Raw genomic sequence first — 112,936 nt, 5'->3', positions numbered from 1 at the left:
TGCCGTTGCTTTTTTACATGAAATGTCTCGTGCTGAATGTTGCTTGCAAAATGTTAATTTGTTCTATAAATGGTCGGGGATTGCGGTCTTGGCTTTTGTGTTCGGGCTCTGGGCGCGTTCCCTTGCCGCTTATGATTCCTTTGTCGCCTACCAGCGGGTCCCTGTCGATGCGGCGAAATGGATGTCGGCTCATCCGCATGCTGGCAGGCTTTTCAATGACGATCGCGCTGGCGGCTACCTCGCTTTCGTGAACCCGTCCGATTCCGTCTATGTCGATGGACGCTTTATTCTCAAGACGGCAGATTTTTTTGAACGCTATCTGCGCTTTGCCGAAGATCCGGGACTGTTTTTCTCCGAGGCGGATTCCTGGGGGGTCGACCGCGCTGTTTTTCCGCTCCGCTACTATGCCCGTTGGGGAAGGGTTCTCGACGCTCTCGATAGTGCCCCGGAATGGCAAGTGGGGCATGTGGATGAATACTATATCGTATTCTGCAAAAAATGATACATAAAACTCACATAACGGCAACAATATCAACAACTTACGAATTCCGGGCCTTCCTAAAGTGCCGAAATTTGACAAAAAAACGCATTTTGTCAGGGTTGTGGTGAACAAATGGTCATTATTTTCGCTGTCAAGGGATGATTGAAAATTTTTCTGTTGATATGTTGTGCAGTCGGTAGTGATGATACCTTGATTGCTGCGTGATTAAACTCCCGAGATTTGGGGATAGAAGCGGGAATAAAAAGTTTTTTGTGAGAAATTGCCTTTTTTGGCCCTTTTTGGGGGGCTTTTAAAAAAAAAGAGAAAGCCCCGGTTTCGCTGTTGGCCCTTTATCTAATTTTTAAACCCGAAAGTTTTTTTGGTTTATTTGGTTTATTGTGGAAAATACGGTTACCTTATTGAGTTTATCTGCGTCGCCCTGGCCGATGGTCATGGAGTACATGCGTTCGCAGTGCAATGATTTTGGAATGGCTATTCTTGATGCGGTCGGATTCGAGGGAATCGACGATGGCATTGCTTATTTGACAGTCCCGGACCAGTTCCGTGAAACTTGGCTGAACAGCCACTATGGCGAACTTTTGCGCAAGGCGTTTGCCTCGGTTGTCGGGTCTTCCTTTGTCGATTACCGCGTGCGTCAAATTGCGCAGTCCGCGGCGGTTCCCGAAATGAAGCTTTCGGCTCCGGCGGTGGCCCCTGCGGTTGTCAAGCAGGCGGAAGCGACTGCTCGCACCCGCAAGAAGTCGTGTCGCATCCCGAAACTCTATGCAAACTATACCTTCGAGAACTTTGTCGAGGGTGATTGCAACAACACGGCGCTGAAGGCGTGCCTTTCGGTCGTGGAACATCCGGGCGACATGGCCATGAACCCGCTCCTGGTTTACGGGGCGACTGGCCTTGGCAAGACGCACTTGCTCCATGCCGTTGCGGCGAGACTTTGCGCGCGGAACTCCTCGCTCAAGGTCGTTTATCGCCAGGCATATGACTTCTTGCGCGATACCATGGATATCGTGAGGGCGTCTTCCAAGAAAAACTGGACTCTCGCGAACGAGCTGAAGGAACGCTTCCAGGGAATGTATATCGATTGCGATGTGCTGCTTTTGGACGATATCCAGTTGCTCAAGAGCAGCGTCTATTGCCAAGATCATCTTGCAAAACTCATCAACACGCTCCGTCACGAGGGAAAGCAGATTATCTTGAGTTGCGACCGCCATCCGGGTTCGTTCCGCAAGCTCATGCCGGGCGAGAAGCCGACGGACGATCAGACGCCGCAGTTTACGTCGATTCTTTTGAACCATCTCGAAAGTTGTGTCGCCGTCGGGATCGAGGAACCCGATCTGAAGACTCGCATGGACGTTATCCGCAAGAAGTCGGAGAATCTCCCGTTCGTGGCTGAAGACCGCGAGGAAATCTGCAGGTTCCTTTCCATTCCGCCGCGTGCGAACGTGCGCCTCATCGAAAGCGTGCTTCACTGGCTTGATGCCATGCACAAACTGAACGGCGTGGAACTGAGCCTCCGCTGCATCAAGCAGTTGCTTGTATCCCCGCAAAACGATGGCGCTACGCTTACGCTAAAGAATATCAGCGAAACCGTGGCCGCCTCCTTCCGTGTCGACACGATTGTGCTTTCTTCCAGGCGCCAGGACAAGGGCGCCTCCTTGCCGCGCAAGGTGGCGATGTTCCTTTGCCGCGAGCTCACCTCCGAAACGGTCGAGGATGTGGGCAAGGTCTTTAAGCGCGATTATACCTCGGTGATTGCCGCCATACAGTCCCTCAAAAAGATGATGGAAGATGACGAGGCCCTTGCGGGGCGCGTCAGGGACTTGCGTTACATGTTGGAGTCCTGATGCGGGCTCTGGTAACGGGCGGGGCTGGCGTCGTAGGGAGGGCGCTATGCCGGGAGCTACAGGAACGCGGTGTGTGTGTGCGTGTCCTGACGCTCCCCGGTGATCCCCTGGTGCAGTCGTTTCCTCGAAATATTGATGTTGTTTATGGCGATGTTGCCGACTACGCCTCCATTCGGCCCGCGTTCGATGGCGTGGACTGCGTTTTCCACCTGGCGGCAATTCTCCTTTCGAGGGATGCTTCCGCGTTCGAGCGCATCAACGCGGGCGGAACGCGCAACGTGGTCTCTGCCTGCCAAGATTCGGGCGTGCGTCGCCTGCTTTATGTTTCGAGCATTTCTGTCACCTATCCGGTGCTCACTCCCTACGGGGCAAGCAAGCTTGCGGGGGAGACTGCGGTAAAGGAATCCGGGCTTGACTGGACTATCGTGCGGCCGACCCTCGTGATTGGTGACGGCGGGGGTGTTGAATTCAGGATGTATGCGGACTTTGTCTGCAGGTTCCCGGTCTACCCGCTCCCGGGGGGCGGTACCGCGCGCAAGAAGCCCGTCCGGAGTGTTGACCTCGTGAAGGGAATCGCCGCTGCGGGTCTTGCTCCCGAGGCTATCGGGAATACGTATGCGCTTGCGGGCCCCGAGGTGATGACGATGGCCGAAATGGCGGCGCGCATCTTGCGTACCGCGGGGAAACGCCACCAGATGTTCCCGCTGCCTTGGTGGATTGCGAAAAGGCTTGCGGTACTCCGGAACTGGATTGGCGGACGGCGCGTTTCTGCCGAGCAGGCGCTCGCCGGATTCCTCTATGATGCCGTACCCGGCATCGAAAATGCGGAAAAAGACCTCGAATATCACCCGAAAAACGCTTTGTAGGATGTTTTTTGCGTTTTTCCGTGTCGTTTCCCGTATAAAAGAGTATATTCAAGGGAAAGAGGTTCTTATGAAAAAATATTTGCTTTGTGCGGGCATTTTGGCCGCTTCGATTTCGCTTGTCGCCTGTGGCGGCAGCTCTCCGTCCGATACCGATGATGATATCTTGTCTTCTGCCGATGATTCCGGGAAGTCTTCTTCTTCGCAGGAGGAAGAATCGTCTTCGTCTGTCTCGAAGGATATTCCCAAGGGGGCACGCGCGGCCACCCTCGACGACCTCGAGAAGAACATGACCCTCAAGGGCCTGTTCGGACGCGACATCTACCTTGCGACGGGCGAGAAACACGGCCTGTTCTCTCTCTGGATTCCCGATACGGCATGGCTTGCCGCCCCATCCGATTTCGATGATGGCGTGCTCAATTTTAGCCAGGGTGCCATTACTTCTATCAAGATAGATTACGATGCGATTAAGTCCATGGAAAAGCTGGTGGAGAAGGATTCCGACCACTCCATGAGATTTATCGTGAACGAGGATGACCAGCTGCAGTATTCCCTGGATGGCGGGGAATACAAGGATGTAGGCGAGACTTCCGTCAAGAAGAATTCCTCGGTAGTCTGGAACGGCGACAGCCTTGCATCGAAGGAACTCTTTTGCAAGACCGGCGAGAATACCTTTACGGGTTATAGCTTCTATAAGGGCCGCTATGTGGCGACCGATGTTGTCCGAAATGCCAAACAAACGAACGATTCTCTTGTATCCTGGTCTGCCGGCTATTACGACATCCACCGCGGCAAGCTCCTGATGCGCCCGCTGTTCTACAGTGCTCCTGTGTATGCGCTGGTGTCGGCTTCCGTGAGCTCCGATTACGAGACGATGACCATCTCGTCGAATGAGTATTCGTGCACGTTGGAGGTGTTAAAATATAATGAAGTTCCTGCGGCCGATCTCGAGGGCGAATGGGAGTCCGATGAAGGCGGCCTCGCCTGGTCTCTTGACATGCGCGCCGACCGTACCTTCGAGGTGAAGGCCTTCAAGGGCAACGAGAACAAGGCTCTCAAGCAGGGGACCTGGGATGTCTACGGCAACAAGCTGCTGATGAAGGTGACCGGCTGCCTGGGCGGCAAGTGCACTCCGGCCGTGATAGGCTCCGTCTCGAAATGGAAGGCCGGCTCGTTCTTCAACTACGGCAATTCGGATCCCGACGATCCCTCGATTCCCGAGGACTGGACTGCTCCGGAGTACGAATAGTGGCGAGGCTGAACGCCATTGAGTGATTTTGACGTTGCCGGTCTTGTGCTGGCAGCGTTTTTTATATTTGGATTGAATATACAAGAGGCTAGCCATGAAGGTTTATATAGCGCAGATGAACGTGGTTCCGGGAAAGCCGGAAGAGAATATCAAGAAGATGAAGGCCGCTGTCGCGCGCGCCAAGAAGGCGGGTGCGGAGGTGGTGCTGTTCCCGGAATTTTCGGTATCTGGCGATTTCAGCAGGCTCGGCTCCAGACAAGACGAAATCGGCTTCCAGATAAGGTGCCGTGATGCGGAAGTGGAACTTGAAAAGGTTTCGAAGGGTGTCGAGATTCTCGCAGGTACGAGTGCGATGCTCGAAGAATTCATGTACAACCATTATGTGAATGGCTGTGTCGAAGACTGGAAGAACGACTTCGAGGTCGTCTCTGATTATCAGGAATTCTCGATTGTCAAGGAAGAATACGTCGACGAGTTCTGCACGGATTTCGTGAAGGAAAACAAGAAGGCGATTGTCTACATGGGCGCTGTCGGGACGGAGAATTCCGGCAAGAACATCTATGCGCTCGATGGCGGTTGCCGCGTGTACGACAGGACGGGCAAAATTGCCTACCGCATGCCGCAGTTCCGCGAATGCGAGGCCCTGCTGGATATTACGAAGGGCCGCGTGAAGTTTATTTCGGGTCAAAAGTCCGTGAAGCCCGCGGAGCCGATTGCACAGCTCCATGATGCGCTCGTGTACATGATCCGCGAGAACCTGAAGAAGTTCCATATCGAACGCATGGTCATCGGTGCGAGCGGCGGTATCGACAGTGCCGTTTCTGCGGCCTTGTACGTGGAGGCGATTGGCGCGAAGAATGTTTACCTTGTGAATATGCCGACGCGCTTCAATTCCGATACCACGAAGAATGCGGCTCGCGATCTCGCGAAGAACCTGAAGACGCCTTACATGGTCGCCCCGATTTCTGACATGCTCGAAGCCGTGCGCGGGAGCCTCTCCAAGTGCAAGTTCGAACGTAGCGACAGGAAAATCAATATCGAAGGGCTTGCTTACGAGAACTTGCAGGCGCGCACCCGTTCTTCTTCCGTGCTGCTTTCGATTGCATCCGTGCTCGGTGCGGGTATCACCTGCAACGGCAACAAGAGCGAGGCCACTGCCGGTTACTGCACGCTCTACGGCGATACCTGCGGCGTGATGAGCGCGCTCGGCGACCTCTGGAAGACCCAGGTGTACGAACTGGCCCGCTATATCAACCGCAAGAAGGAAATCATCCCGAAGGCTTCCATCGACGTACCCGCGAGTGCGGAACTCAGCGAGGCGATGAACGTGGACGAGGGCAAGGGCGATCCGATCAAGTACCCGTACCACGACAGGCTATTCGCCTACTGGGTAGACCAGAACCATGGTCTCGAGGATACGGAGAAACTGCTCGAGAAGGGAACTCTCTGCAGGGAAATCGGGGCGGACCCGAAGTACTTCAAGAAGCTTTTCAAGACGAAGGCCGATGCGCTCGAGGACATGCGCGCATGGCACAGGCGCTTCCGCGGGCTTGCGCTTGCGAAACGTATCCAGTTCCCGCCGATCCTCTCGGTGAGCGGGATGGCGTTCGGCGGCGAATATACCGAAAGCCAGGGCTAGTTTTTACTTGTCGATGACGGCGGAGGCGACAACACCGTCTCCGTCGTAGAGAACCAGGATTTGCCCCGGTGTCGATGCGAACTGGGGCTCTTCGAATTCTACGGAGATACTGTCGTTTTTGAGCTGAGTGATGTGCGCGGGTGCGCCCTTGTGCCCGAGCCTGATCTGCGCGGACAGCTTGCCTGTAAGCAGGGAAGAGTCGCGGTCGACCATTAGGTTCAGGTTTACGGCGTGGACCTGGTGGCACTGCAGGGTGCTGCGTGGTCCGAGGACGACGCGGTTGTTCTTGGCGTCGATGCTCACGACGAACAGGGGCTCCGGCTGGCCGCCGATGTTTAGCCCCTTGCGTTGCCCGATGGTGTAGTGGACGATTCCCTTGTGCTTGCCGAGGACCTTGCCGTTGATGTCCACGAAGTCGCCGGGGACGTTGTCGCTCTCGTCGAAGAGTACGGAGTAGTCTCCGCATTCGAGGAAGTCCTGGCTTTCCTTCTTGTCGGCGTAGTCGTTCCAGCCGAGGTCGCGGGCCAGGTTCTTCACGTCTTCCTTGTGCATGCCGCCGAGCGGGAAGATGACGGTGGAAAGCTGGTCCATGCTCAGTCTCGAAAGGAAGTACGACTGGTCCTTAGAATTGTCGGCGGCACGGTAGAGGAACGGCCTGTCGGGGGTGGTAAATTCGAGGCGCGCGTAGTGGCCGGTGGCGAATCGGTCGAAGGCGATTCCCATCTTGCGTGCGGTATGCAGGAGGGCGCCGAACTTGATGGTCTGATTGCAGCGGACGCAGGGGTTGGGGGTGCGGCCCGCGCGGTATTCGCTGCGGAAATAGTCGAGCACCTGGCGCTTGTATTCGTCGGAGACGGGGACGGTGTAGTGCGGGATTCCCATGCGTTTCGCGATTTCCTGCGCCTCGGCGATGCTTTCGTCCTCGTTGGGGCCGAAGCATCCGGAACGGCCCTCGATCTTGGGCATGCCGGGGATGGAGTTGTCCCATGTGGACATGGTGATGCCCACGACGTTGTAGCCCTGCTGCTTGAGGGTCCAGGCGGCGAGCGAGGAGTCGACTCCTCCGGAAAGCCCTACGGCGACGGTTTGCTTCTCTATTTCCATACCAAAAATATAGAAAAGAAGAAAGGCGGGCATTTTTGCGAAAATTTCTGAACCGCGCGGGCGGATAGAAATGTATTTTACGGATATGGTGAAAAAACTTGTTGACGCTCTTGATTCCGTGCTGCTTGGAAAGCACGATTCCGTTGAACTGCTTGTGATGGCGCTCCTTGCCGATGGCCACGTGCTGATCGAGGATGTGCCCGGCACGGGCAAGACGACGCTCGCGAAGGCGCTGGCGGCGGCTGTCGGTGCCGACTTCGCGCGTATCCAGTTCACGCCCGACCTTTTGCCCGCCGACGTGACGGGAGGTGCGGTGTTCAAGGCGAATACGGGCGAGTTCGAAATTCGCAAGGGACCCGTGTTTACCCAGGTGCTCCTGGCCGATGAAATCAACCGAGCCTCGCCGCGCACGCAGAGCGCCCTCCTGGAAGCGATGGAAGAGCGGCAGGTGAGCCTCGAGGGCGAACGCCACGCGCTGCCCGAACTCTTCATGGTGCTCGCGACCGAGAACCCGGTGGAATTCCACGGGGTTTTCCCGCTTCCCGAGGCGCAGATGGACCGCTTCATGATACGGCTTTCGCTCGGCTACCCCACGGCGGAGACAGAACTCGACATCGTGAGGAGCCACCGCGCGGGGCGGCCTTTGGCAAAGCTCGGCGCGGTGACGTCGCCGGAAGGCGTCCTGGAGGCGCGCACGTGCGTACGTGAGATCCATGTCGATGAATCGCTGGAACGCTATGCTGTTTCGCTGGTGCAGGCGACGCGCGGCGATGCGGGGGTGCGGCTTGCCGCAAGCCCGCGTGCGGGTATCAACCTGCTGGCGATGGCGCGAGCCTGCGCCTATGTCGCGGGGCGCGATTTCGTGAACCCCGATGATATCCAGAGGGTGTTCTACCCCGTGATGGAACACCGCGTGTTCGCGAAGGAGAGCGCGCCCGGCGCTTCGCATGCCATTCTCTCGGGAATCCTCTCGCAAACGTCTATCCCCAGGTAAGCTTGAGGCAGTCGTTTTTCAAGTGGTTTCTGGATTCTATCCCCAGGACTCCGCGCCGTGCCGGAATCCTGATGCGGCTCTATTACCTGTGGCGCGAACGCTTCACCTATGCGGGCCGCGCCTGTGCGAGCCTGTTCCTGTTTTCGCTGGTGGTGGGCTTTGTCGCGAATTTCTGGCTGCCGTGGGTTTTCTCGGGAGTCTGCTTCCTCTTCATGCTGACGCTTGTCCCGTCGCTTTTCATGACGGCGCGCAAGACCCGTATCGAAGGCCGCGGTATCCGCGTCGTGAATGCGGTGGAAGGGAATGTCGCGCATGTCGAGCTCCAGTTCCGCGCCCTGAGTCCTCTTGACTACGCGACGCTTTCTTGCGAACGGATAGATACTTCGCTTGTCTGCAAGGAATCCGGGCCCGCGACGCTATGCGCGCCCGGGAGCGACCACACGCTGCGTTGCGATATAGCTACGTCGCGCCGCGGGGCCTTCGTGATTCCGCGCGTGTCGCTTGTCGTTCCCGAGATCAGGGGAATGCTCTGCTGGCCCTTTGTCTGCGGGGAAGCCGAACTTCTCGTGTACCCGCGCGAGATTGCGTTGCGTTCGTTTGCCTATCTCACGATGGGGAAGAACGGCCAGGCGTTCGCCCCGCTCCTCATGCCGGATTTCGGACGCGGACTCGACTTTGTGGGCGTGCGCGAATACCGCGAAGGCGATTCCCTGCGCGATTTGCACCACAAGGCGTTCGCACGCTACGGTCGCCCTTTCACCAAGGAATTCGAGGTGGAACGCGGTGCGGGTGTCGTGCTTGTCGTTGATGTCGCCGCGCGCTCGATACAGGAAAAGTACCGCGTGGAACCCTTGATCCGGCTAGCGGCCGGCGTTTGCCATTGGCTGTGCGAGCGTGGAATCCTCGGTAGGCTCTTCATTTGCGACAGCGAGATTGCGCTGAATGCGGACAGCCGCTTCGACGCTTGCCTGGAGGCCTTGGCGCGCATCCCGCGTGCGGAAGTATTCGAAAGGTGGGTTCGCGGCTCGTCTGCAAGATCGCCTGCAGGTAAAGTCTGGTCGCCCGCGGCCCGCCCGATGGGACCAGTGCTTCGGCTGGGGCTTGAGGTGGAATCAAACCCGCTTGTCCATAAGCAGGTTGTTGTAGCCTCGTCGGCTGCGAAGGAATGTGCGGAAGACGCGCTGTTTGTCGACTTGGATAGGCTTGATGCGGAGGGGGTGGCGCTATGAAAAAATTCACCCTGCGCGAATGGGCGAAGTTGCTTCTCCTTGGCATGACTAGCATCAACCTGGGATTCTCTTCGGGGTTGGTTTGGCTGGGCTTTATTTTCTTTGCGGCTTTCATGGTGGTGTTTTTCCGCAACGATGCCTCGCGCAATCCTGTGTACCGCAAGTCGATAGCCTACGGGCTGATTGTTCCCTTTGCCATCTGGTGGGTGCTTAGCCCGCAGGCGGAATATGGAATTTCTCCATGGCTGGTGTATATTCCCGCATATTATCTCTTGTCGCTTGCTTTGTTGCAGATGCGAAGTCTAGGCAATGGCGGACACGATGTCTTTATCCTCTTCAATGGCGTGGCGGCGATGCTGTTGAGCTGCTATCAGGGGTATGGAAACGGAGCTGCGGCGGTCCTTGTGGCGCTCCTGATCCTTGTCCATGCCTACGCCAGGCCCCGAGTCAAGTGGTGGAAACATGCGCTGTTTCTGCTCCTTTTGGCGGGCTTCTCCGCCATCTCGTATGCGGGATTCCAGTACTGGCGTCATCACCGCAGCTACAGCGCCGAGCGCATGGCGAACTACTATGAGAAACGCAACCTGATGGGCTTTGACCCTGTGGTAAAGCTCGGGTCGTTCGAATCCAACTTTGCAGGCAAGTACAACCGCGAGGTCGTATTGCGCGTGTGGGATACTCTCGCTCCGAAGTATATGCGCGCAGCCGTGTACGAAAAATACGTGGGTGGCATCTGGAAACTTCCGGCACACCACGACCGCATGCTCTACGCTTCGCGCTACAAGGTGGATTACGCCGTGTTCGAGACCCGCGATTCCGTGTCGTCTGCCGATAGTACGCGCCCGGTGTGGGTGCAGTCTACACTCGACAATTTCGGATTTATTTTCGCCCCTTACGATGCCGTTGCGGTTGCTATGAAGAATGCGGATTCCGTGGAATATTTCAGGTCGAATATATTCAAGCAGGGTGAAACTCGCCGTGGTGACTGGTTCTACTATATGCCGTTGCCGAGCGGCTCCACGGGGCCGTTTGTTGCGGGTACATATGGTAACGATACGCCGGACAGTTCCTACCTGCAGGTCTTTGCGCCCCTCGTTGGCTTCCTTGATACAGTCGCGATGGAAATGGGACTCGATACGATACCCGAGAAACCGGCTATAATGAAACCTTCTAGATATTCCGACGCTATCCGTTCTTATTTCTTGAATCATTTTGCGTATTCCTTGAAGGTCGACGATTCCAAGGAGGCTGCCGCCAAGCTGGGCGCGAAGGCAGACCCGCTTCGGGTCTTCTGGGCGACCCGCTCCGGCTATTGCGAGTATTATGCAACGTTGTCTGTACTCTTGTTGCGCCGTGCTGGAATCAAGGCTCGTTATGTGACGGGTTTTGCCCGCCCGGAAGTCGAACCGGGACGCCCGTACGCCATATTCCGCCGCAACTCGTCGCATGCATGGGTAGAAATGCGTAACATGGGAACCTGGGCAACGTTTGACCCGACGCCTCCGCTGTTCGTGATGAAGGTGGAACGCCCCTCCTGGTTTGACATGAAGTTTGAATGGGTGCGTGCGCGTGCGGCCCGCGTTTTCCACGTGTTGCGCGATGGGGAATGGAGGCTTGCCTTGAATTCCTGGCAGGATGCCGTGCAGAATATCCTTTCGGGGGCCGCTCTCTATGTGGTTCTCGGGTGCATCGCGCTTGCGGTTATTGCTTTCAGGTTCGTGCGGGTGCTTCGCCGCCGCAGGTCGAATGCGGGTTATGCGCAGTCCGTGCAGCACTGGGTCAAGGGGCTCGATTCCGCCGAAAAATCGCTCGCGAGAATCGGGCTTGTGCGCCATCCCGGCGAGACTGTCGGGGCGTTCTTGCGTAGGCTTGAATGCGATGCGTCGGTATCACAAAAAGAGCGCGCCCTCTTCGAGCGTGCCCTGGATGTAATTCGCGACTACGAGAAGAACCGCTGGCGCCGTTAGTTTGCCGCGCGGATGTAGTATTCCGTCGCGTTCTTGTTGGTGAGCGGGTCCGTCATGTCGTTCACATGGAACAGGAGTCCGTGAAAGTCCATGTAGGTGTCGTTGATGGTCGGCGTGACCGTGTAGCTTCCTTCGACGGGTTCGCCGCAACGGGAAATGTCGATTTTGATGTTAAGGTTCGCGCCTGCGATTTCCCATGTTCCGAACGAACTCTGCCCGGCGCATCCGCGGCCTGCCATTTCGGATTCGGTCGTGTTGGAGGTGCAGGTGAAGGTGAACTTGCCGTCCTTGGTAAACTCGATTGTGCTTGGTGTTGTACCGAAGTCGATGTGGACGCTGCTCAGGTCGAGTGTCTTGATGGCCTGGAGGTTCCAGGTGCCGACGAGGCAGTCCTTGCTCAGACCGTTGGCGCACTTTTCGACCATGGTTGGTTCGGGGTCGTCTCCACAGGCAGAAAGGAGCGAGAGGCTTGCTGCGGCAAGGGCGGTCAGGAAAATTTTTTTCATAGAACTTCTCCGGATAGTGTTTTTAGAGAATATATATAAAACTTTTGCAACTAGCTAGTTGACATATCTTTTTTTGATGTTATTGAGCCTTAAAAAGGGGCTGGTGTTGCTTTTTTATACAACGGAATTTGGATTCTAGGCTCGATTATCCAGCGTTTATGATTTATTTTACATGGTGACGGGCTGGTTACCTGTCTATGTTATGGAGTATAAAATGAATCTAAAGAAAATTGCACTCGCAGCGTGCGTTGCTTCGGCTGTATACGCAGCGCCGGACCCGAATTTCCATATCTATCTCGCGTTTGGCCAGTCCAACATGGAAGGTCAGGGCGATATCGGGAATCAGGACACGACGGTTGACAAACGTTTCCAGGTTCTCTGGGCGGCCGATAACGGCTCCTGTTCTGGGAAGACCAAGGGCAAATGGTCTACTGCCGTTCCGCCGCTGGCCCATTGCCAGGGCGCGAAGCTCGGCCCCACGGACTACTTCGGCCGTACCATGGTCGAAAAGACGGATCCCCAGATCAAGGTGGGTGTCATCGTGGTGGCTGTCGCGGGGTGCAGTATTGACCTGTTTGACAAGGACAACTACGCAAATTATGCGAGGACGCAGCAGAGCTGGATGACCCAGCGAATCAACACCTATGGCGGCAATCCCTACGGTCGCATGATCGAGATGGCCAAGAAGGCCCAGGAAGAAGGCGTCATCAAGGGCATTATCTTCCACCAGGGCGAAACGGATGCCGGTAACGGCCAGTGGCCCTCCAAGGTCAAGAAGGTCTACGACAACATTATCAAGGATCTGGGCCTCGGTAGCGACATTCCGTTCCTCGCTGGCGAAGTTCTGCGCAGCGGCGTAAGCAGCGGTGCCAACAACAACATCGCGAAACTCCCGCAGCAGTCCAAGAACTTCTATGTGGTTTCTTCCGAGGGCTTCAACCAGGCATTGGGCGATGGCCAGAACGTGCACTTTACCTCGCAGGAATACCGCGACTTCGGCAAGCGCTATGCCGAAAAGATGATCGAGGTGCTGGGCGACAAGATCAAGCCTGCGACCGCGGCCGCGTCAAGCAGTTCCGAGGCGAAGTCAAGCAGCAGCCATCAGGCAGAAAGTTCGTCGAGCGCGGCGTCCAGTTCCAGCCATCACAATTGGTCCTGGCCGAAATCTTCTGCGACGGATGCCATTGGTTTGCAACAGGCTCAGTCCGGAATCATCGGAAAGGTAGTCGTGAAGGATAACCGCGTGTCCGTCCCGGTCATGGCGTCCGCGAACCGCATTGTCGCGAAGGTCTACAGTTTGCTTGGAAACGAGGTCCTTGACTTTGGCAGCAGCTATGCCGGTGGCATGCTCGGGTTCGATTCCGCGATGCTTCCGTCTGGAAACTACATTGTTTCTGTCGAGGTGGGCGCTGTTCGCTCGGTGCAGAAGTTGAAGATTAAGTAAAAATCACCTCTTTGGGGTTCGGTTGGAGAAGCAACCAGGGGTGGTGATGAGGCCTAGGCGATGGAAACTACGCTTAGGCCTTTTTCGTTGACCTTGAACTTGATTTCCTTGCCTGCGAAAGGAAACCCGTAAATGCGTTCGGGGTCGTCTTGGTAATGCGGGCGCGGGTCTTGCGCGAGGACTTCCCTGAGTGCGTCCATTTTTCCTGCAGGAAGAGCGTCTGCGAGTTCCGCGGGAACGACCACGGGGAGCTTGTCTTCGGCGACTGCCGTGGCGAAACCTCCCTTCGCATCGGAGATGGCGTCCGCGTACGGCAGGTAGGGCTTGATATCCACGATGGGGGTGCCGTCCATGAGGTCTGCGCCGCTCACGACAATTTCGGGCCCGTCGCAACCTTCTAGCCGGATTTCCTCGATTTTCACGCAACTCATTGCGATGGGGTTGGGGCGGAAACTGCTGCGGGTCGCGAATACCCCGAGCCGAGTGTTGCCTCCGAGTCTGGGCGGCCGCACGGTCGGTTTCCAGGTGTCGCGCACGTTCTCCGAGAAAATCCAGAGGAGCCACAGGTGGCTGAATCCGTCAAGTCCACGCAGGGCATCGGCGTTGCGGAATTCGGGTTCGAAACGGATCGTGGAACGCAGCGCGGGAACTATCCCGCTCTGCCTCGGGATCCCGAATTTTTCGGGAAAGTCGCTTTCGATTCGCGCGATGACCTTTAGTTCCAGACTATCCATGACGGAAAATATCTAATAATTTTTTTGCCGCCATGCTTTTTTACGGATCTTTCGGGGCCGGATTGTTGTAGTTAACGGCATTCCTGCGCTTGAGTTCCTTGTTCAGCGGCCAGTAGATGAAGGCGAACAGGATGTAGCCGCACAGGAGCACAATCCAGTGGTTCAGGTGGAGGTAAATCTCGAGGTAGCGCATCTCGATGAACATGAAGGGGCCCGCGATGAGGAATAGCGGGAGCTGCCTGCACTGGTCACCCAGCGAAAAGCGGCTCTCGTAGCTCACGATGGAGTTCATCATCGGAAAACTTGTGCAGAACCCGCCCATGAGCCTCTTGATGACCATGAGCCCGGCGACTACGCCCGCGATGGCCGGGGCCTTGATGTAGACGGGGAGGGGCGTCTTGTAACGCACACCGGACTTGTATTTCTGTTTTTGGAAGAGGATTACGCCTACGGTGAAATCAAATGCGCACGCCCCGAGGAACATGGCTTCGGTATCGGGGACTATGGGCATGAGGAAGGTCCCGAGGGCGACAAAGCAGGCAAGACCGATCACGATGGAGGGAATAATCGGGATTTTGACCTTGTAGTGCATGATCCGCACGATATGTACGTACAGGAGGCACATGAACCCCGAAATGGCGTTAGCTGCCCCCATCGGGAGACCGACGGCGATGTAGGCGAAACCGCAGGGGATGGGGATGGTGGCGGCGACGGCCTTGAGTTGGGGATCCTTGGTGTAGGCGCTGAAAACGCCTAAAGCGGTCACCATGAACACGAGCAGCCAGTCGTAAAACGCGAAATGGAAATTGAGGTTTTCCAACATGGAGGGAAAATTTAAAAATTTTACTCCTTTTTCGGCTTTTTCGGTATAGATTTCTTTATAAGGTCGTCGGATGCCGGCCAGGTCTAGTAAAAAAAGAGGTCTCTATGCTTACTATTCCATGCTATTGGTATTTGGTTCCGGTCGCAGCGCTGGTGGCGCTCGCCATGGCGTTCTTCTTCTACCGCTTCATGAAACGGCAACCCGACGGCAATAAGAAAATGAAGGCGATTGCGCATTTTGTGCGCGTGGGCGCGTTTGCCTACCTCCGGCGGCAGTACAAGACGGTCTCTATCGTGTTTGCCGTGCTTTTCGTGGTGTTCGTGGTGCTAGCCGTTATGGGCATCCAGAACCCGTTCGTGCCGGTGGCATTCCTGACGGGCGGCTTCTTCAGCGGGCTTTGTGGCTTTTTGGGCATGAAAACTGCGACCTACGCGAGTTCCAGGACGGCGAACTGTGCCATCAGCAGCCTGAACCGCGGGCTTGTCATCGCGTTCCGGAGCGGTGCGGTGATGGGGCTCGTGGTGGTGGGTTTCGGCCTGCTCGATATTTCGGCCTGGTTCTTTGCGCTCAACTACATTTACGACCACAACGTGTGGAACTTCGGTGCCGATGTGGCCGCAAAGCTCTCGCTCGGGGCCTGGAGCACCGATATGGTGAATAACGCCGAATGGGCGCACGCGAAGATGGTGGAAATCACCACGACCATGCTTACCTTCGGGATGGGTGCTTCCCTGCAGGCGCTGTTCGCCCGCGTGGGTGGAGGCATTTACACGAAGGCGGCCGATGTCGGCGCCGACCTTGTGGGCAAGGTCGAGGCGGGCATCCCCGAGGATGATCCGCGCAACCCGGCGACCATTGCGGATAACGTCGGTGACAACGTGGGGGATGTCGCCGGGATGGGCGCCGACCTCTACGAATCTTACTGCGGGTCCATACTCTCGACGGCTGCCCTCGGGGCGGCCCTCCCGATGGGCGGTATAAAGCTCGTAATCGCCCCGATGGTGGTGGCGGCAATCGGGATTGTCCTTTCCCTCGTGGGCATATTTGCTGTACGCACGAAGGAAAATGCCACGACCAAGTCCCTGTTGCGTTCGCTCCTTACGGGGACGCTTGGCTCGTCGGTGCTTATTCTCGTGGCGCTCCTCGTGCTCGTGAAGTTCGACTTCATCTCGATGGGCATATTCGGCTCCGTGCTCTCGGGCCTTGCCGCGGGTATCCTTATCGGGCAGTTTACCGAGTACTACACTTCCGATGCGTACAAGCCCACGCGTGGCATTGCGGGCCAGGCAAAACTCGGGGCCGCGACCACGATTATCGACGGCATATCTGTGGGCATGTTCTCCACGGGGCTTCCGGTGGTGACGATTGTGGTGGGTATCATCTTCTCGTTTGGCTGCTCCGGCGGATTTGACAACATGGCGATGGGCCTCTATGGCGTGGGCTTTGCCGCGGTGGGTATGCTCAGCACGCTCGGCATTACGCTTGCGACCGATGCCTTCGGGCCGATTGCCGACAACGCGGGCGGCAACGCCGAGATGGCGGGCCTCGACCCCGAAGTGCGCGCCCGTACCGACGAACTCGATATGCTCGGGAACACTACCGCCGCGACGGGCAAGGGATTCGCGATTGGTTCTGCCGCCCTTACCGCGATGGCTTTGCTCGCCTCGTATGTGGAAGAAGTGAAGATTTGGCTCGGGCACCTCGCGACCTCTGCGGAGGGCGTGTGGAAGGTGGGCTCCGTCGCGTTTGCGAACGGCGCGAACGACCTTGCGAATGCGCTTTCGGGTGTCGCTGGTGTCAAGTTCCTGGATGGAGGCACGCGTGCGATTGCTGAGAACGGCGACCTGCTCGGTATGGTCGCGAGCAAGGTAAATTACGCGGACTTCATGCAGATATACAACCTGAACCTGATGAACCCCATGCTGCTTGGCGGCCTGTTCATCGGCGCGATGATGACGTTCGTGTTCTGCGCGCTCACCATCAAGGCGGTGGGGCGTGCGGCCAGCGCGATGGTGGAGGAGGTACGTCGCCAGTTCCGCGAGATTCCGGGAATCATGGAAGGGACAGGCGAACCCGATTATGCTCGCTGTGTGGAAATTTCAACGACGGGTGCCCAGCACGAGATGATTGTGCCGTCTATCCTTGCGGTGGTTGTGCCCGTACTGGTGGGCCTCTTCATGGGTGTGGCTGGCGTGTTCGGGCTGTTGGCCGGCGGGCTTGCGAGCGGGTTTGCGCTTGCCACCATGCTTAACAACTCGGGTGGCGCCTGGGACAATGCGAAGAAGTTTGTCGAGAAGGGCAACTATGGTGGCAAGGGCTCCGATACGCACAAGGCTGCCGTAGTGGGCGATACCGTGGGCGACCCGTTCAAGGATACCGCGGGCCCCTCGCTCAACATCCTCATCAAGCTCATGACCATGGTGAGCGTCGTTTTCGCCGGTGTCATCGTCCGCTTCGGCAATATGTTCTTCTAGTGGACTCTCCGTCCGTTACGTCCAGGACAAATTCTATATTTGTCCTCGATGAAAATCCTGTTCACAGACCTTGACGGCACGCTCCTGACCGACGACAAGCGCATTTCGGAAACCGACATGCGCTCTATCCGCGCGATGATCGATGCGGGCCACAAGTTCGTGATGACTACGGGCCGGCCGCTCACGAGCGTCAAGCAGTTGGCAGAACAGTACGGGTTCCTGGAACCAGGATTTTTCCTCGTGAGTTTCAACGGCGGGCTCATTTACGATTGCGGCGAAAAGAAGCCGATTCTCACGCGGTACATTCCCGTCGACGAGGTCAAGGCCATCATGGATGCCGCTCACGCCCGCGGGATGCACGCGCACACCTACTCGGGCGACCTGGTTGTTTCGGAATACGAGACGGAACAGCTCAAGACGTATTGCCGCCTGATGAAGATGGATTACGTTGTTGTAAATGACATTCGCGAGTATTACGGCAAGTTTGTGAATGTCGTCGTAAAGCCCCCCATCAAGGTGAACATCATTACGCCCTTCGAACATTCTGGCCTCGTGGATTTCCGCACCGAGATGCGCAAGACTACCGAGGGCAAGCTCTTTGACGTGTTCAGCAAGCCCGAGATGCTCGAGTTTTCGCACATGCAGAGCAACAAGGGAGCTGCGGTACGCTTTATGGCCGACTTTTACAAGGTGCCGGTTGCCGATACGATTGCGGTGGGCGACGAAGAGAATGATTGCCCGATGATAGAGGCGGCAGGTACCGGTGTCGCGATGGCAAACGCCTCGCAGGTGGCTAAAGACATTGCCGACTACGTGACCGTAAACGACAACAACCATTCGGGAATCACCGAGGTTATCGAGAAGTTCGTGCTGGCCCGTTAATAGCCCCGTTTGCCGCTTGTTTTTGATTCTTTGGGTTGCCTAAGGCAAAAAATTTTTCTCTATTTGGTGCGTCTTGACGTTCGTGGACCCGTTTTCGGCTTAAATGAGCAGATTTCGGGGCCGTATACGAACGCCGTTTATTATACGAGGTCTATTTGGTTAACCAGAAACTGGATACGCTTATCGCCGAGGCTTGCGAGGCTGCTGGCGTGACACTAGTGGAACAGGACATGTTCCGTGCCGGGAAGCGCAAGACGCTGCGCCTTTACATAGACAAACCCGAAGGGGTCTCGATTGACGACTGCTCGAACGTGAGCCGTCACCTTTCTGACGCCCTGGACCTTGACCCTGAGATTATTGAGGGGGCCTACACGCTCGAAGTGTCGTCTCCCGGGTTGGACCGCCCCCTCAAGTCGGTCGCTGATTTTACACGCAACATTGGTCGTTTTTTGCGGGTGACCCGCAGCACCGGAAAGCCCGTGACAGGCAAGCTCAAGGCTTGCGATGAAGAAAGTTTGACGCTCACCCTCAAGGGAAATGCCGGCGATATCGTCGTGCCGCGCTCCGAGGTGCTTGTGGCGAAAGTGGATGTACAAATATAATAGGAAGGTCTAGAATGGCTAAAATTAAAGAACCCAAGGTCAATTTGGTTGAAGTGCTCAAGGAAGTGATGGATGCCAAGAACATGGACGACTCCGTCATCGAGGGAGCCCTCAAGCAGGCGTTGATTTCTGCTGCGCGTAAGTACCTGCACATCGACAAGAAGATTGAAGTCGACATCGACAAGGAAACGAACGAAATTCACGTGTTTCTCCGCGTTGAAGTTGTGGACGACTATCCGGACTACGACCCGAACATGACCGCCGAGGAAGTCGAGGAGATGGACGAAGGCTACATGCTTGTTGCCGAGGCCCAGGAATATAACGAAGATGCCCAGCCGGGTGACTTCCTCGAAATGGAAGTTCCGACCACCTCCTTCGGTCGCCAGGCCATCCAGACCGCCAAGCAGCTCCTGACCCAGCAAATCCGCGATGCCGAACGCCAGAAGATTACGGACACCTACCGCGGCCGCATCGGCACGATGATCAGCGGCGAAGTGCTCCGCCTCGAAGGCCGCAACGTGATTGTTTCCTTGGGCAAGCAGACCGAGGCCATGATTCCTCCCCGCGAACAGATTGGTCACGAACGCCTCGTGCAGGGCCAGTCCGTGAAGGCTGTCATCGCCCGCGTTGAAGATTCCGCGAAGAACGGCGCACAGGTCGTTCTTTCCCGCGCAAGTGGCGACTTCCTCAAGGAACTCTTCCGCCAGGAGGTCCCGGAAATTTACGATGGCTCCGTCGAAATCAAGGGTGTCGCCCGCGAACCGGGGTACCGTGCAAAGATTGCCGTATACTCCCGCGACGAGAAGATCGACCCGGTCGGCGCATGCGTCGGCATGAAGGGTGCTCGCGTGCAGACGATTGTCCGCGAACTCGGTAACGAACGCATCGACATCGTGCACTGGAATCCGAACATGGACGTGTTCATTACCCGTGCCCTCGCTCCGGCGAATGTAGTGAAGCTTTCCGAAGTCCCGGGCACGCGCCGTGTGGTGGTGGTCATCAATGACGACAATCTCGCGCAGGCTATCGGCAAGAACGGCCAGAACGTGAAGCTCGCTTCCCAGCTTGTGGAACGTGACCTCGACGTGTTCGGCGAGAAGGAATGGTCCGAGAAGGATGACGAGGCTAAGGCTCTCGTGCTCGCTCCGCGCCCGCAGGAACTGCGCCGTGCCGCCGCCCGCAAGGCCGATGCTCTCTTTGGCGATGCCGCCAAGCAGGAGAACGCTGCTGCCGAACCTCAGGAAGAGGCTGTGGCGGAAGCTCAGACCGAAGCTCAGGAGAACGAGTAGTCGCATCTCAGGAAAAGGGTTTTATAAACAGGCTAATTGATGAGTATTGAAGAACAAATTAAACCGATCGATTGGGCGAACAAGCACGGACTCAAGGTAGACGTGGTCATGAAGCTCCTGCGTGATGCGGGAGTCACCGTTCGTACCCATGTGTCCAAGGTGGATGCCGCCGATTTCGAGAAGATTGAAGAGGCCGCCGCTGCCGAAAAGCAGAAGCAGGACTCCCGTGCGAAGAACTTGAAGAAGGCGTCTTCTTCGGAGTCTGACGCAGCCCCTGCCGAGAAGAAGCCGACGACGACATCGACGACGAAAAACGGCGTGAAGGTAAGCCTCAAGAAGGCTGCAGTCAAGAAGGATTCGGCTGCGAAGGTTGCGAAACCCGCTGTGCCGAAGCCTTCGAAACCCGCTGCAGAAAAGCCTGCGGTCGAAAAGCCCGCGGCTCCCGCTCCGAAGCCGGATGCGGCTCCTGCTGCAGCAGAACCCGTCGTCGCAAAGCCCGTAGAGAAGGCTCCCGAAAAGCCGGCTCCGGTGGCTCCCGCACCCGCTGCTCCCGAAAAGCCTGTTGCAGCGCCTGTCGCCGAGGCCGAGCCGAAGCCAGAGGCGCCCAAGACGGATCCCAAGCCTGTTGCGGCTCCCGCCCCGAAGCCTGCCACTCCGGCACCGGCCGCGCCTACGATGATGACGGCCAATACCGAACTCAAGCAGCCGCCGATGAAGGCCCAGGTCTTCAAGCCCGATGCTGCAATCCTCGCGCGTATCGCGAAGAGCCAGCAGCAACAGCAGGGTGGCCGCGGCCCGGGTGGCAACCGCCGTCCTGGCGGACGCCCGCAGGGCAATGCCCAGGGGTACACCGGTTCGTTCGGCCCACGCGGCAACAACGACAACCGTGGTCGCCAAGGCGGCCAGAATGCAAGTTCCTCCCGCGGCGGCTACACCGGCCGTAACGGCGGGTTTTCCAGCGGCTCCATGCAGGAGGCGTTCAACGCGAGCGCATCCGGGATGGGCGCGCAGAATGCCGGCAAGGGCGGCAATGCTCAGGGCAAGGGCCAGAATGGCCGTCACGGCAACGACAAGAACCGCCGTGGCAACAGCCGTGACCGCCAGGAACAGCAGAAAGAACAGCAGCAGGAAATGGTACGCCAGAACGTCTCGCGCGTGATGGCCGACCTTTCCAAGAAGCCTGTCAAGAAAGTTTATCGCAAGGAACACAACGACAACGGTTCCGGCGAAGAGAAGAAGATTCTCAAGACCTCCGACTTCATTACCGTGGGCGAACTCGCCGGCCTTATGGACCAGATGCCTGCCCGCGTGATTGCGAAGTGCATGGAAATGGGTATGATGGTGACCATCAACGCCCGCCTCGATTTCGAGACCATCCAGATTCTTGCCGACGAGTTTGGCTACGAGGCCCAGCTCATGGAAGAATACGAAGAGGAAGCTCTCGGCGTGGAAGAGGAATCTCAGGAAAACCTGAAGCCGCGCCATCCGGTGGTGACCGTGATGGGCCACGTGGACCATGGTAAGACTTCTCTCCTCGACTGGATCCGCAAGACTCACGTGGTTTCTGGCGAATCGGGTGGCATTACCCAGCACATCGGTGCATACGAAGTAACGACGGCACAGGGCAAGGTGACCTTCCTCGATACTCCGGGTCACGAGGCGTTCAGCGCCATGCGTGCCCGTGGTTCTCAGGTGACCGACGTGATCGTGCTCGTCGTGGCTGCCGACTCCATGGTGATGCCCCAGACGGTTGAATGTATTGAACTTGCAAAGCGCGAGAAGGTTCCGATGGTTGTCGCCATCACGAAGATTGACCTTCCGACGGCGAACCCCGACAAGATCCGCGCCCAGCTCGCCGAACGCGGCGTGGAAGTGGAACAGTGGGGCGGTACCACGAGCTGTGTGGAAGTCTCTGCCCGTACGGGCCAGGGCATGGACCAGCTCCTGGAAACGCTCGCGCTCGAAGCCGAAGTTCAGGAACTTAAGGCGAACCCGGACGCTCACGCCCGTGGCGCCGTCGTGGAATCCAAGCTCGACGTGGGCAAGGGCTCCATGGCTACTATCCTCGTGCAGAACGGTACGCTCCATGTGGGTGACCCGTTCGTGTGTGGTATCTACGCCGGTCGCGTGCGCGCCATGTTCAACGAACGTGGCGAGCAGCTCAAGGCCGTGCCGCCTTCCAGCCCGTGCCAGGTGCTCGGCTTCGACGGTACTCCGCAGGCCGGTGACGACCTCATCGTGGTCGACGACGAAAAGACGGCACGTGAGATCGCGAGCAAGCGCCGCATGGCCGCTCGCGAACGCGACCTGCGCGCCCGCAAGACTGTTTCTCTCGAGAACTCCTTCAACGACAAGAAGGAAGGCAAGCTCTCCGAACTCAACCTCATCGTCAAGGCCGACGTGGGTGGTTCTGCCGAAGCTCTTGCCGCATCCCTCGAAAAGCTTACCAACAGGGAAGTGCGCGTCAACATCATCCGCAAGGGTGTGGGTACCATTACGGAATCCGATATCCTGCTTGCAACGACCGCGTCTGCCATTATCGTCTCGTTCCACCTGATGCCCTCGCTCTCTATCCGCGAGATGGCGCAGAAGGAAGGCATCGAAATCCGCAACTACCGCGTGATTTACGACTGCATCGAGGATATCAAGAACGCCGTGGAAGGCCTCCTCAAGCCGATTATGCGCGAGGAACTTTCGGGCGAAGCCGAAATCCGCCAGGTGTTCAAGATTCCGAAGATCGGCCTTATCGCCGGCTGTATGGTTACCGACGGCGAAGTGGACCGCACCTCTCACGTTCGCGTGTACCGCAACGGCGTGGAACTCGGTACGACCGTGGTCCAGTCGCTCAAGCGCATGAAGGACGACGTCAAGTCTGTCGCTCGTGGCTTCGAGTGCGGTATCGGCCTCAAGGGCTACGACGATATCAAGGAAGGCGACAGCCTCATCTTCTTCAAGGAAGTCAAGGTTGCACGTACGCTTGAAGACGTCGCCCGCGAAGAAGCCGAAGAGAAGGCCAAGAAGGCTGCTGAGGAAAAGGACGCCTAATGAGCCGCAGAACAGACAGACTGGGCGAACAGTTCCGCGAGGAAATCGGAAAGCTTTTGCAGAAAGGCTTGAAGGATCCTCGCGTGAGCAGCCTTGCGAGCATTACCCGCGTGACGATTACCGAGGACCTGAGCTATGCGAAGATTCTCGTGTCCGTCATGGGTACCGACAAGGAAAAGACCGATTCCCTGATAGGCCTCAACAATTCCGCGGGCTTTATCCGCGGCGTGCTGGGCAAGTCGCTCAAGATACGCAAGATTCCCGAACTGAAGTTCGTGCTGGACGAGAACCTGGAACATGCGATGCACATCGAGGAAATCCTCGCCGAGCTGAAGCAGAAAGGGGAACTCTAGTTGGCTCCTTCGGGATTCATCCTGCTGGACAAAGCTGCCGGCGAAACATCGTTCAAGGCCCTTTTCCCGTTGAAAAGGGTCTTTTGTACTAAGCGCGTGGGGCATGCCGGGACGCTCGACTTGCGGGCGTCGGGCCTGATTATCGCTGCCACCGGGCGTGCAACGCGCCTGTTGCCTTACGTGGAGGCGAAGGACAAGTGCTACACGTTCCGCCTGCATCTGGGCTACGAGACCGACACCCTCGAATGGGATGGGGACGTCGCCGAGCAGGGTGCCGCGTTGACGGTGAGCCGTGCTGCCATCGATGCGGTTCTCCCGCAGTTCACGGGCGACATAGACCAGGTTCCGCCCCGCTATTGCGCGGTGAAAATTGATGGCCGCCGCGCGAGCGACTGGGCCGAACGCGGGAAGGATTTCGAGATGAAGCCGCGCCGCATCCACATTGAATCACTCAAGGTTGTGGGCGAGGGCGGCATAACCGAAGGCTGCTCCGGCAAGGAATTTGCGACGTTCGATATCGAGTGCGTGTGCAGCAAGGGTACCTACGTGCGTGCGCTTGGGCGTGACATTGCCCGCGCTCTCGGGACCTGCGGGTGCGTCTCGCAGATTCGTCGCCACCGCATTGGGAAGGTTTCCGTGGAATCCGCCGTGCGCGGGGAAGACCTGACGCGCGAACACCTCAAGTCCGTGGAGCAGGTGCTCGACTTCCCGGTCGTGAAGCTCGATGCAGACCAGATGGCGGTTATTCGCAAGGGCAACTGGATTCCGTGGCGCGAGCCCGTGGAAGGTGCCGAAAGGCAGCAGGGACGTGGCGACGACTGCGAAAGGCTCGTGTTCGCCGCCGATGCAAGCGGCAACGTGCTGAGCGTGTGCCGCTACGAACCGGGCCGAATCTGTCCGAAGATATATCTAGGGGAAGATGAGTAAGGAAGATCCCCGCCTTCGCGGGGATGACAAGGTAGGGAACGAATGTTGGTGAACGAGAAACAGAAAAGAGCCGTGACGATGGGAAATTTTGACGGGTGCCACCTGGGGCACCAGGCGCTTTTCCGTACCCTGAAGGCCGTCGCCGAAGTGAACGGCTGGATTCCGACCGTCATCACCTTCGAACCCCATTCCAACTACGTGCTGCGTGGCCCCGGCGACCCGCTGCTCCTTACCACCACCGAAGAAAAGCGCGAGTTCATCGAGAGTCTCGGGCTCGACTTCCTGGTTTTGCCGTTTACGCCCGAAGTCGCTAGACTCCCGTTCGATGAATTTGTCCGTAAGGAACTCATCGAGAAGCGCGGCGTGTGCTCCATGTTCTTCGGGCACGACCACTGCTTTGGCGCGGGCGGCAAGGGCAACTACGAGACGATTACCGCCGCGTTCCCGGAACTCAGCACGCAGATGCTTTCCATAGTGCTGCACAAGGGCGAGCGCGTGAGTTCTTCCGCCGTGCGCAACGCGCTTTTGAACGGCGACGTTTCCCGCGCGCAGACATATCTCGGGCGCCCCTACCGCCTCTCCGGAACCGTAGTCGTGGGCAAGCGCCTCGGGCATACCATCGGGTTCCCGACCGCGAACCTGCAGGTGGAACAGTACAAGTTCCTGCCGAAATCCGGCGTGTACGTGGCGTCCGCGAGGCTTGCGGATGGCCGCATTTGCCGCGCCGTGGTGAATATCGGCGTGCAGCCCTCTGCGCCCGGGCCCCACCAGATGGCTATCGAGGCCTACCTTCTCGACTTTAGCGAGGATATCTACGGGCAGCACCTGGTGCTCGACCTGATGGCCTACCTGCGCCCTGAACAGAAATTTGCCAGCATGGAAGACCTCGTGCGCCAAATCGGCATGGACGCCGACACCGCCAAGAACTACAACGGAAACCACTGGGCCGAATAGAAAGCAAGCCCACGCCGCCGAAAATTTCCTATGATTGGAGAGGTGTGGTTCTGTATGAAAATAAAATGCAGGGAATGGATCAGCCGTAAATGAAGAATATGTGTATGAATAAGGGTGCTTTTAGATTCATTACAATTTTTTTTGTTCAAATGATTTTGAGCATTACAGCCTGTGGAGAAAAACATGAAGAAAGAGGAAATGTTGATGCCGCGGGTTCATATTGCCGAATAGAAAATATCCAATCTTATTATAATGGTTTATCTTTTTCTCTGAAAATGTCTTTAGATCACGATTGCTATGATATGGATGAGAATGCGTCGAGCCAAAGATTGTTCCGTCCTTATTGGATAGAAATTGCTGGGGATACTTTGATTATGAAAAAGGATCCATTGCGCGGCCCCATATTATCAGATTCTTGCAAGCGTATTGGAAATTGCCCGAAACAAACGATAATGAGCTTGGCGAGGGCAAAACAATCTAATTTAAGAACAAGTAATTACAATTGGTTTATAGAATGGCAGACAAAGGATAATCTATTAGATTCAACTGTCTTCCCGTCCTGGTCTCCCAAAACACCTTTTACAAATTTTTCTTCAAAATGTTTGAAATTAGAAATTCCCTGCTTTAAACAAAATGCGCTACTTAAAAATCTGTATGATGATTCGTCACCGGATCTGCCGAGAGCAATATGTACATTTTGTAGGTGATTTGTTGTAATTCTGAGAATGCCGGCATAAAATGAAAAAAATTATATATGCGTTGATACTATTTATAATTCTTTTTATTGGAGGTGTCGTACTTCTTTCATTTGAGTATATGATGTCAAATTTCAAAATTTTCATTTTCTTTTGGCTTATAATATCCTTTGCATGTTTGTGGCCTGATTATGGAGATTTATTAGTAAAGCCTAAATCGAAGGACGACGAGATTACAAATGAGTTTGATGAAATCCTGCATAATCAATCAGAAAGTACTGAAACAATTTGTAAGAAGATAAGTGATAGCGAACATGACACGATGGATGCTTTAACAGATGAATTTGACTTAATGCTAAAAAAAGCAAAGGAAAATAAAGAAAAGAACAAACTCATTCCAAAAAAACGCTATATCAAAAAGTCATAACATCTTCCAAAAAAGGTCGCCCCGGCGGCCTTTTGCGTTATTTGCCTGTGCTGAAATCTTGCTATACGAGGGTGTTGTCGAGCCCGAAGACTTCGCCGAGCTGCTTGTCGTCCATGTCGGCGAGCCAGGTTTCGCCCGCGCTCACGGTCATGTTCGCGATGGATTTCTTTGTCTCGAGAAGCGCGTTGATTTTTTCTTCGAACGTTCCCTTGGTGATAAACCTGTGGACCTGCACATTGCGCGTCTGCCCGATACGGAAGGCGCGGTCGGTGGCCTGCGCTTCGATGGCGGGGTTCCACCACAAGTCGTAATGGATGACCTGCGATGCGGCGGTGAGGTTGAGGCCCGTTCCGCCTGCCTTGAGCGAGAGGATGAGCACCTTGCATTCGGGGTTCTTCTGGAAGTCCTCGATCATGGAGGTGCGCTGCGTCTGCGTGCATCCGCCGTGGTAGAAGTGCGTGCGGAGCCCGAGTTCCTCCGTGATGGTCTTTTCGAGCAGGAATCCCATTTCGGCGAACTGCGTGAAGATGAGCGTCTTTTCGCCCTGTTCCTGGATGGAGGTGAGCAGGTCGAGGAGCATCTGCATTTTGCCGGAGGAAAGGGCTGGTGTCGCTTCGGCAGGCTCAGCGACCTTCTCTTGCGATGCGGCTGCGGCTCCCTTCAGGAATGTCGCGGGGTGGTTGCAAATCTGCTTCAAGGCGAGAATCATTTGCAATATGATTCCCTTGCGCTTGAATAGCGCGTGCGCGTCGTTCGCCTTCTCGCTCAGTGCCTGCTCCATCTCGAGTTCCTGCATAAAGTGCTCGAGCGTCTTTTGGTACAGTGCCGCCTGCGGTTTGGTGAGTTCGGCGTATTCGTCCTGGATAATCTTGTCGGGCAAGTCGCTGATGATGCTCTTGTCGGTCTTGAGGCGGCGCAGCATGAAGGGCGCGGTAATCTTCCGGAACGTTTCCGCCACCTTCTCGTTGCCCATTTTCTGGATGGGCGTTTCGAACTTTTCGCGGAATTCGGCGGCGCTTGGGAAGAACCCGCGGTTCGCGAAGTCCATGATGGTCCAGAATTCCATGAGGCGGTTCTCGACGGGGGTGCCGCTCATCGCGATTTTCATGGGGGCGCGCATCCGGCGCAGCAGCCTACTCTGCTCGCTGTCCGCATTCTTGATGTTCTGCGCCTCGTCGATGACGATGGCCTGCCACGGGCGCTCGTTCAGTTCGTCAAAGTCCTTGCGGAACGTGGCGTAGGTGGTGAGCAATACGTCGGCGTGGAATTTCTCGAGGTCGCGGCTCCCGCCGTGGTAGGCGAAGAACGTGAGGTCGGGCGCGAATTTCTTGATTTCGACCTGCCAGTTGCACAGTAGGCCCGCGGGCAATACCACGAGCGCCTTCTTTTCGGCGAGCTTGCCTTCTTCGTGCATCTTAAGGAGGAACGCGATGACCTGGAGGGTCTTTCCGAGGCCCATGTCATCGGCGAGTATGCAGCCGAAACCGATTTCGAGGTTCTTGTACATCCACGAGTAGCCGCGCACCTGGTAGGGGCGCATGGTCGCGTTCAGGTGCTCGGGGAGGGCGACTTCGGTTTCGCTGCGCCAGGAATCGAACTGCTGCTTGAATTCTCCCGCCATGTCGACCGGGATGCCGTCGCATTCGCCGGTGAAGCACGCCTGCACGAGTTTCGCCTGCGTGATGACCGGCTCGTCGTCTGTGCCTTCGCTGTCCGCATTTTCATCACCTGCGGCGGAACCCGCGCTGTCCTTACCCGCAGAGCCTTCCGCACCCGCATCGGGGTCTTTCGCGCCTTTATCGCCTTTCGCACGGCCTTCTATCTGTTCGCGGATGCGTTGCAGGTCTTCGGCGCTCACCTCCACATACTGCGACTTGTATTTCAGCAGGCCGTCCGCATTCTCGGCAAGTTCCAGGAATTCTTCTGCCGATACGTTCTCGTCGCCAATCGCCACTTCCCAGTCAAAATCGAGCAGGTCGTTCGCGGTAAACGCGCCAAAACTCATGCTGCCCTGCAGGCGAATCTTGGGCTTGGGCTTGCCCACGTTCATCAGGTTCTTCGGGATTTCGGTCTTGATGCCGAAAATTTCGAGTTTCTTGAGGCAATCCTGTAAAAACTGGAGCAGTACGGCACCCTGCATCATGATGGGGGAGGCCGCACGGTTCTCGATGTAGGTGCCCATCGGCTTGAATGAATCCGCGATGCCGTTCAGGATGTTCAAAATCGAGAGCAGGCGCGCGTCGTTCTCTTCGAATAAAGTAGAAAGGGGTGTGAGTTTGTCCGTATCGATGACGAAAACTTCGAGTGCAACCTGCTCGCCACTCTCGTAGCACTTGAATAGCAGTTGCGTGCGGAAGTCTAGGCTCGAATAGACGGAAAACCACTTCTGGATGCCCGCCGGTACGGAGAGCATGTTGCCTGCGAGCCTGCCCGAGACGCACGTGAAGAAGAACGATAGCAGGTTCCCGTGGTTTGTCTTGAGCGCGGGCTTGTACGTGTGCGCGAACCGCAGCAGCTGCGAAATAAACAGCGAGAGCACCTGTTCCGCGGGTTCCGCCATTTCCACGAATTCCTCTTCGCGGGCGGTAAACGCGAACTTTTGCGGGGCGGCCGCCTCGAGGTCCGCGACAATCCCGAGAATATCGGGCAGCATTTCGGCGGGGAGCCAGCGTACCTGCGCGACATCCTTGTGCGTCCAGAAAACCTGCGGGTAGATGGCGCCCGTGCGTACCAGGTGGAACGCCACCTTCAGTAGCAGGAACAGGTAGCATGCCGTGTAGTGGTGCCAGGAGAGGTTGCGGCCCCCGAGCCAGCTCACGGCTCCCATCACCTGGGGCACGCTGAGGCCTGTCTCGATGACGTTCCCGCCTTCGTTCAGGTGGTCGAAATGCCAGCGCCAGCCGTTCTTGTGGTAGATGCGCAGGGCCTCGTTCTCGGCGATAAACGTCTTGGAGTTGTTTACGCGGTAGTGCTCCAGGAACTGGTCGAAGTTCTCGTAGTTCGCGAAGAATTTGCGGCAGCCTTCCAGCTCGTCGGTAAAGCTCTTGCGGAAGTTCCCGGCGGGGCAGAACTTGGGGTAGTTGGGCAGCATCGCGGGCAGTATGCGCGAGTAGTCCTTCCAGGAATCGAAATCGAATTGCGGCAGTATCTGCCGGGGAGTGCGGGTTACGGAAGCCTGCGAGTTTGCAAACAGGCTGTCGCTGGAATCCTCGGCGAAGTCGAGCCGGTTGTCTACCGCCTGTTCGAAAATCTTGCTCTTGCCGCCCAGGGCGCGCACGATTTTCTGTTCCTGCGGGGCCTCGAGGTTCGCTTCCAGCGTGTGGTGCTCGCGGTAGGCTTCCAGGTCGAGCCCATGCAGCTTGAACAGCAGGTTGGGGCTCGAATCGGCCTGCTCGGCAATCTTCACGAAGGTCGCCACGATGTACTTGCAGGGCACGGGGTCGCGGCAGTCGCAACCCATCTTCACGTCGGCGATGCTGTCGAAAAGCGTGAGCCCGCTCTTGGCGAGCAGAAGTTCGAGCGGCGGGTTCATTGCCCCGTTCTTGAGCGCGAGCATCTCGGCGGGCTGCTGCATCAGCAGGTTCATGAACACGTCGGCCTTCTCGTCCTTGAACTTGGGGAACACGATGTAGTTGTTGTGGATGCCGCCGTTCGGGCCCTTCACTACGGAAATCACGCGGTTGTCGATGATGTCGATGCTCGTTACCTGCCCGCGTTCCACGAACTTTAGCCCCTGCTTCACGGCCTGCTCGTCGGCCGATTCCAGGAGCGTGTCGAGCCACTTGCGGCTCCACCAGGTATTTACGCGTGTTCCAAAATCCATCGCACCAAATATAGCAAAAAATTGCTCATTTGTGCATAGATTTTACGCTGTTTTGCAAGCGGGCGTGGAGCGTCTGTTGATGAGGGCAAGGCCGAAGCATGCCAGCACATAGATGGCGAAGAACCACAGGAGGGCGGTCTCTACGCTGTCGCCGTAGTGCTGGTAGGGCGTGTCGTGGGTTTTGAGCTGCATCTTGCGCGAGACTACGCGGTCGGTAAAGATTTCGGTGTTCTTGTCGAAATGCCCGTACTGGTCGATGAATGCCGTGACGCCGCTGTTCGCAAGCCTTGCGGTGGGCATGCCGTTCTCGATGGCGCGGTAACGCACGAGGTTCAGGTGCTGGTAGGGAGCGGTGCTCCTGCCGAACCAGCCGTCATTCGTAATGTTCACCATCAGGCGTGAACCCGCGTTGATTGCCTCGCGCACGAGGTCGCCGAAGATGGCGTCGTAGCAGATGAAGGGCGTCCACTTGTATGGTTCGTATACGGGAGTCTCTTTGCCGGGAACGAAATCGCCTTCGCCCAGGTCCACGTAGTTGAGGATGGGGAAGATGTCGTCGAAGGGAATGCGTTCGCTGAATGGCACCAGGTGCTTCTTGATGTAGCGTTGGTACGAATGGAAATTGTCGGGAGTGAACAGGAATGACGCGTTGTAGATGTCGTATTTGCGCGGATTGTCCGGCTCGTTACGGTGGAAGTCGAGCGCCCCTGTGAGGATGCTCGCCTTGTGGCGTTCCGCGAGCTTGTGGAGTTCCCTGATGGTCGTAGGCTGCCTGCGGATATGGTCGGGGACGGCGGTCTCGGCGAGGATGATGAGGTTTGTTCCCTTCTGCACGCTGTCGTTCACCATGCCAAATGTCTTTGCGGTAATGGAATCGAACCGAGCCTTGCTCCATTTTTCTCCCTGCTCGATGCTCGGCTGGATCATCGCCATCAGGGGCGTTTCGGGGGCTTCTGCGCCGTAGAAGGGCTGAGCCTCGGGCTTGCTGAGCACCATGTTCCCGTGAACTAGGAGGGCGGCAAGTATCACTGCGGGTGCAGCCAGCGGGAGTTTCGCGAGAACGAATTTTATGCGGTTGTCGCCTGCGGGAATTTTCCACGGGCTTTCGATGGCCTTCGCGACCATCATGTTCGACGCGATGATGAGGGCCGTGTACCCGAAGATGCCGATGACGGAGAGCGCCTGCAGTGCTTCGAGCGTGTTCCCGAAGACGTACCCGAGGTGGCTCCACGGGAAGGCGAAATCCCCGCGTGTGCGCGTCATCTCGAGACCCGCGTAGAATATGGGGTATAGTGCGAGCAGCCAGGCGCGGCCGCCGAACTTGATATTTTTCGCGAGTGTGTAGATGAACGCGGCGAACACGCTGTACGCGCTGAAGAATGCGATGAGCAGGAACACGCCGAGGCAGATTAGGCCGGAGGGCGCGGAATCCACGTTCATCACGTTGTAAATCCAGTAGTAGTTCACCGTGTTGTAAATCATTCCCGACCAGAACGTCGCGAATATTGCGGTGTTCCTGTTGTAGCGGTCAAGCACGATGAACCAGGGCACGAGAAGCAGGAGGGCGGCGGGCCCGAGCGGGAGAGGCGGGAAGGCGAATGCGAAAAGCCCCCAGGCGATGCCGCTTAGGAGGAGCGCCCTGCGGGAATCGAACTCGTGGATGCGGGCCACGTTCCAGCGGGCGAAAAGCACGAGCCAGAAGATAAACAGCGGGAGGGCGAGGGTCGCTATCTGGTACAGGCCCGCATGTCCTGTGCCGGCATTGTCCCCGAGGGTGTAATCGAGGGCGAGGAATGCAAACTGCAATATGCCGTAGGTGTATATGTGGCGGCGGAAGTTCTTGCGGGCCTCGCGCGTGAACAGGAACCCGAGCGCGATGGCGAGAGGCGCGAAGTGCACGGGGTTTGAGTAAAGCCCCGGTTCGTTGGGCCGGAGCGCGAACGCGACAAGTTCCGCTACAAAAAGAGCTGCAAAATAAATCCAGTAAATTTTCGGGAGCGAGCTAACCCGCAATTTCAATTGGTTCAAAAAATCTGCCATCTATCGTCTAACCTACAGTCCGCTCTTGTCCTTCGGGTTGAATATCAGCACGAATTCGCCCTTGGGCGGGTGCGCCTTGAAGTGCGCCGTAATCTCGGCCGGCGTGCCGATGAGGTGCTCTTCGAACTTCTTGGTGAGCTCGCGCATCAACGCAATCTTGATTTCGCCGAAAACCTGGCCGATTTCCTCGACGAACTTGTCGATATTGTGCGGGCTCGCGTAAAAAATCTGCGTCGCCTCTTCGTCCTTCAGCTTTTCGAGCAGGTGGATGCGCTGGGCGCTCTTCTTGGGCGAAAAGTACTGGAACGTGAAGTGGTCTGTGGGCATGCCGCTCGAAACAAGCGCGGTAATCATCGCGCAGGGCCCTGGAACCGCACGCACGTCGATGCCTTCACGTACGCACTGCCGCACCAGATTGAATGCGGGGTCGGCGACGCCCGGCGTTCCCGCGTCGCTCACGAGCGCGATATCGCCCTCGTTTTTCAGAAATTCCACGTACTTCGGGGTCACCTTCTCCTTGTTGAAGTCGTGGTAGGCTTCCATCGGGGTGCTTATCCCGTAGTTGTCGAACAGGATGCGCGTGTGTCGCGTGTCCTCGGCGAGCACGAGCGGGACTTCCTTGAGGATCCGCACGGCGCGGTAGGTGATGTCTTCCATGTTCCCGATGGGGGTCGCGACAATATAGAGAGTGTGCATGCTAAAAGTCCTGCGCGGAATTGAGGTCGGTGTTCCTTCCGAGTTGCGTTTCGTACCGGATGCGCTCCAGCAGCTTGCGGTGCATCTCCTGCGAGGCATCGTTCACGAGGTCGGCCCGGAACTTGCCGTACCAGAAGGCGTCCACGTGTTCGCTTTCTTCGAGTTCCGCCTTGAAGGTGAGGGAGCCGTTGCAAAAAATGCGCACGTCCATCCTGTAGGTCCACGTTTCTTTCACGGGGGCAATCGGCCAGAACGGCACGAATGCGAGACCCACGTTCCAGGCGCTTGGCTGTTCGTCCTGCGAGACGCTTGCATTGATGTGGGCTACCCCGCGGCAGCTTTCCATCGGGTAGCTAAGCGTGTCTATTACCCGCGTGTAGGCGCGCTGCAGGTTCGTATCGAGGTAGAGCGTGTCCCCGCCGTATGCAATCGTGATGGGCTCGAAGAACGGGATAGTCTTCGGGTATTCCTGCAGGTCGTATTTCGTGAGGCTCATCGAGCACCCCGCAAGGAGGGCGCAACCTGCAAAGACCAGCGATTTTGCTACGGAAAAATTCATTACCCTAAATATAATTCTTTTGTTCACCTACTGCCAACTAAGTTCAGCGCTCTGCCAACTAAGTTCTGCGCTCTGCCAACTAATTACTATATTCTTCTACAATGGAATCCTGTGCCTACTTCATATCCGATGCCCACCTGGGGGTAATCCCTCCTGGAGCGTTGCCCGACCGCGAGAAGATGCTCGTGGACTTCCTCGCCTCCATCAAGGGCAAGGCATCGCACCTGGTTGTCGTGGGCGACCTGTTCGAATTCTGGTACGAGTACAGCGACTACGTGAACAAGAACCACATGGAACTCTTCTTCACGCTCCGTGAACTTGTCCAGGCGGGCTGCGAGGTGCATATCTTGCGCGGGAACCACGACTTTGCCTACGGGGATTTCTTCCCGAAGGCGCTGGGTGTTCAGGTCCACAGGAGCCTTGTCCTTGAAATCCAGGGCAAGCGCGTTTATTTCCATCACGGCGACGGCGTTCCCAAATCCGATTTCGGTTACCGCATCATGCGGCGCGTGCTCGACTTCCCGCTGAACCGCTGGCTTTTCAAACAAATTCACCCGGACTGGGGAATGGCGCTCGCGCGTTTTGTGGGCCGCAACAGTCGGAAAATCGGCGAGTCCCGTAAAATCAACCTCCAGGAATACCTGGGTTGGGGCAAGTCCATCCTCAAGCGCAATAATTGCGACTTCTGCGTCCACGGCCACCACCATATCGCGGGCGTTTGGGATGTCGAGGGCGGCGTGGTCGCCTCTCCCGGGGAGTGGATATGGAAACCCGCCTTCCTCCGTATGGAAAAAGGCGGGCTAATTCTTGAGAATCTCTAGAGCGAGCTTTTATTCGCCGACGCCTTCGCCGTGCGATTCAGACGCCTTGATCATCTTCTTGCTCTTGTTTTCGCCCCACAGTGCTCCGATGACATCGGTCTCCGAGAAATTTTCCCAGATCTGGTCGACCCAGCACCAGTGGTGGATGGTGTCGCCACGATCCACAATGACACCTTCTTCGTTGACCCAGTTCTTTTTGACATCGAACGTCATGGGAGAACCCTTGGTCTCGCCGAACTCGGTCTTGACGACTGCAGGTTCGATGGTCCAGGATTTCCCATCGGTCATCTTGTAGAAGGCAACGTTCATGATGAGCACGATAACTACCGTAATCGCAAGGAAGATCCACATTTTCTTCGTCGCGAAGAGGATGCCGATCAACAGGATGATTATGGCGAGGATGCCGAAATTGTAGTGAACGCTGTAAAATGCCTTGAGAACGTCAATCATGGCTACCGCCTAGTTGTTTACTTTTTTGCCTTTGCCGCTTTTTCAAGGGCCTTCTGTTCGGCGACGAGAGCCGCAACGCTGAAGGTGACGACCTTGCCGTCGATTTTGCATTCGGTGCGGAAGCTCTTCTTCGGAAGCGCAATCCCGTGAGAGGAGAGCGTGCCCATGAAGGAGGCATTCGCATGGCTTGCAATAGTGCGGACATTGATGAAGCCCTTCTTGCTGAAGGTGAGCTTGAAGGTCTTCTTCGCCATGTCGTATTCGGCGATCATGGTGTCGTTCTTGGCCGTTTCGACGGCAGTGCTCGTGCGCTTGTCAAAAATGATGGTGCCGCGGGAGTCGATGGAGAGCATCGGGATGCCGACGGAATTGCGGCAGGCGATGATTTCCCATGCGCCCTTCTTCTTGGCGGGGGCCTTGCCCGTGAATACAAACTTGTTGCCTTCTCTGACCATGGTGTAGCTTCCGGTGACAATCTGGAAGCCGGTGGCGTTCATGGCACCCTTGAAGTAGAGAAGGTAGCCGGCACCGTTCGGCATGAAGCGGAAGGATGTGGGCTTGAGAGTCTTGCTCGGGGTCACGGCGATGCGCTTGCCGACGACATCGATTTCAAGATCCGCATACGGATTCTTGTCGAGCTTGAGTTCCTTGACAGCTTCGTTGGAGAAGCGGATGAATCCGCGGATGTCCATTTTGACGTTGATAGAGTCCATTATACACCTCTTATTTTATTTGATTATTTCTTCACCCCATATAAAAGATAAACAAAATAAGGGGCTTTTGTCAAGCGGTTGTTCAAAAAAGCGGAATGTGAGGTATTTCACTTTCTTGTATTTTTGCATGAAAACTATTTTGCACATTACGTTGTTTCATTAAATAACGTTTCCTATAAAAACCCTTATAAAATAAGGGACTGGAGGCGTTTTAATACGATTGAGTAATCCAGTAGAGGAGGATTTCTGCGAAGCTTTTTTCGCCTCTTTCCAAGGAGTTTAGACCGCCGAAACGGCTTTTGAACGTGTGATTTGCATCACGGCTAAAACTGCGGTCCAGAAGGATTGTGGTGCGCTTCCCGAACTTTTCTAGCTTCTCTGTCGGCATTTTTACATTGGCACGCACCAAAAACTTCGGATAGAGAAAGCGGTATTTTGCCCCGATAGCGTCGGCAATGCTCATGGCGGGGTCGATAAGGAGCAGGTTCCCGTTCCCGTTGAACTGTTCGGCGGCTAGAATGGCTCCGGTTCCACGTCCTGCAAGGAATTCTGGAGATTTACCGCCGATTTGTGCTGCGCATTCGGCGATGTCCTTCGCGTCGGCCTCGAATGCCTCCTGCGAGGGCGTTCCTTTGTTCGAACCGCTGCCCCTGTAGTTGAATGCGGCGAGCGAGAACCCTTTTTGACCTTGGGCCTCGGCGAGGAACTGCGCTGCATCCTCGTTTGCGTCGGGGTAATAGAGCAGTAAGGGTGCGACCGAATTGCCGATGGTCCAGCCTTCGAGCGCAATTCCGTCCTTGGTGGTGCAGGTGATGGATTTAGCGCTGTTTGCGATGGCCTCTCGCGCTTCCTTGTGCGTGATGGCTCTCGGGAAGGCGTTCCGGCGTTCGGTAAGCGCGAGGTAGAAAACCATGCTCACGTAGATGACGGCGAGGATTCCCACAAGACGTAAAATGCGGAATGCGATTCCGGTAGCGCTCTTCTTGATGTCCATGCGCGCAAATATAGAAATAAGGGGGCGAAAAAAAGGACCTTCGCTAGGAGTATCAGCGAAGGTCCGAGGGATGGGATTGGGTGTTCCCCAAATATATCCAAATTTTTTGGCAAAGGGTATAGGTGGAATACGAAAAGTGTTCTCGAAGTGTTCTTTTTTACCCAAAATTTGACAAATATCGCAAATTTTATCAAAAATCGTAAAAAGGGGGTGTTCCCGAGAAAATAAAAAATTATTTTTGTAAGCAATGAACGTCTACGCCTACTACAATTACAGGAAGTACCTGCAGGACTATTACGAGTACCGTAAGTCCGTCCAGCGCTACTTCTCGTACCGGTCCTTCGCGAAGAAGGCGGGCTACTCGTCGTCCGGACTCTATCTCGACCTCATCCGTGGCCGCAAGTCGCTCACCCCGCAGATGTTGCCCAAGTTTATCAAGGCGCTCGGCCTGAACGAACGCGAAAGCCGCTATTTTACCCTGATGGTGGATTTTACGCACGCGACGACTCCGGCGTCCAAGCAGCAGATCTTCGACCAGATGTCGGCACTTTTGCCCCGCACTGTCAAGACGCTCACCCGGAACCAGCAGGAATACTATAGCAAGTGGTACTACGTGGCTGTCCGCGAGGCGCTTTCGGTATTGAACATCAACGAGAAGAACATTCAGGAGGTGGCGCTCTTCCTGAATCCTAAAATTTCGCTCCCGCAGGCGAAGCAGGCCGTACAGCTCCTGCTCGACCTCGGGCTTATCGAGATTGCCGAGGACGGTTTCTACCGTTCCGTGAACAAGACCATATCGAGCGGCCGCGAAATCGCCCCGCTTTTCGGTCACCAGTTCCAGAAACAGATGATTGACCTTGCGAAAAACGCTCTTGACCATTATAGCACCGAACGCAGAAATGTATCTTGTACTACGATGAGTGTCTCGGCCGAGGGCCTGGAGCGCATCATCAACAAGATAGACGTGTTCCGCAAGGAAATCTTGGATATTGTACGGTCGGATAGTGGTGAATCCATGGTGTGTGAGTTGAATGTTCAGTTTTTCCCCCTCAGCAAGGAGAGGGAACCTTCGAAGTCCGTGGAGGACGTGGAGGACGCAACATGAAGAACTTTTTGAAGATTGCCGTCGCTTCGGCGGTTGCTCTTTGCGCCTGCTCCGATGGGGATAAGGTTGCCGGCACGGCGACCGATACCGAGAACATGATAACGGCGGAAGTTTCGGGCTCTGTTGTCCGGACGGACGGCTCGTATGCGAAGAATGCCGTGGTCCGCATGGCGCGTATCTACGATGAATCTGAAAATCTTTCCGTTCCCGAATTTGTCGAAGTCCGGACGGATACGGCGGGCGTGTTCGCGTTCGATTCCGCTATCGCCGACACGTTCCAGCTTGCTGTCGTGGACGAGGATGCAGAAGAAATCTCCTACATGCCGCGCGTAACGGCGGCGTCCAAGGAAGATTTCGAAAAGATCAAGCTCGAAAAGGCGGCCGTGTTCGGCGGAGTGCTTTTCTACGAGGAAGTGACCGAGCCTGCGGTGCCGGTCGGGTCGCACTTTATGGTGTACATGCCCGGCATGCCGTTCACGCAGAGCGTGTTCGCGGGAGATTCCTTCTCCATGATGATCCCTGCCGGCACGTGGTGGTTCGGGTTCTGCCCGGGCGACCCGCAGATCGTGGCTAAGCTCAAGGATTCGGGCGTTGCCGACAGCCTCATCTACCGCGTGTGGAACATGGATTCTGTCGAGGTCGAACCTGGCGATACGCTCCTTACGGGGCCGTTCCTCTGGAGCACCGAGTCCGAAGTGGATTCCCTGATGAACCAGCCGGAAGAACAAACGCCCGTTTCGCGCATTTCCGGCCGTGTAGCCTGCAAGAACGCTAAGGAGTGTGCCGGAGTGGAGGTCATGGCGATTACGGATCTCTTCGGCTTTGGCTTTGCAGGGGATGTCTCCGAATTTGTCGCCGAGACCACGACCGACAGTCTGGGACGCTGGTGGCTGCCGGTCCCGTCCGAAATTCCCGCCGACAGCTTCCGCGTGGAGTTCCGCGCGGTGGGCAAGGTGCCGGGGATGGGGCTCAGCCGCTACGTGATGAAGTCGGAAGTCGAGGCCCTGGAAGACACCTTGGACCTTGGTACGGTCGAACTTTCCAAGCCGTCGGGACTCAACAGCCGGATAGCCCTGGTTATCGACAAGCAGGATTCCAGCCAGTCGGACAACTGCATGATGAATAGCGTCGTTATCGGAGCGAAGGGAACCGCCCATTTTGTCCGCGCGGTGACGTGCAAGCCTTTGTCCATTGCCGAAATCCCGTCCGGGGAACAGGAACTGGTGCTTTATTCCGGCGATGCGAAGGTCATTTCGACGCTCCAGGATGCCGAAATGGCTTTCGACGAGTATGTGGTGAGCGTTTTTGTGAACCTCCCCGAAGGGGACGTGCTGGAATGGCAGGGAATGACCTATACCCCGCCCGCTTTGCCGAAATCTGTAAAATAATTGAATTTACCCCTTGCACGACAGAAGAAATTTTTCTAAAGTTGTGCCCACACTGAGCTATGGTGTAATGGTAGCACAACAGATTCTGACTCTGTTTGTCTAGGTTCGAATCCTGGTAGCTCAATAACCTCTCGCCCGAGAGGTTTTTTATTTTTGGTAAAAATGGAGTTCTTCGACTACTTTTCCAATCTTTTCGGCGACCGCTGGCCCGCACTGCTCGAATCCCTGAAGGGGGAGGGAAAGGCCACGGAGCTCCGCTTTGGCGAGAGCCTCGAACCCTACTATCTCGACGAGGCGTCCGTATTCGCGGCCTGCGCCCTGGGGGTATGTCCCGGAGACAGCGTGCTCGACATGTGCGCCGCTCCCGGCGGAAAGACGCTTGTGCTTGCCTCCATGCTCAAGGGCGAAGGCTTTTTGCAGAGCAATGATCGTTCTCCCGACAGGCGCCTACGGCTTTCGCATGTCATCGAGAATTCGCTCCCCGAGGAGTGGCGCAAGATAGTCTCGGTCTCGGGCTACGATGGCGTGAAGTTCGGGCTCCACCGCAAGGAATCCTACAGCAAGATTTTGCTCGACGCCCCTTGTTCTTCGGACCGCCATGTGCTGAATTCGCCGGAACATCTCAAGGTGTGGTCGGTAAAGCGCGTAAAGCGCCTTGCGGTGGAACAGGGCGGGCTCCTGGCTTCGGCAATCGATGCCCTGAAACCCGGCGGAACGCTCGTGTACGGGACCTGCGCACTTTCGCCCATGGAAAACGACGACGTGGTGAAGCGAATTCTCAAAAAGCGGCCCTCGATGCGCAGCGTGCAGATAGCGGAACTGCCCTCCGGCGCCGACCGTACTGAATTCGGCGTCCACATTTTGCCCGACCGTTGCGAAGGACGCGGCCCTATTTATTGTGCAAAACTCGAAAAGGCTCCCTAGTTTGGCTTTTTTTATATATCTTTAGACTATGCTGAAACGATTTGCTCCTTTCGTGTTTTTTGTTGTGTCCTTAGCTGCTGCCCTGGCGTTTGCTGCCGAGAGCCCTGCCGCTCCTGTATCTTCTGTGCCGGCCAAGGCCGATACGGCTACGACCCGCGAGGTTCCCGTCCGCTACTGGATTATTGGCGATTCCGTGGAGCAGGAGGCCATCTTTGTAAAGATTGAGAAGGATACTGTCTATCTGAGGGCCCTGGACGAATCTACGAAGAAAATCTTCGAGGAAATCAACGAGCAGGAGGCTGTCGCGCTCCAGGAAAGCAACGGCCAGAAGGTCGAGGAAGAAGACGAGTTCGAGGATGACGACAAGGCCGAACCCGCGAAGCCAGCCGAAATCATTATGACCGACGCCGTGAAGGATTCTTTGGCCGCGAAGTCCGATTCTGCCGCCGCTGCCGATTCCATTGCCGCCGCCGAGGCCGCGAAGGCTGCCGAGATTGCCGCCGATGCCGAGGACGACCTGGAAGCGGCCCTCGAAAAGGAAGAAAAGCGCCTCAAGATGGAAGAAGTCGCGAAGGTCGAGGCCGAAATCCGCGAACGTGAAATCCAGGACAGCCTTGCGAACGTTGTCGAAAACCCCTACATCAAGATTTTCAGGCTTGACCTCAAGCGCCTGTACAACCTCGAAGACAAGGTGATGATTGACCTTTCGCTTTCGAATTACGTGGTCCCGGTTGTCAAGGAAGAAGAGGAGACCATCGAACTTTATCCTGCAGGAAACGCGAACCTGTTCGTGACGTCGAATCCGGAAGCGTGCTCGCTCTTCGTGAACGGCATCCCGCTCCATCAGGTGGCGCCCGATACCATCAAGAATATCAAGCCGGGCAAGTACACTATCTCCGTGATGAGGGTGCTGCGCGACGTGGAATGGTGGGGTACGCAGACGGTAAAGATCAACGCGGACAGCCTGAACAAGGTGGATATCGCCGTGGAGCGCCCGTCGACGAGGCTTACGCTCAATACGAACCCCGAAGCGGTCGAGGTCTATATCGGCGAGGAACCTTCGGTGAACCACATGCCCGACTACGTGACCGACGTGGTGGTGGACGAAATCAAGCCGCAGCCGCAGCTGCAACTGTTTTTCCGCAAGGTGGGTTACCGCGATACGACCATCACGACAGAAGTCAAGGCGTTCATGCCGAACTTCATCAATGTCGAACTCCAGTCTATCGACGATGTCGAGTACATCCAGGGACAGAGGGAATTCAACCAGAAGCGCAGCGACCGCCGCATAGGTAAGGTGTTCCTGCTCAGTTCCATCGCGCCGATTGTCGCGGGTGGCATCCTCTGGTACTTGGCTGAACGCAACTGGGGCGATGCGGCCGACAAGAAGCACGAGTATGATCGTTCCGTGTTCGATAGCGAGAAGGCGCAGCGTCTCATCAAGGACAATCACGACTTGAACAAGCAGGGCGATGTCAAGGGCGGTGTCGCCATAGGGCTTGGGGCGCTCGGAATCGGCCTTCTGGTGGCGGGAGTTGTCTTTGTCTTCTAGTCTTTTTCGCACGGGGCGCCTGTCGGCGCTCCTTCTTTTTTTGGCATTTGCGGTGCTGGCCCATGCGCATCCGCATGTGTTTGCCGATATTACGGTAAAGGCGCTTTTTGATGCGTCCGGTTTTACGGGAGTCGAGAACCGCTGGGTCTACGACGAGATGTATAGCGCCGGGATGATGGCTTCCGCCGACCAGGATAAAGACGGGAAAATTTCGAAAAGCGAAGCGAAGATACTCGAATCCGCAATCCTTGACCCCATCAAGCAGCAAAACTATTTCAACTACGTGCAGGCGGGGACGGACTTCTTGAAGGTTTCCCGCATCAAGAATTTCAAGGCGGAACTGTCGAAAGGAAAACTGGTAATCGATTTTGTCGCGGAGCTTACGAAACCTGTTGCCGCCGACTGGACGATGCTCGTCGTTGTCGTTGCCGATCCGTCGAATTACATCCAGATGACGACGGATATGGAAAATGCGGATGTGCAGTCCCCGGAATCGCTTGAAGTGGAATATTTTGCTGACGGACTTGACGGTTTGTCTCTTTTCAAGGCCTTTCGTTCCGAAATAGAGGGCCTTTATCTGAGATACAAGAAAAAGTAGACCTTTGTCCTTGCCTATTATATATATTTGAATTGTTTGATAGGAGGACTTTATGCGTAATGAACTCGGCAAGTTGCTTTTCCCGGCGCTAATCGGGGGTGCGTTCCTGCTTCTGGCCTGTGATGGAGGTGACGGCCCGTCGAATCCCCGTGAAGGTGGCAATAATGATGAATACAATGCCTTTACGGACAAGCGCGATGGCAACGTCTACCGCGTTGTCGAGGTGGATGGCCGGATGTGGATGGCCGAAAATCTCAGGTACCGGGATGTCAAGGCCGACCCGATTCTCGAGGATAATTCCTGGTGCGCATCCGGTGACAAAAAGAAATGCGAAAAGGAAGGCTTTCTTTATAGCTGGGCGGCCGTGATGCTCGATTCGTCGTGTGCGGAATCGAAATGCGATGTTGTTTACCCGCACCGTGGAATCTGCCCCGAGGGCTGGCATGTCGCCGAGAATTACGAATGGCAGGAACTGTTCGATTTTGCCGCTGGGCAGGATTCGTTACTTGTGAAGTATCCCGGATTCGACTGGTCGCCTACGGGCATGTACTATGCGGACGAGGACTTGTTGATAGATGATATCGACTCTTACTACTGGACGTCGTCGGCCAGGGCAAGCAACGAGGCTTTCGTGTGGTTGCTCGAGGATGGCCTTGCGGATTTCTTTCATATTGAAAGCACGAAGGACAATGGCTTTGCGGTCCGCTGTGTTGCCGATTCGGGCGAAGTCAAACTCGACAAGTATGTCGAATTTGAAATACCGGAACGGCCTAGCTCGCATGAGGGGTCGTCTTCTTCAAGAAGGGTATATTCGAGTTCAAGTTCTTTCATGGAACGGTCATCGTCTTCGTACACAATAGATGTATCGTATGTGGCTGAGGGAGGGTTGAACGCATTCACGGACAAGCGCGATGGCAACGTCTACCGCGTCCTTACGGTAGGGCCGCAGATTTGGATGGTGGACAACCTGCGGTACAACGATACGGCGGCGTCCCCGGCTCTCAAGTCTTATAGCTGGTGCATCGGTTCTGGGGTTGATTGCGGAAAAGACGGTTATCTGTACGACTTCGCCGCTGTGATGGATGTTCCGGAATGTGCCTATTCTCTCTGCGAAGTTTCCTACCCGCACAGGGGTATCTGCCCGGAAGGCTGGCATGTTCCTTCCAATGATGAATGGGATTTCCTTTTGAAGGAAGCTGTCGCGTTGGGCGTGCCTCTCGATAGCTATCTCGGATTCCCCTCTGCCCCGACCGGTGAACATGGAAGCAAAACCACGATGGACAACTGTGCCCGCTACTGGACGGCGTCACAGGCGAATGCCGAAGCTTCGTACGAATATTACCGCTGCGGCAGAGATTCCAATTTCTATAGCCAAAGCTACAGAAAGTCGTATGGGTATGCGCTCCGTTGCGTTGCCGATTCGGGCGAGGTTAAACTCGACAAGTATATCATACCTGAGGAATCTTCGAGCAGTTCGGAAAAGTCGTCTTCTTCTTCGCGTCCTCAGTATTCGTGTGACTACTCGTGCTTTTCATCGTCGTCGAACGAAACGCTTGCGGAATCTTCGAGTAGCGAGGGCTATGTGTTCCGCGATGACCTGGAAACCTTCACGGACGAGCGTGATGGTGAAGTTTATCGTGTGGTGGAAATTGGCACGCAGGTCTGGATGGCGGAAAACCTGAGGTACGTCGACAGCACGGAAACGCCCGTCCTCAAGGGTTCCACATTCTGCTGGCAGGATGACCCCGAAAATTGCAAAGTGCGTGGGGCGCTTTACCTGTGGCATGCAGCAATGGGGAAGACAGAAGAAGAATGCGGGTATGAAAAGGATTGCTCGCTCGATAGCCCTGTTCGCGGAATTTGCCCTGCGGGATTCCACGTGCCGACGGATGATGAGTGGCTGCTGCTGCAGTCCGTTGTTGGAATTTATCCCGGGTCAAGAATGTGGGCGGTACCTCGCGGGACGGACGCCTACGGTTTTGGAGCGGTTCCGTCGGGGGAGATGGATGGTCGTGAAGGAAGGGCTTATTCCAGCGGAGAAAACGCCCACTACTGGAGCGCGACATCTTCGAATTCAAGGTCGGCCGTTGACTGGTACCTTCATGTCAATGAATTCAAGGGGCAATCCTTCGATAGACGCATGGGTTATGCAGTCCGTTGCGTCAGGGATGCCGAAAATACACCAGATTAGTTGAAATTTCTCACAGATAATTTTGAGGCTCTTTCTCATTGCCTTGTAAAAAGGTAAATTTAGGGGTATGAGAAAAGCCGCCTTTGTCGTATTTCTTTTGGCCTTTTTCCCCGTGTTTGCCCAGGAAAAGGTTTCGGATTCTGCCCAGGCCGTAGTTCCCGTGCAGACCGAGGAACTAAAGCCTGCAAAGAAATCGGGCCTTCTGGGTGCCCTTTTCCCGGTTGAACCGGACGAGTCGATTGCAAAAGGGAATTTTTATGCGGGCGCAACACTTTCGCTGATTCAGGCGAATACGGAAGACGATGCCTTGAACATTCTTATCGGCGATGTGTATGACGCTTACGGATACACGTTCACGGTAGAGGGATTCGGGGGCTATTTTATCCGCGATGCGATGGCGCTTGGCTTGCGAGCGGGCTATTCTCGCACTTGGTTCGATGTCGATTTCTCGCTTCTGGAAGACCTGATGGACGTGAAGGAGCGCCGCAAGTACGTGAGCAACGGCTTCTTTGTGCAGCCGCTTTTGAAAAATTACCTGAAGGTGCTGGATTCGCGCATTTTCTACCTCTTCAACGAGACTTCCGTTTTGGTGGAGTATTCCTACGGAATCTCGCAGACGGATGACGGCGAAGACCTGAAGAAAACCCGCAATACGGGCTGGTCCATCGAAGCGGGTATAAATCCGGGCATCTGCATCATGGTGTTGAACCGCATTGCTTTTGAAACATCGGTGGGACTTCTGGGGCTTAGCTCAAGCATCATCGATGTGGAAGAAAATGACGAAACAAAGAGCCGTGTCGTATATAATGTCGTCAATTTTACAATCAACCTCCTGGCGCTCAAGTTCTCGCTGGTGACGTTCTTCTAGGAGGTTCCAATGCGGTTTGCTTTTCAATGGAAGAAATTGCTGGGTGCGGGCTTTTTGTGCTCTTTTGCCTTTTTGCTGCACGCTTGCGCGGAGGAACCGGAAGTTCCTGTTGCAGCGCCTGAGATGTCCGAACTCTTTGAAGATGTAGACGATGCCAAAATCGACATCGAGTCGCACTTGATTGTGCTTCCCGATGGGCTAAATTCGTTTACGGTCGATAATATTGCGGCCCTTGGCGGCAGCAAGTGCTATCTCGCGCTCGACGACGATCCGGTAGATCCCGAAATTGACTGGGACAATCCCGTAAATACTGGTACGGAAATCGAACTTGGAGATGAAGATCTCCGGTTGGTCGTCCTTGACGACGAGAGTCGTGTCGTTGCTGTCTGGACTATAAGGTTGCCTGAAAAGAAATCCTCGAGTAGTGTAAAGGCGAAGTCGAGTTCTTCTAGTGAAAAATCTTCGTCGTCGGCAAAAAGTTCTTCTTCGGAAAAATCGAGCTCGTCGGAGGATGAGTCGTCGTCCAGTGTGACTCCCGAATCCAGTTCTAGCGAGGAATCGTCGAGTAGTGAAATGCCAGAGTCTAGCTCCAGCGAGGCGGTGAAACTTTCTGAACTTTCTGTCGCTAAGGGAACTGTGACGGTGAAAGATTCGCTTGTGTATGTGGAAGTGCCCTACGGAACGGACATCTCGAAGGTGAATCTTTTGCCGCTCGATACGGTGAACGACTTGCGGCACAGGGTAACGATGGAATTTGCGGATGATTCTGGGAAAGTTGCAACCTACAGCGTGGTTGCCGGAGTGCAGCTGCCCGGTTCCGACTTTAGCGCCCGCAACGACTTCTGGGCTACAACGAGCGATGCAATGGCGACGAAGACAACGTCTGCCGCCATAAAGGTCTCTTCGAAGGCGAATCTTGAATTCGATGGCGGTATGGCGACTGTTACGACCCGCGAAGTGGAAGGCTCATTCTTGTTTATTGATGGAAGCTGGAAGATGGCGGGCGGTTTCTACTTTAGCGGGGAATACGCAGGCGAGACGGCGCTGGATATTTATGAGCAGGGCTCTGACGGAGGTACACCTTCGACAGGCGATTCTTACATTGCAAATGACATGAGTTTCGGTAAGCCCTTTACTGCGCGTCCGGTTGCCTTCGAATTGAGGTATTCTTACCATCATGAGACTGGAAAATCTTCGGATTACCCTCAAAAGAGCCTCGTTTACGTGATGCTCGTGGGGAAGAACGGCAAGGTCGTGGCTACGGGGGCGTTCTCGGACGATGCGAGCGTGGATATGAAAAACCGTACGGTGAATCTTTCTTACGGCAGGGATCCGTTCGGGCTGCTTTCGGGAGAATACCCCGTCGCGGAAGGCCTTTCGCTTGGCAAGGGTGACGAGGATGTGGTCGCGATTCATGTGATGTTCGCTTCTTCCGCATACGCTCATGTCGTGAGTGGCGGGACGCTGGGCAATGATGACAAGTATCGTGGTGGCGAAAATTCGGCGCTTGTGCTGGATGACTTTAAACTGATTTATGAGGAGGAATAGATGAAGAAGTTTGCGATTTGCCCTCTTGAGTTCCTGCTCGTCGTTGTGGCGTCATTCCTTTTGCTTGTTGGCTGTACTGCGGACTACGATACGTTCGGCACGTCCGATTACCGGAAGATGAACGAGATTGCCTTTGAGGAACAGGATGGCAATGCGGCGGTCTATCCCGATGAACACAAGATTATGGTGACTCTCGCCGAGATTCCCGACAGTCTCGATACCTGGGATTCTGTGGCTATTGGCAATCTCGATATAAGCTCCATGGCGACGCTCCATCTCGTCACCAGCAAGTTCAAGGAGTTCCCGCAGGATTCCGCTGCATTGGATTCGCTTTCACAGGAGGTTTCGTATGCGAAGGAACGCTTGCGCGAAGGCGATAAGATTCGCATTCCTTCGAGCGGGATTGTCTATGTGGTGGTTGTTTCCGAAAGCGGTATTCCCGACTTGTGGCAGATCGCGTTTGAAATTCCCGAAAAGAAGGAATCGGACAAGTCGTCCTCTTCGGCAAAAGGCTCTAGCAAGTCATCGTCTTCGGCAAAAGATTCCGATAAGGATGATTCTTCGAGTAGCGCGAAGAAGGAGACGTCTAGCAGTTCTTCAAAGGGTGGCGATTCTGCAAGCAGTGGAAAGTCTTCGGCGAGTGGCGAGGAACCGGAATCCTCCTCGTCAGTGGAGGTGCCTGCGAATGCCCCGAAACTCCTCAGGTTTATTGCCGGCGCGGGAGAGGTCGAGGGCGAAATCGACCAGGATGCCGGTACGGTTTTCCTGAATATGGATTATGCAATTGATTTGGACTTGCGCGACCTTGAAATCAAGGGACTGGATCTTTCGGATGGCGCTACGGCAAATGTCAAGGTGGGCGAGTCCCACGACTTTTCGCGTGGATTGAAGGTGACTCTTTCTAATGACGATGCTGAGCGAACCTACACCGTGAAGGCGGGCTACCAGTATCCGGGCAGCGATTTCAACCACTGGGCGAAGGATGACTTTGGCAACAAGAACGATATCGACGGCTGGGACAATGGCAACAACTCCGCCATTTCGTCGACCAAGACTCTTACTGTGAACGAGGATGAAGAAGTTATCAAGATGGAATCGATAAATGCGACTGTTTTAGGCATAGGCCGCTTTGCGAGTGGCAACATGTTTATCGGCTATTTCAATCCCAAGGGCGTAGGCACGCTCAAGTTGACCAGCTACGACGACGGCAACGAACTCATAGATTTTGGCAGGCCGTTCTACGGTCGCCCGAAGTTTGTGGAATTCGACGTGAAGTACGAGGGCAAGAAGGATTCCTGTGACCTCTACGTGATTCTCGAACACCGCAGCCGCACGAGCAACGAGGGCAAGAACCAGTACCGCACGTCCAGCGACGTGAACACGATGGTGGCCTCTGCATGGTACCGCGCGACGACGGTCGAGAGCGAGGATGACCCGGATGTGGTCTCCATTACCGATGCCGGACGCGATGGCTACAAGACTATCCGCCTTGCGCTCAAGTATGGCCCCCCCCTAGAAGGGTCGCCGATTTTCAATTCTAGCGCTTTTAACAAGAACCTCAAGAATTCCGCCGGAATTGACAACCATATGGTGCAGACGGAAACCCCGGATGACTTTGACGTGACGCATATCCGCGTTGTCGTGGCATCCAGTGCGCTCGGAAATCTCTACAAGGGGACTGTCGGGGCTACTCTCTGGGTTGACGAGATGCGCTTGTTCTATTGATTTATTACTATATTTGATAACATATTTAACCATTCTTTACTAGAAGGAGATCAAAATGTTCAAACGAATCATTGTCACATCCCTCCTTGTCGCTGTTCTCGCGAATGCCCAGGACGATTATAGCTATGGGGATTCTGACGGAAGTAGCGCCACGCAGTCTAGCCAGGAAGCCCAGCCGGCTGCTTCGGCTCCGTCGGACGACTACTCCATGTCCGTGTCCATTCACCCGATATCGATGGCTATTTTCTCTCTTATTGGAATGCCTTCGATTATTGCGACGGTCGAAAATAATCTTGGCACCCACCTGTCCCTGGTATCCCGTCCGGAATTGATGTGGCTGGACGTTTCGGATAAGGATGAATCGATCAGCATGTTCTTGGTTGGCCTCTATGAAGGTGTCAGGTACTATTTTAGAGAAGGACATCGTGGTTGGTACGTCTCCCCGCAGATTGGCTATGAACATGTTTCGATGGAGTACACTTACAAATATGATCATGACGATGACAAGGAGGCTTCCGTGAATGCGTTTGTCTTTGTTGTTTATGGCGGTTATAAGTATACGAGCGGGCGCTTCGTCATGGCCATGGATGTCGGTATGGGTTATACGGTAATGTCGGGTTCTGCCAGCGATGCTGAAGATGCCGAGGAAATTGCCGGAAACGGTTTTGGTTTCGATCTGAACTTCTCCATGGGCTTTGCTTTCTAGCCTAGATTTTTCTATTTTTATCTACAAAAACGGAGATTTTTATGCCGGCAATACATTTGACTGCTGAAAATTTTGACAAGGCCATTTCTTCTGGTCAGCTTGTTTTTGTGGATTTCTGGGCAACCTGGTGCCGTCCGTGCATGATGATGGGCCCTATTATCGATGAACTTGCCGACGAATACAACGGCAAGGCCATTATCGCGAAGATGGACGTGGACAGCGATGGCGCGAAGGACATTTGCGCCCGCTTCGGCATCACGAACATCCCGAACATGAAGCTGTTCAAGAACGGCGTAGAAGTAGGAAACGTGGTGGGTGCCGTGCCCAAGGCGACCGTCAAGGCCGTCATCGACAGGAACCTGTAGTTCCATGTTGACAAAACGTCTGATTGTTTGCCTCGATGTCCGCAACCGCAAGGTGACGAAGGGCGTCAAGTTCAAGGGCAATATCGATATTGGCGACCCTGTGGAAATGGGGGCGCAGTATAGTATCGATGGCGTGGACGAGCTCGTTTTTTACGATATTACAGCGAGCGCCGAGAACCGCCCGTGCGACATGGAAATGATACGCCAGATTGCTAAGCGCGTGTTTATTCCGTTTGCCGTAGGTGGCGGAATCCGCAACCTCGACGACATGCACGAGGCCCTGCTCGCAGGTGCCGAGAAGGTGAGCGTGAACAGCCTCGCCGTGCTGCATCCCGAAATCATAGTCGATGGCGCGAAGGCGTTTGGTCGCCAGTGCGTAGTGCTCGGCATGGACGCCAAGTTCGTGGGTGTTTCGGACAAGTTCAAAAGCGGCTACGAGGTGTATATCCGTGGCGGTCGCCAGGCGATGGGCATCGATGCTGTCGAGTGGGCGAAAAAGGCCGAAGATTTGGGCGTGGGCGAGATTTGCCTGAACGCCATTGATACCGACGGCGTGCGCAACGGCTACGAACTCAACATCACCGACCAGGTGGCGCGAGCCGTGCAGGTGCCGGTGATTGCGAGCGGTGGCGCAGGTACTCCGACGCATATCGTGGACTTGTTCCGCAAGACTTCTGCCGATGCGGCGCTGGTTGCTTCGATGGTTCACTTCGGCGACTACACGGTTCCCGGAATCAAGAAGGAAATGCTTGCTGCGGGAATCCCCGTGCGCAAGAAGATGAACGGCGAGGTTTAAAGTGAATCCGTCAGTCGCTGTCAAGATTTTCGAGGCGGGCAAGGCTGCCGGCGCCGACTTTGTCGAAATTTTCGAAGAAGAAACCCGTAGCTCATCTCTTGGACTTAAGGATCGCCATATAGAGACTGCAACGGCAGGGACAGAATACGGTATCGGCATTCGCCTCTTGTACGGGACCGAGGTCCTTTACGGCTTTACGAGCGATGATAGCGAAGATGCTCTGGTCAAATTGGTGCAGACGCTTGCTTTTGGACGTATCGCCGGCATGTCGGCGAAACCTGTAGAATTTGCACCTCGGAAGCGCGTGGCGGATTTTAATGCGGATGCGTTCCGCGATCCTCGTGTGCTTGGGCAGGCGGTCAAGCAAGATTTTCTTTTCCGTGCCGACAAGGCAGCTCGTGAAATTTCGGACAAGGTAGTCCAGGTGGGCGTTTCGGTAACGGATTCCTGTTCCATGATAACGCTCATGAACAGCGAGGGCTTGAATCTCGTTCTGGATCGTTCTCGTCTCCGTGTGAACGTAACGGTCACGGCGACGGATGGAACCGAGAGATTGACGACGCACGAAGCTCCGGGCGCACTTGGCGGCTACGAACTTCTCGATAATTACTCTCCGGAGGAATTGGCGACGGTCTGTGCCGAACGCGTCGTGCGTATGCTCGATGCAGGCTACATTGCAGGCGGTCAGATGCCCGTGGTGATGGGTAACGGCTTTGGTGGTGTAATTTTCCACGAGGCGTGCGGCCATCCGCTCGAAACGGAAGCGGTGCGTCGTGGTGCTAGTCCCTTCTGTGGTAAACTCGGTGAGGCTATTGGCCAACCGTGCCTTACAGCCATTGACGATGGCACGCTCGATGGCGTGTGGGGAAGTCTCAAGTTCGATGACGAAGGGATGCCCACGCAGCGCACGACTCTTATCGAGAATGGTATTTTGAAAACTTACATGAGCGACCGCGTGGGCGCTGCCGAAGTGGGGATTGCCCGCACGGGGTCTGCCCGTCGCGAAAGCTACAAGTACGCACCCGTGAGCCGCATGCGAAACACGTTTATCGCACCTGGCAAGGATACGCTCGATTCCATGATTGCGAGCGTCGACAATGGTCTCTATGCAGCTCGCATGGCAGGCGGCTCCGTGAACCCTGCGACGGGCGAGTTCAATTTCGCGGTCGACGAAGGCTATGTCATCCGCAATGGCAAGATTTGCGAACCTGTGCGCGGGGCTGCTCTCATCGGCAAGGGGCACGAAATCATGCCGCGCATCAGCATGGTCGGGAGTGACTGGGAATTGGCTGCGGGAGTCTGCGGAGCCTCTTCGGGACATGTGCCCGTGACCGTGGGACAGCCGAGCATTAAGGTCGATCAGATCCTCGTCGGCGGCCGCTAGACGATACTTTTGCTTTTTATAGCCCGTAGGCTTCTTTCTTCAGTTTCCTGAAATACTCGAACTGAGCCCTGGTGGAACTCTGCATCGTGTATTTGCGCGTGCGTTCGTATGCGGTCTCGCGCATTTTCCGGTATGCTTCCGGTTCTTCGAGATAGAGGCGTCGGCTTTCTTCCAGCGCATCGAGCCAGGCGTTTTCTTCGATGGGGAGAATGTGCCCGGCATCGTTGTCCATCACGATGTCGTGGGGACCGCCATAGTCGCTTACGAGGGCGGGGGTCCCCGTCGCCATGGCTTCGACCACGACGTTTCCGAAAGTATCGGTTACGCTCGGGAATAGGAAAAAGTCTGAATCTGCGTAGAGGCTTGCGAGAGTGTCGCCGCCCTGTTCTCCGGCAAAGTGCACGCTGCTGTCGCCTTCGAAGAACTTCTTGATTTCTTCGAGATACCAGCCGTAACCAACATACAAGAGTTCCACATCATTGTGCTTGGCCGCGAATTTTTTCCACACGCTGTTCAGGAATTCCAGGTTCTTTTCTTTCGAGATGCGACCGATGAACGAGTATCGCACCTTGCGCTCGGCTTGTGCTGATGCTGCGGTGCCGTTGAACTGTTCCCACACGCCTTTGCCGCGCAGGTCGGGCGAGAATTTTTCGAGCGGGAGTCCACGGGGTAGAATCTGGACCTGGTTCTTGGGAACTTTCAGTTGCGAGGTGAGAATGTCTGCGTAGTCCTTGCAGGGGCTTACGACGGGTTTGGTCATGCCATAGAAGGTTTTCATGAGCCAAAGCACGAAATAGTACATCCACTTTGCCTTTACAAGCGTGCGCGTGTAGGTGGGCACGTCGGTGCGGTAGTGGCTGAATACCTTGATGCCCGCAACCTTTGCACAGAAGCATACGAGCCAGGCGCCGGGACTCGGCGTCTCAAGTTCGATGAGGTCGACGGGGTAGCGTTTGAGCAGTCGTAGAACGGGGCCTATGCGCGGAATGGCGAGTTCGCTGTTCGCGTACCCGAGCTGTTCCATGCTGAACAGGCGCGGAAGCAAAATGCAGTAGCTGTTTTCGACGACACCGCAGGGGCGCGTGTTGAACGCGCTTCCCGCAAGGAAAGCCTTCATGTTGTGGGCGCGCATGTAGGGAATCACGTTTCTCAGGTTGTTTGCGATTCCGTTTGTTTCGTCCAGGTTGTCGGAGTAGAAAAGGATGCGCACGTCGTCGGCGGGACGCTTTTTGCGTTCCTGCTTTAAATAGAAGCGTAGCTTAAGGAGCTTGGGAACGTTTACGAGGAATGCCAAGAATACTACGGGCGGAATCAAGCCGGTGCGGAGGTTTCCTGGGGGCTGGTGTCTGAAACTGAACATCTTCCTGAAGGTGCTCGTGACAGTGCGCCCGAAGATATGGGGGCGCGAATCCAGCGCGTCGGTCGCCTTAAACTTTGTTGAACCTGACGCAGTCTTCATATTTTACTCCTTTGCCACCGAAAAGGTCAAGGGCCGATCCGATGGTGAGGTCAATCTTTCCGTTAGAAATTTTTTTGCAATGTTCAAGGTCGGCAAGTGACTTGGCTCCCCCCGCGTAGGTGCAGGGAATAGGGCTGTTTTCTGCTAGGAAAACGATAAGTTCATCGTCCATGCCTTGCTGCTTGCCTTCCACGTCGGCGGCATGAATCAGGAATTCGTCGCAATAGCGCGAAAGGTCGTTTAGCGTCTCTGCCGTAATCTCGATATCGATGAGCGTTTGCCAACGGTTAATGGCGATCTTCCAACGGGGCCTTGCATTGCTATACGTGTCAGCTGTGCGCTTGCAGCTCAGGTCAAGGACGAGATGCTTGCGGCCTACGGTTGCCGATAGCAGTTCGAGCCTTTCGCGGTCGAGCTTGCCTTCTGGAAAAATCCAGCTTGTCACAATAACATGCGATGCGCCCGCATCGATATATTCGCGAGCGTTTTCGGCGTTGATTCCGCCTCCGACCTGCAGTCCTCCGGGGTATGCCGCGAGGGCTGCTTTTGCCGCTTTGTCGTTTCCCTTTCCGAGCATGATTACATGCCCGCCCTTGATTCCATCTTTTTTGTAGAGCTCGGCGAACCAGGCTGGGGAACGATCGGTCTCGAAATTCGTCTTGAGTCCTTCTCCGCTGTCAGAGAGGGAACTTCCGACAATCTGCTTTACGCGGCCGTCGTGCAGGTCTATGCAGGGGCGGAACTTGGTCATTAGTCCTTCACTCCAGTGACCGTCCAGTCAATTTTTTTGCCGTTGCTTCCATCGCTACGGCCGCGGTAGAACAGGACTTCGCCACCGGCTGCCATCTTCATCGCCTTTTTCGCGATCCAACCGTCTACCTTGTCCAAGAGGCTTGCTTTTTGGTAAGTCTTGTTCACGGGGAAACTGAGCATGGGGGAGGCATCTTTCCATTCAATGGCGAGCGGATTCTTGGGGAATTTCTTCCCGTTGTAGGTCTCTTCGCCTTCCTTGATGCTTGCCGGGATTACGACCTTGGAACCGTTTCCGTCGTTGTAGAGCGCATAGCCGAAGGACTTCCCGTCCTTGGTGAGCGAGATGCGTCCTGCGAACATCGGGTTCCTCGCATTCGTGCTGAAATTCAGCGAGCGAATGGTGAGATCCGTTGCCTGTACCGTTTGCCAGGTCTGGTCCATGTAGGCGTATCCCTTAACGGCGATGGTGTCTTCGTTGTAGCCGATGCGGCCCGAGACACGGCCATAGGGAATATGGATGTATTGGGCGAACTTGTCGTTGCCGACTTTCCAGATGCCGTCTCCGTTGACCTTGCCCTGTTCGGCGCTTTCAAATGTCAAATCCAGGAAAAATTTTCCCTCCTTGTCGGCGGTAAAATACACGCGGTGGCCCTTGCCGGGCTTGCCTTCCATCGCATATTCACCCTTGATATCGATGGATGTTTTTTCCTTGAGAACTTTCAGGCGCTCCGGAGGATACTGGCGTCCGACGGCGTGGGTCTTGCTCTTGAAATTCCAGAAGGTCAGGTCGCAGCCGACTTTTTTGCCGGACGCCGGAACATATAGCGTGGAGTAGTTTACAAAAGCACGGGTGCCGTTGTCAAATACAAACTGGTAGCTCCATGTTTCGTTGAATTCCTTTGCGCTATTTTGGTGTGGCAAGAAGTCATTTGCTGTAAGGTTACGCGTTGCTCCTGACGGTGCAGAAACATCGACTGCATAGACGGTTGCCACAGCAAAAGCCAGGAGTACAGAAAAAATAATGTTTGTCATTTTGTTCATCATATAAAAAAATAGAAAAAAGGGTTATGAAAAAGCATCCTGCTATCGCAAATCAGTGCAGAATTGTGTCCCATGAATAACTATATTTATTTTATGGTTATCAGGCAGTACAACGAAGCGGACCTTGCGGCAATGATCCGCATCTGGAACGAGGTGGTCGAAGACGGCATCGCCTTCCCGCAAGAGGACTTGCTCACTCCCGAAACCGGCAAGCAGTTCTTTGCCGCACAGACTTATTGCGCTGTTGCGGTCGAGGGCGGCAAGATTTTCGGGCTATACATTCTTCACCCGAATAACGTGGGCCGTTGCGGCCACATTTCAAATGCGAGCTACGCGGTCGCTTCGGAATCCAGGGGCAAGCACATCGGCGAAAAGCTGGTGAAGGACTGTCTCGAACAAGCTAAGAAGCACGGCTTCGGAGTATTGCAGTTTAATGCCGTCGTCGAAAGCAACACGCACGCGCGGCACCTGTACGAACGCCTCGGATTTGTCCAGCTCGGAACCATTCCGAAAGGTTTTCGAATGAAAGACGGGCATTACGAAAACATCTGCCCGTATTATCACGAGTTGTAATTTACTCCAGGTACACGACCTCACCCATTTGCTGCATAAGCACGGGCTTGCCCGATTCCTGGGCGGCGCGTTTCGCATTTTCCAGCGGTTCCGTGTACGAATGTTTGCTCAGGCAGAACTTGGAATGGTGAACGGTCATGTAGCGGTTCGCGCCGAGTTCCACCATTTCCTTGCCCAGGTATTCCGGCATGGTGTGGATAAGCGACCAGTCCTTGTTATACTGCCCGTTTTCAAGAATCGCCAAATCGATATCGGTGAATTTCTTTCCGATTTTCTCGAAGTGCGGGCCATAACCCGTATCGCCGCCAATCCAAACGGTGCGCTTAGGAGACTTGAACGCAAAAGAAGCCCACAGAGTCTTGTTCTGGTGCAAATCACGACCCGAAAAATGCCTTGCCGGAGTCGCTGTCACATAAAATCCTTCGCCCAGGTCAACAGATTCCCACCAGTCGAGTTCTACGAGTTTTTCCACCGGGTAGCCCCAGTATTCAAAATGCTCGCCCACGCCGAGGCCAGTCACCACGCGCTTTACGCGGGGTTCCAGTTCCGTAACCACCTGGTAATCCAGATGATCCCAGTGGTCATGCGTAATCACCAGGTAGTCAATATCCGGCATGTCGGCAGGCTTGTAGATGTCCGTTCCCTTGAACATCTTGTTCACGAAACTCACCGGCGAACCCTGATAGAAAACCGGGTCCACCAGCACCTTCTTTCCTGACAAATTAAGCAGGTACGAAGAGTGTCCGAACCATACAATCCAATCGCGGTCCTGCGGTAGCGACTTCAAGTCCGTCTTGAACACGTTCAATGCGGTATCGGGAACGGTCTGACTCTTGTCTCCGAACAGGAAATCCTTCCATACGGCAAACACGCTCCTGTCGCCCGTCATGGTGACGGTTTCTACCTCGTTCACGAACTGCTTTCCGTCGTAATTCGGCGACTGCTTGATACGTTCAAGGCGCTTGCCTTGTGGAATATGGCCGAAGCTCGCCTGCGATAAGAACAACACGCCCACATCTCCCAAAATAAAAAGTACAGATAAGATAATCGCCGTAATCATGAGTTTTTTATTCTTTCTAAAACGCAAGCGAATCTTCCCTCTATCGTATAAAGTTCGTGAAGATTTTCTTTTCGGCAACGGGCTGCACGACACCCGCCTTCTTGCCCGCTTCGATGCTCTTCAGGATCCACGCCATGTTGCGGCCCAGTTCCTTCATCACCTGCACGCCTTCCTCATCCTTCAGCACATCTTCCGGGCTGGAACCGTGAACCATGTTCCAATAGCGAGATGTCACCAGGGGCTGTTGCGCAAAGGTGGGGTACTTGTTCAGGGCGTCGAGCGTTGCGGTAGTGCCGGCACGGCGGGCAGAGGCAACCGTTGCGGCAGGCTTAAAGAGCAGTTCCGCTTCGGCAATGCCGTAAAGCCTGTCCAGGAACATCAGCATCTCGCCACTCGGGGATGCGTAATACACCGGAGAGCCGTAGACGACGGCGTCGGCCGTTTTAAGGATTTCCTTGGCTTCGTGAACCACGGCGTCGGTTTCTCCCTTCAGCACGCGGCCACCCACAAAGAAAATTTCCGTCTCGATGCCAGCGGCCTTGAGTTCGCCGGCCACGAGGCTCAGCGCCGTGTAGGTGCAGCCCTTTTCGCGACGGCTTCCATTGAATAAAACGACCTTCATGATAAATTCCTTTGTTATAAAAAATGTTTCTTTATTAAAATTCTACTTGTCAAAATCGTCCGGGGACTCGAACAACTTTTTCTTCAGCTGCATGAAACGCCTTTCGTTGGTGGCGATGTCCAGGTTCCCCACCCGAACGGCTTCCCGATACAGGAGTTCCTTAAAGCGAATCTTGTTCATGACCACTGTAAGGCGGGCCATTTCCTTTTCAAGAATCTTGCGGCGGTTTTCAAAAAGGGAAAGTCTTTGGGCAAGCGTAGAATCGCCCTCGTTGAACCACTCGATGTACTGGCGAATCTCCTTGATTTGCAGTCCCGAATCCTTGAGGCATTCGATCATGGTAAGCCAGCGAAGGTCTTCGTCGCTGTAGGCCCGCACACCCGAGGCATTCTTCTTGACAAAGGGAAGCAGGCCCTCTTTTTCGTAGTAACGCAGGGTATGGGCCGAAAGCCCAGTCTTCTTGACGACATCACCTATGGAGTAACTCATATTTACAAAATATAAATATTTTCGCCCAAATGATAGAGTTAGAGCAAACTCTAAATAAAATTTTTCAACTTTTTTCACAAAAACTCAACACCTAGAGTAAACTCTAAGTATTATATTTCTTATAGAACTTATTCAAAAGGAGATTTTATGTGCTGTTTTGTCGTGCCCATGGCCGAAGCGGTCGTCACCACCATCGCAACCCTCGTGTTGCAACAGACCGACAAGTCCAAAAGTGAATCCAGGAACCTGGAAGCCGCTGTTTCCGGCGCTCCGCAGCCCTTCTATAAAAGCCTGCGCCTGCTTGCCCGTATGCTCTGGCTCGTGACCGGCGTCCTGATTATCGACCATGTCATGAACGGAGAACTCATGTGGAGTTATCCCTTCTTTACCGCAGCCACAAGCCCCGAAGGTGTTTCCGAGATGGTGCGGGAAATGTCAACGGTAGGCGTTGCCATGTCGGCATTTATCACGTCCGTATGGGCGGTGATGATTATCGCACGCAAGTACAAGGCCCAATCCCTCGCCAAGGCCGAGGTCCACACCAACCACTAAATAAGCAACTGCCTGGATTCTATCGAACCTTCGGTTCTCCAGAATGACAGGCTCAAGGTAAACTATGGACAGAAGAGACTTTTTAAAAACCGCAGGCGCAGCAGCACTCGCTTCCGCCGTATTCACACCCGCTTTCGCGAAAGGGAAATCCATGGAACAGAAGGAACCCGGAAAGGACGTTTCCAACGTCTATTTCACCAAGGACCTGAGTGCCGCAGGCCTCATCAAGTTGTACAAGAAAATCAACGAGGGCATCACCGGACGCGTGGCCATCAAGCTCCACACCGGCGAAAAGAACGGCCCCAATATCCTGCCTCGCGAATGGGTAAAGGAATTCCAGGCGCAGGTGCCCAACTCCAAGATTGTGGAGACCAACACCTGGTACGAAGGCGACCGATATACTACCGAACAGCACCGCGAAACCCTCAAGGTGAACGGCTGGACCTTCTGCGACGTGGATATCATGGACGAAGACGGCGAAGTGATGCTCCCCGTAAAGGACGGCCTCATTTTCAAGGAAATGTCCATGGGCGCACATATCAAGAATTACGATTCCATGATCGTGCTGACCCACTTCAAGGGCCACGCCATGGGCGGTTACGGCGGCTCCATGAAGAACATCGCTATCGGTTGCGCGGGCGGACGCCTGGGCAAGAAGATGATTCACGAATACGTGAAGGGCGGCCCCACCAAGATGGAAGCGGGCGGCACGGCAGGCTGGAAAACCAGCGGAGCCCTGTTCATGGAAACCATGGCCGATTCCGCAAAAGCAACCTGCGACTTTTTCAAGGGGCACATCTGCTTTATCAACGTGCTACGTCGCATGTCCGTAGATTGCGACTGTGCAGGGCTTTCTGCAGCGGAACCCAAGTGCCGCGACATCGGCATTCTCGCCTCCACAGACATCGTGGCGGTGGACCAGGCCAGCGTTGACATGGTTTACAAGCTCCCGCCCAAGGAACTTCACGACCTCAAGGAACGCATCGAGACCCGCGAGGGCCTGCACCAGCTGCCCGCCATGGAAAAGCTGAAGATGGGTAACCGCAAATACAGGATTATCGAACTGTAGCCTAGTTCGCGACGGCACCGTAGATAAATTCTCGTCACCGTCGCGGATTATGTTATATTTCTAAGAAAAGGCAGGTAAAATATGTCCCTTGGAATTCCAGAAATAATCCTGATTGTGGTCGTGGTGCTTCTCCTGTTCGGGGCAAAGCGCATTCCTGAACTTGCACGTTCCCTGGGCAAGGCCCAGAACGAGTACAAGAAGGCGAAAGACGCCCTGAAGGAAGAAGCTGAAGACCTGCAGAAGACGGTGGAAAAAGCCGCCGAGGCAGAAGAAAAGAAAGGCTGATGTCCTCCAAACAGGATCAAGAGGCTACGCTGATTTCGCATTTGGAAGCGCTCCGTCGGGCGCTTTTGCGTTCTATTGTCGCCCTTGCCATCGGCATCGTGCCCCTGTTCCTTGTTTCGCCCTACGTTCTGGACTGGTTCTGTAAGCAAATTGCCCTGCAGGGCGGCGTCACGCTCCATTACTTTTCCCCGATGGAAGTGTTCCTGCTGCAGCTCAAGATTTCTGCACTGCTGGACTGCGTGCTGTTTTCGCCCTACATCGCCTGGAACATGTGGCAGTTCGTGCTCCCCGCCCTATACGACAACGAAAAGCGATTCATCCGCTCCATCGTGGCCATGACCAGCGGGCTCTTTATCGCAGGCGTCGCCTTCTGCCTTGTCGTATGCTTCCCGCTGATTGTACAGTTCGGCATGAGCTTTGCAAGTACCACCCTGCAACCCGTATTCGGCGTCTCTAACCTGGTAACACTCGCGCTCTGGCTTTCGCTCGCGTTCGGATGCATGTTCCAGTTCCCGCTAGTGACCTACGCGCTTATCCGTGCGGGCATCGTGAGTTACGAAACCGTCTGCAGCAAGCGCCCCTACGTGGTGGTGGCAATCCTTGTGCTAGCGGCCCTCCTCACTCCCCCCGATGTTGTTAGCCAATTGTTGCTCGGAGTCCCGACGTACCTGCTCTTCGAAGCGGGTCTCCTTGCGGCCAGGCGTTACAAGGGGCGTGCCTTGAAAGAAGTCCACCCCGAAAACGCCCCGAACATCGCGCCACGAGATTCGACCGCGACGGAATCGGAACCTGCGCAGACCGATGACATCGATTTTGCAGCACCTTCTTCCAAGTTCCAGGTCGGCGCAGAAAAAGACGCCGACAAGTGGAAACCTTATTGATTTTTAGAAAAAATTATTTGCCTTAGAGTCAACTCTAAGTGATATATTAGAAGTATGAAAAAGTTTGTCTCAAAAGATTCCTTTGAAGACCTCGGTTTTGCCAAGCTGGACGTGAGCCGCGAATCGCGCACAGGCACCAGCGAGGCCGTTTATTGCGCAGGCAAGACGTCTGAACAGCTCCTGAAAATTCTTAGAAAGTTCCGGGACAAAGGCTGCCGCGTGCTCGGAACAAAGTGCAGCAAGGAACAGGCGGAATTCATCGCAAATGCAGGCGAGAAAATCTGCTACGACGAACTTTCCCGGACGATTTCACTGGCAGATGAAACGCCTGCCAGGCAGAAGCGCGGGCGTTCCGGCGGCAAGGCATCGCAAACGGTTGCAAAACTCGGGTCGGTGGCTGTTTGTTGCGCAGGAACGGCGGACCTGCCTATCGCCGAAGAAGCCGCCAAGACTCTGGAATTTAACGGCGTGAAAGTCGTGCGCCAATACGACGTAGGGATTGCGGGGCTGCACCGTCTACTTTCAAAGGTAGAGGACATCCGCAAGGCCTCGGTGGTTATCGCCGTCGCCGGAATGGAAGGAGCGCTCCCCGGCGTGATTGCCGGACTCGTGAAAGCGCCCGTGGTTGCCGTGCCCACGTCGGTCGGGTACGGGGCATCCTTCGGCGGGATCAGCGCACTGCTCACCATGCTCAACACCTGCGCCGAGGGCGTGACGGTGGTAAATATCGATAACGGTTTCGGGGCGGCCATCGCCGCATTTAGAATGTTGAAGGTGAAATGATGAAATATCTCTATCTTGATGGATCTTGCGGTATCAGCGGCGATATGACGGTTGCTGCGCTTCTTGGACTTGGCGCATCACGCGAAAAACTGGACGCAGCGATTGCGGGGCTCGGCCTAGAAGGCGTCCACGTCCATGTGGAAAATTCAAAGAGTTACAGCATTGCGGGGCTTTCTTTTGCGGTGCATGTTCACGGTCACGATGCTGACCACGTGCATTCTCACGAAGAAGGGTATGTAGAGCATCATCATCACCATGAGCACGGGCACCATCATCACGAACATCGGCACTTGTCCGAGGTTTACGAGATTCTGGATCGCGCCGCAAATGCAGGGGCAGTCACTCCCCGCGCCCTTGAAACCGCAAAAAAGATTTTTCGCATCATCGCCGAAGCCGAGGCGAAGGCACACGGCGTGCCCGTAGAAGAAGTCCATTTCCACGAAGTGGGTGCCGTCGATTCCATCGTCGACATCTTGGCGGTCGCCGTCCTTGCAGATGACCTTGGCATAGAGAAATGCATTGTCACTGGGCTCAACGAGGGCTCTGGCTTTGTGGAAACGCAACATGGTCAATTACCGATTCCCGTGCCTGCGGTAGCGCACATTGCAGAAGCGGCGGGTATCGCGCTTCACATCACCGAAACGAAGGGCGAAATGGTCACCCCAACGGGAGCGGGCATCGTGGCTGCCCTCCGGACAAGCGAACGCCTCCCCGCAAGCTACAAGATTTTAAAATCGGGCGTGGGTCTCGGCAAGCGCGATTTCGGGCGTGCGAACTTCTTGCGGGCACAAATCATCGAGGACAGCGCAAGCGACAAATGCGGCGACGCAACATCCACTACCACAGGCTGCACCCCCGCAGATTGCAGCGTTTTTCAGATTGAAGCAAACATCGACGATTCCACTCCCGAAGAACTGGGCTACGCCATGGACAAACTCTTCGAGGCGGGTGCCCGCGATGTCCATTTTATCCCCTGCTACATGAAAAAGAACCGCATGGGCACTCTTCTGTGCGCCCTCGCCGACAGCGAGCACTTGGCCGCCGTAGAGAAAGCCATTTTCCTGCATACATCGACCGTCGGCGTGCGCCGTTTCCCCGTAGAACGCACCTGCATGGCCCGCAGCACCTTCGAAGTCGAAACGGAATTTGGCAAGATTCGCGTCAAGAAGTCCCTTCTGGGCGACATCGAAAAAATCAAACCCGAATTTGACGACCTGAAAGCATGCGCCGACAAGGCGGGCGTTCCCATCCGCGAAATCCAGAAAGCGGTCGAGAAGAAACTGCTCTAAAAATGAATTGTCAAGCCGCAATTTTGTATTTTACTTTACATGGAAAGTTTAAAACAAAAGTTTGAAAAACTGAAAAACCTCTTGCGCGAAATGGACCGCGTCGCCATCGCATTTTCTGCCGGCGTAGATTCCACATTCCTAGCAAAAGTCGCCCACGACGCACTGGGCAGCAACATGGTCGCCTACACAGTCCAGGCGGGAATGGTCCCCGAGCGCGAAATCGCATTTTCCCGAGAGTTCTGCAAGTTGCACGGAATCCCGCAGCAGCTGATAGAAGTTGACGAAATGCAGGTAGAAGGCTTTGCCGAAAACTCCAGGGAACGTTGCTACTTCTGCAAGCACAACCTGTTTTCGAAAATTACAGAACGCGCAAAGGCCGCAGGATTTTCAACTGTCTGCGAAGGCAGCAATGCCGACGACATTCACGATTACCGCCCCGGAATGCGCGCCCTCCAGGAACTAGGCATCAGGAGCCCCCTCCTGGAATGCGGACTCACAAAAGCAGACATCCGCGAACTTTCGCACCAACTGGATTTACCCACGTGGGACAAGCCTTCCTTCGCCTGCCTCGCAAGCCGCATCCCTTATGGAGAACTCATTTCCCGGGAAAAGCTTTCTATGATATCAAATGCGGAGCAACTGCTTTTTGAACTGGGCTTCAAGCAGTTCCGCGTGCGCCTGCACGGCAACCTCGCACGCATCGAGGTGTTGCCCGAAGATTTCGACAAGGTTCTAGAAAAGCGCGACCAGATTCTCGCAGCCTTCAAGAAAATAGGATTTACCTACATCTCGCTAGACCTGCAGGGTTTCCGCAGCGGCAGCCTGAACGAGACTTTAGCCGCAAAGCAAGTTTAGCCCACTATTGGGCGTTCCCCGGCCAGGGTGATGTGAACCCCAAAAATTGGACACAACTATGAGGTTCTCATGAACGATAAACTATTAGAATGGCAAAAGGTCATTGACCTATATAAAGAAGGTCTTACTCCAAAAGAAATATCCAGAAAAGTGTCGTTTGATGTTCGCGACATATGTCACAAGTGTCGCGAATTTGAGATTTTGGGGCGACTAGTAGAGCCGAAAAAATGTACATTCCGTGCATCGAATGCATTGAAGCAGAAAGCCGTAGAAGCCATCGTTGTTAAATCGCAGCCATATTATGAAGTAACCGCAAAATATGGTATTAGCAGAAAATCACTAATGGACTGGGTTCGCAGGTTTCGTCATGGAGGATACGACGAACTGCTTGCAATAAAACCAAGAGGAAGACCCCGAAAAATGTCAAAAAGCACGTCAAGGATTTCAAAAGGGAAAAGTGAAATCGATCGACTTAAAGAAGAAAATGAATACTTGAAAGCGGAGAACGCCTACTTAAAAAAATTGAAGGCCCTAGACCAAGAAGATGCCGGGATGTTCGGTATAGGGCCGAAATCGTCCGGGAATTAACAAATGAATATGCTCTCAAGTATCTTCTGAAGGCCAGCGGACTATCGCGTTCTACATACTACTATAACCTCCGTAGAAAACCGGACCGCTATGCGGAAGAACGTATCCGAATCAGGTCTGTTCATGCGGCAAACAAGGGACGTTACGGCTACCGCAGGATAGACGCGCAACTCAGAAATGAGGGCTACACGATCAACCACAAGACTATTTGCAGAATTATGAGAGAAGAAAATCTGAAAAACATCCGTAAACGCTGCAAGTACCGTTCGTACAAGGGCGAAATTGGGAAAACTGCGCCGAATAGGCTCAATCGCAACTTCAACCCAAAGGCTCCCGACAGGAAGTGGACAACCGATGTGACACAGATAAATATTGGCGTGAACAAATGCTATTTATCGCCCATACTAGATATGTACAATGGCGAGATAATCTGCTACACGATTTCCAACCATCCGGATCTCAAGATGGTTATGAATATGCTTGACAAGGCGTACTCCTTAAAACGTAAATGGAAAGGGCTAATTCTACATTCCGACCAAGGGTGGCATTATCAACATGTAAAATACCAGAAATCATTACGAGAGCATGGAATTATTCAAAGTATGAGTCGTAAAGGAAATTGTCTTGATAACGCCATGATGGAGAACTTCTTTGGAATAATGAAAACTGAATTTCTCTATCCGAATACATTTCGTGATATAGGTCATTTCAAGCGGGAATTAAAAAAATACATCGAATACTATAACAATGATCGGATAAAGCTTCGCTTAAATGGAATGAGTCCGGTTCAATACCGAACTCATAACGGAGTTTTATCCTAAATTTTAATTGTCCAATTTTTGGGGTTCACATCACAGGGGCCGGGTCGGGTGCTGCTCGCCTCTCGTCACCCCGGACCTGATCCGGGGTCGGCTCATCGAGCCGCTTGCGCGTCTCGCCACCGCGTGGCGGTGCGACGCCCCCTAACGCAGACGCGGGTGTGGAGTGTGGAGTGTGGGGTGTGGGATGTGAAATTGAAAATCCGTCAGCGGGTTACTCAGAGTCCTTGACGCAACGGACAGAACGAAACCAGCATTAATAAAGAAATCTCTTACAAGACTACTTTCGGATTTCCCGAAAATTTCATCACGCCACGGGAAGACTGGACAAACTTGTCCAAATCATCAAATGTCTTGACGTTGTCCACCAAAGAAGAACGCCACTTTGTATAATCAAAGCGCTCTCGCAACAGGGTTGCTATAAAGAGTTCGGTCTCCATTGCACCCATGTTTTCACTTAGGCAACGCATTCCTTTTTCAATGACATCGACAGAACTAGGGCTCATGGTTTTCCTCCACTTCAAGAATGAAAGTCATGGGATTAAGGATTTTGATTTTATCGGTTTGATATTTAAGTAAGCGCTTGTCGGTCGTCAAAAAATAATCACATTCTGCTATAATTGAACTTGCCACATGACACGCATCCATCAATTTAACGCCAGTCGCCGTAATTTCCTTTGCGAGAGACTTTACTTGTCCATCAACATTTTCACTCACATACGTATGCGTGTAAGTATCTATAAAATCCTGGATATCGTTCCTTTTCGACTCAAATCGGTTGGCTGCATTTTCGGCAACAAGAATATACGACGTGACCAAATCGAACACCCCATTACGAATCTGCTGTTGGATTTCCAATTTAGCCTGAGCCTCTAAACTGACCTTTAGTTGAGACTGGTCGTCGTAAGGACGATTATAGCAACAGTTGTCCAAATAAATCTTCAAGCGTTCCATCGAAATCCTCTTCTAAAATATACCTTTCTTTGCACAAAAAAGCAAACACCCCATTTCATATATTCGGGAATATAAGGACAATAACCTAAATCTGTTTTCTTATGGGCGTTCCCCGGCCTGGGGCCGGGTCGGGTGCTGCTCGCCTCTCGTCACCCCGGACCTGATCCGGGGTCGGCTCATCGAGCCGCTTGCGCGTCTCGCCACCGCAATGGCGGTGCGACGCCCCCTAACGCAGAAGCGGGTGTGAAATGTGTAGTGTGGGATGTGGGTTGATAATTCAAAGTATTTTTTTTCAAAAATGTTTGTATATTTATGATATGACTCAGCAAGCGAAAAGAATGCATGAACTTTACGAAGAATGCAAGCACATCGGTCTTTCGGAAACAGCCGATGTTATCGAAAGCGCGGCATCGGCAGAAGAAGCGGAATTCTTCGCCAAGGCTTTCGACATCATCTTGCAGCAGAAGCAAAAGAATGTCGTTGCGGAAAAGGGGTTCTGATTGGCCAAACTTGTCTGACGAATAGGGCTTTTTTTGAAAGCCTGTTTTTTCCTTGGGCGTTCCCCCTGTAAAACCGAGCCAGCCCAGGTTGCCTTTGGCGACAGAATAATGTATATTGTGGACATGGTCAATTCTAAGGCAATCCTGTCAAATGACGGATGTTACATAACCTTCTCCTTTAACGGGCGGACTATACGGTTCAAGGGGCCGTATAGCCTTGTCAAGATTGCAAAGGTGAAGGAATGGGACAACGGCTACCTGGTGGTCGATGCCGTATATAGCCAGAACAAGGACAAACTCGTCGAGGACTATATCGACCTGGTCCCTATCCTTGAAGACCTTTACATCGACCCGAAAATTTTCTTGCAACCGATAACATCTGTCGAGGTGGACAATGTCCGAGCAACAGCTTAATGAAATCGCCGACAAGGCCGACATGATTATCGCCAAAATGCATCCACGCACACGCGAGCGACTCAAAATTGACTGAATCAGGCTCCGCAAAACTTTTCATCAAATCAAACGGCGACACCGTTGTCCAGAAACGCGGCTCTCTTTCCGACAAGGATCTTCTGACCATCCAGAAATACATCCAGAACAACTACTTGACAATGTTCGAAATGTGGTCTCAGCATTCGGAACACGGATTCTTCGGCGAGAACAAGTAAATAACCTAAAGCAGTAAAAGTAAGTATAGCCCACTATTGGGCGTTCCCCGGCCCCAACTTGTCATCCCCGCGAAGGCGGGGATCTCCCAGCGTCGAAGGGGCCGGGTCGGGTGCTGCTCGCCGAGCACGCTCGGCTCATCGAGCCTTGCCGCTCTGTCACCCTGGAGCGGAGCGATAGGGTCCACGGCAAGTCTCGCCACCGCGTGGCGGTGCGACGCCCCCTAACGCAGAAGCAATGTGAAATGTGAAGTGTGTAGTGTGGAATGTGGAATTTATACTGCAAAATCCATCATCAGACGAGGTTCAAGAGCCTCAATACGGTAGTTGTTCTTGGTGGACTGCTTGACAGATTTCTTTATTTTTTTCATGTTCATTTTGTAATCTTACTTATAAATTTTATTTTGACTTAACACAACGGACGGAACGTCCTTCAAGTTTTGTGTAATTAAAATTCGAGGGGCCGTAAATTGAATTGTCTCTATAACCCGTATTGGAGCCCAAAACAAACATTTCACCATCTACAAGGATTTCGCCTGGGTAATACCAATACGTTTCTTTTCCAAGGCAATCTTTGAATTCTCCCGTTGGACGTCTCAAGCCAGCGCCCACAAGGCTATACCCAGTGGTGTTGTAACCGCCGAAGCCGAAGGTGGAACGGACTCCCTCGATGCCATGGTTGTTGCCGTTGGAATTGAGAATGACAACAAAATCATCGTAGGTGAGCAGGCGCCAGTCGTCGGGGCAGATACCTTGGTGGTTTGGCTTTATACTGTCGGCACAGCTCTTGGTATTGCATTCGCTGGGCAATTTCATCATCTCCGCCCACTGGTAGAGACCGCCATAGCGGTCACAGTTGATGGTGTCGTTGTCATAACAATAGCGTTCTACCTTCGAATCGTCAGCCTGGTCCTTGTCGCCGGCGACCATCTCTCCAATATTCAAGTTCTCAGCCATGGCAGTGACCGTCGCCGAGTCGCCTTGCCTGTTTACACCCTTGAACTCCATGTAATAGTAACTGCGTCCGTTGCGCGAATCAGTAAATGTCTTATAAACGCCCTCTTGCCCTATACTTCCAAGTGTCTGGGAATGATCAAACGGCACATATTCGCTACTACTTGAAGCTACTGACGAAGATGATTGTTTCACGGAAGAACTGGAAGACTTTACGGAACTACTACTTTGCTTATTGCTTGATGACGAGTTAACCGACGAACTAGAGTTGTCCTTCTTACTGCTAGAAGATTCACCCGACTTCACAGAACTTGAACTCTTGGAGTCGGACGAGTCCTTTGTTTCTTTCGCGGAACTACTAGACATATTCTCACTACTTGAAGACTTGTCTTTTTCAGAAGTTTCATTACCCGAAGACTTTTTGTCAACAGACGATGAAGAGTCATCCAAATCAGAAGTTACTACCGATGAACTGGAAGTACCGGTTTCGTCGGAACTAGCCGACGAAGAGTCGTCGCAGGCGGAAAGGGCGAAGATTGCCGCGAGCACCGCCACCCACAAGAAACCAAGACCCTTGACACACTTCATACCATTATCTCCTGTAAAAATTTTCACCACCCACAAACCAAGCAATGTGAAATATGGAATGTAGAATTTATACCGCAAAATCCATCATCAGACGGGGTTCGAGTTGTTCGATTTTGAAATTGTTCATTCCGCGATCGTATTTTTTCTTGGCCATATATCACCCTTTTTAACAGAACCGTTAGTCTACTTTTACACACCTGACTGAAAATCCATGTGTCTTATACGCACTCTGTGTATGTCCTCCAAAGCCACTCGTCGTGCTTCTACTTTGGGAGCCTGTCAAAGCAGATGGTTTATCCAAAGATCCTTCTTCTGGATAGAACCAATATGTTGTTTCATCTAAATTTTTAAAATTGTAATTCCAAAGATACCCCGCACCAATCAATGTATAGCCACTATAATTCAAACCACCAAAGAATGTTGCTCTTATATCAGAAACCCCATTCTTATTTTTGTCCGCATGAACAATTATATACATATCATCATATGTTAAAAGTCTCCAACGCTTCGGGCAAATTCCCTGATGGTTTTCGTGAATCGAATCTGCACAACTTTCTGTATTACAACGGCTCGGCAATTGCATCATCTCTGCCCACTGATATAGCCCTCCATAAGTCAAGCAAATCGCAGTATCATTGTTATAGCAGTATTTTTCAATTTTAGATTCGTTAGACTGGTTCAACTTTCCTTCAATCATTTCACCGACATTCAAGTTTTCTGCCATAACGGTAACCGAAGCAGTTTCGCCGCTTTGATTTTTCCCTGTAATAGTCAAATACTTGTAAACACGATGGTCTCTATCATCTTCAAACTCACTATATGAGAGACTTGGATTAAAGTACTCCCCTTTTACAATGCTGCTTGACGATTGAGTAACATTTGAACTAGAACTTGATTGTTTCACGGAAGAACTACTACTTTGGTTCTTGCTTGAAGACGAGCTCACCGATGAACTAGAGTTGTCCTTGTTGCTGCTGGATGAGTCATCGGACTTCACAGAACTGGAACTCTTGGAGTCGGACGAGTTCTTTGTTTCTTTTGTGGAACTACTGGACACTTCGGCGGGCTCGGAACCCTTGACACTACTGGAAGACTTGTCTTTTTCCATATTTGCGTCACTAGACCCATTCGACTCCGCTGACGCTCCGCTCAGGGTGACACTCGAATCAGACGACTCTACAGACGAACTGGAAACACTTGTTTCATCGGGACTAGCCGACGAAGAGTCATCGCAAGCCGAGAATGCGAGCATTGCAAAAGCTACAGCGCTCACCAAGCCGAGTTTCTTTATCGTTTTCATCTCATACTCCTGTCGTTCAAGCCGTTGTCTTTCAGGCAAAGCATGTCAGCGGCAATCATATCGATGTCCCGCTTGAACTCGGCAAAGGTCAATCCGCATTTCCACTTGATACTCTCAAACGCAGCCTGCGTTATTCCCTGCATGACCTGCGAAACATCTAATGGTTCTACGCCCAGTTCCTTTTCCCTGACTTCTTCAAAGACTTCCCGCCATTCGAATTTTTCGTTCAGGCATATCCGATGGATATCCACAATGTCCTTTGCCGACATCCTGAAAATCGCGGTCACCTTATTCGAAAGAATATTCCTGACAGAATCCGTCCTGTAGAACAGGTCCGTTTCGGTTATCTCGCCATAGTGTGCGGCGACATCGTTTACGAAATCGAGTTTCAGCCCCATCTGGAAATCGGGATGTCTTAAGACAAGGGTCCTGAAATCGGGAGACTTGACAAATCCCGTTTCGACACTCCAGTCATAGCCGGCCTTTCGAAGACCATCTAGAACGGCGTCGACATACTGATTGAAGGAATTATCGTTGTTGACAAAGAAATCCAGGTCGTCTGAATAGCGGTGGCGGTAATACGCCCTGCTAAGCGCGGTTCCACCGGTCAGATACAAAGGTGTGCCGCAGTTTTTCACAATATTCAGAACCCCATCTTGGAGCCTGTACAGGTTCTCCTCGTAGAATTCCGAAAGCGAAATCGTATTTTTGTCTGAAGTCGCCATTGCGAAGCCCCCTTCGGACCTTTTCCGTATAAAGTTTTGCACAGTTTTCCGCCCCGCCCCACAGCACTACCAGGTTGTGCCACGGCACCCGCTCCAGCGAACGCAGGAACAGGGCTTCACGGGAGATGCCCCCAACCGAAGACACCGTCCCGTCCACCAGGGGAAGGAGCGTCTCGGCACTCACGCTTGAATCCCAGCAAAGGGGTTCAAGGATGCTGATTTTCGACAAAGGCTGCGCCATACCGTCAATATATAAATTTTTTTACCCAGAATCAACAGGCAGAAGCAATGTGTAGTGTGAAGTGTGGAATTATCCCGCTAGGCGGCAAGGGCATCAAAATCTAGCTTGAGTGTATCATTATTTGGGGCACTAAAAACGGGATTTCCAATATTTGACGGTAACTGATCTGGGAGATTCGTGTTCAATCCAGAAACAAGTGCAGCCAAGGGGACAGATGTTGTCCCATCGGGCAATGCATCTCTATAGTTCTCGAATGCCGTATATACCAAAGACCGTATATTTGAGCCGACACCAGAAAAATATGCAGAAGCAGAATCAAGAGACTCATTCAAGCCAAGTCCAGACAACCGCAAATCATCAACTTCATTCAGGGCACTTTCAACTGTAGTTGAAACATTGGATATATTGTCCCCAAAGTCATCTAAAACAACATCCGCATTCATCATCATGCGGGGTTCGAACTGTTCGATTTTGAAATTGTTCATTCCGCGATCGTATTTTTTCTTGGCCATATATCACCCTTATTATGAATTCGTTAGTCAACCTTTACGCAGCGGACTGAGAATCCATGCGTTTTGTATGTATCCTGCGTACTGTTTGATTTCGAACTTCTTGTTTGAAGTCCAACAAAAGAAGCAATATTATTATCATTAGAACGACCTTCTTCCGGATAGTGCCAATAAGCAGACTCATCTTTATTTCTAAATTCATAGTTCCAATTATAACCAGCCCCAATCAAGGTGTATCCACTATAATTCAAGCCACCAAAGAATGTTGCCCGAACATCAGAAACACCATTCTTGTTTTTATCAGCATGTGCAACAATATAAAAGTCGTCGTATGTTAAAAGTCTCCAACCCTTCGGGCAAATTCCCTGATGGTTTTCGTGAATCGAATCTGCACAACTTTCTGTGTTACAACGGCTCGGCAATTGCATCATCTCTGCCCACTGATATAGCCCTCCATAAGTCAAGCAAATCGCAGTATCATTGTTATAGCAGTATTTTTCAATTTTAGATTCGTTAGACTGGTTCAACTTTCCTTCAATCATTTCACCGACATTCAAGTTTTCTGCCATAACAGTAACCGAAGCAGTTTCGCCGCTTTGATTTTTCCCTGTAATAGTCAAATACTTGTAAACACGATGGTCTCTATCATCTTCAAACTCACTATATGAGAGACTGGGATTAAAGTACTCCCCTTTTACAATACTGCTTGACGATTGAGTAACATTTGAACTAGAACTTGATTGTTTCACGGAAGAACTACTACTTTGGTTCTTGCTTGAAGACGAGTTCTCCGATGAACTAGACGTATCCTTCTTGCTGCTAGAAGAATCATCTGACTTCACAGAACTTGAACTCTTGGAATCAGAAGAGACTTTTGATTCTTTTGTGGAACTACTCGACTTAGTGTCACTACTAGATGACTTGTCTTTGGTTTCGTTTCCCGACGACTTTTTGTCAACAGACGACGAAGATTCTTCTGAATCAGATGACTCTACCGACGAACTGGAAACACCTGTTTCGTCGGAACTAGCCGACGAAGAGTCGTCACAGGCGGAAAGGGCGAAGAATGCCGCCAACATAAAGATGGTTAGAGATTGCTTCCCCTGAAACAAGTTCAGGGTCGCAATGACACGCTGGAAAGACTTCTTCATAAAACATCCCCGTCTATAGTTTATCTTGTTAAATATAGGTAATGCCCCTGCCAAAGTCCATACCCCCCCCCATTGTAAAATTTAGGAAACAAGACAAAAGTCCAGAATAACGCAGAAAAACAACTTTTTTCGATATTTTCCGTCAAATTTTTCTATATGACTCAACTTGGGACATATAGGAGTTATAACTTGCCAAATGTAGGCATTTTATGGTAGATTTGGGCAAAATAAATTATTCAGCAGAAAAATAATTTTCCTACTAAATAATTTTAAGGACATCTTCCGGCAAAAAAACTATTCCATCAGTCTTGTCGCGAGGTCTTTCTTTCAAAAAAAGAACCGGGACGATTTTTTTATACTTGTGGACGAACGGCAATTTCTGGACCTGCTCATTCAGATGGGCAAACAGGCGCCCCGCATTTTCGCCATTCGTCCATTTGCATTCCCCGACAAGTAGCGTTTTCTTGTCCATGCTTTCGGCAACGACATCGATTTCGATCCGTTCTGACTTGCCGACATTGCCCCACCACCTGGAAGCCACATTGAACATCTCGCCACCGACAACCTGCCCGCTAACCGCCTGCCGGCAAAGGCGTTCCCAGCAAAAACCTTCAAATTCAGGGAAATGCTGTTGGACAATTTCTTCTACGTAATCAATACGGCCCAGTTCTAGCAGCGAGCGATACGGACTTATAAACCGGTAATAGAAATTGATGAAAGGGTCGGACAAGTGGTAAATGCCGTGCTTGCTATTTTTTGGATTTTCACCGAAAGGGATTTCCCGGTCCACAAGCTGCATGGTCACGAGCCTTTTTAAAGGGGCGCTCAAAGTCGCCGCATTCTTTTCGGCACGCGCCGCAATCTCCGAAATTCGGTTCGCGCCGTTCCCGATGATTCCTAGAAGTGTGGACGCCTGCACCAGGTCGCGCATGTCGTCGCGCAAAATATGCACAGGCTCGTCGTGAAGGACGCCCAAGGGAGAGAGGGCCAAATCCCTCAGGGCCGACATGAAACTCCGATACCGTTCACGCAATTCCCAATATCGGGGCACTCCGCCCCAAACGGCATATTCAGAAACGGCCTCCTTTGCCGAAATTTTCAACGCAGAAGGCAAGTAAGAAACCGGAATAGGCTTCAACCGGAGAATTTCATGGGCACGCCCATACAATGGCGATTTTTCGTCGAGGGCGACATCGAACATCATCTGTTGCGACGAGCCGCAAATCACCAGGTTGAAGTTCAAGGACTTTTCGTCCAGCAACTTCTGCAGCGTAGAGGGCAACATCTCGCAGGATTTCACAAGATACGGGAACTCGTCCAGGCAGAGCGTAGAACCCTTCGCGCACCTGTAGTTGAAGGCCCTGAAAAGCGACTCCCAGTCGGGGTAAGCAACGGAATCGAACCCCTCATACCGGACTGCAATCGCCATGGCCAGGAAACGCCGCTGGGCGGATTCTTCCGAACGGTCCGCCATAAAATAGATATCGTTTTCCTTCAAGACTCGCTTTAACAAGGTGGACTTGCCCAACCTGCGACGGCCATAGACAACGACAAAAGACGCCCCCTTCCGGGAGAGTTCCACCTTCAGCCTTTTCGATTCTTCTTCACGATCTAGAAATTCCATACCCCTAATATAACAAATTATTTAGCAGAAAAATAATTTTCCTACTAAATAATTTTTAAAATTTAGCCATTTATTGGGCGTTCCCCCGTTTCCGAGGGGAGCCTTTTTGACGATATATCCGTTTATTTCACGAAAGCGGCGAGAAGTTTATGCGCCTCGTCGCCTTCGGCAAAACGGATTTCACCTACGGTATGGTACTCGAATCCCGAGAACTGCTGCAATTGCAGTGCCGCAAATTCGCGGTCCTGCGAATAGCAGAGATTCAGGCGGTAGTTTCCATTGTCGCTTGTTTTAGGACGGCCATTTTTTTGAACGACCGCATCCAGGGCGCTTGGAGAAGCCTCGACAATTTCCTTGACCTTTTGGCCCTCCGTAGGGCTGTAGTCCAGGCATATTCCCACAACGGGCGAATTCGTCTTGGTGTAGGTGACGTTGGTCTTGAAACCGAAAAACTTCTTTTCGGTCTTGATATAGGGCTTGTTGAAGAGGGCGTTAGCCATCTCCATCTTGGAAATGTTTTCCATGTTCTTTCTCTTTTTTAAAATGAATGTTATCGCGCACCCGGTAAGGGCCGCGGCCATTTACTAGTGTTTAAGGCTTGGAGAAAGAACTTGCTAACAGAGCATTCGCTCTAGCGTATAAACGTAATACTCTTTTGATTTCTGATAAACTAGCGGCAAAGGGAAGCCGCATTGGGCGCAAACAGTTGGCCGCGCGATCTTAGTCGGAAATGGAGTAGCCTGCTTGAACGTTGCCGAACTGCGTCCGCCGTCCCCTTGAAGGCCGTTGCCGCGCGATGCACGCAAGGACACCTGCTGGCCCGACCTGCGTGTAAACTGCATGGCCTCGGCAGTCGATTCCCGCAACAGGAACAGCGGACTTTCGGCATGCACATTGTCGGCGGAGACCTTGCCATATTCCGAAGCCCGCCCCATTTCGGTTCCGTAATCGTAAACAAAAGAACCTTCGACAACGGCAGCAAGAATCGCGAACAACGCGACCACAATCATCGAAGAAATATTTTCTTTTACGGACCTCATCACTGAATAAGATAGAATTTTTTTGGCGGAATAACTATCTTTGTTCCATAATTTGAACCGCGCCCTGGGCGTTTATCTATTTCAGGAGCATTTCTCTATCCCGAAAGCCATTTGCGTTCTGCTTATCTTATCCGGGATTGTCGGGTTGAAATTATTGCATTAAAGAGATGCACCGCGACGGCAAACAACACGACAATGGTGATATAGTCCACGAAAAAGAGGGCGTAGCCACGTTCCGCATCAAAGAAGAAGAAGGGCTGTTGCAGGAACATGTATTTCCAGAGCCCGCGAATAACGAAAGCGTAAATTCCGTAGCCTGCCACAAGAATTGCAACCACGCGGGTTGCGATAAGCGCCGCCTTTGACTTGAACGCACCCGCAAGTCCCAAGCGGTTTGCAATCAGGCTCACATGCAGCCCGATGTGGAGCGACATGAACACGTAATACCAGTGGCTTGCAAGCAGGTGCGCCGTGCGGGCAAAATTTGCGCCCGATTCAATCCCGAGCCAGGCGAACACATGGTTCGAAAGCATGATTCCGCTCACCATCAGGAAAATCGCGCACAAAAGGATTTCGCAATTCACGACCGCCTGCAAGATGCGGAATGCATTGTAGCGGCCCTTGAACAGCGAAAGAAAAAATCGCCGGTTCAGCGTGATGTGCACCGCCCACAGAACAAGCAGCACCACGCCCAGAATCTCGTGAACAGCAGTCGATTCAAAGAAGTAATTGCCGCCCATCAGCACGAACGTCGCGATTGTCATCGCGATATCAAGAGGCATACGGATTTTTGCGGAAATAGGCATATCAAGTAAAACTCATCACAGAAAACTTACTACCTGCCAACGATTTTTCCGGCATCCTTGTAATTTACGCAACGGCACCCCTTGAAGCTCTCAATATTATCGCCGGAATAGACAAGGATTTTTTTCATGTTTTCAAATTCTGGAATCGACGCGACCTTCGTAAAATTCTTGAAGTAGTCCGTATTGACTGTCGACGAAGACTTTATCTCGACCGCATTCCAGCAACCTTCGCTCTTGAACAGCAAATCCAATTCAGTCCCGGACTCTGTACGGAAATAAAAGAACTCCGTCGGCATGTTCTGGTTCCATGCAGATTTTAAAGTTTCAAGAATAACAAGATTTTCAAACAAATTACCATGCAGGGGGTCTCGCGCCACCTGCTCAGGGGTTTCAATTCCCAAGAGCCTCGCCGCAAGCCCCGTATCGGTAAAATAAATCTTGGGCGACTTGGTCAAACGCTTCCCCACATTGCCGAACCACGGTCTCAACTTGAAAACGACATTTGAAATCTCCAAAACGGAAATCCATTCGGCGATGGTCTTGTTCGACACACCCACGTCGGCTGCAAGAGAAGACGTATTCAAAATCTGCCCTACCCGCCCAGCCAGGAGTTTCACGAAAATATCAAACCTGTCAAAATCCCTGATGCGGATAAGGTCACGAACATCCCGCTCCACATACGTGCGGAAATAGTCGCGATAATAGATGTTGGGTTCTATGTGGCTATCGAATATCCTCGGCATGCCACCAAAATAGAGGCATTCATCCCTTTTTTGTTCGATTCCGGCAAAGGCCAGTTCCCGCAACGAAAGCGGAAGCAGCGTAAGAATTGAAGTTCGCCCCGCCAAAGTCTGTGAGACTCCCTGCATCAAGGTTAGTTGCTGGCTCCCCGTAAGGATGAACGCTCCATTCCGGTTCAGGGAGTCGCTGACAACCTGGATTTCGCTCAGGAGTTCCGGGCAACGCTGCACCTCGTCGATAATCAGAGGCGGCGGGTTGGAGACCAAAAAACCGCGAGGGTCCTCCTTGGCCATCAGCCGCATGCTAGTCTGTTCCAGGTTTACATAGCGGTACTCCGGGAACGTCTGGCAAGCAAGCGTCGTTTTACCGGACTGTCGTGGTCCAATAAGGGTCACGACGGGGTATTTCTGCGCCATGCCCTTCAGAGATTCGGTCAGTTCTCGCTTAAACATGTATATAATATACATAATTTTATGGATTTTGGAAATTCAACTCCCAAAATCCACAGATTTGTCGTTCTATTTGTATTGTTTTCGCCAATATCGCCGTTTTTCAAGAAAAAATGTCAAAGCATGTTCTATTATTTCGTCTTCACGCCGTTTTTCTCGAGCCACTTGGCCACATCTTTCGAGAGGCTCGAACCGCCGGAGTAATGCACCGAAAGGCCTTCGCCGATTTTTGCGTTGGGCGCAAGTTTCGCAATCGCGGTGATGCTCTGGCCAAAGCGCCCACCACCGTGGGAGCAGAACGGCAGAATCCGCTTGCCCGTAAAGTCGTAACTTTCGAGCAAAGTCGCAATAGGCATCGGGATACTCGCCCACCAGTTGGGGTAACCGATGATAATCGTTTCGTAGTCGGCCCACTTCTTTGCGTCGGGCTTTTTCTTGAGGGCGGGGCGCGCCTGTTTGTGCTGGTCGTTCTGCGCCTGCTTCAAGACGGTGTTGTAGTCGTCGGAATAGGGCTTCACGAGTTCAAGTTCCACCATGTCGAAACCGGTCTGCTTCTTGATTTCGCGGGCGACACCGCGGGTATTCCCGCTCCAGGAATAGAAAACAATCAGCGCACGGGAAGCACCTTTCGGGTTCGATGCCGCTTGTGCCTTTTCGCCCTTAAAGCCCGCCGCTTCCTGGGTCACAAAAGTTCCCTTGACGCCTGCACCCGCATTCATGGCGAGCCTGAGCCCCACATTGTAACTCTTGCTGGATTGCTGCATGGCCCCGCGATAGGCGCTGCGGAGGTTCTTGCCGAAATCGTTCCAGCCGCCACCGCGATGCACGCGCCTTGTGCCCGAAGGTTTGCCCGCCGGATCGACCGTCACGCTTGTCGAGCCTGCAGAAACTCCGTAATCGCCATAAAAATCAAAGCACCATTCGCCCACGTTCCCGTAAATGTCATAAAGCCCGAAAGGATTGGGCTTGAATTTGCCCACGGGGAGCGTATTTCCGCGATAAACGCCGGGGCGGGTTTCCAGAACCTCGTCGTTGAAATAGTTCTGTTCGATTTGATACGGATAATGCCCGTAAAAATTTACGTCGTCGGCACCGGGAGCCTTTTTTGTGTAGAATGGCGTGGTTGTGCCGCCTCGGGCCGCGTATTCCCATTCCGCTTCGGTGGGGAGTCTGTAGCCGTTCGCCTCGCGGTTCCAGCTGACCGCATCGCCTTCGATAGCGTAAACGGGAGTGCGTTCGTCGCGTTCGCTTAACTTGTTGCAAAAACGAACCGCTTCGAGCCACGTGATGTTTTCGACAGGCAAGTCGTCACCCTTAAAACTGGAGGGTTTTTCGCCCGTCACTTCGCGGTAAAGCTTTTGCGTCACCTCGTATTTGCCCAAATAAAAATCGGAGACCTTCACCTTATGCAGCGTCTCGTCGTTGACGCGCCAGTCCTCGTTTGCGGGGCTTCCCATGTTGAAAGTCCCGCCCTTGATAAGCACGAAGCCATCGGGCGCAGGTGCCGCCGCAAAAGTTCCTACCGTCATAAGGCCAATAAATGCGCAAGCGAGAATTCTGGCAAACATTATTTCAATTTCCCGTAGTCTTTGTCGCTCACGGGCTCAAGCCATTCGTTGCTTCCGCCTTCGCCGGGAACTTCGATTGCCAAATGCTGGAACCAGGAATCCGGAGCAGCCCCGTGCCAATGCTTGACGCCAGCCGGAATGTTCACCACGTCGCCGGGCTTCAGTTCCACCGCCGGCTTTCCCCATTCCTGGTAGTAGCCGCGGCCCGCCGTCGCAATGAGAATCTGGCCACCGCCCTTCTTTGCATGATGGATATGCCAGTTGTTGCGGCACGCCGGTTCAAAAGTCACGTTCCCAACCCCCACCTGTTCAGTGCTGATCATGTCGAGATAGCTCTTGCCCACGAAATACTTGGCGTAGGCGTCGTTCGGCTTGCCCACCGGAAACACACTCCAGTCCTTGCCTGGCATGGTTTTTGCGTCCGTCACACCAGCCGTCGCGCCCCCAGCATCCGCAGCCTCAGCCACCGCTTCCTTGAGCAGTCGCAGAGCGTTCAGCGTGCGCGGGTAACCGCAATACGGCAAGCAGTTGTAAATCGCCTGTTCCACGTATTCGGCAGTGCGAATCTTCAGGTTCGCGCCGATATGCGCCTTGAGCTGCGGCTCCGTTCCCAGGTTCACGAGAATCGCCATCGTCAAGAGTTCGCGGGTATTCAGGTCAAGCCCCTTGCGGGTGTAGTAATCGCCAAAGCAGTTGCTCGCAAGGAAGTAATTGATGGTCGGCATCCCGTCCTTTCCGTTTTTCGCCATGTCGCGGAAAGCTTGGCCGAACAGCGTCCCCTGCGCGTCTGCGCCCGCCTCCAGGCGGGACTGCGCCGTCACCGTCGCACGGTTTTCGTCCACCTTCACGTTCTTCGCCTTGAACACGCTGCGGGCAATTTCCACCGCATCCACCGTCCGCGGGAACCCAGTGTAGGGAGCACACTGGTAAATCGCCTCAAGAATCTCTTCGGGAGTAAGCCCCTGCGCAAGCGCCGTCGCCACTTCTTCTTGCAAAAGAGCGCCCGACTGCTGCGTCACAAGCGACACCAGGCGAATCAACTCCACCTCGCGCTTTTCCACTAGCGGAGTCGCCGCCGGAACCTCGTTCTGCGTGAAGTGGTCCATCACGGCACGCAGTTCCTTGTCCTGCGAAAGCGCCTTTGCCTCCCCCTGCGGGCAGCAATCACACGCGGCAAGCACCGCACCCATACCAAGCATCGTCATAATCGTCCCTAGTTTCATGGTTTGTTCCTTATAAATTTACACTTTTAATATAAATAATTGCGCAAGCCCCGCAAAATACCAAGTTTTCATGCTCAGTATGCGTAAAACGCATAGTGAAAACGATACATCAAGGCTTTATGGGCGTTCCCCGGCCTGGGGCCGGGGCGGGTGCTGTTCGCCGAGCTCGCTCGGCTCATCGAGCCGCTTGCGCGTCTCGCCACAAAGGTGCGACGCCCCCTAACGCAACTCGGGTGTGAAGTGTGTAGTGTGGGATGATTGTTTATCGGCGAGCTAGTCAGAATCCTTGACGCAACGGATGGAGTACCCGCCATCCTTGGATAATTGCTTTTCGTACCTTGATCTGTCATAATCGATCAGGTATATACCGTATGCGCTGGAACCGTAGTAATCAGTAGAACTCCAAAAATATGCATAGTGACCAACATGGTCAAATCTCTGAGAGAATGTACGGATGCCAGAAGGAATAGCGGTAAATCCGAATGAGTCATCGCCGTTACCTTTTCCATTCCAGCCACTCTGGGCCTTGAGTTTGGCGGCAGCAGTGGACCAACCGTGAACAGTCTTAAACAAAGTGTCCCACTCGCTCCTGCTTGGCAAATGCCAACCTTTAGGACAAATACCTTGGACAGGTTCAATGTTATGGCACTCTTTGTAAAAACCACAAACACATGGTTTTTCTATATCATTAGCGAGTTTCACCGAATCAATAGCCGCTGCCCAGGTGTAAAGACGACCAGCCACATCGCAATTTTTCGGCTCATTGTTGTAGCACCAAGACCAATCGTATTTATCCTCACCCAAACCACCCTGTCCTGGGTCGTAGTTCAGATTCTCTGCCATCCATACCTGGTCACCAATTTTCACCGTCCTATAGACTTGACCATCGCGACTGTCGCTCAAGAAACCATAGTCAATATTGGGATTGAAGCGGCATTCTTTCGGCACATCCCAACTCCAACCAGTTTCTTCCAAAAGAGCTGAACAATTTACCTTGTCCTTGTCGGCGTTCTTGGAGTCACTGGACCCATTCGACTCCGTTTTGGCGCTGCTGGAGATTGCTTCGTCCTTGCTGTCGCTGGACCCGTCGGTCACTTCGGCTGGCTCAGTGACCTTGGCACTGCTGCTCAGGGCGCTTGTTTCGCCGTCATCGTCACCCGCCGACGAAGAGTCGTCACAGGCGGAAAGGGCAAAGATTGCCGCCAACAAGAAGATGGTTAGAGATTGCTTCCCCTGAAACAAGTTCAGGGTCGCAATGACACGCTGGAAAGACTTCTTCATAAAACATCCCCGTCTATAGTTTATCCTATTAAATATAGGTAACGCCCCTGCCAAAGTCCATACCCCCCCCATTGTAAAATTTAGGAAACAAGAATGCTGTCCGGCAAAAGACTACTCTAAACAAAAAGTGTAAAATTGTCATAAATTCTTGACTTTTCCACACTTTTTAGTTATATTTTAGCATATGAAGCGCAAAATTGAAGAAAAACTGCTCCAATGGGCCGACAACCCTAAAAGGATGCCCCTCCTGCTGCAAGGGGCCCGCCAGGTAGGCAAGTCCTTCCTTCTGGAATGGCTGGGGACCACCCGTTTTGAAAACATGGTTCACGTGAACCTGGAAACACAGGTTTCCATTGCAGAAATGTTCAATGGCGACATTACCCCGCAAAAAGTCGTCCACGCGCTCGAAACCGTTTTCCAGACCCCGATCAAGCCCCACAAGACACTCATCATCCTTGACGAAATCCAATGTTCCGAAAGGGCGCTGATGTCGCTCAAAATGTTCTGCGAAGACGCTCCAGAATACGCCGTTGCGGCGGCAGGAAGCCTGCTCGGAGTAGCCATCAACCGCGAAAAATTCTCCTTCCCCGTCGGCAAGGTTCATGAACTGACGCTTTTCCCGCTAGACTTCGAGGAATTTCTCTGGGCATGCGGCGATGAAACGCTCGCCAAGACAATTCGGGAGCACTGCACAACTTTCATTCCGCTAGAAGACCCCATCCACAACAAGGCCATTGAACGATACAAGCAGTATCTGATTCTCGGTGGAATGCCCGCCGTTGTGCAGAACTTCATCGACACGGGGAGCGTCGTTCTCCCGACCGAAATCCAGAACCGCATTCTAAACGAATACTCCGCCGACATGGCGAAATACGCCTCGCCAGCCCAGGCCGTAAAAATTCGCGGGTGCTACAATTCAATTCCAGTACAGCTTGCCAAAGAAAACCGAAAGTTCCAATACAAGCTGGTCCAGCGCGGCGGAACGGCGACCATCTTCGGAGAATCCTTGGATTGGCTTACGTTCGCAGGGCTTATCGTCAAATGCGAACTCATCGATAACGGATTCATGCCGCTGGCCGCCTACGTGAACATGTCCGACTTCAAAATCTACATGGGAGACGTCGGGTTGCTCACCCTTAAATCCGGGATGGCGTCGCAAGTCATACTGTCCGAAAACGAACCCGACAACGGATTCATGGGCGGGCTAACCGAAAACTATGTAGCGCAGGCCCTTGCAACAAACGGGCACAGGCTTTTCTACTGGAAGAACAAGAACACAGCCGAGGTCGACTTCGTCTTGCAAATTCAGGACAAGATAATTCCCGTCGAGGTCAAGAAGGGACGCCACACAAAATCAACCAGCCTCACAATGTTTCGCAAGCAATTCAACTGTGAAAACGCCATCCGAATTTCCAAGAAGAATTTCGGAAACACCGACGGAATACTCTCTATTCCCTGCTATGCGGTATTCTGCATTTGAGTTGGCAAGATACTTTGTTGCGAACAGTAGCCTACTTCACCCACTTATCGACTTCTTTTTGGGCCTTTATAAAAAACTCGTTTCTTTTCCATTTTGTCATTTTATGACACGCTAAAAATATATTTTTGCTCTTACATGGTCAAAAAGCTTCATTTTCTTCAAACAAGCCATTTGACTCAAGTTTCACCACTTGCACCAGCACGAGGAAAAATGTATATTGACTATAGTTCAATTCAACAATGGAGGTCATCATGGCACTAGCAATCGCATCGGTACCGATACTGACCGGCGAAGCGTCGGACAGGTTTGACCTCATGATGGAAGAAAGCGAAAAGCGTCGCGGTTCCATCGATTTTTCCAAGCAAATTGAACAGGCCAGAGACATTCTCTCCAAGGCCGATTTTAGAGAATTTAAGTAATGAACTTTCTCCAACAGAATTGCCGCTTTGGGTTCTACACTCAAGGCAAGGCCGCCCTATGCAAATCATTCAAGTGCGGGGACAACGACTTAGACGATTTCTTCACAAAGGACGCCTTTTTGCAGAGCGAAGAGTTGCTTTGCAAGAATTATTGTTTTTCTCTTGTCGATGACCCGGCACAACTGGTGGCGGTTTTCACTCTTTCCAATGATAGCATCAAAAAAATTCCGGGGTCACGCAAGAAGAAAGTCGAGAAAAACATCCCCCGCGAAAAGATATACAGCAGTTATCCGGCAGTCATGATAGGCAGACTCGGCATAAGCCTTAATTTTCAGAGCAAACATCTGGGGAGTGACGTTCTCAGTTTTATAAAGGCTTGGTTCGTCGACCCGCTCAACAAGACCGGTTGCCGTTTCCTGCTGGTAGATTCCTACAACAAGGAACGAAATCTCAAGTTTTACCAGAACAACGAGTTCAAATTCCTGTTCAGCACCGAAGAACAAGAACGCGAATTCCGGGGACTCGGTCCTGACAGGCCCTTGAACAGCCGTCTGATGTATTTCGATTTAATTGAACTGAAAAGAAAGCAGACTGGCAAAGCAGAATAAACATTCGCGTTAGGGAAAGCCTAGGTGGCAACACCCCTACTCGGAGTCCTTGATGCAACGGACGGAGTAGGCGTCACTCTTGTTAAGCCTTTGCTTGAATATTCCATTGGATCCATAAGACAAATTCACAGCGATGGTAGTGTGATGAGAGAAATCAGCACTGGTTATGGTAGTATGGAAATAAGCTTGACCTCCGGCAGCGGTGAATAAGCCGGAGTCGGTCCTGTAACCAGCAGGAATCCCTGAAAAACCGAGGGTGTCGGTGCCGATATATTTATTACCATAATATTCCCATCCCATCTGCGACTTGAGAGCCTTGCCTGCCGTTTCTTCGCCCACTGCAATATACATGATACGGAATTCATCATCATCAATTGTAGCATATCTAGGCAAGTGCCAGCCTGTGGGACAAATGCCCCGCACTTTTTTAGGCATAGTGCAGTTAACGCCATCACCACAATTCACACCTTTGCCATTATCATAGAGTGCAACGGAATCTATTGCCGCCGCCCAGGCGTAAAGGCGACCCGCCACGTCGCAGTTCTCGGTTTTATTGTCGTAGCACCAACTGCGTTCCAACAGACTCGGTGTCTTGACGCTGTCAGCGTAGTTCAGGTTCTCCGCCATCCATATCTGGTCACCTATCTGCACCGTCCTGTAAACCTTGCCGTCGCGTTCATCGGTCATGGAGCCGTAAGTAATATTCGGATTAAAGTGAGCTTCCTTTGGCACATCCCAGTTCCAACTCATTAGAGAGACCCAACCATTTGCCGTGCAATAATACTTGTTAGTTTCGGTCACAACGCCATTTGTTCTCGTCCCCACTTCTGCGTTGGTGCACGTTTTGCCATAAGTATCCATGTCAATTTCCTTGGCCTTTTCCCACGAACCATTTTTACAGACAACATAGGACGAAGAATCCTTCTTTCCGATAAATCCTTCCCTACTCGCATTGCATTCTGGTAACGCCTTTACCGTATCCTTCACGCAACTCTTTACTTTGTTGTCGTTCCCGCCGCCGTTCTTGCAAGTCGATTTTGCGGCATTGAAGGCATATTCCTGACTGATTTCATTGGTCATGTCGCTATAGACTTTCAGCGTGTCGATGTCTTCGACCCCCTTGTAATCGATCGTTTTGACCATAAGCTGCGTGCCTTCCACGAAATAGATGTATTCCATGTCCCTGTCAAAGCCATCCTTGCGCACAAAGTGCCACGTGCTGATGTCGGTCTTGACCATGGCGTCGCAGGCGCCCACTTCGGTGCAGGTCTCGTTCACGGTGATTTCGGGTTCAAGGATTTCCGTGGGGCGCGAACTGCTGGACTTGGCGGAACTGCTCGATGTCGTAGCGTCGCTCGACGAGCCGTCCTTGTCGGTAGCCCTGGAGTCGCTGGAGCCGTCGGTGTCCTTGCTGCCCGACGACTTTGTAGAACTCGGCTTTGTCTGGTCGTAGGACTTGAACCACTTTTCGCCGTCGCATTCGTAGTTCTCTTCGAGTTCGGTCACGTAGACCTTCTCGCCGATGACATCCATGCTGCACTCGTATGTTTCGAGTTCCGCCTTGTCAGCCACTTCGGCAGGGAGCCCCTTTGCGCTCGGCGAAGACGACCCGTCGTCACCGCAGGCGATAAACGCAACACCGAGCACCCCAGCAAGGGCACAGACCGTAAACTTTCTAGAGAATGTATTTTTCATAGCAAAACCTTTTGAAAATTACTCAGAGTCCTTGACGCAACGGACGGAGAAGCCGCCGTTCTTGTAGTTGGAAGTGAACAGGCGCGCTTGGTCGCTGACAAAGTCCAAGTCCATGTAGTACGCAGCGTCGCGATGGACATCCGTTGAACTCCAGAAGAGCGCTTTGTCGCCATCGTAGGAGAAGGTGCCAAAGGCTAAGATGATGCCAGCAGGCAACGCAGAAAAACCGAAGGTATCTTCGCTAGTGATGACGGTAAAGGTAAATGGATCGGTAAAAGGATGCCATGCAGTCTGGGACTTGAGCTTGGTGCCAGCCGTAGAACCGCCGCCCACCGCAGTGAAAAGGGTGTTCCATTCCGTAGTATCGGGAAGGTGCCAGCCACTGGGGCAGAGCCCCTGGACCTTACCGGACAGGTCGCACCGCTTGCTGAAGCCGCAGTCCAACGGGTTGTCCGCATCATTAGCCAACTTCACCGAATCGATGGCCGCCGCCCAGGTATAAAGACGACCGTACTTGTCGCAGTTGGAAACCTTGTTCTCGTAGCACCAACTTGTGGAATCGGAGGTGTATTTTTCCCCGTAGAACTTCACACCAGTGTAAGCATAATTCAAGTTCTGGGCCATCCATATCTGATCTCCGATTTTAACCGTCTTATAGACTTGTCCATCACGTTCATCGGTAAACTCTCCATAATCGATGTTCGGATTCAAGTAATCCCAAGCGGTTTTGCTAGACCCCTCGACATCGCTCGGGGTGACACTTGAAGAACTAGAGTTGCTGGACTTGGTCGATGTTTCGCCGCCATCACCCCCCGCCGACGAAGAATCGTCGCAGGCGGTCAGGGCGAAACCGAGCACCCCCGCAAGGGCGCAGACCGTGAACTTTTTCGCGAATGTGTTTTTCATGGGGAAACCTTTTGAGATTTAGTCAGAATCCTTGACGCAACGGACGGAGAAGCCTTCGCCTTTTTGGCAGTAGCTCAGGGACGCGGTGCGCCAGTCATAGCGCAGGGTCATAAAGTTGGGGTAATCGACTTTGTATTGTGAGGCACTCCAAAAATAGGCCAGACTGCCGACACCGAAGAAGCCGCCTCCGACGCCCCTGTCACCTGCTGGCAGCGCGGCAAAGCCGACGGCATCAACATTGGTGATGCCGTCTTTAGCTTTCCAAAGCGTTGTAGCCTTGAGCTTAACACCCGTAGTTGACGAGTTGGACCCGCCCACTGCGATGATTAGGACTCCCCATTCATCGTTGGTCGGAATGTGCCAACCGTCGGGGCAAATGCCCTGCACATTGCCCCTGAGCAAGCTGCAATAACTTCCATAGACGCACTCGTCCTCGGACATGCCCACGGCTGTGGACCAAATGTAGAGACGCCCATATGTGGCGCAATTTTCCGTCTTGGGGTCACTTTTGGTCTCTCCGTAGCAGTAACTGCCGCTTGCCGCCTCATAGTTCAAGTTCTCCGCCATCCACCACTGGTCACCAATCTTAACGGTCTTATAAATCTGACCATCTCGTTCGTCATTCAATGTTCCATATTCGCAGCTGTCCTCGGTTTCAGTCTTGCAAGGCGTTGCCAATGCCACAGAACTAGATGATAAAGCCGATACTTTTACGGAACTTGAACTCTTGGAGTCGGAAGAGTCCTTGTTTTCCTTCGTGGAACTGCTGGACTTGACTTCATTGTCTGAAGACACTACAGACGAACTAGACGCTTCGGTTTCATTGGAACTCGCCGACGACGAATCGTCGCAACCAGTAAACGCAACACCGAGCACCCCCGCAAGGGCGCAGACCATGAACTTTTTCGCGAATGTGTTTTTCATAGGGAAACCTTTTGAGATTTAGTCCGAGTCCTTCACGCAGCGCACTGCGAAGGCGTTGTACTTATTGTAGCCGCTGTCCAAGAACGCGTGCGCATAGGAATAGCCCAGGAACATATGGTACGCAATGCTTGCGTCGTCTTCGGAAGCGGACCAGAAGTATGCGCCGTTGCCCACGTGGCTGTAGTCTCCGCCGCCGTTCCTGTAGCCAGACGGGAACACCGAGAAGCCGTAGGCATCTGTTCCGCTCCCGTTGTCATGCCACCCTGAACTTGCCTTCAAAGCCGTGCCCGCAGTAGACTGGCCGCCGATGGCCATAAAGAGGGCTACCCATTCCGCGCGGCTCGGCAAATGCCAGCCCGTGGGGCAGACGCCTTGCGCCCTTCCGGAATCCGCTGCGCAGGTCTTGCCATAGCCGCAGCCCGTCGTCGCCGAATCCATCGCCGCGGCCCAGGTGTAGAGACGTCCGTACTTGGCGCAGGAGTCGGCACTATTGTCATAGCAGTACGAGCCAAAGGATTCTCCTGCAACCTTGTAGTCGAAGTTCAGGTTCTCCGCCATCCAGGTCTGCGAGCCGATGGTGACGATCCTGTAGGCCTGGCCGTCGCGTTCGTCCGTCATGGTGGTCGGAGAAGTGCCGCCGTTTTCATCGTCATTCGCGGAAACGTCGTCCCCGCAGGCGGTCAGGGCGAAGAATGCCGCCAACAAGAAGATGGTTAGAGATTGCTTCCCCTGAAACAAGTTCAGGGTCGCGACGACACGCTGGAAAGAATTTCTCATAAAAACATCCCCGTCTACAGTTTATCTTGTCAAATATAGGTAATGCCCCTGCCAAAGTCCATACCCCCCCCCATTGTAAAATTTAGGAAACAAGAATACCCTCCGGCAAAAAGACCATTCCGTTTTAATTAAGCAAAAGAAAAAACACGAAAATCACTTGATTTTCTCCAGTTAATATATTATTTTTATAGTTATTGGAGGAAATCGTGATAAGAACCGTATCAGAAATTCTTTCAGACCTTGGTCAAAAATACAGGCAGCCCCAAATGAAGTTGCGTCAAATGACCCTGCGCGGCGAAATAACGCAAGTTATCCGCAGGCTGTACGAGACCGACAAGAACACCCCGGGCGAAGCCCTTGCAGGGGCGATTTACGGCCCATCGTATCTTTCCTTCGATTACGCCCTTTCAAGGCACGGGCTCATTCCCGAAGCCGTGCATCTCTTTACTTCCGCATCGTTCAAGAAGAACAAGACCAAACTGTACAAGACGCCCTTCGGCGAGTTTTCGTATTCCGATGTCCCGCCCGACGTCTTTCCGCACGGAGTCAACATCGAAAACGCAGAAGACAGGCCCTACGCAATGGCCACCTGCGAAAAGGCCCTTTGCGACAAGCTCTACAAGGAGCACCCGATTGCAGGCAAGCGCGCCATGGAAACGTTCCTGTTCGAAAACTTGCGCATCGAAGTCGGTGATTTTCGGAACCTGGATTTCGACTTCATCGAAAAGGTTGCCCCCCTGTACAGAAAGAAGAATCTACAAATACTGTCCAAGATGAGGTAGGCATGACTCACGTACTTGATTCAATGCTTGCGAAATATAATTGCAAAAACGTTTCGGACTACAGGAACGCCCTCAAGGAAATTTCGCAGGAAGTCGCCCTGTGCGGACTTTCTCGTGGAGGGTTCTTCGACAAGGCAGCCTTCTATGGCGGCACGGCGCTCCGCATATTCTATGGGCTGGACCGTTTTTCGGAGGACCTAGACTTTTCGTTGATCAAGCCAGACGAAGGTTTCGAGCTTTCACGTTATTTTGGCGTGCTTGAAGAAGAACTTTACTCTGTCGGCCTGGAGATGTCAGTCGAAGCGAAAAGCAAGCCGCACGGATCTCCGGTGCAGTCGGCCTTTCTCAAGGGCAATACGCTCAAGCACTTGCTTAAAATTGTTCCCGCAAAGCACTCTCCCTTGCCCGTTCCCGGGAACGAAATCCTGAAAATCAAATTCGAGGTGGACACGAATCCGCCAGAGTCTGCCACCTACGAAAGCAAGTATCGGCTGCTGCCATCGCCTTTCATGGTCCGACTCTACGACAGGCCCTCGCTTTTTGCGGGCAAACTCCACGCGTTACTTTGTCGCGGATGGAAAAGCAGGGTCAAGGGTCGCGATTTCTACGACTTTGTATGGTATATCTCGCAGAATACGGGCGTAAACTTGCCGCACCTGCAAAAGAGAATGGAACAGACTGGGCACTGGAAAAGTGCGGACACCTTGACTTTTGATGGACTCAAGGATCTACTAATGGAACGTTTCCACTCCGTCGATTTCGAGGAGGCGAAAAGGGATGTCCGTCCGTTCATTGCCGACAGCGACAAACTGAATCTCTGGAGCGAGAACTTTTTCTGCGCCATCACCGAAGAATGGAAACAATAAGCCAGTTCCGCCCATAAGGCGCAAGCCACCTACTTCACCCACTTGTCGACTTCCTTTTGGGCTTTTATAAAAAAATCGTTTCTTTTCCATTTTGTCATTTTATGACACGCTAAAAATATATTTTTGCTCTAGCACGGTCAAAAGGCTTCATTTTCTTCAAATAAGCCAATTGACTCAAGTTTCACCACTTGCACCAGCACGAGGAAAAATGTATATTGACTATAGTTCCATTCAACAATGGAGGTCATTATGGCACTAGCAATCGCATCAGTACCGATACTGACCGGCGAAGCGTCGGACAGGTTTGACCTCATGATGGAAGAAAGCGAAAAACGTCGCGGTTCCATCGATTTCTCCAAGCAAATTGAACAGGCCAGAGACATTCTCTCCAAGGCCGATTTTAGAGAATTTAAGTAATGAACTTTCTCCAACAGAATTGCCGCTTTGGGTTCTACACTCAAGGCAAGGCCGCCCTATGCAAATCATTCAAGTGTGGGGACAACGACTTGGATGATTTCTTCACGAAAGACGCCTTTTTGCAGAGTGAAGAGTTGCTTTGCAAGAATTATTGTTTTTCCCTTGTTGATGACCCGGCACAACTGGTGGCGGTTTTCACTCTTTCCAATGACAGCATCAAGAAAATTCCGGGTTCCCGTAAGAAGAGGGTCGAGAAGAACATCCCCCGCGAAAAGATATACAGCAGTTATCCGGCAGTCATGATAGGCAGACTCGGCATAAGCCTTGATTTTCAGAGCAAACATCTGGGGAGTGACGTTCTCAGTTTTATAAAGGCTTGGTTCGTTGACCCGCTTAACAAAACCGGTTGCCGTTTCCTGCTGGTAGATTCCTACAACAAGGAACGGAATCTCAAGTTTTACCAGAACAACGAGTTCAAATTCTTGTTCAGCACCGAAGAACAAGAACGCGAATTCCGGGGACTCGGTCCCGACAGGCCCTTAAACAGCCGTCTGATGTATTTCGACTTGATTGAATTAAAGAAAAGGACCAGCAATCCTAAGTAAGGCGCAAGCCACCTACTTCAACTACTTCACCCACTTATCGACTTCTTTTTGGGCCTTGTCGCGTTCGTTCTGGGCCACGTGTCCGTAGATGGCAAGGCCGGGGGTCACGTTCGCGCCGGTCACCTTCTTGAGGCGGGCAACCCCCGAGAGGCCGCTGCCTTCGTGGGTCACGAACGGGTGAATCGTCTTGCCCTTCAGGTTATACTTCTCGAAGAAGGTGAACATGGGCATGGGCATTTCGCCCCACCACACCGGGTAACCGACGTAAATTTCGTCGAATTCTTCGGGGTTCACGTTCACCGGCTTGATTGCCGGGCGTGCGTCCTGCGCAAGTTCCTTCTTGGCCACGTTGATGCAGTCGTCGTAGCCCTTGGGGTATTCCTTCGCAGGCTCCACGTGCAAGAGCGTGCCGCCCGTCTTTTTCGCGATCATCTCGGCAATGATTTCGGTATTGCCCTTGGAAATGTTCCCGACGGTGTAGTTTTCATCGGCACGGGAATAGTAAACGACGAGGATTTTCTTTTCTGCTGCCATAGAGACTCCTAGAAGAAGTGATAAAAGAATCAAGGTGATTTTTTTCATGGAATCCGCCTTTTCTGTTAAAAATTTCTTGAACCGGTTGCCTATAATATAAATAAATCCAGCGCGGACGCGTAATGCGTAATTTTTATGCCCACTATGCGTGTAGCGCATAGTGAACAAACAGTCGGAGGCATCAAGGCATTCGCGAACAGGGAGTAAAAAGCTGGGCGTTCCCCAGTCAAGGGCCAGGTCGGTACGACAGCTCTTAAATTACACTGAAATCAATGAACTTGTAAAAGCCCGCTTTTTTCGCTGCTTCAAATTCACCTTCGTCAAAGGACTTGTTTGCTAGACCTTCTCTAATGATTTTGATAAAGGTTTCCTTTAGCGGATCAAGGTCGTTCTTTAGTTTGTTGATGGATTCGCCTATGTTTGCTAGCAAGGTCAGACACGCATTGAATACCATCTGATCTTCTTTCTCAAGAAGTTCTTCCGTGGAATGAATATCCCGTGTATATTTTTGAATTTTCAACAGGGATTCGAGCATTCCCAATAAGTGGAAAAGATCGTTCCTGGGGTCATTCGACACGGATGGACTCCTTGCTTGCTCGATACAGGATAATGGGGTTTGCGAACTTCTCTATGACGACATCCACGGACTTGCCAGTTTTTTCGGAAAGTTCCTTTCGCAAGGACAACAGGTCATTGTAGTCCTGGAAATCACGGACTAGCAGGTCGATGTCGTTGGGAGTTGCTGTTCGAACAGACGAACCGAAAACAAAGACATCCTTCAGGCGATACTTCGCAAGAAGTTTGTTTTCACGGAATATCCGTAATATGTTTTCGGCGAACACCATAGTTTTCCCTTATTATTACATTTCCAATATACATTTTTCTGTCCGTTTGTGCAACAAGACTAGTGTGGCTTAGGACTGATTTCAGTAATGTTTGCGAATCTACAGAGAAAAAATTACCACCATAACCAATGTCTTATGGGCGTTTCCCGGCCTGGGGCCGGGGCGGGTGCTGCTCGCCTCTCGTCACCCCGGACCTGATCCGGGGTCGGCTCATCGAGCCTTGCCGCTCTGTCACCCTGGAGCGGAGCGATAGGGTCCACGGCAAGTCTCGCCACCGCGTAGCGGTGCGACACCCTCCCCTAAAGGGGACCATAGCCACTAAGCAGTAAAACTGCAAGTGGCTGGAGGCCTAACGCAGAAGCAATGTGAAGTGTGGGATACGGAATTATCATTCCGTATCCCACATTACACATTTGTCATTATTCACGACGCAACGGACGGAGCGGTGACCACCCTTTACGGCGAGAAGTCCCTGGCCTTCTGCTCCAAAAGCCTCAGGTTCAGGCACCGCTTGCGGATATGAAACGATTCGATGGTCATGCACTTCTTGTGTAGAATTTTTGCATTTTCAACAATTCTTTCTTCATTCTGGTTGACCCACGCGAGTTCCTGCCTCAACAAAACAAGGTATTTGCTCTTTTCAGACGGACTTCCATAGGCATCATTGTTCAAAATAGACTCGTGGGCAAGTGGAGCAGCCTGAGCAGAAGGCACAGGAACAATATGTTTCAAATCAATGACCGCCACAGGTTTCTTGACCATTTTTTCCGCATCGGTCTCATTGTGCAGATAAACCTTGTAGAACAAGTTCGTTTCTCGAAACTCCGTATGCTTCTGTTTTCCAGAAGAAATCGGGGCGTAATAATCAATTTGACCCACGGAGAACAACTTGCCGAAAAACGGCTTGAACTTGCCGCCATACCCGTCCAGGGATGGGACAAACGAATCGAACTCGCGTAGATAGTCAAGGTAAGCCTTGTCCAACAAATACCACTGCATTCCGTCTCCTTACAAAAAAAGATGTGATTGCTCACATCTAATAAAATTAAGCGGATTTTTACGGAATCCGTGAAACCAGCATTAGGCACTCTTTTACGGGGAGTTTGAGAACCTTCATTAGACGGGTTTTTACGGAACCCGTGAAACCATCTACTTATAATATACTAAAAAACAACGCAAAAGTCAATACCCCTGGTGATTTTGCTCTAAATTTACACAACAGACTGAAAATTTATTCGTTCTTCAAGTTCTTCGACTGTTTGCGCCTTTGCATTTGCAAAGGCTCTTTGGACATTCAATTTTACATTGGGGGCGTTCCCCGGCCAAGGCCGGGTCGGGTGCTGCTCGCCTCTCGTCACCCCGGACCTGATCCGGGGTCGGCTCATCGAGCCGCTTGCGCGTCTCACCACAAAGGTGCGACGCCCCCTAACGCGATTTCAGTGTGAAATGTGAAGTGTGGGGTGTGGAATGATTATTCGACGGCTGCCATGAGTAGACGAGGTTCAAGAGCCTCAATACGGTAGTTGTTCTTGGTGGACTTCTTGACGGATTTCTTTATTTTTTTCATGTTCATTTTGTAATCTTACTTATAAATTTTATTTTGACTTAACACAACGGACGGAGACTCCATATGACTTATCATTTACACCCAAGCCAGCAAAAGCTGTTTGATGGATAGACGTATAGCTCGACCTTACCCTTGTAACATTAGTTTCATGTTCTAAGGGATACATCCAATAGGTCCCGTCATCTATATCTTTAAAAGATCCATCATTCTTTCTATACCCCGCACCCAAAAGGCTATACCCAGTGGTGTTGTAGCCGCCAAAACCCTGAGCACGAGCCCCTTTTATTCCATCTTCATTTCCATCAGCATTGAGAATGACAACGAGGTCGTCGTAAGTGAGCAGACGCCAGCCGTCGGGGCAAATTCCCTGATGATTCGGCTTAATGGAGTCGGCACAGCTCTTACTATTGCATTCGAACGGAAGGTTCATCATCTCCGCCCACTGGTAAAGGCCTCCATACTTATCGCACTTGGTGGTATCATTATCATAGCAATAGCGTTCAATCTTGGAGTCGTTGGTCTGGTCCTTATCACCATTTACCATTTCACCTATATTCAAATTTTCGGCCATCACCGTAACAGATGCGCCATCCTTGCCGTTAATCGTCAAATAGTAGTAACTACGTCCATTACGCTTATCAGAAAACTTCTGATAAGCGTTGCTATTCAAACTATCTGCCAAAAGAGGCCCTGCATGATTATAGGGAATATATTCGCTACTACTCGAAGCAACTGACGACGAAGATTGTTTCACGGAAGAACTGGAAGACTTTACGGAACTACTACTTTGCTTATTGCTAGATGACGAGTTCACCGACGAACTGGACTTATCCTTACTACTGCTAGAAGATTCACCCGACTTCACAGAACTTGAACTTTTGGAATCAGATGAGTCCTTTGTTTCTTTCGCGGAACTACTTGATACTTCGACAGGTTCAGATCCCTTGACACTACTGGAAGACTTGTCTTTTTCCATATTTTCGTTACTAGACCCATTCGACTCCGCTGACTCCGGAGCCTGTCCTGAACTTGTCGAAGGACTCAGGGTGACACTCGAATCAGGCGACTCTACAGACGAACTGGAAACACTTGTTTCATCGGAACTAGCCGACGAAGAGTCATCGCAGGCGGAAAGGGCGAAGAATGCCGCGAGCACCGCCACCCACAAGAAACCAAGACCCTTGACACACTTCATACCATTATCTCCTGTAAAAATTTTCACCACCCACAAACCAAGCAATGTGAAATATGGAATGTGGAATTTATACCGCAAAATCCATCATCTGGCGGGGTTCAAGTTGTTCAATTTTGAAATTGTTCATTCCGTGATTGTAGTTTTTCTTGGCCATATGTCATCCTTATTATGAATTCGTTAGTCAACCTTTACACAACGAGCAGAAAAGCCCTGTGTTTTATATTGTTGAGATCTTCCGACATCCGTCGTAGAAGTTCGACTTTGAGAACCCGCCCAAGCACCTTCATTTTTGTATTCATCTGATTCTTCTGGATAAAACCAATACGTATGTTCTTTCAAACTTTTGAATTTTTTATTCCAATTCTCTCCAGCCCCCATCAAAGAATATCCACTAAAATTCATGCCGCCAAAATTCGTACTTCTAATATCAGCAGCACCATTTTTGTTACCATCAGCATGCACAATCACATACATATCATCATAAGTTAAAAGTCTCCATCCATCTGGGCAAATTCCCTGATGGTTTGGCTTAATAGAGTCAGCACAACTCTTGGTGTTGCATTCGCTCGGCAACTTCATCATTTCCGCCCACTGGTAGAGTCCGCCATATTTCTGGCAATTCGTCGTATCATTGTCATAACAATACCGTTCTATCTTGGAATCGTTATTTTGGTCCTTATCGCCATCAACCATTTCGCCTACATTCAGGTTTTCTGCCATAACTGTGACAGACGCGGCTTCATCATTTTGATTTGTACCATTGATTGTTAGATAATAGTAAGGCCTTCCTTCATAAGTAAACTGTTTATAAGCCCCTGTAAGTACGCTATCCGAATTAAAAGCTTTCATATGATTATAAGGCTTATACTCGCTGCTACTAGAAGCAACCGATGAAGAAGACTGTTTCACAGAAGAACTACTACTTTGGTTCTTGCTTGAAGACGAGTTCTCCGATGAACTAGACGTATCCTTCTTGCTGCTAGAAGAATCATCTGACTTCACAGAACTGGAACTCTTAGAGTCGGATGAATTCCTTGTTTCTTTCGCGGAACTACTTGACACTTCGGCGGGCTCGGAACCCTTGACACTACTGGAAGACTTGTCTTTTTCCATATTTTCGTTACTAGACCCATTCGACTCCGCTGACGCTCCGCTCAGGGTGACACTCGAATCAGGCGACTCTACAGACGAACTGGAAACACCCGTTTCGTCGGAACTAGCCGACGAAGAGTCATCGCAGGCGGAAAGGGCGAAGAATGCCGCGAGCACCGCCACCCACAAGAAACCAAGACCCTTGACACACTTCATACCATTATCTCCTGTAAAAATTTTCACCACCCACAAACCAAGCAATGCGAAACATGGAATGTGGAATGATTGTTTATCGGCGGGTTACTCAGAGTCCTTGATGCAACGGATGGAGTACCCGCCATCCTTGCCGAATCGCTTTTCGTACCTTGATCTGTCATAATCGATCAGGTATATACCGAATGCGCTGTTACCGTAGTAAGCGCCGCCGGCATCAGTAGAACTCCAAAAATATGCATAGTGACCAACCTGGTCAAATCTCTGAGAGAATGTACGGATGCCAGAAGGAATAGCGGTAAATCCGAATGAGTCATCGCCGTTTCCATTACCATTCCAACCACTCTGGGCCTTGAGTTTGGCGGCAGCAGTGGACCAACCGTGAACAGTCGTAAACAAAGTGTCCCACTCGCTCCTGCTTGGCAAATGCCAACCTTTAGGACAAATGCCTTGGATAGGTTCAATGTTAGTGCACTCTTTGTAAAAACCACAAACACATGGTTTTTCTATATCATTAGCGAGTTTCACCGAATCAATAGCCGCTGCCCAAGTATATAGACGGCCAACCACATCGCAATTTTTCGGCTCATTGTTGTAGCACCAAGACCAATCATATTTATTTTCATCCGAACCACCCTGACCAGGGTCAAAGTTCAAGTTTTCCGCCATCCATACTTGGTCACCAATTTTCACCGTCCTATAGACATTGCCGTCACGCTCATCAGTCATAGAGCCGTAGTCAATGTCAGGATTGAAGCGGCATTCTTTCGGCACATCCCAACTCCAACCAGTTTCTTCCAAAAGAGCTGAACAATTTACCTTGTCCTTGTCAGCGTTCTTGGAGTCACTGGACCCATTCGACTCCGCTGACGCTCCGCTCAGGGTGACACTCGAATCAGGCGACTCTACAGACGAACTGGAAACACTTGTTTCGTCGGAACTTGCCGACGACGAATCGTCGCAGGCGGAAAGGGCAAATATTGCCGCCAACAAGAAGATGGTTATGAGCCGGCCCTTCGGCAAGCTCAGGGACCTTGGAGCAATGACACGCTGGAAAGACTTTCTCATAAGAACATCCCCGTCTATAGTTTATCTTGTTAAATATAGGTAATGCCCCTGCCAAAGTCCATACCCCCCCCATTGTAAAATTTAGGTAACAAAACAAAAGTCCAGAATAACGCAGAAAAACAACTTTTTTCAAGGTTTTCCGTCAAAAATTCAAAAGTTCCTGAAGCCTAGAAAACATGAGCCCTTCAAGATTCAGCACATTATTGCCGGGCTAAAGTCAACACAAAATCCAACTTTTAGCCCACAAATAGCAAATTATCGGGCTAAAGTTTGCAAAAACCAGCAAGTTTAGCCCACTATTGGGCGGCCCCCCGTTCCGGGAGGGCCCTTTTGACGATACGTCCGTTTATTTCACGAAAACGGCGAGAAGTTTATGCGCCTCGTCGCCTTCGGCAAAACGGATTTCACCTACGGTATGGTACTCGAATCCCGAGAACTGCTGCAGGTGCAGTGCCGCAAATTCGCGGTCCTGCGAATAGCAGAGATTCAGGCGGAAGTTCCCATTGTCGCCTGTTTTCGGATGGCCATTTTTTTGAACGACCGCGTCCAAGGCGCTTGAAGAAGCCTCGACAATTTCCTTGACCTTTTGGCCCTCCGTAGGGCTGTAATCCAGGCAAGTTCCCACTACGGGCGAATTCGTCCTGGTGTAGGTGACGTTGGTTTTGAAACCGAAAAACTTCTTTTCGGTCTTGATATAGGGCTTGTTGAAGAGGGCGCGAGCCATCTCCATCTTGGAAATGTTTTCCATGTTCTTTCTCTTTTTTAAAATGAATGTTATCGCGCACCCCGGTTGGGGCCGCGGCAATTTAGCTGTGACTGAGTGTTCGGAGAAAGAACTTGCTAACAGAGCATTCGCTCTAGCGTATAAACGTAATACTCTTTTGATTTCTGATAAACTAGCGGCAAAGGGAAGCCGCATTGGGCGCAAACAGTTGGCCGCGCAATCCTAGTCGGAAATGGCGTAGCCTGCTTGAACGTTGCCGAACTGCGTCCGCCGTCCCCTTGAAGGCCGTTGCCGCGCGATGCACGCAAGGACACCTGCTGGCCCGACCTGCGTGTAAACTGCATGGCCTCGGCAGTCGATTCCCGCAACAGGAACAGCGGACTTTCGGCATGCACATTGTCGGCGGAGACCTTGCCATATTCCGAAGCCCGCCCCATTTCGGTGCCGTAATCGTAAACAAAAGAACCCTCGACAATAGCAGAAAGAATCGCGATCAACGCGACCGCAATCATCGAAGAAATATTTTCTTTTACGGACCTCATCGCTGAATAAGATAGAATTTTTTTTTGCGGCTATCCCGAAAGCCATTTGCGTTTTGCTTATTTTATCCGGGATTGTCGGCTTGAAATTATTGCATTAAAGAGATGCACCGCGACGGCAAACAGCACGACGATGGCGATATAGTCCGCGAAAAATAGTGCGTAACCGCGTTCCGTGTCAAAGAAGAAAAACGGCTGCTGCAGGAACATGTATTTCCAAAGCCCGCGAATTACGAAGGCGTAAATTCCGTAACCCGCCACAAGAACGGCAACCACGCGGGTTGCGACAAGTGCCGCCTTTGACTTGAATGCGCCCGCAAGCCCCAAGCGGTTTGCAATCAGGCTCACATGCAGCCCGATGTGGAGCGACATGAATACATAATACCAATGGCTTGCAAGCAGGTGCGCCGTGCGGGCAAAACTTGCGCCCGATTCAATTCCGAGGAATGCGAACACATGGTTCGAAAGCATAATACCGCTCACCATCAGGAAAATCGCGCACAAAAGAATCCCGCAATTCACGACCGCCTGCAAGATGCGGAATACGTTGTAGCGGCCCTTGAACAGTGACAGAAAAAAGCGCCGGTTCAGCGTGATGTGCACCGCCCACAGAACAAGCAGCACCACGCCCAGAATCTCGTGAACGGCAGTCGATTCAAAGAAGTAATTGCCGCCCATCAGCACGAGCGTCGCGACCGTCATCGCGATGTCAAGCGGCATACGGATTTTGGCGGAAATAGGCATATCAAGGAATATACATTATTTCGTCTTCACCCCGTTTTTCTCAAGCCACTTGGCCACATCTTTCGAGAGGCTCGAACCGCCGGAGTAATGCACCGAAAGGCCTTCGCCGATTTTTGCGTTGGGCGCAAGTTTCGCAATCGCGGTGATGCTCTGGCCAAAGCGCCCGCCACCGTGGGAGCAGAACGGCAAAATCCGCTTGCCCGTAAAGTCGTAACTTTCGAGCAAAGTTGCGATAGGCATCGGGATGCTTGCCCACCAGTTGGGGTAACCGATGATAATCGTTTCGTAGTCGGCCCACTTCTTTGCGTCGGGCTTTTTCTTGAGGGCGGGGCGCGCCTGTTTGTGCTGGTCGTTCTGCGCCTGCCTCAAGACGGTGTTGTAGTCGTCGGAATATGGCTTCACCAGTTCAAGTTCCACCATGTCGAAACCGGTCTGCTTCTTGATTTCGCGGGCGACCCCGCGGGTATTCCCGCTCCAGGAATAAAAAACAATCAGCGCGCGGGAAGTGCCTTTCGGGTTCGACGCCGCCTGCGCCTTTTCGCCCTTAAAGCCCGCCGCTTCCTGAGTCACAAAAGTTCCCTTGACGCCTGCACCCGCATTCATGGCGAGCCTGAGCCCCACATTGTAACTCTTGCTGGATTGCTGCATGGCCCCGCGATAGGCGCTGCGGAGGTTCTTGCCGAAATCGTTCCAGCCGCCACCGCGATGCACGCGCCTTGTGCCCGAAGGTTTGCCCGCCGGATCAACCGTCACGCTTGTCGAGCCCGCAGAAACACCGTAATCGCCGTAAAAGTCAAAGCACCATTCGCCAACGTTCCCGTAAATGTCGTAAAGCCCGAAGGGATTGGGCTTGAATTTGCCCACGGGGAGCGTGTTTCCGCGGTAAACGCCGGGGCGTGTTTCCAGGACCTCGTCGTTGAAATAGTTCTGCTCGATTTGATACGGGTAATGCCCGTAAAAATTCACGTCGTCGGCACCGGGTGCCTTCTTTGTGTAGAACGGCGTGGTCGTGCCGCCACGGGCCGCGTATTCCCATTCCGCTTCGGTAGGGAGCCTGTAGCCGTTCGCCTCGCGATTCCAGCTGACCGCATCGTCTTCGATAGCGTAAACGGGAGTGCGTCCGTCGCGTTCGCTTAACTTGTTGCAAAAACGAGCCGCTTCGAGCCACGTGATGTTTTCGACAGGCAAGTCGTCACCCTTGAAACTGGATGGGTTTTCGCCCATCACTTCGCGATAAAGCTTTTGCGTCACCTCGTATTTACCCAGGTAAAAATCGGAGACCTTCACCTTGTGCAGCGTCTCGTCGTTGACGCGCCAGTCCTCGTTTGCGGGGCTTCCCATGTTGAAAGTCCCGCCCTTGATAAGCACGAAGCCCTCGGGCGCAGGTGCCGCCGCAAAAGTTCCTACCGTCATAAGGCCAATAAATGCGCAAGCGAGAATTCTGGCAAACATTATTTCAACTTCCCGTAGTCTTCGTCGCTCACGGGCTCAAGCCATTCGTTGCTTGTTCCTTCGCCGGGAACTTCAATCGCCAAATGCTGGAACCAGGAATTCGGAGCCGCCCCGTGCCAATGCTTGACGCCAGCCGGAATGTTCACCACGTCGCCGGGTTTCAGTTCCACCGCCGGCTTGCCCCATTCCTGATAGTAGCCGCGGCCCGCCGTCGCAATGAGAATCTGGCCACCGCCCTTCTTTGCATGATGGATATGCCAGTTGTTGCGGCACGCCGGCTCAAAAGTCACGTTCCCGACACCCACCTGTTCCTTGCTGATCATGTCGAGATAGCTCTTGCCCACGAAATACTTGGCGTATGCGTCATTCGGCTTGCCCACCGGGAACACACTCCAGTCCTTGCCCGGCATGGTTTTTGCGTCCGCCGTGACCTTCGCCTCAGCCCCCGCTTCCTTGAGCAGTCGCAACGCATTCAGCGTGCGCGGGTAACCGCAATACGGCAGGCAGTTGTAAATCGCCTGTTCCACGTATTCGGGCGTACGAATCTTGAGGTTCGCGCCGATATGCGCTTTGAGCTGCGGCTCCGTTCCCAAGTTCACGAGAATCGCCATCGTCAGGAGTTCGCGGGTATTCAGGTCGAGCCCCTTGCGGGTGTAGTAATCGCCAAAGCAGTTGCTCGCCAAGAAGTAGTTAATAGTCGGCATACCGCTCTTGCCGTTTTTCGCCATGTCGCGGAAAGTCTGGCCGAACAGCGTCCCCTGCGCGTCGGCACCCGCCTCCAGGCGGGACTGCGCCGTCACCGTTGCACGGTTTTCGTCCACCTTCACGTTCTTCGCCTTGAACACGCTGCGGGCAATTTCAACCGCATCCACCGTCCGCGGGAACCCGGTGTAAGGGGCGCACTGGTAAATCGCCTCGAGAATTTCTTCGGGAGCAAGCCCCTGCGCAAGCGCCGTCGCCACTTCTTCTTGCAAAAGAGCGCCCGACTGCTGCGTCACAAGCGACACCAGGCGAATCAACTCCACCTCGCGCTTTTCCACAAGCGGAGTCGCCGCCGGAACCTCGTTCTGCGTGAAGTTGTCCATCACGGCACGCAGTTCCTTGTCCTGCGAAAGCGCCTTTGCCTCGCCCTGCGGGCAGCAATCACACGCGGCAAGCACCGCACCCATACCAAGCATCGTCATAATCGTCCCTAGTTTCATGGTTTGTTCCTTTTTTATCTACGCCTTTAATATAAATAATTACGCAAACCCCGCAAAATACCATTTTTTCATGCTCAGTATGCGCAAAACGCATAGTGAAGCCCGCCAAGGGGATTGAGTCCCCTAAAAAGAAAAGACTGCCAAGAGTTTCCTGGCAATCTTTCTAAAACACTCCGCCCATAAGGCGCTAGCCGATTACTTTACCCACTTATCGACTTCTTTCTGGGCCTTGTCGCGTTCGTTCTGGGCCACGTGTCCGTAGATGGCAAGGCCGGGAGTCACGTTCGCGCCGGTCACCTTCTTGAGGCGCGCAACACCCGAGAGGCCGCTACCTTCGTGGGTCACGAACGGGTGAATCGTCTTGCCTTTCAGGTTATACTTCTCGAAGAAGGTGAACATGGGCATGGGCATTTCACCCCACCACACCGGGTAACCGACGTAAATCTCGTCGAATTCTTCGGGGTTCACGTTCACCGGCTTGATGGCCGGGCGTGCGTCCTGCGCAAGTTCCTTCTTGGCCACGTTGATGCAGTCGTCGTATTTCTTGGGGTATTCCTTCGCGGGTTCCACATGCAAAAGCGTGCCACCCGTCTTTTTCGCTATCATCTCGGCAATGATTTCGGTATTGCCCTTGGAAATGTTCCCGACGGAGTAGTTTTCGTCAGCACGGGAATAGTAAACGACGAGGATTTTCTTTTCTGCTGCCATAGAGACTCCTAGAAGAAGTGATAAAAGAATCAAGGTGATTTTTTTCATGGAATCCGCCTTTTCTGTAAAAATTCCTTTGAACCGGTTGCCTTTAATATAAATAATTTCAGGACGGCCGCGTAATGCGTAATTTTTATGCCCAGTATGCGTGTAGTGCATAGTGAAAGCGGCCACCTGCACTTGAAAAACACAAATAATCCATTTTCGGGCTAAAATTCCATTTGAACTGGCGCAAAATTTGCGACCGTTGGAAAGCCCTTAAATTCTTCATTTAGGGAGTTGTTGATATGCTTGAAATTGCGAGTCTTTATGTCACTTTCCCGAAAGCAGTTTTTCAAGTTCGCCCTGCAATTCCTCGCGCTTGGGGAGATAAAGTTGGTACTTGCTTACGAATAAATTGTTTTCTATTCCCTGCATCGCGTATTCCATCAACAACTGGTCCTTGTAGGCACCGAGTACTATTCCGATAGGCGGATTATCGTCTTGGGCGCAGACCTCTTTTTTGAAGAAATTCAGGTACATGTTCATTTGCCCCACATCGTAATGCTCGATTTCGCCGCGTTTTAAATCAATAAGAACAAAGCACTTGAGATTGTAATTGTAGAACACTAAATCTACTTTGAACTGTCTGGCACCAATCTGCATCTTGTACTGCCGTCCGATAAAAGCGAAGCCTTTGCCGAACTCCAACAAGAACGTTTGCAAGTTGGCGACAACCTTCTCCTCGATATCTCCTTCAAGGTATTTCTGGTCTTCGTTTACCCCAAGAAATTCCAGAACGTAAGGGTCCTTTACGATGTCTTCGGGCTTTTGCGTTTGGATTCCTTGCTTGCTTATTTCCAGCACGCTCTTCTTGTCCTTGCTCAAGGCAATCCTATGGAACAGCAGACTTTTCATCTGACGCTTGAGTTCCCTGACGCTCCAGTTCTCGTTTTCGCATTGCTTTGTGTAAAAACCAATTTCCAAGTCAGAGTTTGCCTTGATGATTTCTGTATAATGACTCCAACTCAATTTTCCAGACAGTGTCTGGATTTTTGGAAATTTTAGGTAAAATAGCCTCACTTGGAATAGGTTTGATCGGCTGAACCCTTTTCCAAATTGCGCGGTCAAGTCCTTAGCGAGGTTATCCAACAGTTCTGCCCCATATTGGGCTTTCGCATTGCCATCTTGTTCATATTCTACAATATGACGACCGATTTGCCAATAGGTATTTACGAGAGTGGTGTTCACTGCTTGAAACACCTGTTTACGGCTTTCAACCAGCAATGAGCTTATTTGCGTTACAAGATTCTTGTACCCATTGCTTTGGACTTGGGCTATCTCTATTCCTTTTCCGGTCTTTTTCTTCATTTTCGCTCCTGCCCGCAAACAAGCTTGAAATTGCGGGTCTTTTTTTGCTCACTGCGCAAATATACATTCTTGCAATGTCATATTATGACATTTTCAAAAAAAAATGTAAAACTATGCCCTCAAAGCATATCTTTTATGCGAAATAAGTATTTTGATTTGTTGCGAGATTTGTTTATTTTTAGGGCATGAGGTGGTTCAGTTTCTTGTTCGTTTTCCTGTTCATGGCGTGTTCGAGCGATGCTGCGTCGCAGGCTATGCCGAAAGTTTCGAACAAAGGAGATTCAAGCGTGCAGAGTAGCAAAGGGGCGGCCCCTACGGTCAAGTTGAATTCGGGTTTCGATATGCCGGTTCTCGGGCTTGGCACTTGGACTTTGCGCGGCAAGGTGGCTGAAGATGCGGTCTATGTCGCCATCAAGAACGGGTATCGATTGATTGATACGGCGAAATACTACGACAACGAAGAAGCCGTGGGTAGGGGTATTCGTCGGGCGATTGACGATGGGCTCGTGAAGCGTGGAGATTTGTTCGTGACATCGAAACTGGTGCCGTGGAGCAGTTCCCTGGACGAAGACATCGACGACTCACTCGAAAAGCTTGGGCTCGAATATATTGATTTGATGCTGTTGCACCAGCACGGGAGCGACGCCGAAGACAAGGCGGTTTACAGGGCTATGGAACGTGCTGTGAAGGCGAAGAAGATCCGTTCCATCGGCATATCGAATTACTACACCGAAAAGACGGCGAAGCGCTTTTTTGCCGATTTCGAAATCAAGCCTGCCGTGGTGCAAAACGAGAACCACGTGTTTTACCAGAACACGGAATTCAAGGAATACGCAAAGCGCTACGGCGCCGTAGTGGAATCTTACTACCCGCTGGGCGGGCGCGGCCACACCGAAGACGTCTTGGGGAACAAAGTTGTCGCAAGGATAGCGAAGGCTCACGGGAAATCGGCCGCACAGGTGGTGTTGCGCTGGCATGTGCAATCGGGCTACATTGCCATTCCGGGCTCCAAGAACCCTGACCACATCGCAGAAAACATATCGATTTTCGACTTCGAGTTGACAGACGACGAAATGAAGCAAATCGCCGCCCTCAATACGGGCCACCGCTACGAAAACTGGTGAAAATCTTCCCACTATTCGCTTGACGCATAGCGGATTTATTATATTCTCCCCCAAAAGGGGCTTTTTATGTTTGTCGAGACCTACATTTTGCGATTGCTGGCCGGGTTCCTGGAATACGGGACGCTTTCTGCCGTTGCGGACAAGCTTTACACTTCGCAGCCGGCGGTGAGCCGCGCGTTCAAGAAGCTGGATGACGAAATAGGCGCTCCGCTCTTCGAACGCAAAAAGAACCGCATCGAGCTGAACGAGAAGGGGCGCACGGTCGCCGAATACGCTAAGCGCATCATGGATTTGCAAGGCGAGATGATGGAAAAGGTAAGCCCGCAGGGAGCGGGTACGCGCACGTTCTCTATCGCATCGGTGGCCATCCTCCCCGCCATGCGGATGATGCAGGAACTGCAGGAGAAATACCCCGGCGCGCAAGTCACTTACGAGATTATCGACAACGAGGCGGGAGTGCTGAAGGCATTGAACGAGGGCTCGGCGGATATCGGCATCACGCTCAAGGCCCCGCGCGCAAAGAAATACCGCGCCGAAAAGTATATGCAGGAGCGGCTCTCGATTGCGCTCCCCAAAAAGCACCCGCTGGCCAAGCGCAAGTCCATCCGGCTCCGTGAACTCAAGGGCGAAACCATCATCCAGCGCAGCAACGTAGGCTTCTGGGAGCAGGTCAAGCGCAAGAAGATTCCCGATGTCACCTTCATCAAGCACGACAGCACGAAAGGCATTTCAAAGCTCATTGAGCAGTCTTCGCTGTTGACGTTCGTTTCGGACCACCAGTTCGATTACGAAATTCCCAAGGACCGCAAGATTGTGCCGCTCGCCGACCGCGAAATGAACGTGGAATTTTTCAAGGTGACTCTGGCGTCAACTCCCTAGCAGGTGGAAATTCAGGTACCACGAAAAGGCGTGGATGCGCCTGGACATGGGTTCGGCATATTTAGAGGAATAGGCCGCCATTTTCACGTAGGTATCAAGCCTGTGGCCCAGATCCAACCAGGAGAACAGCCTGTATTCCAGCGCGGTGTTGTTGAGGAGCAAAAAATCCCAGCCCGAAACGCCATATTCCGCAGTCGTTCCCTCGATGGTCTTCATGGCATCTATCGTCGTCTTGTTGTAGATTCTCCACCTCTTGTATAGGGTTTCTATCATCAGGCTGTATTTCACGCCGGAATTGTACTGGTAGCTATCCATGTCGGGCTTGTAATCCGGGTGAAATTCTTGGATAATGTCGTCGTAGCCCATGTCGGCAGAACCAAGCATAATCCAGTAAACCTGGTTCATGACACGGAACCGCAAGTTGGGAGTCAGCCAAAGGGCTATGTCCATGGCCCCGCCAAGCGAAAGCGTGCTTACCGTGGCAAGGTCCCCGTAAAAAGTATCGTAATCCAGATTCACCGAAAAATCAAGCCAATGGCCTCGCCCGTGGATACCCCTGTTCACAAGTTTCCCCATGATATCCATCTGCAGCACTTTCCCTTCGAGTCCGCCTTCGCCGAAGAAGTTTAAAGTGAAGTAATCGAAAGGCCGCCTTACCCTCGTGTAGGGCCGACCATACTCAAGGGAAACCGCCATCATTCCGTGACGGTCGTTCCATTCGGCATCCAGCTCGTCGGCGTCTTCGCCACCGAACCGATAGTCAGAACCGAACCTGGAGCCAATACCCGTGGCAACCGTCAACTCGATTGGCGTCCAGCCCGTGTAAAAATCCCTGTTGCCGAACACCCTGCGCTGGGCATATCCGGCAGGTTCCAGGGCGAAAGCGAGCAGGTGCCTGTACCAGGGCACCTTGGAACCGTTGTACGATGCGCGGGAAAGCCTGTAGAGGACTTCGCCGAACATGGAGCCCGCGACCGTCGTAGAAATCAGGTCGTTCGGCGCCGGGTATTCTGTTTCGCAGAACATTTCCCAGGTAGAACTCCCGAGGGCAGCAAACACCATGCTTCCGTAAAAGCCGTAGCCGCCGGCACGGGCCGTGGCGTAATACATGGAGCCTTGATACGGATGTCCGTAAAAGTTGATGGCCCAATGGTTATGGTCCCATTCCCAGCCTTCGCGGAAGTTCCGCTTCCAATAGCTGGGGCCCGTATGTGCGTAACTCTTGTCCAGGACCCAGTAATCCCATGCCCACACAAAGGCGTTGAGCCCGAGCACTTCGGTCCCGACGATAAGCGGATTCACGTGGGTGCCAAACAGGCTGTCTTTGGGAATAATGGTCGTGTCGGGAGAACTTTCTTTGGGAACCAGGGTGTCACCCATGCTCCTGCGGAAATTGACCAGATCCCGCGCTTCCTGCACGCTGAAGACAGCGTCCTTATCTAGAATCTTTTCCCGAAGGCTGTCCGGAAGATGCGTAAATTCCTCGTCCAAATCTTGTGCATACGTGGTAACGCAAAAAGATATGACAAGAATAACAAACGCTTCTAGAACTTTCAGGAACTTCACGACGCAACTTTAAAAATTATCACGTCGTTTAAAAAGGGCATATTCGCAACTTTCTGACGGAGCGACAAATTCTGCAGATTAAACATACATGCACAGAGACCAAAAAGTGGTACTGCTTGCTGGGAACCGTCGATTCTAAAAGAATCGGGGCCGCAACTGAAGGGGTCGCCGATGTACAGGTGGCGCAGCCCGTCAAATTATTTCCCGCCAAAATCCTTATCGCCAAACAGCACGCGGGCGCTGCATTGTCGCGACTTACTTCCTGATGAACTTTTCGTCGGTCTTGGGCATGGTGTTGTCGGGCGTGTAGCGCTCGACCGTCATTTTCAAGTCGTACTTGTCGCGGAGTTTCGCAATCGTCTTCATCATGGGCGAAGCGTGGTGCACGTCGATGGCTGCCTGGCTTTCCCACGCGTCAATCAGCAAGATAGTCTCGGGATCGTCCAGCGACTGGAAATATTCGTAGCGGATGTTGCCCTTCTCGGCACGGATTTTCGCCACCGTCCCGCTAGAGACCATCTCTTCGGCGAACTTCTTTGCCGCCCCGTTCTTACCCGTATAGCGCAGGTTTACCGTAATGTTGCTCATGGCACTCTCCGCAAACACGCTCGCAGCGAGCGCAAGGATTGAAAATAGCGTTAAAAACTTGAGTTTCACTTTGCCACTCCGAAATGTTTCGCATATAATATAAATTTTTTCGGAACATGCACAAAATGCTTAATTTTCATGCTCAGTATGCGTGAGACGCATAGTGAACGAGCTTTTGGGGAGGGGTCGTCTTCGGTTACAGAGGCAGGTCCTTGCCCATGCCGAGCTTGAGTTCTGTGCGCCTGCGTACGACCATCTCGTTGAAGAGGTCGGTGAGGCTGTCCTCGATGCTTATCATGGGTTTCCAGCCGATTTCGTTCACCTTGGTGGGGTCTCCCACAAGAAGCGGAATGTCGTTCGTGCGTTCGTAGGCGGGGTCGAAACGGAAGTCCACGCTCACGTCAGCAATCTCGACGAGCATGTCGACAAGTTCGCGGAAGGTATAGGACTTTCCGCTGCAGATGTTGTAGACTTGGCCGGAGGGGGCCGTGTTGAGAATCTGTATCATCCCGCGGGCAACGTCGCGAACGTCCACCACGTCGCGGCTGATATCAAGACTGCCCGAATAGACAACGGGTTCGGCATGGTAATACTTTATCTTTACCAGCTGGTAGGTAATGGAGGGGATTGCGAAACGCCTGCTGTGGTGCGGACCCGTGAAATGGAAGGGGCGCACGGCGACGATGTGCATGTCGTTTGCGTTGCGGAACTGGTTGCCGAGAATTTCCATGCACGCCTTCGATGTCGCGTAGGGAGTGAGCGGGTTCGGCAGGTCGGTTTCCTTGTGGAGGTAGGTGAGGTGCTGTTCCGTGCGGCCGTAAATTTCGCTTGAACTGAGCAGCATGATTTTCGCCTTCGGAACCACCTGCCTTGCGGCTTCCAGGAGCGTCTGCGTGCCGAGCAGGTTTATGTTCAGGGTCTCGTAGGGCTTCTTGTAGCTGAGGCCCACGGAGGATTGGCTTGCGAGGTGGTAGATGTGCGTAGGCTCGACCTTCTGCATCATCTCCAGCACGTCCTTGAAGTTCAGCATGTCGCCAGTGAGGTACTCCACGCCGTCCACCTTCTGCCAGGGCTGCGGCTGTTCATCGCTGAAACTGTAAAGTCCGCGGCTCGTGCCACTTAGTGCCGAGAGGATATGGAATCCGAGTCCTCCCGTTCCGCCTGTAACTAATATGCTCATATGCTATTCCTCACCTAATTGCATCCCATGCTTTCGTTACAATTTCTTTTTCGATGTTCGTCACTTTTTCGACCGCACCGATTCTGGTGGGCAGAATGTAGACGCGCGTGCCCTTTTCGGCCTTCTTGTCGACCGCCATCGCATCCCAGGCCTTTTCCGTATCCACGCCAAAGGTTTTCGGGAATCCGAGCGCATCGAGGAGCGCGTTCTGGCGGGCCTCTGCCGCGGCATCCATCATACCGAGCATTACGGCGGCCCTTGCGGCAACGCGCATCCCGAGCGAAACCGCGATGCCGTGGCTGAACATGTTGTAGCCGGTAAGTTTTTCGATGGCATGCCCGAAGGTGTGCCCGTAGTTGAGAATGGCGCGCAGGCCCGATTCCTTCTCGTCGATGCCCACGACCTCTGCCTTGATCTGGCAGCTGCGGAAAATCATGTGCTTGAGCGCATCGAAGTCACGGTTCTTGATGGCATTTACGTTGCCTTCCAGGTAGCGGAAGAATTCCTCGTCGTAGATGACGCCGTATTTGACGATTTCGGCAAGGCCCGCGAGGTATTCGGTGTCGTTGAGGGTCGAAAGTACCGAGATGTCGCAAACCACCGCGCGGGGCTGGTAGAACGCGCCTATCATGTTCTTGCCTTCGGGGTGGTTCACCGCCACCTTGCCGCCCACGGAACTGTCGACCATGCTGAGGAGGGTCGTGGGGAACTGGATGAACGGGATGCCGCGCTGGTAGGTGGCGGCTCCGAAGCCGGCCATGTCGCCAACGACACCGCCGCTGAACTGCAGAAGGCAACTCTTGCGGGTGTAGCCGCGGTGCAGCATGAACGTGAAAAGCTGGTTCAGGTTGTGGAGCGTCTTGTTGCGTTCGCCCGCCTGGAACTTGAATACGGGACACCTGCCGGCTTGGCCGCGGAGCATGTTCAGCATGTTGCCCTGCGCCTTCGCGATGGTCGTGTCGGTGCATACCAGAAATTCGTGTGAGGGGGAGAGCTGCAGGCCTTCGAGCAGGCATGCCGTCTCGGGGACGATATCCTTCCCGATAAAGATGGGGTAGCGGCCCCCGCTGCTCGGGTAAACATCGAGCGCGTGGCTCTTCCAAAACTGCAACATGCGCAGGATTCGCTCGATGATGTGGGAATCGTTCACGTCGTTCGTGCTTTCCACGCTGAAATCCGCCTGCGCGTAGTTCTTTTCGCGCTCCTTGAGCATCACCTTGATTTTCGCGAGGCGTTCCTCGTCGCTGAGGTTTGCGAGCAGCGGGCGCGTGTTCTTGCGGCCGATGCGTTCACTCAGTATTTCGGGCTTGGCCCACAGGCGGATGAGCGTTCCCGATTCGCGGATGACCTTCACGTTTTCGGGATTGTTGATGGCGCCGCCGCCGAGCGATACCACCTGGGGTGTCTCGTTGGCCGCGATTTCTGCAATCACGTCGCGTTCCATCTCGCGGAACTTCGCTTCGCCATCCTGTTCAAAGATCTCGCTGATGCTCTTGCCTGCGCGCTCGACGATAACTGCGTCGGTATCGACGAGCGGGCGGCCCAGGCGTTCGGAAAGGGTGCGGCCCGTGCGGCTCTTGCCGCTGGCCATGAATCCGGTGAGGAAAATATGCTCTTTCATGTTAGCCCTGCATCCCTTTGCGCATAATCGCAGTCAGTTCTTCGTTGGTGCGGCCCTCCGTCTCCTTCGGGAACCACTTGCGGAAACTTTCCAACCCCTGGTGTACGAGCATGCCTTCGCCCGTGACGACCTTGCAGCCCTTCGCCTCTGCCATCTGCAATAGCCTGGTGCGCGGCGGCGCGTACACGATGTCGCACACGACCTGCCCCTTGTGGAGGCATTCCGCGGGGAGCGGGCTTTCGCCTTCGTTCGGGGTCATGCCCACGGATGTCGCGTTGATGATGATGTCGAAATCGGCGGAGATGCTTTCGAAGTCGGCGAAGGTCGAAACCTTTACCCCGACCTCGACAAATACCGCATTAAGGCTGTCGGCGAGCGCCTGGCCCTTTTCTGCCGTGCGGCACACGATGGTGAGCGCGTTGCCCTGTTCCACGAGCGTAAACGCGATTGCCTTTGCGGCGCCGCCGTTCCCGAGGAGCGCCACGCGCTTGTTGCTGACGTTCACGCCGTTCTCTTCGAGGTTGCGGATGCAGCCGTACGGGTCGGTTGTCGTTCCGCGGAGGGTGCCCCCGACAATTCCGTCCTTCCAGTATAGCGTGTTCACGCTGCCGGTAAACTTGCTGATGTTGCTAAGCTCGTCTACGAGCCTGGGGGTTCCGTCGCAACCTACGAATTCGGTCTTGTACGGGATGGTGACGTTTGCCCCCCGGAAATTCATTGCCCTGAACCCGCGGATGGCGTCCGCGAATTTTTCCGGTTCTGGTGCATGGGGGAGGTAGCGTGCGTTGATTCCTAGCGCCTCGAAAAGGGCGTTGTGCATCGCGGGCGACTTGCTGTGCGCCACCGGATGCCCGAAGATACAGAGCGTCTCTGTTTTTCCGTCGATACGGTTCAATTTTACCTCTTTTGTCCGCCCACCTGGGGCTGAACTATAAATAATCCTTACAAAAGATATATAATATTTAGGGCAAAAGAGGTTTCGCTATGAAAAATTTTGTTGCCTTGTGTGTTTGTGCCTTTGCGCTGCTTGCTTGTGAATCGGATGAGCCGCAGAAGGCCGATAAGCAGGCGGTCGAGGCTCAGGCTTCAGTCCGGGAAAATACGGCCCAGCCGCAGAATTCCGCAGTGGATACGACAACCGACATGCAAGTTTTTGCTTACATCCTGGGCTCGGTCTACGGGTTGCCGTCGTACATGAATACGCCCCAGCGGGTTGGCGCAATGCTTGAACTCGATGCTATGATTCAGGGAATCGCCGACAACGAGAGGGCTCTGAAGGATTCAAGTTGGAAACTCCAGCTTTCGGAGGAAGAGCGGAAGGATATCAACGAGCATTACGAGAAGGTGGCCGCGGAACGTAGGGCGGCGGGAGACAAGGCTCCGGAGATTGCCCTTGCGGGGCCGATTACGGGCCAGAAGGTTGTCCTTGCGGACACGGCGTCCATGATAGTCAAGTATTCCTACACGCAGGGCGTGACAATCGATATTCTCTTTGATGGAATGAGAAAAATTTTCGGAGAGGATTTCGAGGCGAGATTCTTTATCCAGGGCGTGCGTGAATCCATCTACGGGATGATGGATTCGTCTTTCAAGAAGGCTTTTACTGATGAGAGGCTCAACGCGGTAAACACAAAGTACAAGGCCCGCATGGAAAAAATTCGCGAAGAACAGCGCCGTCGGTAAGTTTTTTGTATTATATTTTCGCAAAACTTTAAAGGAGTAATATGAAAAACATGAAAATTCTCGTCATGGCTCTGGCTGCGGCCCTGTGCACGTCCGCCTATGCCGATACCTATTACGTAAGCAAGGAAACCGGTTCCAACCGCAAGGACGGCCTTTCTGCCGACAAGCCGATGAAGAACCTCCAGAAGGCGCTCGATGCCGCTCCGGCGGGTTCTACTATTCTCGTTGCCGAGGGAAACTACTTCGGTACGCTCGACTGCGGCAATATCCTTGTAACCAAGCCGGTGACCATCGTTGGCGGTTATTCCACCGATTTCAAGACCCGCGACGTGCTCAAGTACAAGACCCTGATCGA

115 protein-coding genes and 1 tRNA gene (2 of these 116 only partly in view) are annotated in these 112,936 nt (G+C 52.9%); 58 read left to right on the top strand and 58 right to left on the bottom strand.

Features of this window, described 5'->3' with window-relative positions; all coding sequences use genetic code 11:
* The 5 genes from B4A77_RS05755 to nadE form a co-directional block, all read left to right on the top strand.
* On the top strand, positions 1-502 hold the 3' portion of the coding sequence (locus B4A77_RS05755; RefSeq protein ID WP_290739120.1) for a hypothetical protein. The gene continues 926 nt to the left of window position 1, outside the view; 502 of the gene's 1,428 nt are visible here — the last part of the coding sequence; its start codon lies off the left edge, out of view; the stop codon is at positions 500-502.
* A gap of 467 nt (positions 503-969) precedes the next feature.
* Positions 970-2,346, top strand: a complete 1,377-nt coding sequence (locus tag B4A77_RS05750; protein WP_290739117.1) for a DnaA ATPase domain-containing protein — start codon at positions 970-972, stop codon at positions 2,344-2,346.
* On the top strand, positions 2,346-3,212 hold the full coding sequence (locus tag B4A77_RS05745) for an NAD-dependent epimerase/dehydratase family protein (protein WP_290728869.1): 867 nt from the start codon (positions 2,346-2,348) through the stop codon (positions 3,210-3,212). The genes B4A77_RS05750 and B4A77_RS05745 overlap by 1 nt, the downstream gene beginning before the upstream one ends.
* 67 nt (positions 3,213-3,279) lie before the next feature.
* Complete coding sequence (locus tag B4A77_RS05740) at positions 3,280-4,458, top strand: hypothetical protein (RefSeq protein WP_290739114.1); 1,179 nt, start codon at positions 3,280-3,282, stop codon at positions 4,456-4,458.
* A 94-nt stretch (positions 4,459-4,552) separates the two neighbouring features.
* Positions 4,553-6,097 carry an NAD(+) synthase gene (gene nadE, locus B4A77_RS05735; RefSeq protein ID WP_290739111.1) on the top strand — a complete coding sequence of 515 codons (1,545 nt, stop codon included), beginning with the start codon at positions 4,553-4,555 and terminating at the stop codon, positions 6,095-6,097.
* A 3-nt stretch (positions 6,098-6,100) separates the two neighbouring features.
* Here the strand turns inward: nadE and mnmA are convergent, their stop codons facing one another.
* Complete coding sequence (gene mnmA, locus B4A77_RS05730) at positions 6,101-7,201, bottom strand: tRNA 2-thiouridine(34) synthase MnmA (RefSeq protein ID WP_290739108.1); 1,101 nt, start codon at positions 7,199-7,201, stop codon at positions 6,101-6,103.
* Positions 7,202-7,286: 85 nt separating this feature from the next.
* Here mnmA and B4A77_RS05725 point away from each other — a divergent pair, with 85 nt between their 5' ends.
* From B4A77_RS05725 to B4A77_RS05715, 3 genes are read left to right on the top strand one after another with little or no spacing between them, the layout of a single operon-like run.
* Positions 7,287-8,195 carry an AAA family ATPase gene (locus B4A77_RS05725; protein WP_290739105.1) on the top strand — a complete coding sequence of 303 codons (909 nt, stop codon included), beginning with the start codon at positions 7,287-7,289 and terminating at the stop codon, positions 8,193-8,195.
* A 2-nt stretch (positions 8,196-8,197) separates the two neighbouring features.
* Positions 8,198-9,424: a DUF58 domain-containing protein gene (locus B4A77_RS05720; protein WP_290723011.1), complete on the top strand. Its 1,227-nt coding sequence runs from the start codon at positions 8,198-8,200 to the stop codon at positions 9,422-9,424.
* Positions 9,421-11,391: a transglutaminase-like domain-containing protein gene (locus B4A77_RS05715; protein ID WP_290739101.1), complete on the top strand. Its 1,971-nt coding sequence runs from the start codon at positions 9,421-9,423 to the stop codon at positions 11,389-11,391. The genes B4A77_RS05720 and B4A77_RS05715 overlap by 4 nt, the downstream gene beginning before the upstream one ends.
* On the opposite strand, the gene B4A77_RS05710 is transcribed toward B4A77_RS05715, so the two are convergent.
* Positions 11,388-11,897 (bottom strand): lipocalin family protein, encoded by a 510-nt coding sequence (locus B4A77_RS05710; protein ID WP_290723008.1) that lies wholly within the window; start codon positions 11,895-11,897, stop codon positions 11,388-11,390. The genes B4A77_RS05715 and B4A77_RS05710 overlap by 4 nt on opposite strands.
* A 214-nt stretch (positions 11,898-12,111) precedes the next feature.
* Here B4A77_RS05710 and B4A77_RS05705 point away from each other — a divergent pair, with 214 nt between their 5' ends.
* The gene (locus B4A77_RS05705) at positions 12,112-13,341 is read left to right on the top strand and encodes a sialate O-acetylesterase (RefSeq protein ID WP_290739098.1); all 1,230 of its coding nucleotides are present in this window, start codon (positions 12,112-12,114) and stop codon (positions 13,339-13,341) included.
* Between the two features lie 53 nt (positions 13,342-13,394).
* Here B4A77_RS05705 and tsaA read toward each other — a convergent pair whose 3' ends face one another.
* Together tsaA and B4A77_RS05695 are read right to left on the bottom strand one after the other, a co-directional pair.
* Positions 13,395-14,075 (bottom strand): tRNA (N6-threonylcarbamoyladenosine(37)-N6)-methyltransferase TrmO, encoded by a 681-nt coding sequence (gene tsaA, locus B4A77_RS05700; protein WP_173381630.1) that lies wholly within the window; start codon positions 14,073-14,075, stop codon positions 13,395-13,397.
* Between the two features lie 40 nt (positions 14,076-14,115).
* The gene (locus B4A77_RS05695) at positions 14,116-14,898 is read right to left on the bottom strand and encodes a hypothetical protein (RefSeq protein ID WP_290728858.1); all 783 of its coding nucleotides are present in this window, start codon (positions 14,896-14,898) and stop codon (positions 14,116-14,118) included.
* A gap of 104 nt (positions 14,899-15,002) precedes the next feature.
* Here B4A77_RS05695 and B4A77_RS05690 point away from each other — a divergent pair, with 104 nt between their 5' ends.
* The 10 genes from B4A77_RS05690 to B4A77_RS05645 all read left to right on the top strand — a co-directional run bounded on the left by B4A77_RS05690 (position 15,003) and on the right by B4A77_RS05645 (position 26,546).
* A complete protein-coding gene (locus B4A77_RS05690) occupies positions 15,003-17,372 on the top strand; it encodes a sodium-translocating pyrophosphatase (RefSeq protein WP_290728856.1) in 2,370 nt (789 codons plus the stop codon).
* Between the two features lie 48 nt (positions 17,373-17,420).
* Positions 17,421-18,254 (top strand): Cof-type HAD-IIB family hydrolase, encoded by an 834-nt coding sequence (locus B4A77_RS05685; RefSeq protein WP_290739095.1) that lies wholly within the window; start codon positions 17,421-17,423, stop codon positions 18,252-18,254.
* A gap of 155 nt (positions 18,255-18,409) precedes the next feature.
* Complete coding sequence (gene rimP, locus B4A77_RS05680) at positions 18,410-18,856, top strand: ribosome maturation factor RimP (RefSeq protein ID WP_290722995.1); 447 nt, start codon at positions 18,410-18,412, stop codon at positions 18,854-18,856.
* 14 nt (positions 18,857-18,870) lie between these two features.
* Positions 18,871-20,145 carry a transcription termination factor NusA gene (gene nusA, locus B4A77_RS05675; protein WP_173381633.1) on the top strand — a complete coding sequence of 425 codons (1,275 nt, stop codon included), beginning with the start codon at positions 18,871-18,873 and terminating at the stop codon, positions 20,143-20,145.
* Positions 20,146-20,184: 39 nt separating this feature from the next.
* Positions 20,185-23,190 carry a translation initiation factor IF-2 gene (gene infB / locus B4A77_RS05670; protein WP_173381634.1) on the top strand — a complete coding sequence of 1,002 codons (3,006 nt, stop codon included), beginning with the start codon at positions 20,185-20,187 and terminating at the stop codon, positions 23,188-23,190.
* Complete coding sequence (rbfA, locus tag B4A77_RS05665; RefSeq protein WP_072808365.1) at positions 23,190-23,543, top strand: 30S ribosome-binding factor RbfA; 354 nt, start codon at positions 23,190-23,192, stop codon at positions 23,541-23,543. Before infB ends, rbfA begins: the two co-directional genes overlap by 1 nt.
* The gene (gene truB / locus B4A77_RS05660; RefSeq protein ID WP_290739090.1) at positions 23,544-24,470 is read left to right on the top strand and encodes a tRNA pseudouridine(55) synthase TruB; all 927 of its coding nucleotides are present in this window, start codon (positions 23,544-23,546) and stop codon (positions 24,468-24,470) included. It abuts the gene before it with no gap.
* A gap of 42 nt (positions 24,471-24,512) precedes the next feature.
* A complete protein-coding gene (gene ribF, locus B4A77_RS05655) occupies positions 24,513-25,424 on the top strand; it encodes a riboflavin biosynthesis protein RibF (RefSeq protein WP_290739087.1) in 912 nt (303 codons plus the stop codon).
* 104 nt (positions 25,425-25,528) lie between these two features.
* The gene (locus B4A77_RS05650; protein ID WP_290739085.1) at positions 25,529-26,131 is read left to right on the top strand and encodes a hypothetical protein; all 603 of its coding nucleotides are present in this window, start codon (positions 25,529-25,531) and stop codon (positions 26,129-26,131) included.
* Between the two features lie 109 nt (positions 26,132-26,240).
* Positions 26,241-26,546, top strand: coding sequence for a hypothetical protein (locus tag B4A77_RS05645; protein ID WP_290739082.1), 306 nt, complete (start codon positions 26,241-26,243; stop codon positions 26,544-26,546).
* 61 nt (positions 26,547-26,607) lie between these two features.
* Here the strand turns inward: B4A77_RS05645 and B4A77_RS05640 are convergent, their stop codons facing one another.
* Genes B4A77_RS05640 through B4A77_RS05625 form a run of 4 tightly spaced genes read right to left on the bottom strand, consistent with a single transcriptional unit; the run spans position 26,608 to position 33,664 of the window.
* Positions 26,608-30,369 carry an SNF2-related protein gene (locus tag B4A77_RS05640; RefSeq protein ID WP_290739079.1) on the bottom strand — a complete coding sequence of 1,254 codons (3,762 nt, stop codon included), beginning with the start codon at positions 30,367-30,369 and terminating at the stop codon, positions 26,608-26,610.
* 42 nt (positions 30,370-30,411) lie between these two features.
* On the bottom strand, positions 30,412-32,388 hold the full coding sequence (gene lnt / locus B4A77_RS05635; RefSeq protein WP_290739077.1) for an apolipoprotein N-acyltransferase: 1,977 nt from the start codon (positions 32,386-32,388) through the stop codon (positions 30,412-30,414).
* A gap of 33 nt (positions 32,389-32,421) precedes the next feature.
* The gene (gene rsmI / locus B4A77_RS05630) at positions 32,422-33,105 is read right to left on the bottom strand and encodes a 16S rRNA (cytidine(1402)-2'-O)-methyltransferase (protein WP_097036602.1); all 684 of its coding nucleotides are present in this window, start codon (positions 33,103-33,105) and stop codon (positions 32,422-32,424) included.
* A gap of 1 nt (position 33,106) precedes the next feature.
* Positions 33,107-33,664, bottom strand: coding sequence for a hypothetical protein (locus B4A77_RS05625; protein ID WP_290739074.1), 558 nt, complete (start codon positions 33,662-33,664; stop codon positions 33,107-33,109).
* 101 nt (positions 33,665-33,765) lie between these two features.
* Between B4A77_RS05625 and B4A77_RS05620 the strand changes: the two genes are divergently transcribed.
* Positions 33,766-34,485 carry a UDP-2,3-diacylglucosamine diphosphatase gene (locus tag B4A77_RS05620; protein WP_290739071.1) on the top strand — a complete coding sequence of 240 codons (720 nt, stop codon included), beginning with the start codon at positions 33,766-33,768 and terminating at the stop codon, positions 34,483-34,485.
* Positions 34,486-34,494: 9 nt separating this feature from the next.
* Here the strand turns inward: B4A77_RS05620 and B4A77_RS05615 are convergent, their stop codons facing one another.
* The 3 genes from B4A77_RS05615 to B4A77_RS05605 form a co-directional block, all read right to left on the bottom strand.
* On the bottom strand, positions 34,495-34,935 hold the full coding sequence (locus B4A77_RS05615; protein ID WP_173381929.1) for a hypothetical protein: 441 nt from the start codon (positions 34,933-34,935) through the stop codon (positions 34,495-34,497).
* 17 nt (positions 34,936-34,952) lie between these two features.
* Complete coding sequence (locus tag B4A77_RS05610) at positions 34,953-35,648, bottom strand: hypothetical protein (RefSeq protein WP_173365191.1); 696 nt, start codon at positions 35,646-35,648, stop codon at positions 34,953-34,955.
* A gap of 211 nt (positions 35,649-35,859) precedes the next feature.
* Positions 35,860-36,642: an alpha/beta hydrolase gene (locus tag B4A77_RS05605; RefSeq protein ID WP_290734444.1), complete on the bottom strand. Its 783-nt coding sequence runs from the start codon at positions 36,640-36,642 to the stop codon at positions 35,860-35,862.
* A gap of 247 nt (positions 36,643-36,889) precedes the next feature.
* Between B4A77_RS05605 and B4A77_RS05600 the strand changes: the two genes are divergently transcribed.
* The 14 genes from B4A77_RS05600 (at position 36,890) to B4A77_RS05535 (ending at position 51,792) form a co-directional block, all read left to right on the top strand.
* Positions 36,890-37,747 (top strand): TIGR02147 family protein, encoded by an 858-nt coding sequence (locus tag B4A77_RS05600; protein ID WP_290728829.1) that lies wholly within the window; start codon positions 36,890-36,892, stop codon positions 37,745-37,747.
* Entirely contained in the window at positions 37,744-39,135 is a 1,392-nt protein-coding gene (locus B4A77_RS05595) for a carboxypeptidase regulatory-like domain-containing protein (RefSeq protein WP_290739068.1), read from the top strand. Before B4A77_RS05600 ends, B4A77_RS05595 begins: the two co-directional genes overlap by 4 nt.
* Positions 39,136-39,188: 53 nt before the next feature.
* Positions 39,189-39,259 (top strand) — tRNA-Gln (locus B4A77_RS05590).
* A 38-nt stretch (positions 39,260-39,297) separates the two neighbouring features.
* Complete coding sequence (locus B4A77_RS05585; protein ID WP_290728825.1) at positions 39,298-40,059, top strand: RNA methyltransferase; 762 nt, start codon at positions 39,298-39,300, stop codon at positions 40,057-40,059.
* 28 nt (positions 40,060-40,087) lie between these two features.
* Positions 40,088-41,611, top strand: coding sequence for a hypothetical protein (locus tag B4A77_RS05580; RefSeq protein WP_290739065.1), 1,524 nt, complete (start codon positions 40,088-40,090; stop codon positions 41,609-41,611).
* Positions 41,559-42,209, top strand: a complete 651-nt coding sequence (locus tag B4A77_RS05575; RefSeq protein WP_349678379.1) for a DUF1007 family protein — start codon at positions 41,559-41,561, stop codon at positions 42,207-42,209. Before B4A77_RS05580 ends, B4A77_RS05575 begins: the two co-directional genes overlap by 53 nt.
* Before the next feature lie 52 nt (positions 42,210-42,261).
* A complete protein-coding gene (locus B4A77_RS05570) occupies positions 42,262-44,400 on the top strand; it encodes an FISUMP domain-containing protein (RefSeq protein WP_290728819.1) in 2,139 nt (712 codons plus the stop codon).
* Between the two features lie 67 nt (positions 44,401-44,467).
* Positions 44,468-45,268: a hypothetical protein gene (locus tag B4A77_RS05565; RefSeq protein WP_290727025.1), complete on the top strand. Its 801-nt coding sequence runs from the start codon at positions 44,468-44,470 to the stop codon at positions 45,266-45,268.
* A 9-nt stretch (positions 45,269-45,277) separates the two neighbouring features.
* A complete protein-coding gene (locus B4A77_RS05560; protein WP_290739062.1) occupies positions 45,278-46,816 on the top strand; it encodes a PCMD domain-containing protein in 1,539 nt (512 codons plus the stop codon).
* Complete coding sequence (locus tag B4A77_RS05555; protein WP_290739059.1) at positions 46,817-48,541, top strand: PCMD domain-containing protein; 1,725 nt, start codon at positions 46,817-46,819, stop codon at positions 48,539-48,541.
* 55 nt (positions 48,542-48,596) lie between these two features.
* Entirely contained in the window at positions 48,597-49,247 is a 651-nt protein-coding gene (locus tag B4A77_RS05550; protein WP_290739056.1) for a DUF3575 domain-containing protein, read from the top strand.
* A gap of 41 nt (positions 49,248-49,288) precedes the next feature.
* Positions 49,289-49,612 carry a thioredoxin gene (gene trxA, locus B4A77_RS05545; RefSeq protein ID WP_072808313.1) on the top strand — a complete coding sequence of 108 codons (324 nt, stop codon included), beginning with the start codon at positions 49,289-49,291 and terminating at the stop codon, positions 49,610-49,612.
* Between the two features lie 4 nt (positions 49,613-49,616).
* Entirely contained in the window at positions 49,617-50,408 is a 792-nt protein-coding gene (gene hisF, locus B4A77_RS05540; RefSeq protein WP_290739053.1) for an imidazole glycerol phosphate synthase subunit HisF, read from the top strand.
* A 1-nt stretch (position 50,409) separates the two neighbouring features.
* On the top strand, positions 50,410-51,792 hold the full coding sequence (locus B4A77_RS05535; RefSeq protein WP_290739049.1) for a TldD/PmbA family protein: 1,383 nt from the start codon (positions 50,410-50,412) through the stop codon (positions 51,790-51,792).
* Positions 51,793-51,808: 16 nt separating this feature from the next.
* On the opposite strand, the gene B4A77_RS05530 is transcribed toward B4A77_RS05535, so the two are convergent.
* The 3 genes from B4A77_RS05530 to B4A77_RS05520 are packed head-to-tail and all read right to left on the bottom strand — an operon-like array spanning position 51,809 to position 55,036.
* Complete coding sequence (locus B4A77_RS05530) at positions 51,809-53,251, bottom strand: glycosyltransferase (protein WP_290739046.1); 1,443 nt, start codon at positions 53,249-53,251, stop codon at positions 51,809-51,811.
* Positions 53,220-54,002 carry a phosphoribosylformimino-5-aminoimidazole carboxamide ribotide isomerase gene (gene hisA / locus B4A77_RS05525; RefSeq protein WP_173365175.1) on the bottom strand — a complete coding sequence of 261 codons (783 nt, stop codon included), beginning with the start codon at positions 54,000-54,002 and terminating at the stop codon, positions 53,220-53,222. Before hisA ends, B4A77_RS05530 begins: the two co-directional genes overlap by 32 nt.
* A complete protein-coding gene (locus tag B4A77_RS05520; RefSeq protein WP_290727017.1) occupies positions 54,002-55,036 on the bottom strand; it encodes a hypothetical protein in 1,035 nt (344 codons plus the stop codon). Before B4A77_RS05520 ends, hisA begins: the two co-directional genes overlap by 1 nt.
* A gap of 102 nt (positions 55,037-55,138) precedes the next feature.
* Here B4A77_RS05520 and B4A77_RS05515 point away from each other — a divergent pair, with 102 nt between their 5' ends.
* Complete coding sequence (locus B4A77_RS05515) at positions 55,139-55,618, top strand: GNAT family N-acetyltransferase (protein ID WP_290739042.1); 480 nt, start codon at positions 55,139-55,141, stop codon at positions 55,616-55,618.
* Between the two features lies 1 nt (position 55,619).
* Here the strand turns inward: B4A77_RS05515 and B4A77_RS05510 are convergent, their stop codons facing one another.
* Genes B4A77_RS05510 through B4A77_RS05500 form a run of 3 tightly spaced genes read right to left on the bottom strand, consistent with a single transcriptional unit; the run spans position 55,620 to position 57,789 of the window.
* A complete protein-coding gene (locus B4A77_RS05510) occupies positions 55,620-56,678 on the bottom strand; it encodes an MBL fold metallo-hydrolase (RefSeq protein ID WP_349678381.1) in 1,059 nt (352 codons plus the stop codon).
* 40 nt (positions 56,679-56,718) lie between these two features.
* Positions 56,719-57,300 carry a flavodoxin family protein gene (locus B4A77_RS05505; protein WP_290739036.1) on the bottom strand — a complete coding sequence of 194 codons (582 nt, stop codon included), beginning with the start codon at positions 57,298-57,300 and terminating at the stop codon, positions 56,719-56,721.
* A 42-nt stretch (positions 57,301-57,342) separates the two neighbouring features.
* Positions 57,343-57,789 carry a MerR family transcriptional regulator gene (locus B4A77_RS05500; protein ID WP_290739033.1) on the bottom strand — a complete coding sequence of 149 codons (447 nt, stop codon included), beginning with the start codon at positions 57,787-57,789 and terminating at the stop codon, positions 57,343-57,345.
* A 147-nt stretch (positions 57,790-57,936) separates the two neighbouring features.
* On the opposite strand from B4A77_RS05500, the gene B4A77_RS05495 reads away from it, so the two are divergent.
* The 9 genes from B4A77_RS05495 (at position 57,937) to B4A77_RS05455 (ending at position 64,912) form a co-directional block, all read left to right on the top strand.
* Positions 57,937-58,341, top strand: a complete 405-nt coding sequence (locus tag B4A77_RS05495) for a hypothetical protein (RefSeq protein ID WP_139259032.1) — start codon at positions 57,937-57,939, stop codon at positions 58,339-58,341.
* 64 nt (positions 58,342-58,405) lie between these two features.
* Positions 58,406-59,410, top strand: coding sequence for a DUF362 domain-containing protein (locus tag B4A77_RS05490; RefSeq protein WP_073116308.1), 1,005 nt, complete (start codon positions 58,406-58,408; stop codon positions 59,408-59,410).
* Positions 59,411-59,491: 81 nt separating this feature from the next.
* Complete coding sequence (gene tatA, locus B4A77_RS05485; RefSeq protein ID WP_073054810.1) at positions 59,492-59,695, top strand: twin-arginine translocase TatA/TatE family subunit; 204 nt, start codon at positions 59,492-59,494, stop codon at positions 59,693-59,695.
* Complete coding sequence (tatC, locus tag B4A77_RS05480) at positions 59,695-60,576, top strand: twin-arginine translocase subunit TatC (protein WP_290739023.1); 882 nt, start codon at positions 59,695-59,697, stop codon at positions 60,574-60,576. The genes tatA and tatC overlap by 1 nt, the downstream gene beginning before the upstream one ends.
* Positions 60,577-60,630: 54 nt before the next feature.
* Positions 60,631-61,359, top strand: a complete 729-nt coding sequence (gene larB, locus B4A77_RS05475; RefSeq protein WP_290739021.1) for a nickel pincer cofactor biosynthesis protein LarB — start codon at positions 60,631-60,633, stop codon at positions 61,357-61,359.
* Positions 61,356-62,648, top strand: a complete 1,293-nt coding sequence (gene larC / locus B4A77_RS05470) for a nickel pincer cofactor biosynthesis protein LarC (RefSeq protein WP_290739019.1) — start codon at positions 61,356-61,358, stop codon at positions 62,646-62,648. Before larB ends, larC begins: the two co-directional genes overlap by 4 nt.
* A 39-nt stretch (positions 62,649-62,687) precedes the next feature.
* Entirely contained in the window at positions 62,688-63,503 is an 816-nt protein-coding gene (gene larE / locus B4A77_RS05465) for an ATP-dependent sacrificial sulfur transferase LarE (protein ID WP_290739017.1), read from the top strand.
* Between the two features lie 69 nt (positions 63,504-63,572).
* Positions 63,573-64,091, top strand: a complete 519-nt coding sequence (locus tag B4A77_RS05460) for a helix-turn-helix domain-containing protein (protein ID WP_290739015.1) — start codon at positions 63,573-63,575, stop codon at positions 64,089-64,091.
* On the top strand, positions 63,992-64,912 hold the full coding sequence (locus tag B4A77_RS05455; RefSeq protein WP_349678380.1) for an IS3 family transposase: 921 nt from the start codon (positions 63,992-63,994) through the stop codon (positions 64,910-64,912). The genes B4A77_RS05460 and B4A77_RS05455 overlap by 100 nt, the downstream gene beginning before the upstream one ends.
* A gap of 269 nt (positions 64,913-65,181) precedes the next feature.
* On the opposite strand, the gene B4A77_RS05450 is transcribed toward B4A77_RS05455, so the two are convergent.
* Positions 65,182-65,415 carry a hypothetical protein gene (locus tag B4A77_RS05450; protein WP_073054800.1) on the bottom strand — a complete coding sequence of 78 codons (234 nt, stop codon included), beginning with the start codon at positions 65,413-65,415 and terminating at the stop codon, positions 65,182-65,184.
* Positions 65,405-65,863, bottom strand: coding sequence for a type II toxin-antitoxin system VapC family toxin (locus B4A77_RS05445; RefSeq protein WP_073054798.1), 459 nt, complete (start codon positions 65,861-65,863; stop codon positions 65,405-65,407). The genes B4A77_RS05450 and B4A77_RS05445 overlap by 11 nt, the downstream gene beginning before the upstream one ends.
* 317 nt (positions 65,864-66,180) lie before the next feature.
* Here B4A77_RS05445 and B4A77_RS05440 point away from each other — a divergent pair, with 317 nt between their 5' ends.
* The 3 genes from B4A77_RS05440 (at position 66,181) to B4A77_RS05430 (ending at position 67,031) form a co-directional block, all read left to right on the top strand.
* Positions 66,181-66,363 carry a hypothetical protein gene (locus B4A77_RS05440; protein WP_290739013.1) on the top strand — a complete coding sequence of 61 codons (183 nt, stop codon included), beginning with the start codon at positions 66,181-66,183 and terminating at the stop codon, positions 66,361-66,363.
* 123 nt (positions 66,364-66,486) lie between these two features.
* Positions 66,487-66,777 (top strand): DUF7724 family protein, encoded by a 291-nt coding sequence (locus B4A77_RS05435; protein WP_290739011.1) that lies wholly within the window; start codon positions 66,487-66,489, stop codon positions 66,775-66,777.
* Between the two features lie 68 nt (positions 66,778-66,845).
* Positions 66,846-67,031 (top strand): hypothetical protein, encoded by a 186-nt coding sequence (locus tag B4A77_RS05430; RefSeq protein ID WP_290739009.1) that lies wholly within the window; start codon positions 66,846-66,848, stop codon positions 67,029-67,031.
* Positions 67,032-67,303: 272 nt separating this feature from the next.
* On the opposite strand, the gene B4A77_RS05425 is transcribed toward B4A77_RS05430, so the two are convergent.
* The 15 genes from B4A77_RS05425 to B4A77_RS05360 all read right to left on the bottom strand — a co-directional run bounded on the left by B4A77_RS05425 (position 67,304) and on the right by B4A77_RS05360 (position 81,228).
* Entirely contained in the window at positions 67,304-67,399 is a 96-nt protein-coding gene (locus tag B4A77_RS05425) for an LEPR-XLL domain-containing protein (protein ID WP_290739006.1), read from the bottom strand.
* Positions 67,400-67,427: 28 nt separating this feature from the next.
* Positions 67,428-68,570 carry an FISUMP domain-containing protein gene (locus B4A77_RS05420; protein WP_290739003.1) on the bottom strand — a complete coding sequence of 381 codons (1,143 nt, stop codon included), beginning with the start codon at positions 68,568-68,570 and terminating at the stop codon, positions 67,428-67,430.
* A gap of 67 nt (positions 68,571-68,637) precedes the next feature.
* The gene (locus B4A77_RS12880; protein WP_414654929.1) at positions 68,638-68,697 is read right to left on the bottom strand and encodes an LEPR-XLL domain-containing protein; all 60 of its coding nucleotides are present in this window, start codon (positions 68,695-68,697) and stop codon (positions 68,638-68,640) included.
* 51 nt (positions 68,698-68,748) lie between these two features.
* Complete coding sequence (locus B4A77_RS05415; protein ID WP_290739000.1) at positions 68,749-69,870, bottom strand: FISUMP domain-containing protein; 1,122 nt, start codon at positions 69,868-69,870, stop codon at positions 68,749-68,751.
* Positions 69,867-70,595 (bottom strand): nucleotidyl transferase AbiEii/AbiGii toxin family protein, encoded by a 729-nt coding sequence (locus B4A77_RS05410; RefSeq protein ID WP_173319812.1) that lies wholly within the window; start codon positions 70,593-70,595, stop codon positions 69,867-69,869. The genes B4A77_RS05415 and B4A77_RS05410 overlap by 4 nt, the downstream gene beginning before the upstream one ends.
* Positions 70,596-70,913: 318 nt before the next feature.
* Positions 70,914-71,348 (bottom strand): LEPR-XLL domain-containing protein, encoded by a 435-nt coding sequence (locus B4A77_RS05405; RefSeq protein ID WP_290738995.1) that lies wholly within the window; start codon positions 71,346-71,348, stop codon positions 70,914-70,916.
* A gap of 23 nt (positions 71,349-71,371) precedes the next feature.
* Positions 71,372-72,496 carry an FISUMP domain-containing protein gene (locus B4A77_RS05400; protein ID WP_290738992.1) on the bottom strand — a complete coding sequence of 375 codons (1,125 nt, stop codon included), beginning with the start codon at positions 72,494-72,496 and terminating at the stop codon, positions 71,372-71,374.
* Between the two features lie 259 nt (positions 72,497-72,755).
* Positions 72,756-74,120: an ATP-binding protein gene (locus B4A77_RS05395; protein WP_290738989.1), complete on the bottom strand. Its 1,365-nt coding sequence runs from the start codon at positions 74,118-74,120 to the stop codon at positions 72,756-72,758.
* A gap of 122 nt (positions 74,121-74,242) precedes the next feature.
* Positions 74,243-74,644, bottom strand: a complete 402-nt coding sequence (locus tag B4A77_RS05390) for a hypothetical protein (RefSeq protein ID WP_290738985.1) — start codon at positions 74,642-74,644, stop codon at positions 74,243-74,245.
* A 90-nt stretch (positions 74,645-74,734) separates the two neighbouring features.
* Positions 74,735-75,160 carry a hypothetical protein gene (locus B4A77_RS05385; RefSeq protein ID WP_290738982.1) on the bottom strand — a complete coding sequence of 142 codons (426 nt, stop codon included), beginning with the start codon at positions 75,158-75,160 and terminating at the stop codon, positions 74,735-74,737.
* 122 nt (positions 75,161-75,282) lie between these two features.
* Complete coding sequence (locus B4A77_RS05380) at positions 75,283-75,966, bottom strand: DUF4405 domain-containing protein (RefSeq protein WP_290738979.1); 684 nt, start codon at positions 75,964-75,966, stop codon at positions 75,283-75,285.
* 29 nt (positions 75,967-75,995) lie between these two features.
* Positions 75,996-77,159 (bottom strand): ATP-binding protein, encoded by a 1,164-nt coding sequence (locus B4A77_RS05375; RefSeq protein WP_290738976.1) that lies wholly within the window; start codon positions 77,157-77,159, stop codon positions 75,996-75,998.
* A 128-nt stretch (positions 77,160-77,287) separates the two neighbouring features.
* Positions 77,288-78,685, bottom strand: coding sequence for a flavodoxin (locus B4A77_RS05370; RefSeq protein ID WP_290738973.1), 1,398 nt, complete (start codon positions 78,683-78,685; stop codon positions 77,288-77,290).
* Between the two features lie 38 nt (positions 78,686-78,723).
* Complete coding sequence (locus B4A77_RS05365) at positions 78,724-79,947, bottom strand: carboxymuconolactone decarboxylase family protein (RefSeq protein ID WP_290738970.1); 1,224 nt, start codon at positions 79,945-79,947, stop codon at positions 78,724-78,726.
* A gap of 273 nt (positions 79,948-80,220) precedes the next feature.
* The gene (locus tag B4A77_RS05360) at positions 80,221-81,228 is read right to left on the bottom strand and encodes a fibrobacter succinogenes major paralogous domain-containing protein (protein ID WP_290738967.1); all 1,008 of its coding nucleotides are present in this window, start codon (positions 81,226-81,228) and stop codon (positions 80,221-80,223) included.
* Between the two features lie 184 nt (positions 81,229-81,412).
* On the opposite strand from B4A77_RS05360, the gene B4A77_RS05355 reads away from it, so the two are divergent.
* The 3 genes from B4A77_RS05355 to B4A77_RS05345 all read left to right on the top strand — a co-directional run bounded on the left by B4A77_RS05355 (position 81,413) and on the right by B4A77_RS05345 (position 83,735).
* A complete protein-coding gene (locus tag B4A77_RS05355; protein WP_290738964.1) occupies positions 81,413-82,708 on the top strand; it encodes an ATP-binding protein in 1,296 nt (431 codons plus the stop codon).
* A gap of 251 nt (positions 82,709-82,959) precedes the next feature.
* Entirely contained in the window at positions 82,960-83,127 is a 168-nt protein-coding gene (locus B4A77_RS05350) for a hypothetical protein (RefSeq protein ID WP_173319863.1), read from the top strand.
* On the top strand, positions 83,127-83,735 hold the full coding sequence (locus tag B4A77_RS05345; protein ID WP_290738961.1) for an N-acetyltransferase: 609 nt from the start codon (positions 83,127-83,129) through the stop codon (positions 83,733-83,735). The genes B4A77_RS05350 and B4A77_RS05345 overlap by 1 nt, the downstream gene beginning before the upstream one ends.
* Positions 83,736-83,771: 36 nt before the next feature.
* On the opposite strand, the gene B4A77_RS05340 is transcribed toward B4A77_RS05345, so the two are convergent.
* Genes B4A77_RS05340 through B4A77_RS05325 form a run of 4 tightly spaced genes read right to left on the bottom strand, consistent with a single transcriptional unit; the run spans position 83,772 to position 88,037 of the window.
* Positions 83,772-85,430, bottom strand: coding sequence for a fibrobacter succinogenes major paralogous domain-containing protein (locus tag B4A77_RS05340; protein WP_290738958.1), 1,659 nt, complete (start codon positions 85,428-85,430; stop codon positions 83,772-83,774).
* 18 nt (positions 85,431-85,448) lie between these two features.
* A complete protein-coding gene (locus B4A77_RS05335) occupies positions 85,449-86,336 on the bottom strand; it encodes a fibrobacter succinogenes major paralogous domain-containing protein (RefSeq protein ID WP_290738955.1) in 888 nt (295 codons plus the stop codon).
* A gap of 18 nt (positions 86,337-86,354) precedes the next feature.
* On the bottom strand, positions 86,355-87,260 hold the full coding sequence (locus B4A77_RS05330; protein WP_290738952.1) for a fibrobacter succinogenes major paralogous domain-containing protein: 906 nt from the start codon (positions 87,258-87,260) through the stop codon (positions 86,355-86,357).
* 18 nt (positions 87,261-87,278) lie between these two features.
* Positions 87,279-88,037, bottom strand: coding sequence for a fibrobacter succinogenes major paralogous domain-containing protein (locus B4A77_RS05325; RefSeq protein ID WP_290738950.1), 759 nt, complete (start codon positions 88,035-88,037; stop codon positions 87,279-87,281).
* 266 nt (positions 88,038-88,303) lie between these two features.
* Here B4A77_RS05325 and B4A77_RS05320 point away from each other — a divergent pair, with 266 nt between their 5' ends.
* The 4 genes from B4A77_RS05320 (at position 88,304) to B4A77_RS05305 (ending at position 90,707) form a co-directional block, all read left to right on the top strand.
* A complete protein-coding gene (locus B4A77_RS05320; protein WP_290738947.1) occupies positions 88,304-88,819 on the top strand; it encodes a type IV toxin-antitoxin system AbiEi family antitoxin domain-containing protein in 516 nt (171 codons plus the stop codon).
* Between the two features lie 2 nt (positions 88,820-88,821).
* Positions 88,822-89,685 (top strand): nucleotidyl transferase AbiEii/AbiGii toxin family protein, encoded by an 864-nt coding sequence (locus B4A77_RS05315; RefSeq protein ID WP_290738944.1) that lies wholly within the window; start codon positions 88,822-88,824, stop codon positions 89,683-89,685.
* A gap of 249 nt (positions 89,686-89,934) precedes the next feature.
* On the top strand, positions 89,935-90,102 hold the full coding sequence (locus tag B4A77_RS05310) for a hypothetical protein (RefSeq protein WP_173319863.1): 168 nt from the start codon (positions 89,935-89,937) through the stop codon (positions 90,100-90,102).
* Positions 90,102-90,707, top strand: a complete 606-nt coding sequence (locus B4A77_RS05305; RefSeq protein WP_290738939.1) for an N-acetyltransferase — start codon at positions 90,102-90,104, stop codon at positions 90,705-90,707. The genes B4A77_RS05310 and B4A77_RS05305 overlap by 1 nt, the downstream gene beginning before the upstream one ends.
* Positions 90,708-90,728: 21 nt before the next feature.
* On the opposite strand, the gene B4A77_RS05300 is transcribed toward B4A77_RS05305, so the two are convergent.
* The 15 genes from B4A77_RS05300 to B4A77_RS05230 form a co-directional block, all read right to left on the bottom strand.
* A complete protein-coding gene (locus B4A77_RS05300; RefSeq protein ID WP_072980517.1) occupies positions 90,729-91,241 on the bottom strand; it encodes a flavodoxin in 513 nt (170 codons plus the stop codon).
* Between the two features lie 253 nt (positions 91,242-91,494).
* A complete protein-coding gene (locus B4A77_RS05295; RefSeq protein ID WP_290728749.1) occupies positions 91,495-91,776 on the bottom strand; it encodes a hypothetical protein in 282 nt (93 codons plus the stop codon).
* 31 nt (positions 91,777-91,807) lie between these two features.
* The gene (locus tag B4A77_RS05290) at positions 91,808-92,086 is read right to left on the bottom strand and encodes a nucleotidyltransferase family protein (RefSeq protein ID WP_072813035.1); all 279 of its coding nucleotides are present in this window, start codon (positions 92,084-92,086) and stop codon (positions 91,808-91,810) included.
* Positions 92,087-92,542: 456 nt separating this feature from the next.
* A complete protein-coding gene (locus tag B4A77_RS05285) occupies positions 92,543-93,085 on the bottom strand; it encodes a type III toxin-antitoxin system ToxN/AbiQ family toxin (protein WP_290728747.1) in 543 nt (180 codons plus the stop codon).
* Positions 93,086-93,557: 472 nt separating this feature from the next.
* Positions 93,558-93,653, bottom strand: a complete 96-nt coding sequence (locus B4A77_RS05280) for an LEPR-XLL domain-containing protein (protein WP_173319814.1) — start codon at positions 93,651-93,653, stop codon at positions 93,558-93,560.
* Between the two features lie 28 nt (positions 93,654-93,681).
* Positions 93,682-94,848 (bottom strand): FISUMP domain-containing protein, encoded by a 1,167-nt coding sequence (locus B4A77_RS05275; RefSeq protein ID WP_290738932.1) that lies wholly within the window; start codon positions 94,846-94,848, stop codon positions 93,682-93,684.
* 177 nt (positions 94,849-95,025) lie between these two features.
* Positions 95,026-95,757 carry an FISUMP domain-containing protein gene (locus tag B4A77_RS05270; RefSeq protein WP_290738929.1) on the bottom strand — a complete coding sequence of 244 codons (732 nt, stop codon included), beginning with the start codon at positions 95,755-95,757 and terminating at the stop codon, positions 95,026-95,028.
* 483 nt (positions 95,758-96,240) lie between these two features.
* On the bottom strand, positions 96,241-97,221 hold the full coding sequence (locus B4A77_RS05265) for a fibrobacter succinogenes major paralogous domain-containing protein (protein ID WP_290738926.1): 981 nt from the start codon (positions 97,219-97,221) through the stop codon (positions 96,241-96,243).
* A 346-nt stretch (positions 97,222-97,567) separates the two neighbouring features.
* Positions 97,568-97,969, bottom strand: a complete 402-nt coding sequence (locus tag B4A77_RS05260) for a hypothetical protein (RefSeq protein WP_290738923.1) — start codon at positions 97,967-97,969, stop codon at positions 97,568-97,570.
* 92 nt (positions 97,970-98,061) lie between these two features.
* Entirely contained in the window at positions 98,062-98,487 is a 426-nt protein-coding gene (locus tag B4A77_RS05255) for a hypothetical protein (RefSeq protein WP_290738920.1), read from the bottom strand.
* 57 nt (positions 98,488-98,544) lie between these two features.
* Positions 98,545-99,228 (bottom strand): DUF4405 domain-containing protein, encoded by a 684-nt coding sequence (locus tag B4A77_RS05250; RefSeq protein WP_290738917.1) that lies wholly within the window; start codon positions 99,226-99,228, stop codon positions 98,545-98,547.
* A gap of 15 nt (positions 99,229-99,243) precedes the next feature.
* Entirely contained in the window at positions 99,244-100,641 is a 1,398-nt protein-coding gene (locus tag B4A77_RS05245; protein ID WP_290738915.1) for a flavodoxin, read from the bottom strand.
* A 38-nt stretch (positions 100,642-100,679) separates the two neighbouring features.
* Positions 100,680-101,882: a carboxymuconolactone decarboxylase family protein gene (locus B4A77_RS05240; protein WP_290738912.1), complete on the bottom strand. Its 1,203-nt coding sequence runs from the start codon at positions 101,880-101,882 to the stop codon at positions 100,680-100,682.
* 195 nt (positions 101,883-102,077) lie between these two features.
* Positions 102,078-102,590 (bottom strand): flavodoxin, encoded by a 513-nt coding sequence (locus B4A77_RS05235; protein WP_073189543.1) that lies wholly within the window; start codon positions 102,588-102,590, stop codon positions 102,078-102,080.
* A gap of 312 nt (positions 102,591-102,902) precedes the next feature.
* The gene (locus B4A77_RS05230) at positions 102,903-103,940 is read right to left on the bottom strand and encodes a PDDEXK nuclease domain-containing protein (protein WP_290738906.1); all 1,038 of its coding nucleotides are present in this window, start codon (positions 103,938-103,940) and stop codon (positions 102,903-102,905) included.
* A 185-nt stretch (positions 103,941-104,125) separates the two neighbouring features.
* On the opposite strand from B4A77_RS05230, the gene B4A77_RS05225 reads away from it, so the two are divergent.
* Positions 104,126-105,064 carry an aldo/keto reductase gene (locus tag B4A77_RS05225; protein WP_290738903.1) on the top strand — a complete coding sequence of 313 codons (939 nt, stop codon included), beginning with the start codon at positions 104,126-104,128 and terminating at the stop codon, positions 105,062-105,064.
* Between the two features lie 66 nt (positions 105,065-105,130).
* Positions 105,131-105,943: a LysR family transcriptional regulator gene (locus tag B4A77_RS05220; protein ID WP_290738900.1), complete on the top strand. Its 813-nt coding sequence runs from the start codon at positions 105,131-105,133 to the stop codon at positions 105,941-105,943.
* Here the strand turns inward: B4A77_RS05220 and B4A77_RS05215 are convergent.
* The 5 genes from B4A77_RS05215 to aroE all read right to left on the bottom strand — a co-directional run bounded on the left by B4A77_RS05215 (position 105,932) and on the right by aroE (position 111,793).
* Positions 105,932-107,509 carry a DUF3943 domain-containing protein gene (locus B4A77_RS05215; protein WP_290738897.1) on the bottom strand — a complete coding sequence of 526 codons (1,578 nt, stop codon included), beginning with the start codon at positions 107,507-107,509 and terminating at the stop codon, positions 105,932-105,934. The two genes, B4A77_RS05220 and B4A77_RS05215, sit on opposite strands and share 12 nt — an antisense overlap.
* Positions 107,510-107,764: 255 nt before the next feature.
* Complete coding sequence (locus B4A77_RS05210; RefSeq protein ID WP_072980505.1) at positions 107,765-108,097, bottom strand: putative quinol monooxygenase; 333 nt, start codon at positions 108,095-108,097, stop codon at positions 107,765-107,767.
* Positions 108,098-108,293: 196 nt separating this feature from the next.
* On the bottom strand, positions 108,294-109,277 hold the full coding sequence (locus B4A77_RS05205) for a GDP-mannose 4,6-dehydratase (RefSeq protein ID WP_173366634.1): 984 nt from the start codon (positions 109,275-109,277) through the stop codon (positions 108,294-108,296).
* A 10-nt stretch (positions 109,278-109,287) separates the two neighbouring features.
* Positions 109,288-110,898 carry a 3-dehydroquinate synthase gene (gene aroB, locus B4A77_RS05200; RefSeq protein WP_290729118.1) on the bottom strand — a complete coding sequence of 537 codons (1,611 nt, stop codon included), beginning with the start codon at positions 110,896-110,898 and terminating at the stop codon, positions 109,288-109,290.
* A gap of 1 nt (position 110,899) precedes the next feature.
* A complete protein-coding gene (gene aroE / locus B4A77_RS05195; protein WP_290726966.1) occupies positions 110,900-111,793 on the bottom strand; it encodes a shikimate dehydrogenase in 894 nt (297 codons plus the stop codon).
* Positions 111,794-111,882: 89 nt separating this feature from the next.
* On the opposite strand from aroE, the gene B4A77_RS05190 reads away from it, so the two are divergent.
* Both B4A77_RS05190 and B4A77_RS05185 read left to right on the top strand, forming a co-directional pair.
* Positions 111,883-112,581: a hypothetical protein gene (locus B4A77_RS05190; RefSeq protein ID WP_290738894.1), complete on the top strand. Its 699-nt coding sequence runs from the start codon at positions 111,883-111,885 to the stop codon at positions 112,579-112,581.
* 41 nt (positions 112,582-112,622) lie between these two features.
* On the top strand, positions 112,623-112,936 hold the 5' portion of the coding sequence (locus tag B4A77_RS05185) for a hypothetical protein (protein ID WP_290738891.1). Its footprint extends 1,012 nt past the window's final position; 314 of the gene's 1,326 nt are visible here — the first part of the coding sequence; its start codon is at positions 112,623-112,625; its stop codon lies beyond the right edge, outside the window.

The organism is Fibrobacter sp. UBA3718, assembly GCF_002371935.1.
GTDB lineage: Bacteria > Fibrobacterota > Fibrobacteria > Fibrobacterales > Fibrobacteraceae > Fibrobacter.
This window is presented reverse-complemented; position numbering and strand designations above follow the sequence as displayed.

Excerpts from the sequence above, each read along its gene's own strand:
- B4A77_RS05560 (WP_290739062.1), top strand. The coding sequence starts at position 45,278 with ATGCGGTTTGCTTTTCAATGGAAGAAATTGCTGGGTGCGGGCTTTTTG.
- B4A77_RS05400 (WP_290738992.1), bottom strand. The coding sequence starts at position 72,496 with ATGAAGAAGTCTTTCCAGCGTGTCATTGCGACCCTGAACTTGTTTCAG.
- larC (WP_290739019.1), top strand. The coding sequence starts at position 61,356 with ATGATGAAATATCTCTATCTTGATGGATCTTGCGGTATCAGCGGCGAT.
- B4A77_RS05205 (WP_173366634.1), bottom strand. The coding sequence starts at position 109,277 with ATGAGCATATTAGTTACAGGCGGAACGGGAGGACTCGGATTCCATATC.
- B4A77_RS05640 (WP_290739079.1), bottom strand. The coding sequence starts at position 30,369 with ATGGATTTTGGAACACGCGTAAATACCTGGTGGAGCCGCAAGTGGCTC.
- B4A77_RS05440 (WP_290739013.1), top strand. The coding sequence starts at position 66,181 with ATGACTCAGCAAGCGAAAAGAATGCATGAACTTTACGAAGAATGCAAG.
- B4A77_RS05625 (WP_290739074.1), bottom strand. The coding sequence starts at position 33,664 with ATGAATTTTTCCGTAGCAAAATCGCTGGTCTTTGCAGGTTGCGCCCTC.
- B4A77_RS05320 (WP_290738947.1), top strand. The coding sequence starts at position 88,304 with ATGAAGTTGCGTCAAATGACCCTGCGCGGCGAAATAACGCAAGTTATC.
- B4A77_RS05460 (WP_290739015.1), top strand. The coding sequence starts at position 63,573 with ATGAACGATAAACTATTAGAATGGCAAAAGGTCATTGACCTATATAAA.
- B4A77_RS05225 (WP_290738903.1), top strand. The coding sequence starts at position 104,126 with ATGAGGTGGTTCAGTTTCTTGTTCGTTTTCCTGTTCATGGCGTGTTCG.
- B4A77_RS05220 (WP_290738900.1), top strand. The coding sequence starts at position 105,131 with ATGTTTGTCGAGACCTACATTTTGCGATTGCTGGCCGGGTTCCTGGAA.
- B4A77_RS05435 (WP_290739011.1), top strand. The coding sequence starts at position 66,487 with ATGGTCAATTCTAAGGCAATCCTGTCAAATGACGGATGTTACATAACC.
- B4A77_RS05375 (WP_290738976.1), bottom strand. The coding sequence starts at position 77,159 with ATGTTTAAGCGAGAACTGACCGAATCTCTGAAGGGCATGGCGCAGAAA.
- B4A77_RS05690 (WP_290728856.1), top strand. The coding sequence starts at position 15,003 with ATGCTTACTATTCCATGCTATTGGTATTTGGTTCCGGTCGCAGCGCTG.
- tatC (WP_290739023.1), top strand. The coding sequence starts at position 59,695 with ATGTCCTCCAAACAGGATCAAGAGGCTACGCTGATTTCGCATTTGGAA.
- hisA (WP_173365175.1), bottom strand. The coding sequence starts at position 54,002 with ATGACCAAGTTCCGCCCCTGCATAGACCTGCACGACGGCCGCGTAAAG.
- B4A77_RS05510 (WP_349678381.1), bottom strand. The coding sequence starts at position 56,678 with ATGATTACGGCGATTATCTTATCTGTACTTTTTATTTTGGGAGATGTG.
- B4A77_RS05260 (WP_290738923.1), bottom strand. The coding sequence starts at position 97,969 with ATGGAAAACATTTCCAAGATGGAGATGGCTCGCGCCCTCTTCAACAAG.
- B4A77_RS05340 (WP_290738958.1), bottom strand. The coding sequence starts at position 85,430 with ATGAAAAATACATTCTCTAGAAAGTTTACGGTCTGTGCCCTTGCTGGG.
- larB (WP_290739021.1), top strand. The coding sequence starts at position 60,631 with ATGAAAAAGTTTGTCTCAAAAGATTCCTTTGAAGACCTCGGTTTTGCC.
- B4A77_RS05450 (WP_073054800.1), bottom strand. The coding sequence starts at position 65,415 with ATGAGCCCTAGTTCTGTCGATGTCATTGAAAAAGGAATGCGTTGCCTA.
- B4A77_RS05550 (WP_290739056.1), top strand. The coding sequence starts at position 48,597 with ATGTTCAAACGAATCATTGTCACATCCCTCCTTGTCGCTGTTCTCGCG.
- B4A77_RS05395 (WP_290738989.1), bottom strand. The coding sequence starts at position 74,120 with ATGGAATTTCTAGATCGTGAAGAAGAATCGAAAAGGCTGAAGGTGGAA.
- B4A77_RS05365 (WP_290738970.1), bottom strand. The coding sequence starts at position 79,947 with ATGAAACTAGGGACGATTATGACGATGCTTGGTATGGGTGCGGTGCTT.
- B4A77_RS05570 (WP_290728819.1), top strand. The coding sequence starts at position 42,262 with ATGCGTAATGAACTCGGCAAGTTGCTTTTCCCGGCGCTAATCGGGGGT.
- B4A77_RS05520 (WP_290727017.1), bottom strand. The coding sequence starts at position 55,036 with ATGACAAACATTATTTTTTCTGTACTCCTGGCTTTTGCTGTGGCAACC.
- rbfA (WP_072808365.1), top strand. The coding sequence starts at position 23,190 with ATGAGCCGCAGAACAGACAGACTGGGCGAACAGTTCCGCGAGGAAATC.
- B4A77_RS05715 (WP_290739101.1), top strand. The coding sequence starts at position 9,421 with ATGAAAAAATTCACCCTGCGCGAATGGGCGAAGTTGCTTCTCCTTGGC.
- B4A77_RS05495 (WP_139259032.1), top strand. The coding sequence starts at position 57,937 with ATGTGCTGTTTTGTCGTGCCCATGGCCGAAGCGGTCGTCACCACCATC.
- B4A77_RS05305 (WP_290738939.1), top strand. The coding sequence starts at position 90,102 with ATGAACTTTCTCCAACAGAATTGCCGCTTTGGGTTCTACACTCAAGGC.
- trxA (WP_072808313.1), top strand. The coding sequence starts at position 49,289 with ATGCCGGCAATACATTTGACTGCTGAAAATTTTGACAAGGCCATTTCT.
- B4A77_RS05585 (WP_290728825.1), top strand. The coding sequence starts at position 39,298 with ATGGAGTTCTTCGACTACTTTTCCAATCTTTTCGGCGACCGCTGGCCC.
- B4A77_RS05240 (WP_290738912.1), bottom strand. The coding sequence starts at position 101,882 with ATGAAACTAGGGACGATTATGACGATGCTTGGTATGGGTGCGGTGCTT.
- B4A77_RS05725 (WP_290739105.1), top strand. The coding sequence starts at position 7,287 with ATGGTGAAAAAACTTGTTGACGCTCTTGATTCCGTGCTGCTTGGAAAG.
- B4A77_RS05515 (WP_290739042.1), top strand. The coding sequence starts at position 55,139 with ATGGTTATCAGGCAGTACAACGAAGCGGACCTTGCGGCAATGATCCGC.
- B4A77_RS05410 (WP_173319812.1), bottom strand. The coding sequence starts at position 70,595 with ATGGCGACTTCAGACAAAAATACGATTTCGCTTTCGGAATTCTACGAG.
- nusA (WP_173381633.1), top strand. The coding sequence starts at position 18,871 with ATGGCTAAAATTAAAGAACCCAAGGTCAATTTGGTTGAAGTGCTCAAG.
- B4A77_RS05445 (WP_073054798.1), bottom strand. The coding sequence starts at position 65,863 with ATGGAACGCTTGAAGATTTATTTGGACAACTGTTGCTATAATCGTCCT.
- B4A77_RS05190 (WP_290738894.1), top strand. The coding sequence starts at position 111,883 with ATGAAAAATTTTGTTGCCTTGTGTGTTTGTGCCTTTGCGCTGCTTGCT.
- B4A77_RS05370 (WP_290738973.1), bottom strand. The coding sequence starts at position 78,685 with ATGACGGTAGGAACTTTTGCGGCGGCACCTGCGCCCGATGGCTTCGTG.
- B4A77_RS05265 (WP_290738926.1), bottom strand. The coding sequence starts at position 97,221 with ATGAGAAAGTCTTTCCAGCGTGTCATTGCTCCAAGGTCCCTGAGCTTG.
- B4A77_RS05210 (WP_072980505.1), bottom strand. The coding sequence starts at position 108,097 with ATGAGCAACATTACGGTAAACCTGCGCTATACGGGTAAGAACGGGGCG.
- B4A77_RS05580 (WP_290739065.1), top strand. The coding sequence starts at position 40,088 with ATGCTGAAACGATTTGCTCCTTTCGTGTTTTTTGTTGTGTCCTTAGCT.
- B4A77_RS05300 (WP_072980517.1), bottom strand. The coding sequence starts at position 91,241 with ATGGCAGCAGAAAAGAAAATCCTCGTCGTTTACTATTCCCGTGCCGAT.
- nadE (WP_290739111.1), top strand. The coding sequence starts at position 4,553 with ATGAAGGTTTATATAGCGCAGATGAACGTGGTTCCGGGAAAGCCGGAA.
- infB (WP_173381634.1), top strand. The coding sequence starts at position 20,185 with ATGAGTATTGAAGAACAAATTAAACCGATCGATTGGGCGAACAAGCAC.
- B4A77_RS05345 (WP_290738961.1), top strand. The coding sequence starts at position 83,127 with ATGAACTTTCTCCAACAGAATTGCCGCTTTGGGTTCTACACTCAAGGC.
- B4A77_RS05275 (WP_290738932.1), bottom strand. The coding sequence starts at position 94,848 with ATGAAGTGTGTCAAGGGTCTTGGTTTCTTGTGGGTGGCGGTGCTCGCG.
- B4A77_RS05420 (WP_290739003.1), bottom strand. The coding sequence starts at position 68,570 with ATGAAGTGTGTCAAGGGTCTTGGTTTCTTGTGGGTGGCGGTGCTCGCG.
- B4A77_RS05620 (WP_290739071.1), top strand. The coding sequence starts at position 33,766 with ATGGAATCCTGTGCCTACTTCATATCCGATGCCCACCTGGGGGTAATC.
- B4A77_RS05645 (WP_290739082.1), top strand. The coding sequence starts at position 26,241 with ATGATGTCAAATTTCAAAATTTTCATTTTCTTTTGGCTTATAATATCC.
- B4A77_RS05740 (WP_290739114.1), top strand. The coding sequence starts at position 3,280 with ATGAAAAAATATTTGCTTTGTGCGGGCATTTTGGCCGCTTCGATTTCG.
- rsmI (WP_097036602.1), bottom strand. The coding sequence starts at position 33,105 with ATGCACACTCTCTATATTGTCGCGACCCCCATCGGGAACATGGAAGAC.
- B4A77_RS05415 (WP_290739000.1), bottom strand. The coding sequence starts at position 69,870 with ATGAAAACGATAAAGAAACTCGGCTTGGTGAGCGCTGTAGCTTTTGCA.
- B4A77_RS05745 (WP_290728869.1), top strand. The coding sequence starts at position 2,346 with ATGCGGGCTCTGGTAACGGGCGGGGCTGGCGTCGTAGGGAGGGCGCTA.
- aroB (WP_290729118.1), bottom strand. The coding sequence starts at position 110,898 with ATGAAAGAGCATATTTTCCTCACCGGATTCATGGCCAGCGGCAAGAGC.
- B4A77_RS05315 (WP_290738944.1), top strand. The coding sequence starts at position 88,822 with ATGACTCACGTACTTGATTCAATGCTTGCGAAATATAATTGCAAAAAC.
- B4A77_RS05500 (WP_290739033.1), bottom strand. The coding sequence starts at position 57,789 with ATGAGTTACTCCATAGGTGATGTCGTCAAGAAGACTGGGCTTTCGGCC.
- B4A77_RS05595 (WP_290739068.1), top strand. The coding sequence starts at position 37,744 with ATGAAGAACTTTTTGAAGATTGCCGTCGCTTCGGCGGTTGCTCTTTGC.
- B4A77_RS05555 (WP_290739059.1), top strand. The coding sequence starts at position 46,817 with ATGAAGAAGTTTGCGATTTGCCCTCTTGAGTTCCTGCTCGTCGTTGTG.
- B4A77_RS05685 (WP_290739095.1), top strand. The coding sequence starts at position 17,421 with ATGAAAATCCTGTTCACAGACCTTGACGGCACGCTCCTGACCGACGAC.
- B4A77_RS05385 (WP_290738982.1), bottom strand. The coding sequence starts at position 75,160 with ATGAGGTCCGTAAAAGAAAATATTTCTTCGATGATTGTGGTCGCGTTG.
- B4A77_RS05615 (WP_173381929.1), bottom strand. The coding sequence starts at position 34,935 with ATGATTGACGTTCTCAAGGCATTTTACAGCGTTCACTACAATTTCGGC.
- B4A77_RS05250 (WP_290738917.1), bottom strand. The coding sequence starts at position 99,228 with ATGCCTATTTCCGCCAAAATCCGTATGCCGCTTGACATCGCGATGACG.
- B4A77_RS05290 (WP_072813035.1), bottom strand. The coding sequence starts at position 92,086 with ATGGTGTTCGCCGAAAACATATTACGGATATTCCGTGAAAACAAACTT.
- tsaA (WP_173381630.1), bottom strand. The coding sequence starts at position 14,075 with ATGGATAGTCTGGAACTAAAGGTCATCGCGCGAATCGAAAGCGACTTT.
- B4A77_RS05335 (WP_290738955.1), bottom strand. The coding sequence starts at position 86,336 with ATGAAAAACACATTCGCGAAAAAGTTCACGGTCTGCGCCCTTGCGGGG.
- B4A77_RS05310 (WP_173319863.1), top strand. The coding sequence starts at position 89,935 with ATGGCACTAGCAATCGCATCAGTACCGATACTGACCGGCGAAGCGTCG.
- B4A77_RS05390 (WP_290738985.1), bottom strand. The coding sequence starts at position 74,644 with ATGGAAAACATTTCCAAGATGGAGATGGCTAACGCCCTCTTCAACAAG.
- B4A77_RS05295 (WP_290728749.1), bottom strand. The coding sequence starts at position 91,776 with ATGCTCGAATCCCTGTTGAAAATTCAAAAATATACACGGGATATTCAT.
- B4A77_RS05695 (WP_290728858.1), bottom strand. The coding sequence starts at position 14,898 with ATGTTGGAAAACCTCAATTTCCATTTCGCGTTTTACGACTGGCTGCTC.
- B4A77_RS05610 (WP_173365191.1), bottom strand. The coding sequence starts at position 35,648 with ATGGACTCTATCAACGTCAAAATGGACATCCGCGGATTCATCCGCTTC.
- B4A77_RS05530 (WP_290739046.1), bottom strand. The coding sequence starts at position 53,251 with ATGAAGACTGCGTCAGGTTCAACAAAGTTTAAGGCGACCGACGCGCTG.
- B4A77_RS05325 (WP_290738950.1), bottom strand. The coding sequence starts at position 88,037 with ATGAGAAATTCTTTCCAGCGTGTCGTCGCGACCCTGAACTTGTTTCAG.
- B4A77_RS05330 (WP_290738952.1), bottom strand. The coding sequence starts at position 87,260 with ATGAAAAACACATTCGCGAAAAAGTTCATGGTCTGCGCCCTTGCGGGG.
- B4A77_RS05245 (WP_290738915.1), bottom strand. The coding sequence starts at position 100,641 with ATGACGGTAGGAACTTTTGCGGCGGCACCTGCGCCCGAGGGCTTCGTG.
- B4A77_RS05380 (WP_290738979.1), bottom strand. The coding sequence starts at position 75,966 with ATGCCTATTTCCGCAAAAATCCGTATGCCTCTTGATATCGCGATGACA.
- B4A77_RS05285 (WP_290728747.1), bottom strand. The coding sequence starts at position 93,085 with ATGCAGTGGTATTTGTTGGACAAGGCTTACCTTGACTATCTACGCGAG.
- B4A77_RS05750 (WP_290739117.1), top strand. The coding sequence starts at position 970 with ATGGCTATTCTTGATGCGGTCGGATTCGAGGGAATCGACGATGGCATT.
- B4A77_RS05490 (WP_073116308.1), top strand. The coding sequence starts at position 58,406 with ATGGACAGAAGAGACTTTTTAAAAACCGCAGGCGCAGCAGCACTCGCT.
- B4A77_RS05505 (WP_290739036.1), bottom strand. The coding sequence starts at position 57,300 with ATGAAGGTCGTTTTATTCAATGGAAGCCGTCGCGAAAAGGGCTGCACC.
- B4A77_RS05360 (WP_290738967.1), bottom strand. The coding sequence starts at position 81,228 with ATGAAGAAGTCTTTCCAGCGTGTCATTGCGACCCTGAACTTGTTTCAG.
- B4A77_RS05355 (WP_290738964.1), top strand. The coding sequence starts at position 81,413 with ATGAAGCGCAAAATTGAAGAAAAACTGCTCCAATGGGCCGACAACCCT.
- B4A77_RS05280 (WP_173319814.1), bottom strand. The coding sequence starts at position 93,653 with ATGAAAAAAATAAAGAAATCCGTCAAGAAGTCCACCAAGAACAACTAC.
- B4A77_RS05605 (WP_290734444.1), bottom strand. The coding sequence starts at position 36,642 with ATGGACATCAAGAAGAGCGCTACCGGAATCGCATTCCGCATTTTACGT.
- B4A77_RS05710 (WP_290723008.1), bottom strand. The coding sequence starts at position 11,897 with ATGAAAAAAATTTTCCTGACCGCCCTTGCCGCAGCAAGCCTCTCGCTC.
- B4A77_RS05600 (WP_290728829.1), top strand. The coding sequence starts at position 36,890 with ATGAACGTCTACGCCTACTACAATTACAGGAAGTACCTGCAGGACTAT.
- B4A77_RS05705 (WP_290739098.1), top strand. The coding sequence starts at position 12,112 with ATGAATCTAAAGAAAATTGCACTCGCAGCGTGCGTTGCTTCGGCTGTA.
- ribF (WP_290739087.1), top strand. The coding sequence starts at position 24,513 with ATGTTGGTGAACGAGAAACAGAAAAGAGCCGTGACGATGGGAAATTTT.
- B4A77_RS05565 (WP_290727025.1), top strand. The coding sequence starts at position 44,468 with ATGAGAAAAGCCGCCTTTGTCGTATTTCTTTTGGCCTTTTTCCCCGTG.
- B4A77_RS05350 (WP_173319863.1), top strand. The coding sequence starts at position 82,960 with ATGGCACTAGCAATCGCATCGGTACCGATACTGACCGGCGAAGCGTCG.
- B4A77_RS05235 (WP_073189543.1), bottom strand. The coding sequence starts at position 102,590 with ATGGCAGCAGAAAAGAAAATCCTCGTCGTTTACTATTCCCGTGCTGAC.
- B4A77_RS05230 (WP_290738906.1), bottom strand. The coding sequence starts at position 103,940 with ATGAAGAAAAAGACCGGAAAAGGAATAGAGATAGCCCAAGTCCAAAGC.
- B4A77_RS05255 (WP_290738920.1), bottom strand. The coding sequence starts at position 98,487 with ATGAGGTCCGTAAAAGAAAATATTTCTTCGATGATTGCGGTCGCGTTG.
- B4A77_RS05650 (WP_290739085.1), top strand. The coding sequence starts at position 25,529 with ATGAATAAGGGTGCTTTTAGATTCATTACAATTTTTTTTGTTCAAATG.
- B4A77_RS05425 (WP_290739006.1), bottom strand. The coding sequence starts at position 67,399 with ATGAAAAAAATAAAGAAATCTGTCAAGCAGTCCACCAAGAACAACTAC.
- tatA (WP_073054810.1), top strand. The coding sequence starts at position 59,492 with ATGTCCCTTGGAATTCCAGAAATAATCCTGATTGTGGTCGTGGTGCTT.
- mnmA (WP_290739108.1), bottom strand. The coding sequence starts at position 7,201 with ATGGAAATAGAGAAGCAAACCGTCGCCGTAGGGCTTTCCGGAGGAGTC.
- B4A77_RS05405 (WP_290738995.1), bottom strand. The coding sequence starts at position 71,348 with ATGGCCAAGAAAAAATACGATCGCGGAATGAACAATTTCAAAATCGAA.
- larE (WP_290739017.1), top strand. The coding sequence starts at position 62,688 with ATGGAAAGTTTAAAACAAAAGTTTGAAAAACTGAAAAACCTCTTGCGC.
- hisF (WP_290739053.1), top strand. The coding sequence starts at position 49,617 with ATGTTGACAAAACGTCTGATTGTTTGCCTCGATGTCCGCAACCGCAAG.